The organism is Gordonibacter massiliensis (ex Traore et al. 2017), from assembly GCF_019731765.1.
Lineage (GTDB): Bacteria > Actinomycetota > Coriobacteriia > Coriobacteriales > Eggerthellaceae > Gordonibacter > Gordonibacter massiliensis.
Genome location: NZ_JAASIO010000009.1, coordinates 1 through 115,343 on the forward strand (window position 1 = coordinate 1; position 115,343 = coordinate 115,343).

General features: G+C 66.9%; 92 protein-coding genes and 1 pseudogene (1 of these 93 running past the window's edge). 64 read left to right on the forward strand and 29 right to left on the reverse strand.

Features of this window, described 5'->3' with window-relative positions; genetic code table 11:
• Positions 1-645: 645 nt before the first annotated feature.
• A complete protein-coding gene (locus HCH03_RS10145; RefSeq protein ID WP_221689411.1) occupies positions 646-1,053 on the reverse strand; it encodes a Tat pathway signal protein in 408 nt (135 codons plus the stop codon).
• 503 nt (positions 1,054-1,556) lie between these two features.
• On the opposite strand from HCH03_RS10145, the gene HCH03_RS10150 reads away from it, so the two are divergent.
• From HCH03_RS10150 to HCH03_RS10160, 3 genes are all read left to right on the forward strand, one after another.
• On the forward strand, positions 1,557-1,967 hold the full coding sequence (locus HCH03_RS10150; RefSeq protein WP_246599957.1) for a PadR family transcriptional regulator: 411 nt from the start codon (positions 1,557-1,559) through the stop codon (positions 1,965-1,967).
• Positions 1,954-2,949 (forward strand): hypothetical protein, encoded by a 996-nt coding sequence (locus HCH03_RS10155; RefSeq protein ID WP_221689412.1) that lies wholly within the window; start codon positions 1,954-1,956, stop codon positions 2,947-2,949. The genes HCH03_RS10150 and HCH03_RS10155 overlap by 14 nt, the downstream gene beginning before the upstream one ends.
• Before the next feature lie 157 nt (positions 2,950-3,106).
• Complete coding sequence (locus tag HCH03_RS10160) at positions 3,107-4,498, forward strand: uracil-xanthine permease family protein (RefSeq protein ID WP_185905546.1); 1,392 nt, start codon at positions 3,107-3,109, stop codon at positions 4,496-4,498.
• A 222-nt stretch (positions 4,499-4,720) separates the two neighbouring features.
• On the opposite strand, the gene HCH03_RS10165 is transcribed toward HCH03_RS10160, so the two are convergent.
• Positions 4,721-4,957, reverse strand: a complete 237-nt coding sequence (locus HCH03_RS10165; RefSeq protein ID WP_080142163.1) for a VF530 family DNA-binding protein — start codon at positions 4,955-4,957, stop codon at positions 4,721-4,723.
• A gap of 140 nt (positions 4,958-5,097) precedes the next feature.
• Between HCH03_RS10165 and HCH03_RS10170 the strand changes: the two genes are divergently transcribed.
• The 8 genes from HCH03_RS10170 to HCH03_RS10205 all read left to right on the forward strand — a co-directional run bounded on the left by HCH03_RS10170 (position 5,098) and on the right by HCH03_RS10205 (position 19,772).
• On the forward strand, positions 5,098-5,652 hold the full coding sequence (locus HCH03_RS10170) for a TetR/AcrR family transcriptional regulator (RefSeq protein WP_185905545.1): 555 nt from the start codon (positions 5,098-5,100) through the stop codon (positions 5,650-5,652).
• Between the two features lie 5 nt (positions 5,653-5,657).
• Entirely contained in the window at positions 5,658-6,470 is an 813-nt protein-coding gene (locus HCH03_RS10175) for a 4Fe-4S binding protein (RefSeq protein ID WP_221689413.1), read from the forward strand.
• A 255-nt stretch (positions 6,471-6,725) separates the two neighbouring features.
• Positions 6,726-7,169 carry a YjdF family protein gene (locus tag HCH03_RS10180; protein ID WP_221689414.1) on the forward strand — a complete coding sequence of 148 codons (444 nt, stop codon included), beginning with the start codon at positions 6,726-6,728 and terminating at the stop codon, positions 7,167-7,169.
• A gap of 1,297 nt (positions 7,170-8,466) precedes the next feature.
• Positions 8,467-10,191, forward strand: coding sequence for a phytoene desaturase family protein (locus tag HCH03_RS10185; RefSeq protein ID WP_246599958.1), 1,725 nt, complete (start codon positions 8,467-8,469; stop codon positions 10,189-10,191).
• A complete protein-coding gene (locus tag HCH03_RS10190) occupies positions 10,191-11,096 on the forward strand; it encodes a phytoene/squalene synthase family protein (protein ID WP_221689415.1) in 906 nt (301 codons plus the stop codon). Before HCH03_RS10185 ends, HCH03_RS10190 begins: the two co-directional genes overlap by 1 nt.
• Before the next feature lie 5 nt (positions 11,097-11,101).
• Positions 11,102-12,814 (forward strand): DUF92 domain-containing protein, encoded by a 1,713-nt coding sequence (locus tag HCH03_RS10195; protein ID WP_221689416.1) that lies wholly within the window; start codon positions 11,102-11,104, stop codon positions 12,812-12,814.
• 171 nt (positions 12,815-12,985) lie between these two features.
• Positions 12,986-18,556, forward strand: coding sequence for a DEAD/DEAH box helicase (locus tag HCH03_RS16435; protein WP_246599959.1), 5,571 nt, complete (start codon positions 12,986-12,988; stop codon positions 18,554-18,556).
• A gap of 181 nt (positions 18,557-18,737) precedes the next feature.
• The gene (locus HCH03_RS10205) at positions 18,738-19,772 is read left to right on the forward strand and encodes a hypothetical protein (RefSeq protein WP_221689417.1); all 1,035 of its coding nucleotides are present in this window, start codon (positions 18,738-18,740) and stop codon (positions 19,770-19,772) included.
• 11 nt (positions 19,773-19,783) lie between these two features.
• On the opposite strand, the gene HCH03_RS10210 is transcribed toward HCH03_RS10205, so the two are convergent.
• Positions 19,784-20,020: a glutathione S-transferase N-terminal domain-containing protein gene (locus HCH03_RS10210; RefSeq protein ID WP_080142181.1), complete on the reverse strand. Its 237-nt coding sequence runs from the start codon at positions 20,018-20,020 to the stop codon at positions 19,784-19,786.
• A gap of 137 nt (positions 20,021-20,157) precedes the next feature.
• Between HCH03_RS10210 and HCH03_RS10215 the strand changes: the two genes are divergently transcribed.
• The 4 genes from HCH03_RS10215 (at position 20,158) to HCH03_RS10230 (ending at position 23,343) form a co-directional block, all read left to right on the forward strand.
• Positions 20,158-21,069: a patatin-like phospholipase family protein gene (locus HCH03_RS10215; RefSeq protein ID WP_221689418.1), complete on the forward strand. Its 912-nt coding sequence runs from the start codon at positions 20,158-20,160 to the stop codon at positions 21,067-21,069.
• 1 nt (position 21,070) lies between these two features.
• On the forward strand, positions 21,071-21,583 hold the full coding sequence (locus tag HCH03_RS10220; protein ID WP_221689419.1) for a DUF6933 domain-containing protein: 513 nt from the start codon (positions 21,071-21,073) through the stop codon (positions 21,581-21,583).
• Positions 21,584-21,655: 72 nt separating this feature from the next.
• Complete coding sequence (locus tag HCH03_RS10225; protein ID WP_221689420.1) at positions 21,656-22,411, forward strand: tRNA threonylcarbamoyladenosine dehydratase; 756 nt, start codon at positions 21,656-21,658, stop codon at positions 22,409-22,411.
• Positions 22,408-23,343: a TatD family hydrolase gene (locus HCH03_RS10230; protein ID WP_221689421.1), complete on the forward strand. Its 936-nt coding sequence runs from the start codon at positions 22,408-22,410 to the stop codon at positions 23,341-23,343. The genes HCH03_RS10225 and HCH03_RS10230 overlap by 4 nt, the downstream gene beginning before the upstream one ends.
• Before the next feature lie 159 nt (positions 23,344-23,502).
• Here the strand turns inward: HCH03_RS10230 and HCH03_RS10235 are convergent, their stop codons facing one another.
• Entirely contained in the window at positions 23,503-23,976 is a 474-nt protein-coding gene (locus HCH03_RS10235; protein ID WP_221689422.1) for a hypothetical protein, read from the reverse strand.
• Positions 23,977-24,242: 266 nt separating this feature from the next.
• Between HCH03_RS10235 and HCH03_RS10240 the strand changes: the two genes are divergently transcribed.
• From HCH03_RS10240 to HCH03_RS10270, 7 genes are all read left to right on the forward strand, one after another.
• Positions 24,243-24,605, forward strand: coding sequence for a transcriptional regulator (locus tag HCH03_RS10240; protein WP_221689423.1), 363 nt, complete (start codon positions 24,243-24,245; stop codon positions 24,603-24,605).
• Between the two features lie 50 nt (positions 24,606-24,655).
• Positions 24,656-25,534, forward strand: a complete 879-nt coding sequence (locus HCH03_RS10245) for a patatin-like phospholipase family protein (RefSeq protein WP_221689424.1) — start codon at positions 24,656-24,658, stop codon at positions 25,532-25,534.
• A 601-nt stretch (positions 25,535-26,135) separates the two neighbouring features.
• Positions 26,136-27,020: an AraC family transcriptional regulator gene (locus HCH03_RS10250; protein ID WP_221689425.1), complete on the forward strand. Its 885-nt coding sequence runs from the start codon at positions 26,136-26,138 to the stop codon at positions 27,018-27,020.
• A 189-nt stretch (positions 27,021-27,209) separates the two neighbouring features.
• The gene (locus tag HCH03_RS10255) at positions 27,210-27,713 is read left to right on the forward strand and encodes an RNA polymerase sigma factor (RefSeq protein ID WP_221689426.1); all 504 of its coding nucleotides are present in this window, start codon (positions 27,210-27,212) and stop codon (positions 27,711-27,713) included.
• The gene (locus HCH03_RS10260) at positions 27,710-28,549 is read left to right on the forward strand and encodes a hypothetical protein (protein ID WP_221689427.1); all 840 of its coding nucleotides are present in this window, start codon (positions 27,710-27,712) and stop codon (positions 28,547-28,549) included. The genes HCH03_RS10255 and HCH03_RS10260 overlap by 4 nt, the downstream gene beginning before the upstream one ends.
• Positions 28,550-28,608: 59 nt before the next feature.
• A complete protein-coding gene (locus HCH03_RS10265; RefSeq protein WP_221689428.1) occupies positions 28,609-29,490 on the forward strand; it encodes an ABC transporter ATP-binding protein in 882 nt (293 codons plus the stop codon).
• Positions 29,491-29,656: 166 nt separating this feature from the next.
• Entirely contained in the window at positions 29,657-30,922 is a 1,266-nt protein-coding gene (locus HCH03_RS10270) for an ABC transporter permease (protein ID WP_221689429.1), read from the forward strand.
• 22 nt (positions 30,923-30,944) lie between these two features.
• On the opposite strand, the gene HCH03_RS10275 is transcribed toward HCH03_RS10270, so the two are convergent.
• From HCH03_RS10275 to HCH03_RS10290, 4 genes are all read right to left on the reverse strand, one after another.
• The gene (locus tag HCH03_RS10275; protein ID WP_221689430.1) at positions 30,945-31,391 is read right to left on the reverse strand and encodes a zinc ribbon domain-containing protein; all 447 of its coding nucleotides are present in this window, start codon (positions 31,389-31,391) and stop codon (positions 30,945-30,947) included.
• A gap of 381 nt (positions 31,392-31,772) precedes the next feature.
• Complete coding sequence (gene cydC / locus HCH03_RS10280) at positions 31,773-33,518, reverse strand: thiol reductant ABC exporter subunit CydC (RefSeq protein WP_221689431.1); 1,746 nt, start codon at positions 33,516-33,518, stop codon at positions 31,773-31,775.
• On the reverse strand, positions 33,515-35,230 hold the full coding sequence (gene cydD, locus HCH03_RS10285; protein ID WP_221689432.1) for a thiol reductant ABC exporter subunit CydD: 1,716 nt from the start codon (positions 35,228-35,230) through the stop codon (positions 33,515-33,517). The genes cydC and cydD overlap by 4 nt, the downstream gene beginning before the upstream one ends.
• A 306-nt stretch (positions 35,231-35,536) precedes the next feature.
• Complete coding sequence (locus HCH03_RS10290) at positions 35,537-36,112, reverse strand: hypothetical protein (protein WP_221689433.1); 576 nt, start codon at positions 36,110-36,112, stop codon at positions 35,537-35,539.
• Positions 36,113-36,612: 500 nt separating this feature from the next.
• Here HCH03_RS10290 and HCH03_RS10295 point away from each other — a divergent pair, with 500 nt between their 5' ends.
• The 5 genes from HCH03_RS10295 (at position 36,613) to HCH03_RS10315 (ending at position 39,696) form a co-directional block, all read left to right on the forward strand.
• The gene (locus HCH03_RS10295; RefSeq protein WP_221689434.1) at positions 36,613-36,996 is read left to right on the forward strand and encodes a Rid family detoxifying hydrolase; all 384 of its coding nucleotides are present in this window, start codon (positions 36,613-36,615) and stop codon (positions 36,994-36,996) included.
• A 151-nt stretch (positions 36,997-37,147) separates the two neighbouring features.
• Positions 37,148-37,750 (forward strand): bifunctional phosphoserine phosphatase/homoserine phosphotransferase ThrH, encoded by a 603-nt coding sequence (gene thrH / locus HCH03_RS10300; RefSeq protein ID WP_221689435.1) that lies wholly within the window; start codon positions 37,148-37,150, stop codon positions 37,748-37,750.
• A gap of 27 nt (positions 37,751-37,777) precedes the next feature.
• Positions 37,778-38,218: a fluoride efflux transporter FluC gene (locus HCH03_RS10305; protein WP_221689436.1), complete on the forward strand. Its 441-nt coding sequence runs from the start codon at positions 37,778-37,780 to the stop codon at positions 38,216-38,218.
• Complete coding sequence (locus tag HCH03_RS10310; protein ID WP_221689437.1) at positions 38,215-38,580, forward strand: fluoride efflux transporter FluC; 366 nt, start codon at positions 38,215-38,217, stop codon at positions 38,578-38,580. The genes HCH03_RS10305 and HCH03_RS10310 overlap by 4 nt, the downstream gene beginning before the upstream one ends.
• A 279-nt stretch (positions 38,581-38,859) precedes the next feature.
• The gene (locus tag HCH03_RS10315; RefSeq protein ID WP_221689438.1) at positions 38,860-39,696 is read left to right on the forward strand and encodes a TrmH family RNA methyltransferase; all 837 of its coding nucleotides are present in this window, start codon (positions 38,860-38,862) and stop codon (positions 39,694-39,696) included.
• Positions 39,697-40,079: 383 nt separating this feature from the next.
• Here the strand turns inward: HCH03_RS10315 and HCH03_RS10320 are convergent, their stop codons facing one another.
• On the reverse strand, positions 40,080-41,036 hold the full coding sequence (locus HCH03_RS10320; RefSeq protein ID WP_221689439.1) for an L-lactate dehydrogenase: 957 nt from the start codon (positions 41,034-41,036) through the stop codon (positions 40,080-40,082).
• Between the two features lie 476 nt (positions 41,037-41,512).
• Here HCH03_RS10320 and HCH03_RS10325 point away from each other — a divergent pair, with 476 nt between their 5' ends.
• The 10 genes and pseudogenes from HCH03_RS10325 to HCH03_RS10370 all read left to right on the forward strand — a co-directional run bounded on the left by HCH03_RS10325 (position 41,513) and on the right by HCH03_RS10370 (position 54,022).
• Positions 41,513-43,009 (forward strand): anthranilate synthase component I family protein, encoded by a 1,497-nt coding sequence (locus tag HCH03_RS10325; protein ID WP_221689440.1) that lies wholly within the window; start codon positions 41,513-41,515, stop codon positions 43,007-43,009.
• Positions 43,006-43,584: an anthranilate synthase component II gene (locus tag HCH03_RS10330; RefSeq protein ID WP_221689441.1), complete on the forward strand. Its 579-nt coding sequence runs from the start codon at positions 43,006-43,008 to the stop codon at positions 43,582-43,584. Before HCH03_RS10325 ends, HCH03_RS10330 begins: the two co-directional genes overlap by 4 nt.
• Before the next feature lie 40 nt (positions 43,585-43,624).
• Positions 43,625-44,635, forward strand: a complete 1,011-nt coding sequence (trpD, locus tag HCH03_RS10335) for an anthranilate phosphoribosyltransferase (RefSeq protein WP_080142219.1) — start codon at positions 43,625-43,627, stop codon at positions 44,633-44,635.
• The gene (gene trpC / locus HCH03_RS10340; RefSeq protein WP_221689442.1) at positions 44,632-45,606 is read left to right on the forward strand and encodes an indole-3-glycerol phosphate synthase TrpC; all 975 of its coding nucleotides are present in this window, start codon (positions 44,632-44,634) and stop codon (positions 45,604-45,606) included. Before trpD ends, trpC begins: the two co-directional genes overlap by 4 nt.
• The gene (locus HCH03_RS10345) at positions 45,603-46,247 is read left to right on the forward strand and encodes a phosphoribosylanthranilate isomerase (protein ID WP_221689443.1); all 645 of its coding nucleotides are present in this window, start codon (positions 45,603-45,605) and stop codon (positions 46,245-46,247) included. The genes trpC and HCH03_RS10345 overlap by 4 nt, the downstream gene beginning before the upstream one ends.
• A complete protein-coding gene (gene trpB, locus HCH03_RS10350; RefSeq protein ID WP_221689444.1) occupies positions 46,244-47,428 on the forward strand; it encodes a tryptophan synthase subunit beta in 1,185 nt (394 codons plus the stop codon). Before HCH03_RS10345 ends, trpB begins: the two co-directional genes overlap by 4 nt.
• Complete coding sequence (gene trpA, locus HCH03_RS10355) at positions 47,421-48,266, forward strand: tryptophan synthase subunit alpha (RefSeq protein ID WP_221689445.1); 846 nt, start codon at positions 47,421-47,423, stop codon at positions 48,264-48,266. Before trpB ends, trpA begins: the two co-directional genes overlap by 8 nt.
• A gap of 77 nt (positions 48,267-48,343) precedes the next feature.
• Positions 48,344-50,182 carry an NAD(P)-binding protein gene (locus tag HCH03_RS10360; protein WP_221689446.1) on the forward strand — a complete coding sequence of 613 codons (1,839 nt, stop codon included), beginning with the start codon at positions 48,344-48,346 and terminating at the stop codon, positions 50,180-50,182.
• Positions 50,175-52,883: pseudogene (gene fdhF / locus HCH03_RS10365) on the forward strand (formate dehydrogenase subunit alpha); the annotation flags it as partial. The gene HCH03_RS10360 and the pseudogene fdhF, both read left to right, overlap by 8 nt.
• 197 nt (positions 52,884-53,080) lie before the next feature.
• Positions 53,081-54,022, forward strand: a complete 942-nt coding sequence (locus tag HCH03_RS10370; RefSeq protein ID WP_221689447.1) for an NAD-dependent epimerase/dehydratase family protein — start codon at positions 53,081-53,083, stop codon at positions 54,020-54,022.
• Positions 54,023-54,457: 435 nt separating this feature from the next.
• Here HCH03_RS10370 and HCH03_RS10375 read toward each other — a convergent pair whose 3' ends face one another.
• Positions 54,458-54,868, reverse strand: coding sequence for a peptide deformylase (locus tag HCH03_RS10375; protein WP_221689448.1), 411 nt, complete (start codon positions 54,866-54,868; stop codon positions 54,458-54,460).
• A 232-nt stretch (positions 54,869-55,100) separates the two neighbouring features.
• The gene (gene ettA / locus HCH03_RS10380; protein WP_221689449.1) at positions 55,101-56,780 is read right to left on the reverse strand and encodes an energy-dependent translational throttle protein EttA; all 1,680 of its coding nucleotides are present in this window, start codon (positions 56,778-56,780) and stop codon (positions 55,101-55,103) included.
• Positions 56,781-57,096: 316 nt separating this feature from the next.
• Here ettA and thiM point away from each other — a divergent pair, with 316 nt between their 5' ends.
• The 5 genes from thiM (at position 57,097) to HCH03_RS10405 (ending at position 61,265) form a co-directional block, all read left to right on the forward strand.
• Positions 57,097-57,930 (forward strand): hydroxyethylthiazole kinase, encoded by an 834-nt coding sequence (thiM, locus tag HCH03_RS10385; RefSeq protein ID WP_221689450.1) that lies wholly within the window; start codon positions 57,097-57,099, stop codon positions 57,928-57,930.
• A gap of 5 nt (positions 57,931-57,935) precedes the next feature.
• Positions 57,936-58,250: a thiamine-binding protein gene (locus tag HCH03_RS10390; protein WP_185905509.1), complete on the forward strand. Its 315-nt coding sequence runs from the start codon at positions 57,936-57,938 to the stop codon at positions 58,248-58,250.
• Positions 58,240-58,935 carry a thiamine phosphate synthase gene (locus HCH03_RS10395; RefSeq protein WP_221689451.1) on the forward strand — a complete coding sequence of 232 codons (696 nt, stop codon included), beginning with the start codon at positions 58,240-58,242 and terminating at the stop codon, positions 58,933-58,935. The genes HCH03_RS10390 and HCH03_RS10395 overlap by 11 nt, the downstream gene beginning before the upstream one ends.
• Positions 58,936-59,152: 217 nt before the next feature.
• Positions 59,153-60,142 (forward strand): diaminopimelate dehydrogenase, encoded by a 990-nt coding sequence (locus HCH03_RS10400; RefSeq protein ID WP_185905507.1) that lies wholly within the window; start codon positions 59,153-59,155, stop codon positions 60,140-60,142.
• A gap of 139 nt (positions 60,143-60,281) precedes the next feature.
• Complete coding sequence (locus HCH03_RS10405) at positions 60,282-61,265, forward strand: helix-turn-helix transcriptional regulator (RefSeq protein ID WP_221689452.1); 984 nt, start codon at positions 60,282-60,284, stop codon at positions 61,263-61,265.
• Between the two features lie 7 nt (positions 61,266-61,272).
• On the opposite strand, the gene HCH03_RS10410 is transcribed toward HCH03_RS10405, so the two are convergent.
• The 5 genes from HCH03_RS10410 to HCH03_RS10430 form a co-directional block, all read right to left on the reverse strand.
• Positions 61,273-61,515 (reverse strand): hypothetical protein, encoded by a 243-nt coding sequence (locus tag HCH03_RS10410; protein ID WP_221689453.1) that lies wholly within the window; start codon positions 61,513-61,515, stop codon positions 61,273-61,275.
• Positions 61,516-61,719: 204 nt separating this feature from the next.
• Positions 61,720-62,250 (reverse strand): RNA 2',3'-cyclic phosphodiesterase, encoded by a 531-nt coding sequence (thpR, locus tag HCH03_RS10415; RefSeq protein ID WP_221689454.1) that lies wholly within the window; start codon positions 62,248-62,250, stop codon positions 61,720-61,722.
• A gap of 153 nt (positions 62,251-62,403) precedes the next feature.
• Positions 62,404-63,828 carry an amidophosphoribosyltransferase gene (locus tag HCH03_RS10420; protein WP_221689455.1) on the reverse strand — a complete coding sequence of 475 codons (1,425 nt, stop codon included), beginning with the start codon at positions 63,826-63,828 and terminating at the stop codon, positions 62,404-62,406.
• A 130-nt stretch (positions 63,829-63,958) separates the two neighbouring features.
• Positions 63,959-65,311, reverse strand: a complete 1,353-nt coding sequence (locus tag HCH03_RS10425) for a Na+/H+ antiporter NhaC family protein (RefSeq protein WP_221689456.1) — start codon at positions 65,309-65,311, stop codon at positions 63,959-63,961.
• Positions 65,312-65,396: 85 nt separating this feature from the next.
• Positions 65,397-67,508: a HelD family protein gene (locus tag HCH03_RS10430; protein ID WP_368042447.1), complete on the reverse strand. Its 2,112-nt coding sequence runs from the start codon at positions 67,506-67,508 to the stop codon at positions 65,397-65,399.
• Between the two features lie 757 nt (positions 67,509-68,265).
• Between HCH03_RS10430 and HCH03_RS10435 the strand changes: the two genes are divergently transcribed.
• Positions 68,266-68,514: a hypothetical protein gene (locus tag HCH03_RS10435; RefSeq protein ID WP_221689457.1), complete on the forward strand. Its 249-nt coding sequence runs from the start codon at positions 68,266-68,268 to the stop codon at positions 68,512-68,514.
• A 78-nt stretch (positions 68,515-68,592) separates the two neighbouring features.
• The gene (locus HCH03_RS10440) at positions 68,593-69,417 is read left to right on the forward strand and encodes an ADP-ribosylglycohydrolase family protein (RefSeq protein ID WP_221689458.1); all 825 of its coding nucleotides are present in this window, start codon (positions 68,593-68,595) and stop codon (positions 69,415-69,417) included.
• 14 nt (positions 69,418-69,431) lie between these two features.
• Here the strand turns inward: HCH03_RS10440 and HCH03_RS10445 are convergent, their stop codons facing one another.
• The 6 genes from HCH03_RS10445 to guaA form a co-directional block, all read right to left on the reverse strand.
• Positions 69,432-69,851 carry a peptide deformylase gene (locus HCH03_RS10445; RefSeq protein ID WP_221689459.1) on the reverse strand — a complete coding sequence of 140 codons (420 nt, stop codon included), beginning with the start codon at positions 69,849-69,851 and terminating at the stop codon, positions 69,432-69,434.
• A 629-nt stretch (positions 69,852-70,480) separates the two neighbouring features.
• On the reverse strand, positions 70,481-71,851 hold the full coding sequence (locus HCH03_RS10450; RefSeq protein WP_221689460.1) for an ISL3 family transposase: 1,371 nt from the start codon (positions 71,849-71,851) through the stop codon (positions 70,481-70,483).
• On the reverse strand, positions 71,851-75,222 hold the full coding sequence (locus HCH03_RS10455; RefSeq protein ID WP_221689461.1) for a DEAD/DEAH box helicase family protein: 3,372 nt from the start codon (positions 75,220-75,222) through the stop codon (positions 71,851-71,853). The genes HCH03_RS10450 and HCH03_RS10455 overlap by 1 nt, the downstream gene beginning before the upstream one ends.
• 3 nt (positions 75,223-75,225) lie before the next feature.
• A complete protein-coding gene (locus tag HCH03_RS10460) occupies positions 75,226-76,485 on the reverse strand; it encodes a restriction endonuclease subunit S (RefSeq protein WP_221689462.1) in 1,260 nt (419 codons plus the stop codon).
• Entirely contained in the window at positions 76,482-78,551 is a 2,070-nt protein-coding gene (locus tag HCH03_RS10465; protein WP_221689463.1) for a type I restriction-modification system subunit M, read from the reverse strand. The genes HCH03_RS10460 and HCH03_RS10465 overlap by 4 nt, the downstream gene beginning before the upstream one ends.
• A 713-nt stretch (positions 78,552-79,264) precedes the next feature.
• On the reverse strand, positions 79,265-80,860 hold the full coding sequence (guaA, locus tag HCH03_RS10470; protein WP_221689464.1) for a glutamine-hydrolyzing GMP synthase: 1,596 nt from the start codon (positions 80,858-80,860) through the stop codon (positions 79,265-79,267).
• Positions 80,861-81,100: 240 nt separating this feature from the next.
• Here guaA and HCH03_RS10475 point away from each other — a divergent pair, with 240 nt between their 5' ends.
• Together HCH03_RS10475 and HCH03_RS10480 are read left to right on the forward strand one after the other, a co-directional pair.
• Positions 81,101-82,015 (forward strand): DUF5655 domain-containing protein, encoded by a 915-nt coding sequence (locus tag HCH03_RS10475; RefSeq protein ID WP_221689465.1) that lies wholly within the window; start codon positions 81,101-81,103, stop codon positions 82,013-82,015.
• A 166-nt stretch (positions 82,016-82,181) separates the two neighbouring features.
• Positions 82,182-83,597, forward strand: a complete 1,416-nt coding sequence (locus tag HCH03_RS10480; protein ID WP_221689466.1) for an MATE family efflux transporter — start codon at positions 82,182-82,184, stop codon at positions 83,595-83,597.
• Between the two features lie 100 nt (positions 83,598-83,697).
• Here the strand turns inward: HCH03_RS10480 and HCH03_RS10485 are convergent, their stop codons facing one another.
• Positions 83,698-84,540: a TIGR02452 family protein gene (locus HCH03_RS10485; RefSeq protein WP_221689467.1), complete on the reverse strand. Its 843-nt coding sequence runs from the start codon at positions 84,538-84,540 to the stop codon at positions 83,698-83,700.
• Between the two features lie 206 nt (positions 84,541-84,746).
• Here HCH03_RS10485 and HCH03_RS10490 point away from each other — a divergent pair, with 206 nt between their 5' ends.
• The 5 genes from HCH03_RS10490 (at position 84,747) to HCH03_RS10510 (ending at position 90,011) form a co-directional block, all read left to right on the forward strand.
• Positions 84,747-85,109 carry a SoxR reducing system RseC family protein gene (locus HCH03_RS10490; RefSeq protein WP_147581286.1) on the forward strand — a complete coding sequence of 121 codons (363 nt, stop codon included), beginning with the start codon at positions 84,747-84,749 and terminating at the stop codon, positions 85,107-85,109.
• A gap of 30 nt (positions 85,110-85,139) precedes the next feature.
• Positions 85,140-86,075: an undecaprenyl-diphosphate phosphatase gene (locus HCH03_RS10495; protein WP_221689468.1), complete on the forward strand. Its 936-nt coding sequence runs from the start codon at positions 85,140-85,142 to the stop codon at positions 86,073-86,075.
• Positions 86,076-86,317: 242 nt separating this feature from the next.
• A complete protein-coding gene (locus HCH03_RS10500; RefSeq protein WP_080142271.1) occupies positions 86,318-86,599 on the forward strand; it encodes a chorismate mutase in 282 nt (93 codons plus the stop codon).
• Complete coding sequence (gene aroF, locus HCH03_RS10505; RefSeq protein WP_080142273.1) at positions 86,596-87,396, forward strand: 3-deoxy-7-phosphoheptulonate synthase; 801 nt, start codon at positions 86,596-86,598, stop codon at positions 87,394-87,396. The genes HCH03_RS10500 and aroF overlap by 4 nt, the downstream gene beginning before the upstream one ends.
• Before the next feature lie 206 nt (positions 87,397-87,602).
• Complete coding sequence (locus HCH03_RS10510) at positions 87,603-90,011, forward strand: ATP-dependent helicase (protein WP_221689469.1); 2,409 nt, start codon at positions 87,603-87,605, stop codon at positions 90,009-90,011.
• Between the two features lie 229 nt (positions 90,012-90,240).
• Here the strand turns inward: HCH03_RS10510 and HCH03_RS10515 are convergent, their stop codons facing one another.
• Positions 90,241-91,971: a helix-turn-helix domain-containing protein gene (locus HCH03_RS10515; protein ID WP_221689470.1), complete on the reverse strand. Its 1,731-nt coding sequence runs from the start codon at positions 91,969-91,971 to the stop codon at positions 90,241-90,243.
• A 674-nt stretch (positions 91,972-92,645) separates the two neighbouring features.
• Between HCH03_RS10515 and HCH03_RS10520 the strand changes: the two genes are divergently transcribed.
• On the forward strand, positions 92,646-94,337 hold the full coding sequence (locus tag HCH03_RS10520) for an MFS transporter (protein WP_221689471.1): 1,692 nt from the start codon (positions 92,646-92,648) through the stop codon (positions 94,335-94,337).
• Between the two features lie 369 nt (positions 94,338-94,706).
• Here the strand turns inward: HCH03_RS10520 and HCH03_RS10525 are convergent, their stop codons facing one another.
• Positions 94,707-95,309 carry a hypothetical protein gene (locus HCH03_RS10525; RefSeq protein WP_221689472.1) on the reverse strand — a complete coding sequence of 201 codons (603 nt, stop codon included), beginning with the start codon at positions 95,307-95,309 and terminating at the stop codon, positions 94,707-94,709.
• Positions 95,310-95,670: 361 nt separating this feature from the next.
• On the opposite strand from HCH03_RS10525, the gene HCH03_RS10530 reads away from it, so the two are divergent.
• From HCH03_RS10530 to HCH03_RS10565, 8 genes are all read left to right on the forward strand, one after another.
• Positions 95,671-95,931, forward strand: a complete 261-nt coding sequence (locus tag HCH03_RS10530) for a hypothetical protein (protein ID WP_080142281.1) — start codon at positions 95,671-95,673, stop codon at positions 95,929-95,931.
• A 159-nt stretch (positions 95,932-96,090) separates the two neighbouring features.
• The gene (locus HCH03_RS10535; protein WP_185905483.1) at positions 96,091-98,403 is read left to right on the forward strand and encodes a molybdopterin-dependent oxidoreductase; all 2,313 of its coding nucleotides are present in this window, start codon (positions 96,091-96,093) and stop codon (positions 98,401-98,403) included.
• 20 nt (positions 98,404-98,423) lie between these two features.
• Complete coding sequence (locus HCH03_RS10540; protein WP_080142284.1) at positions 98,424-98,783, forward strand: hypothetical protein; 360 nt, start codon at positions 98,424-98,426, stop codon at positions 98,781-98,783.
• An 85-nt stretch (positions 98,784-98,868) separates the two neighbouring features.
• A complete protein-coding gene (locus HCH03_RS10545) occupies positions 98,869-99,138 on the forward strand; it encodes a hypothetical protein (RefSeq protein ID WP_080142286.1) in 270 nt (89 codons plus the stop codon).
• A gap of 193 nt (positions 99,139-99,331) precedes the next feature.
• Positions 99,332-99,667, forward strand: a complete 336-nt coding sequence (locus HCH03_RS10550; protein ID WP_185905482.1) for a hypothetical protein — start codon at positions 99,332-99,334, stop codon at positions 99,665-99,667.
• Between the two features lie 154 nt (positions 99,668-99,821).
• Positions 99,822-102,056, forward strand: coding sequence for a leucine-rich repeat domain-containing protein (locus tag HCH03_RS10555; protein ID WP_221689473.1), 2,235 nt, complete (start codon positions 99,822-99,824; stop codon positions 102,054-102,056).
• 9 nt (positions 102,057-102,065) lie between these two features.
• Positions 102,066-103,706, forward strand: coding sequence for a vWA domain-containing protein (locus HCH03_RS10560; protein ID WP_221689474.1), 1,641 nt, complete (start codon positions 102,066-102,068; stop codon positions 103,704-103,706).
• A 28-nt stretch (positions 103,707-103,734) separates the two neighbouring features.
• Positions 103,735-106,044: a methyltransferase domain-containing protein gene (locus HCH03_RS10565; protein ID WP_221689475.1), complete on the forward strand. Its 2,310-nt coding sequence runs from the start codon at positions 103,735-103,737 to the stop codon at positions 106,042-106,044.
• 31 nt (positions 106,045-106,075) lie between these two features.
• Here the strand turns inward: HCH03_RS10565 and HCH03_RS10570 are convergent, their stop codons facing one another.
• On the reverse strand, positions 106,076-107,356 hold the full coding sequence (locus HCH03_RS10570; protein WP_221689476.1) for a radical SAM protein: 1,281 nt from the start codon (positions 107,354-107,356) through the stop codon (positions 106,076-106,078).
• Between the two features lie 1,149 nt (positions 107,357-108,505).
• Between HCH03_RS10570 and HCH03_RS10575 the strand changes: the two genes are divergently transcribed.
• Positions 108,506-108,784 (forward strand): hypothetical protein, encoded by a 279-nt coding sequence (locus HCH03_RS10575; RefSeq protein WP_185905319.1) that lies wholly within the window; start codon positions 108,506-108,508, stop codon positions 108,782-108,784.
• Between the two features lie 9 nt (positions 108,785-108,793).
• Here HCH03_RS10575 and HCH03_RS10580 read toward each other — a convergent pair whose 3' ends face one another.
• Positions 108,794-109,252 (reverse strand): hypothetical protein, encoded by a 459-nt coding sequence (locus tag HCH03_RS10580; protein WP_221689477.1) that lies wholly within the window; start codon positions 109,250-109,252, stop codon positions 108,794-108,796.
• Positions 109,253-109,442: 190 nt separating this feature from the next.
• Between HCH03_RS10580 and HCH03_RS10585 the strand changes: the two genes are divergently transcribed.
• Positions 109,443-110,321 carry a radical SAM protein gene (locus tag HCH03_RS10585; protein WP_221689478.1) on the forward strand — a complete coding sequence of 293 codons (879 nt, stop codon included), beginning with the start codon at positions 109,443-109,445 and terminating at the stop codon, positions 110,319-110,321.
• Positions 110,322-110,695: 374 nt separating this feature from the next.
• Positions 110,696-111,214 carry an FKBP-type peptidyl-prolyl cis-trans isomerase gene (locus tag HCH03_RS10590; protein ID WP_080142304.1) on the forward strand — a complete coding sequence of 173 codons (519 nt, stop codon included), beginning with the start codon at positions 110,696-110,698 and terminating at the stop codon, positions 111,212-111,214.
• A gap of 217 nt (positions 111,215-111,431) precedes the next feature.
• On the opposite strand, the gene sdaAA is transcribed toward HCH03_RS10590, so the two are convergent.
• Positions 111,432-113,042: an L-serine ammonia-lyase, iron-sulfur-dependent, subunit alpha gene (sdaAA, locus tag HCH03_RS10595; RefSeq protein ID WP_221689479.1), complete on the reverse strand. Its 1,611-nt coding sequence runs from the start codon at positions 113,040-113,042 to the stop codon at positions 111,432-111,434.
• A gap of 412 nt (positions 113,043-113,454) precedes the next feature.
• Between sdaAA and HCH03_RS10600 the strand changes: the two genes are divergently transcribed.
• Positions 113,455-114,828 carry a putative manganese-dependent inorganic diphosphatase gene (locus HCH03_RS10600; RefSeq protein ID WP_080142307.1) on the forward strand — a complete coding sequence of 458 codons (1,374 nt, stop codon included), beginning with the start codon at positions 113,455-113,457 and terminating at the stop codon, positions 114,826-114,828.
• 14 nt (positions 114,829-114,842) lie between these two features.
• Here HCH03_RS10600 and HCH03_RS10605 read toward each other — a convergent pair whose 3' ends face one another.
• A protein-coding gene (locus tag HCH03_RS10605) for a nitroreductase family protein (RefSeq protein WP_185905315.1) crosses the window boundary here: on the reverse strand, positions 114,843-115,343 show its 3' portion. 75 nt of this gene lie beyond the right edge of the window; only the last 501 of its 576 coding nucleotides appear in the window; its start codon lies beyond the right edge, outside the window; it ends in the stop codon at positions 114,843-114,845.

A 115,343-nucleotide genomic window follows, 5' to 3' on the forward strand; every position in this document is an offset into this window, starting at 1 on the left:
AGACGATGCCCAGCCCGTCCGGCCGGACGGGCTGGGTGCCTTTTGCCTATTGACGAATCATCGGTCATATGAAACCGCCATTGGCATCTCGCAAGCCAGCGCATCGTCATCCTGAGCGAGCGGAGCATTCGACAGCCCGGCGGGCTGTCGAACTCCCGAACGCGGAGCGGGCGCAGGGAGGCCCCGCGAAGCGGGGGCGAAGGATCCCGCGCGGCGTCAGCCGGAGGCGCTTCAAGCTGGTGCCGCGCGGGATCCTTCGGCTTTCGCCGCCTCCGCTCAGGGTGACAACCTGGCCGGGCGCATGTCGATGCAGGTTTGCTGGTTCAACGGCTGAACTTTGGGTTCTCTGCAAACCGGGGTCGGGCTATACGCTTGAGCCGTTGCCGACGAGCCGCTTGCGCCTTCGGAGAAGGGCATCCGCGGCACAAAAATCACCGATGTCCCCCATCTGGAGCGCTCGCAAGAAGGTCGCGTTGCTTTTTGGAGTTTTGCGACCTGCGAAAACGCGTTTGGTATGCCGAGGCGGGCGCGTAAGGGAGGTCTTTGGCGGGCGTCTTGATGGGGACATCGGTGATTTTTGTACAGAACGCAGAGGCGCTGGGCTTTCCGGAGGCCAAGGCGTTGGGTTTCGACGCCTGCGGGATGCTACAGACCGTCGGGGGAGATGCGGTCGATGCGCTTGAGAGCGGGGTAGGCGACGAGGGCTCCAACCACCGCGCCGAGGGCGTCGGGCAGCCAGCTTTCCAGGCCCATTCCCCATGCGAACAGCCGGTACAGCGCAACGGCTGCACCGAAGACGATGGCGATTGCCGCTGCGGCGGCGCAGGCTTGCGAAAGCGGCATGTGCTGCCAAAGCGCGTTCGCCAAAAGGAAGCTCAGGCCAGCGAAAGCCGCGAACCGCACCACAGGCGAGGCGGCCGCGAAGCCCAAGGCGATGGCGACGATGCCCGCCGCTACGAGGGCCCATCGTCCGAGCACGATAAAACGGCGAGCCGTGGAAGGCTTCGCCGGATGCCCCGCAGAGCGGGAGTCGTGTCGTTGCTCTATGCTCATGCAGCCAGCGTAGCGCAGCGGAGCCGCGCCTTTCGCGCGTCGCGTGGGCCGCAGCCCGTTCGTTGCCGTCGCGAAACGCGTCGGTAGCCATGCCCATCTGCGTAATGCCGCGCCCGTTTGGATGCGCCCGCAAGGCGAGCCTCGGTGCAGCCGGAGCGCCGCCGCGCGTGCGGCACAAGCCGGAAGGACCTCCGCCGACGATCGCCGCGCCACCGCCCGCAGCCCACTTGGTGTCGCTTTCGGCGACGGCGTCGCGTGCGGTTTCGAAGTCGCAAGCGCCGATGCCCCTGCTGTTGAAAGCTGACGCGCTTGCCCCGTTCTCCTCCGGCGACCGTTCGGCTCGCCTGCCTCCGTCCGCCAACTGTGCTTCATTGCCCGTTTCCTCAAAGCGTGCGATATTAATATACTGTGCGCCACACACTAACGTGCGATATATGATATAGTGTGCGACACACAGTAAAGGAAGGGAGGGGCGCATGGGGGGCGGAGACACGGTTTCGAGCATGGTGCTGGAACTGCGGCGCGGCACGCTGGTCATGTTGGTGCTCAGCCAGCTTCGCGAGCCCGCCTACGGGTACGCACTGGTGAAAACGCTTGCCGACCACGGCATTCCCATCGAGGCCAACACGCTGTACCCGCTGATGCGCCGCCTTGAGTCGCAAGGGCTGCTGACGAGCGAATGGGACAACGGCGGCTCGAAGCCGCGCAAGTACTACCGAACCACCGACGAGGGGCTGCGGGTGCTGCGCGAAGTGGAGGATCAGTGGCACGTGCTGTGCGGCGGGGTGAACGCGTTGCTTCGCGCGGGAGAAGAGGCCGACGGCCCCGCTGGCGTCGAACCGCACGAACAGGCGGCAAACGCGAAAAAGGCCGGCAACGGCGAAGGGAAGGAACGCAACGATGGCACACGATAACGACTTGATCGAGCGCTACCTGTACGCTGTCACGCGGCGCCTGCCCGCCGGCCAGCGCGCGGACGTGGCCGACGAGCTGCGCACGCTGATATCCGATATGCTCGACGAGCGCTGCGGCACGTTGCCGCCCACGGCGAAGGACGTTCGCGTGGTGCTCACCGAATTGGGCACGCCGGGGGAGATGGTGCGCAAGTACACCGACGGGGAGGGGAAGTGCCTCATCGGACAGCCGTACTACTCGCAGTACCTGTTCGTGTTGAAGATCGTGCTGGCTTGCACGACCGGCGGCATTGCCGTGGCGGGCGTGCTGTCGCTGGCCTCAGGGGCTTCCGGGGGCGTGCTGATCGAAGGTCTCGGCTGGCTGGGCACGTTGGTCACGGCACTGGCCTTCGCGTTCTCGTTCGTGACGGTGCTGTTCGTCGTGTTCTCGCACAAGGGCGTGGAAGTGGAGGTGATGGGGTCGCTCGACGACCTGCCGCCGGTGCCGCGCGAGACGAAGGCGTCCACACGGGGCGACGCTGTGGCGGGCATCGTGTTCTCCGTGGTGTTCGCGGCCGTGTTCCTGCTGTTCCCTGACGTGCTGAATGCGCTATCGCACCGCGGGGACGGCGTGCCGTTCAACCCGTTCGATGTGGAGGCCATCCGCGCCTCGGCCTGGGTCATCATCGCATGGACGCTTTTGTGCGTGGCCGGTGAAAGCTTCAAGCTGGTCGAAGGCCGTTACTCGATGCGGCTTCTGGCGGTGACGCTGGTGGTGGACGTGGTGGCGGCGGCGCTTGTGGTGTTCTGGCTGTCGAACTACCAGATCATCGACGGACAGGCTCTGGTCGGGGCACTGGAGTCGACGGGCGACGACGTGGGCGGGACCGTTCGTTGGGTGCTGGCGAACGTGCAGACGGCGTTCTGCGGGCTCGTGCTGCTGGCGCTGGCCATCGACGCCATCGATGCGACGGTGCGAACGCTCAAAGCCCGGCATTCGTAGCGGCCGCGGCCGACGCCCCGCCTTCCGACGGGAATGCGGGGCGTTCTTCTCGGTTTTCGCCCGTATCGGTATCTGCTTGTAGGATAATGTCGTAGATTTGCGTACGCGGCCGTCAGGGGACGGGCCGTGCCGAGTGCGATGCGAGAGGGGTTTGCCAATGAGCGATAAACCGACGCCGACCATGGGGGCCAAGGACAGTCCGGACGCGGTGTACGACGCGCGCCCGCTGGGCGTGCCGAAGATGACGCTGTTCGGCCTGCAGCATATGTTCGCCATGTTCGGGGCCACGGTGCTCGTGCCGGCGCTGACGGGACTCTCCGTCTCAGCCACGCTGCTGTTCGCGGGATTGGGCACGTTGCTGTTCCACTTCCTGGCGAAGGGCAAGGTGCCGGCGTTTCTGGGATCGTCGTTCGCGTTCATCGCGGGCTACGCGGCCATCGCGCCGAACGGCGAGGCGAACCTGCTGCCGTACGCGTGCTTGGGCGTGGCGTGCGCGGGCCTGCTGTACCTGGTGCTGTCGGCGCTGTTCCGCGTGTTCGGTCCCGACCGCGTCATGCGCTTCTTCCCGCCCGTGGTCACCGGGCCCATCGTCATCTGCATCGGGCTCATCCTGGCCAGCTCGGCCATCACGAACGCCTCCTCCAACTGGCTCATCGCCGTGGTGGCCATCGCCGTCATCGTGGTGTGCAACATCTGGGGCAAGGGCATGATCAAGATCATCCCCATCTTGCTGGGCGTGGTCGTGTCCTATATCGTGGCCGCGTTCGCGGGCGAGGTCGACTTCGCCTCCGTGGCCGCGGCGCCGTGGATCGGCCTGCCGGTGGCGTGGGACAACACCGTGTTCGCGCTGTTCGGCGACAACTTCGACGCGGGACTGGCCATCACGGCCATCATCACCATCATGCCGCTGGCGTTCGCCACGATGATCGAACACATCGGCGACGTGTCGGCCATCAGCTCCACGTGCAACCGCAACTACATTGCCGAGCCCGGTCTGCACCGCACGCTGTTGGGCGACGGCTTGGCCACCATCTTGGCGTCGCTCTTCGGCGCGCCGGCGAACACCACCTACGGCGAGAACACGGGCGTGCTGGCGCTGACCCGCGTGTTCGATCCGCGCGTCATCCGCATCGCGGCGTGCTTCGCCATCGTGTTCTCGTTCTCGCCGAAGTTCGCGGCCGTGGTGGCGGCCATGCCGGCGTGCGTGGTGGGCGGCGTGTCGCTCGTGCTGTACGGCATGATATCGGCCGTGGGCATCCGCAACCTGGTGGAGAACCACGTGGACTTCATGAAGAGCCGCAACGTGCTCATCACGGCGCTCATCCTGGTGCTGTCGCTGGGCATCGCCTACAGCGCGGCGGGCGCCATCGTGCTGCCGCTGGGCGGCATCACCATCTCGCTGTCGGGTTTGGCCGTGGGCTCGGTCGTGGGTATTCTGATGAACGTGATCCTGCCGGGCCACGAGGAGGCCGTCGGCGCTCCGCGCGAACCGGAGGAGATGCCCGACGTGCCCATGCCGCTGGAGGACATCCGGCCGGCGAACGGGTAAGACGCAGTGGCCGCCCTCGTGCTCGCGGTGCGAGAGCGCGCGACTTAACGGCTTCGCAGTGCGGCGGCACGGAGCGCGAACGCCCGGTCTTTGCGAACGCAACGCGACCCCTCTGCTTGACGCGGAGGGGTCGCGTTTTTTCTTCGGGTCGGCGAGACGGCGCGTTGCCGGCGGGGATTCGAGCGCATTGCCGGCGGGGGCTCGCGCGCATTGTCGGCGAGTTTAGCGCAGCGTGGCCTTGTACAGGTCCTCTACCTTCTTGCGGGCCCAGGGGGTTTTGCGCAGGAACTTGAGCGAGCTTTTGATGCTGGGGTCGTTGGCGAAGCAGTTGATGCGGACGCGGCTGGCCAAGTCGTCCCAACCGTACTCATCCACCAGACGGGTGAGCATCGCCTCCAGCGTCACGCCGTGCAGCGGGTCGTTGGGGTGTTCTCGCTCGATGGGGTTGTCGTTCGGCATGCTGGCGGCCCTCCTCGGTTTCGCTTGATTGCCTTCCATGATGCCATATTCGGGGGAGGCGGCGCCTCGCGCTTGACTTCGGCTTCGAACGCCTATATATTACATACGTAATATAACAAGTGTAATCTACAGGGGGAGCCATGCCGGAGCAGAGGGTTTCGCAGGAGCAGGTGCTGGATGCCGCGCTCGCCATCGTGCGGGAGCGGGGCGAGTCGGCGCTTTCCGCTCGGTCGGTGGCGGATCGGGCCGGCTGCTCCGTTCAGCCCATCTACAGCCTGTTCGGCGATATGCAAGGGCTGGTGGAGGCGCTGTACGAGCACGCCCGCACCTGGGTGGCGGGCTACAACCGCGAGCACGAGGGCGATGGGCGCAACCCTTTCGAGGCGAACGGCTTGGCGCACTTGCGACTCGCTCAGACGGAGACGAACCTGTTCCGCTTCCTGTACTTGTCGCCCCATCTGCAGCCGGACAGCTTCGAGGACCTGTTCGCCAGCGTGGCGCTCGACGGCGTCGAGGAGTGCATCGCCCAGATGGGCGACCTCGATTTGGATGCGGCCCGCGACCTGTACCTGGACATGATCATCTACACGCACGGCTTGGCGGCCATGCTGGCGAACGGTGCCGGCTTCGACGTTGACAAGATGCGCGACCGGCTGAACGCCGCTTCCCTCGCGTTTCTGGCGAAGGCGCGGTGAGGGTGATGGCGCGTTCTGCGGAAGAGGCGCGAAGGCCCGCGACGGGCGCTCGCATCCGCCGCGCGACGGGGAAACGCCAGCGTGCGCGGCGATTGGCGCTGACGGTGTCGTTCCTGCTGTTTCCCATCACCATATTCTACTTCTCGCCGGTGCTCGTCATCGAAGGCGCGCTTGCGGGAGCGGTGGTGGGCAGCATGCTCGTGTTTTTGCTGCAGTTCGCGTCGGCGCTCGTGCTTCGCCGCGCGTTTTGCGGGTGGCTGTGCGCGGCGGGCGGGCTGCAGGAGATAGAGGCCGATGCGGTGGGCAAGCCGGCGAGGCTGGGGTGGCGCACGCGTATCAAGTACGTCATCTGGGTGCCGTGGTTCGCCTCCATCGTGGCGTGCGCCTGGGTGGCGGGCGGCTTCACGACGATCGACCCGCTGGCCGGCATTCCGGGCGGCGTGTCGCTGAACAACCCGCTGGGGTTGGGCATCTACTTCGGCATCGTGGCGCTGTTCTTCGTTCCCAACCTGTTTTTGGGCCGGCGGGCCATGTGCCATTGCATCTGTTGGATGGCGCCTTTCATGGTGTTGGGCGGGAAACTGGGGCACGCGATGCGCGTACCGCAGCTGCACATCGACGCGCGGCCGGAGACGTGCGTCGGATGCGGAAAGTGCTCGAAAGCGTGTCCCATGAGCCTGGACGTGCAGGCTTTGCTGCAGGGCGGGGCCATCGCGGACGCGGAGTGCATTCAGTGCGGCGCGTGCGCGGACACGTGCCCGAAGGACACGCTCTCGCTGCGGTTCGGACGGATGGGAAAGCGCACGGGCGGCGCGTAGGCGCGCGTTCGGTTTGGCCCGGTGCGGATTCCGCGCGTCGGGCACGTGCCCTCTTGCCCACCGTGCTATACTGCCCCTGCGAAGATGAAAACACGACCCCGTCGGGTAGTCGGGGTGCGGTGGGGCGGTGCAACCGCCCGGAGCGTGTCGCCATGGTGGGCGAAGCGCTCCGGGCACGCAGCATCCCCTTCCGTCAGTAACCTGCCTCCTTGGTTGTCCCTTCTTCGTTCGTTCACAACGACATAAGGAGGATTCATGCAGGTCAACACATCATCGACGTTGACGGTGCTTCACGACGGCCAATTCTGGGTGGGTATATGCGAGCAGCGCGACGGCTCGCGCTACGGGGCGTGCCGCTTCGTGTTCGGCCCCGAGCCGAAGGACGAGGAGGTGCTCGCCTTCGTGTGCCGGCACTGGGACCGCCTGGATTTCCGCATGCGCGACGAAGGGGACGCGGCCGAAAACGGGTCGGCGTCGGTTGGCGCGCGCAATCCGAAGCGCGCCCAGCGCGAGGCGCGCAAGACGCTCGAGGCCGCCCGGCGCGGCGTGGGCACGAAAGCGCAGCAGGCGCTGTCGGCGGCCTACGAGGAGCGCAAGGACGAGCGCCGGTCGAACGCTCGCGAACTCCGCGAGGCCGAGGAGCGTCGTGCCTTCGAGCTGCGCACGCTGAAGCGCAAGCGGAAGCATCGCGGGCATTGATCGGGGCTTTTGCGGAAGGCTGACCAGGTCGTCGATGAGTGCGTCTTTGACGTTTGGTCGGTGCGCTCGCGTTGTCTGCGAACGCCGGCATTTTTCCGGTCGTTCGGTCCGCACCGCTTCGCGCGCGGAAAGCGGCGTTTGCCCGTATTGGCGGGGTGCTTTTGCCGAAAGTGTCCTCCGCTGTTAAACCAGCATTGACACGCCTCTGGGTGGTGCCTGATGGCGACCTGGCGCTGCGCAGCCTCGAACGGGCCTATGCCTATTTTGGTTTAACGGCGGAAGGCCGAGCTTGAGTGCGGGGCGTTTGGTGCAAAAATCACCGATGTCCCCCCAACGCGGGGCCCTTAAAACCCCTTCGACCACGCACCCTGGCAAAATCACGGTGTTCTCCCAGCTCGCGGAATCCGGTCTGGGTGCGACGACCGCGCTGAAGGTTCAAGCAACGGGGACATCGGCGATTTTTGCACCGCAAACCCACCTTCCGCTGCTAAACCAAATTAAACCTAGGCCTGTGCGAGGCTGCGCGGCGCCCGATCGCTGTCGGTCGCTGCGCGGAGGCGTTCCGGCCGCGATCCCACAGCGGAATCGGCCCGTTGCGCACAAGAACCCCGACGTATGGGTTCGAAGGGTTCCGAAAGGCGCTTTCGAGCCGGCCGCCGGAGCTCTTGGCCGCATGCTCCGGCAAGGCCATAATCCCGACCGGGGGGGGCTTTGCGGGCGGGGCGAGAGCCGTGCCAGGGCGGCCACGAGGGCGGGATCCCGCATGTAGAGGGTTTTGCTCGGATACGACCGATGCCGCTTCAAACCACGACATAGGCTCGTTCGAAAGCCATGCGGAGTCGGGTCGCTGCCGGGCGCCACGCAAAGGCATGTCGGAGGTGGCTCCGTCGATCTTGCGCGCCGGTCGACTCCGTAGGGGCGGTTTCCTGATCGCCTGCTCGCGCGGAGCGCGAGAACGCGGCCCTCGGTTGGTTTTCCGGCTGCGCCGGAACGGGCGATCAGGAGATCGCCCTACGGAGGGCGCCGGCGCGCTCGGGAAAGCGATCGCCGAGGACCCGGCCTCCTCGGGCGGAGGCGTGCCCGGCCGGCGCCCCCGGAGCGGGCGCCCCGCCTTCGTCCGGGTGGGAACACGGTTGCGCAAGGCGCCCGCGCGGGCGCCGAGGTGGTACGGCGGCTCGGCAACAGCCGTTTGACGTGGGCGAAACGGCTTGTCCCATAATTGTGGGCGCGTAGGTCACACCTATGCGGCAACCCGTACCATAACCGGATGGCATATCGGTTGCGGCTAAGGAGTTGCATGAAACGGGTAATCGTGGTGGGAGCGGGGGTCGCCGGACTGGCGGCGGCCATCCGGTTGCGGTGCGCGGGGTACGACGTTGCGCTGTACGAGAAAGAGTCGCAGGTCGGCGGCAAGATGAGCCGCATCCGGGAAAACGGGTACACCTTCGACGTCGGTCCCACCATCGTGATGATGCCGGCGCTGTACCGCGAGGTGTTCGAGCTGGCCGGTCGCGATCCGGACGACTACATACCCATGCGGAAGGTCGAGCCGCTCATGGAGATATCGTTCGGCCCGGGCGAGCGGCTGAGGCTGTCGAACGACCTGTCCGACCTCACGGCCGGCCTCGAGGGCGTGAGCGAGGACGACGCGCAGGGCTACTTCGAGTACCTGGCGCTGCTGTACAAGCGCTACCGCATAGCCAAGGACAACTTCCTGCAGCGCTCGTTTCGCGGACCGGCTGATTTCTACAACCCGAAGAGCCTGCTGGCGGGCTTCCGGCTGCATACGCTGGGCGACGCGTACTCGTCGGTGTCGCGCTACGTGAAGGACGACCGCCTGCGCAAGGCGCTGGCGTTCCAGACGCTCTACATCGGCATCTCCCCATATGAGGGGCCCTCCCTGTACATGATTATTCCCATGATCGAGCTGCTGTACGGCGTGTGGTTCATGCCCGGAGGCATGTACGCCATGGCCGAAGGCATGGGGCGCCTGTTCGAGGAGCTGGGCGGCGAGCTGCGCACGTCGGCGCCCGTGGAGCGCATCGCGGTCGAGGGCGGGCGCGCCGTGGGCGTGGTTGCGAACGGCGAGCTGGTGCGCGCCGACTGCGTGGTGTGCGACGCGGACTTCCCGTACGCCATGAAAGAGCTCGTGGGTGACGAGCGGGCGCGCGGGCGCTACACCGACGAGAAGATAGAAGGCATGGAGTACTCGTGCTCGTGCTTCATCCTGTACCTGGGGCTGGACAAACGCTATCCCGACGACACGGTGCACTCCATCAGGTTCGCGCCGGACTTCGAGCGCAACATCGCCGACATCTTCGACGGTGCCCGCTTTCCGGACGATCCGTCGTTCTACTGCTACGCGCCCACGTCGCTGGATCCGTCGCTCGCGCCCGAGGGCGGCAGCACGCTCTACGTGCTGGTGCCGGTGCCGCCTTTGTCGGAACAGGGCCCCTCTTGGGACGCCGACGAGGTGGCCGCGTACCGCGACAAGGTGCTCGACCTGGTGGAGCGCGAGACGGTGTACGAGGACGTGCGCGACCACATCGCGTTCGAGCGCGTCTACACGCCGCTCGACTTCGCCGAGCGGTTCAACGCCTGCCGGGGAGCCACGTTCGGGCTGCGGCCCACGCTGCGGCAGAGCAACTACTGGCGGCCGCACAACAAGGCCGAGCGCTGCGAGGGGCTGTACTTCTGCGGCAGCAGCACGCACCCGGGAGCCGGCGTGCCCATCGTGCTCCTGAGCGCGAAGCTGGCGGCCGACGAGCTCATGGCCGACGACCGCGCTACGACGGCGGCCGATCGGGCGGTGGCGGGCCAGGTGGCCGTGGTGGCCGCGCGCGGGGCGGCCGTCGCCGAAGGCGCGACGGGCGGAACGGGCGCCGGCGCGGTTGCGGGCGGCCCGACGGCTGACGGGGCCGCCACCGGCTTCACGGCAGCGGCCGGCGTCCCGGCGGAAGAGCGCTCCGTCCGCCCCGTCGCCGGTTCGGGGGCGCTCGGCGGCGGGGAAGGCGGTGCGTGATGCGGGCCCCGAGCGACGCGTTCGAGGCACGTGCCGACGACTTTGCCTGGTGCGAGGATGTGATCAGGCGAAACTCTCACAGTTTCTATCGTGCGTTCTCGCTTCTGCCTCCGCACAAGCGCAAGAGCGTGTATGCCGTGTACGCGTTCTGCCGCGCGGCGGACGATTGCGTGGACGTGGACGCCAGCAGGGGGCGGCTGGACGGCTTGCAGCGCGACTTGGAGCGGTTCTGCGCGGGCGCGGTGCCGCGCGCGCCGTTATGGCGGGCGCTGGACGCGGTGTTCTCCGTGTTCGACATGGACGAGGAGCCCTTCTTCGACATGCTGGAGGGGCAGCGGCGCGATTTGGCGTTCCGCCAGCCCGCCGACATGGAGGAGCTCGAGGACTACGGCTATTACGTGGCGGGTTCGGTGGGGCTCATGCTGCTGCCGCTGCTGCGCTCCGGGCGGCCCGTCGACGATGCGCTGCGGGAAGACGCCGTGGCTTTGGGCGTGGCCATGCAGCTGACGAACATCCTGCGCGACGTGGGCGAGGATCGGGACGCCGGACGCGTCTACCTGCCCGCCTCCGTGCTAGAGGACGCCGGCTGCACGCGCGATGACCTGGCGGCGCGCCGGGCGGGTGCGGCGTTCCGGATGGCATGGGAGCGCGTGGCACGGCGTTCCGAAGAGCTCTACCGCCCCATGCAGCGCGACATTTTGCGGCTGGACGAGGACAGCCGCTTGCCCACGCTCTCGTCGCTGTTTCTGTACCGCGGCATCATGGATCAGGTGCGCGCCGACGGCTATAGCTGCTTGGAGAGGCGCAACGTCGTTTCGAAGGAACGCGCGACGGCGCTCGTCGGCGAGGCGCGTGCGCTGCTCGCCGATGCGCAGGGCGCGGCTGCGGCCTGGGAAGGCAGGTGACGGACATGCGAAACGCGGTAGGCATGGGGTTGTCGGTGCTGTACGTGCTGGCGGTGCTGGGGGCGTCGAGCTTGCTTGCCCGGCGCGGCATGGGCGAGGAGGGCACGCGCAAGCTCGTGCACATCGCTTTGGGAGGCTGGTGGGTGGTTGCGGCGCTGTTCTTCACGTCGCCGTGGTGGGCGGCCGCGCTGCCGGCCGCGTTCATCGTGGTGAACGCGCTGGCCTGGCGCAAGCAGAAGCTCGCGTTCATGGCGCGCGGCGAGGGCGAGGACACGCCCGGCACGGTTTACTACGCCGTGTCGCTCACCCTGCTCGCGCTGTTCTCGTTCGGCATCGGCGCGCCGTACGTGGGTGCGCTCGGCGTGTTCTGCATGGCGTTCGGCGACGGGTTCGCGGCCGTGCTGGGCAAGCGGTTCGGACGCCGCGCGCTGCCGGGGGCGGGCGGCGGGAAGTCGCTCGTGGGCACGGCCGTGATGTTCGCGGCGAGCTTCGCCTCGTGCGCGGGAGTGCTGCTGGCGGCAGGGTCGGCAGGATGGCAGGGCGCCGTGCCGTCGTTCGCGGCGGCTGCGGGAGCGGGGACCGCTGCGGGCGGCGCCGGGCTCGCGGCCGGGGTCGTGGGCCTGGTCTTGCTCGTGTCGCTGGGACTGGCCGCGCTCGCCGCGTTTCTGGAGGCGGCGTCGCCGGCCGGCCTCGACAACCTGAGCGTGCCGTTGGGCGTGACGGGGCTGTACGCGGCGCTGTTCCTGCCGGCGACGGGCTACGCGCCGCTGCTTGCGGGCCTGCTGCTGTCGGGCGCAGTGGCGCTGGCGGCGTTGAGGCTCGGGCTGCTCACCGTGCCGGGCACGCTGGGCGCCGTGGGCGTTGGCACGCTGGCCTTCGCGTTCGGCGGTTGGCCCTTGTGGCTTCTGCTCATGTGGTTCTTCGGCAGCTCGAACGTGGCGTCGAGGCTCATGCGCCGGGTGCGCGGAGCACGGGCGGGCGAGAAGCGCGGCGGTTCTCGCAAGTTGCGCCAGGTGCTGGCGAACAGCGTGCCGTTCCTCGCGTGCGCGGCGGCTTACGCGGCGACGGGGGAGGCGTGGTTCCTCATCGTGTCGGCCGGAGCGCTGGCGGCGAGCACGGCTGACACGTGGGCGTCCGAGATCGGCACGTACAGCCGCAAGCCGCCGGTGAGCATCGTCACGCGCCGGCCCATGCAGCGCGGGCTTTCGGGCGGTGTGAGCCCGCTTGGGCTGGCGGCCACCGTTGTGGGCGCCGCGACCTCGGCTTTTCTGGCCATGTTCCTGTTCCATGCGTTCGGCTTCGCGGTGCCTACGGGGCCCGAGGCGTTCCTGTTCATCATCGCGTGCGGCGTCGCAGGCTCGGTGGTGGACAGCTTCCTGGGCGCGCTGCTGCAGGCGAAGTACCGGGCGCCGGGTGAAGCGGGGGCGGATACCGGCGACCGTGCCCGCGGCGGCAACGTGTCGGGCGGAGCGGCCGGAACCGGTGTCGCCGTCCGCGCCTGCGCTCTGGCCGGTGCCGGCGCGGCTGCGCTGGGGGACGGCTCCCTTGGCGACGCCGCGCTTGCCGAGGGCGACGGGGCCCTGGTGGAGGCTGCACCCGCCCGCGGAGCGGCGGGCTACACGCTGGTGTCCGGATACGCCTGGGTCACGAACGACGCCGTGAACCTGTTGAGCGGCGTCGCCGTGGTGGCGCTGGGGTTGCTGGCGGCGCTGCCGTAGAAGAGATTGCTCGCCTGTCCGCCCCTACGGGGACGGCGCGACCCGGAAGGGACGGGAGGCGCGCGGGGCGGGCGTTTCGCAACGGGTGGGATGCGGGGGTTTTCGGGTGCGGCGGTTGCGGTAAGATGGACGATGTCGCTTGATCGCCTACGGAAAGGAGCGGCCTGAACCATGGACGCTGCGAACGACGCGTTGCCCCACGCCGCTCTCGACCGGTTCTCCGAGGCGGTGCGGGATTGGTTCCTGGAGGCGTTTCCCGGGCCGACGCCGGTGCAGGAACGGGCGTGGGAGGCCATCGAGGACGGGGAGAACGCGCTGGTCATCGCACCCACCGGGTCGGGCAAGACGCTCGCGGCGTTCCTGTTCGCCATCGACGCGCTCATGCGCGAGAAGGCGGGTGCGGGCAGCGTGCCCGGCGTTGGCGGCGCTGCGGACGACGGAGCGGCAGGGGACGTGGAAGGCGCCGCGCCGGCCAAGCCGCCGCGGGGCGTGCGCGTGCTGTACGTGTCGCCGCTGAAGGCGCTGGGGGCCGACGTGGGGCGCAACCTGCAGGCACCGCTCGCGGGCATCGCGGCGCGGCTTGCCGCCGAGGGCGCGAAGGCCCCGAACGTGCGCACGGGCATGCGCACCGGCGACACCACGCCCGATCAGCGCCGCTCGCTTCTGCGCAACCCGCCCGACATCCTCATCACCACGCCGGAATCGCTCTACCTCATGCTCACGTCGCAGGCGCGCGAGACGCTGCGCACCGTCGAGACCGTCATCGTGGACGAGGTGCACGCGCTGGCCGGCAACAAGCGCGGCGCGCACCTGGCGCTCAGCCTCGAGCGGTTGGACGACCTGCTCGAACAGCCGGCGCAGCGCGTCGGGCTCTCGGCCACGGTGCGGCCGCGCGAAGAGGTGGCGCGCTTTCTGGGCGGGCCGCACCTCGTGAGCGTCATCGCGGCGGAGGGGCGGCCCGATCTGGACGTGCGGGTGGTGGTGCCCGTGCGCGACATGACCGCCATCCCGACGTTCCCGGGCGCCGACGCGCACGGCGCGGGCGGTGCGCGGGGCGGGCGCGGCGGGGGCCCGCGGCGCGCGCCGGCCGAGGAGGCGTGGAAGTCGGACCGGGCGCTGCGGGCGCACCTGGCGGGCTCGTCGGGGAAGGGCTCCACGCCCGACAGCCGCGCGGGGTCCTCGTCCATCTGGCCGCTCATCGAGGCATCCATCTTGGACGAGGTGCTGGCGCACCGCACCACCATCGTGTTCGTGAACTCCCGCGGGCTGTGCGAGAAGCTCACCGCGCGGCTGAACGAACTGTACGCGAAGCGCGAAGGGCTGCTGGCGCCCGGCGGTAACGCCGACGGCGGGGCGTCATCGCATATCCGCTCCGACCTCGGCTCCACGAGCGAGCTGGCGCAGGGAGCTCCCGAGATCATCGCGAAGGCGCACCACGGCTCGGTGTCGAAGGAGAAGCGCCTGCAGGTGGAGCGCGAGCTGAAGAGCGGCGAGCTGCCGTGCGTGGTGGCCACCTCGTCGCTGGAGCTGGGCATCGACATGGGCTCGATCGACCTGGTGCTGCAGGTGGCCGCGCCGCCGAGCGTGGCGAGCGGCCTGCAGCGCATCGGCCGCGCGAACCACCAGGTGGGCGGACGTTCGGCGGGCTCCATCTACCCGCGCACGCGCACGGAGATCATCGACGCCGCCGTGGTGGCCGAGGGCATGCGCGCCGGCTCCATCGAGGCCACCGCGCTCGTGCGCAACCCGCTGGACGTGCTGGCGCAGCAGACGGTGGCCGCCGTGGCCATGGGCGGCGCGACCGCCGACGGCTGGTACGAAACGGCGCGCCGCGCGGCGCCGTTCTCGGAGCTGCCGCGCCGCGCGTTCGACTCGGTGCTCGACATGCTGTCCGGCCGCTACGCCTCGGCCGACCTGGCCGAGTTCGCGCCGCGCATCGTGTGGGATCGCGAGAGCGGCGCGCTCACGCCGCGCCCGTCCGCCCAGCGCCTGGCCGTGACGGCGGCGGGCACGATTCCCGACCGCGGTATGTTCTCGGTCGTGCTGCCGGAGGGCGACGGCAACGAAGGACGTCGGCGCGTGGGCGAGCTGGACGAGGAGATGGTGTACGAGTCGCGCGTGGGCGACATCATCGCGCTCGGCACCAGCTCGTGGCGCATCAGCGAGATCACGCGCGACCGCGTGATCGTGGAGCCGGCGCCGGGCCGCTCGGCGCGCCTGCCGTTCTGGCACGGCGAGGGCGTGGGCCGTCCCGCCGAGACGGGGCGGGCGCGCGGGGCGTTTCTGCGCGCGCTGGCCGCGGGCATCGACGACGGGGTTGCGGGCGAGTCGGATGCGGAAGGCGTGCTCGCGGGCGGGTCCGACCTGCTGGCCGACGCGGCGTCGCGCCTCGACCCCGCCCTGCGCGAGCGGCTGGCGGCGGACGGCTTGGACGAGGACGCGCAGCGCAACCTGGCCGCCCTCGTGCGCGCGCAGCGCGAGGCCACAGGCACGGTGCCCGACGACAAGACGCTCGTGGTGGAGCGGTGCGAGGACGAGACGGGCGACTGGCGCGTCATGCTGCACTCTCCCTACGGCCGCCGCGTGCACGAGCCGTGGGCCATGGCGGTGCAGGACCGCGTGGAAAGCACGCTCGGCTTCGATCCGCAGGCCATGGCCGCCGACGACGGTATCCTGCTGCGCGTGCCCATGACCGAGACGCGCCTGCCGGGCGCGGAGCTGTTCGTGTTCGATCCGGACGAGCTCGTGCGCGTCGTGCGGGACCGGGTGGACAAGACGGCGCTCTTTGCCGCGCGGTTCCGCGAGTGCGCGGCGCGCGCCCTGCTCATGTCGCCCACGCAGCCGGGCAAACGCGCTCCGCTGTGGCAGCAGCGTCTCAAGGCGGGCCAGCTGCTGGAGGCGGCGCGCGGCGAGCGAGACTTCCCTATTCTGCTGGAAACGGCGCGCGAGTGCCTGCAGGACGTGTACGACCTGGAAGCGCTCCACGAGCTCATGGAGGGGCTCGCGGCCGGTACGGTGCGCGTGGTGGAGGCGCAGACGAGCATCCCGTCGCCCTTCGCCGGGCCGCTGCTGTTCGGCTACGTGGGTGAGCACCTGTACCAGGGCGACCTGCCGCATGCGGAGCGCCGGGCGTCGCTGCTGTCGCTCGACCCGGCGCTGCTGGGCGAGCTGCTGGGCTCGGCCGACATGGCGGAGCTGCTGGATGCGCAGGTGGTGGCCGAGGTGGAGGAGAAGCTGCAGCGCACGGCGCCCGACCGTCGCGCCCGCGGCGCGGAAGGTGTGGCCGACCTGCTGCGCGTGCTGGGCCCGCTGTCCACCGAAGAGGTGGCGCTGCGCCTGGAACCGCCGCAAAGCGTTGGCTCGCAGCCCGGAGCGGAAACCCCCGGAACGGAAGCCCCAGAAATGGAGGTCCCCGGAACGGAGGCCCTCGGAATGGAAGCCGCTGGAAGGGAGGCGCCAGAAATGGAGGCCTCCGTAGGGGCGCTCTCCAGAGCGCCCGTTCCGGCGCAGCCGGAAAGCATCGGACAAGCAGCGAGCGCGGACAATGTTCTCGCCCAATATGAGGACAAAACTCCCAGCGGCTCCCTCGCGGGCGGACACCCCAACGGCCACCCTGCCGACGAATACCCTGCTGGCCATCCTATAGGCAGACATCCCGGCGGCCATCCTGCGGACGAAGCCTCCCTTTGTCATCCTGAGCGACCGAAGGGAGTCGAAGGATCCCCTGCGGCGGCAGCCGAAAGCGCCAGGGAAACAGCGGCTGCAGACGAGGTGCAGGATGACGGTGCCACTGCCACACCTTCTGCCACCCCAGTCGAGGCCCTCGCCGTGCTCGAGGAGCTGCAAGAGGCGAAGCGCGCCTTCCTCGCCACGATCGGCGGCGCGGAGCGTTGGGCGGCGGTTGAGGACGCAGGTCGCTTGCGCGAGGCGCTGGGCACGGCCGTGCCCGCGTGGGTTCCGGCCGCGTTCCTCGAAGCTGCGGACGATCGCGCGCCGCTCGACGACCTGCTCGCGCGTTACGCGCGCACGCACGGACCCTTCGCCGACGAGGAGGCGGCGGCCCGCTTCGGCATCGGGCCCGCCGTGGCGCGCGAGAGCCTGCGCCGCCTGGCCGCGTCGGGCAAGCTCGTGCAGGGTCGGTTCGGGCAGGCACCGGGCGGGGAAGGCGAGCGCAGCTGGGTGTCGGCGGAGGTATTCCGGCGCTTGCGGTCGCTCTCGCTCGCGAAGGCGCGCGCCGCCGTGCGCGCGGTGCCGCCGGACGCCTACGTGCGCTACGTGCTGGACCTGCAGGGCGTCGGCGACGGCGCGGCATTCGAGGGCGTCGACGGGGTGGCGCAGGTCATCGCCCAGTTCGAGGGCGTGTTCCTGCCGGCTGCCGCATGGGAGGGCTCCGTGTTCCCCAGCCGCGTGCGCGACTACCGTCCCTCGATGCTCGACGAGCTCATCGCTTCGGGCGACGTGGTGTGGGCGGGTGCCCGCCGCGAGGGCGACGGCGCGTCGGACGACGGCCGGGCGCGCGGTCGGTCCGCGCAGCGGAAAGCGACGTCCCCATCGACGCTCGTGGCCTTCTACCCCACGGACTCGCCGCTCGCTCCCGTGCGCCCGGATGCGGAGGACGGCCCGTTCGAGGCCGTCGACGCCGCCGCCTCCGGCCTGTCGGTGGAGGAGGCGGTGATGGAGGCGCTCGGCAGCGGCTACGGCCTGTTCTTCCGCCAGATAGCCGATGCCGTGCGACGCAGGATGGAGCCCGAACGCGTCGGCGAGGCCGCCGTGGCCGAGGCGCTCCTAGACCTGGCCTGGAGCGGGCACGCCACGAACGACACGTTCGCACCGGTTCGCGCCGTCGACGCCGGAAGCTCGGCCGCGCGCCAGCGTCCCGCCCCGAAGCGGCGCGCGAGCAGCCGGCGCTCGGGGCGTCGCTACGCCGTCGCGCCGGCGGCTGGGAGCGGCGCGGCTCGCGTTGCATCGGAGGGTTTCGGCGCGCCGGCGGCGGTTTGTTCCGGCCGTTGGTCGCTGCTCGCGCCCTCTCCGGAAAACGACACCGTGCGCGCTTTGGCGCTGGTCGAATCCATCCTCGACCGCTACGGCGTGCTCTCGCGCGACGTGGCGGCGCTCGCTGGCGTGTCCGGCGGCTTGGGCGCGCTCATGCCGGTGCTGCGGCAGATGGAGGACGCGGGCGACGTGCTGCGGGGTGTGTTCGTGAAGGGCCTCGGCCCGGCCCAGTTCGCCGCTCGCGAGACGGTGGACGTGCTGCGCGCCTATGCCGGGGGCGACGAGGCGGCCGAGCGAGGGGGAAGCCGTGCGGATCGCGGCACCGAGACCGTCGTGCTCGCCGCGGACGATCCGGCGAGCCTGTTCGGATGCGGTGTTCCGTGGCCGCCCCTTGCCGCGCCCGGCGCCCCGGCCGCGTGCGACGAGCCGGCCGCACGCCCCTCGCGCCGTCCGGGCAGCCTCGTGTGCGTGCGCGGCGGCCGACTCGCGCTGTACGCCACGGCGGGGCTGCGCTCCATCCTGTCGTTCACGGAGGATCCCGAGGCGCTTCGCGACGCCGTGGCCGCCCTCGTCGCGCACGCCGCCCGGCGGGAGGGGGCGGAAGGCGCGCGGAAGAAGCTGGCGGTGGAGTCGTTCAACGGCCTGCCCGTGCTCTCCACGCCGTTCGCTGACGTGTTGCAGGAGGCGGGCCTCGTCCGCCTGCCCGACGGCATGCGCCTGTACGTGGACCCGTTCTCGCGCGGCGTGTGAGGCGGGTCCTCGTCATGCCCGTCACCTGGGCATGCGAACAGATTGAGAATCGCTTGCAGGCATTCTGTGGCCGACCGGTAGCAATTGGGTGAAAAAAGAAGCCGTCGCGCGCCGATGCGGTATGTTCGAGAGGGGCATGCGCCCCCGAAGGCAGACGCGAGACGAAAGAGGATGGTGCGGCATGGCGCGGAGCACGGACGGAAAGGGCAAGCTGGGCGGGCTGTTCGACGACCTGTCGATGGCCCAGGTCGTCGCGGGCGCGCTCGCGGCCGTCACCTCCATGCTGCTGGCCTCGCAGATAGGCATCTACGGATCGGTGATCGGCGTGGGCGTGGGTTCCGTCGTGTCGGCCGTGGCGTCCCAGCTGTACAAGAAGTTCCTCGCCGCGTCGGCCGAGAAGCTGCGCGAGTTGAAGCCGGGCGAGACCGGCTACGCGCCGTCCGAGGAGGCGGAAAACCCTGCGACGACGGCCCGTAGGGGCCGCACGGCGGTGGACGCCGCAAAGACGGCGCGCCTGGACGCCGCGTCGGAGCCGGTCGTTCCGCTCGGATCGGCAGCGCGCCGCACGCGCACGCCGCGTGCCGACGACGCCGCCCTGCAGGGCGACCCATCGGTCCGCAAGGCACGCGAGCGCCGCGATCGCAAGAAGAAGGTGCAGCGCGGGGTGGTCGTCGTGTCCGTCGTGTCGGCCATCGCCGCCGTGGCCGTCTCCGCCGTCGTCATCGACCTTGCCACCACGGGGCAGGGCGTGGGCGCGAAAACGCCGCCCCTCGTCGCCCCTCAGGAGCAGAAGGCGGGCGGCGATGCGGAGAGCTCCCCGGATGCGTCCAGGGACGCCGCGCCGGAGGCGTCGAAGGATCCGGCGAAGGACGCGTCCTCGAACGGCTCCTCGAATGGCGACGCGTCCTCGAACACGGGGAACGGCCAGGGATCGTCCGGTTCTTCCGGCTCCACGGACCCGTCCGGCGGATCCCAAGGCGAAGGCGGCTCGACGGAAGGCGGCCAGCCCGGCAGCGGCTCGCAGGATCCGGCTTCGAAGCCGGGCTCGGACGGATCGTCGTCCGGCTCCGGCCAATCGGGCTCGAACCAGTCCGGAAGCGGATCGGGCTCGTCATCCGGTTCGTCGTCCGGCTCGACGGGCGGTTCCGCCTCCGGCGCGTCGTCCGGCAAGGCGGCGACCCAGGCGGGAACCGCCTTGCCGGTTGCTCGCGCGTAGCCGGTTTCGCCCTAGAGGTACTTCTCGGTCAGGTACGCCATGCACTCGTCGTTGCCGTTGACGAGCCTCTCTCCGTCCCACAGGTAGGGGATGAGGTCGGCGTTGCCTCCCAGTTCCAGCAGCTCTTGATAGGGTTCCTCCTGCTCAACGTCGCGTTTGTCCAGCTCGATGCCATGCTCCTCGGCGAAGTGGGTCAGGATGGAGCAGGTGGGGCACGGGGCCCAGTAGTACAGGATCGGCTTGTCCATGTTCGATTCCTCTCGCTCGCGCGTTCGTCCCTGCGGGCGCGCCGCCCGCTTTGCTCTCCAGTATAGTCCTTGGCTCGGCGCCGGCGTCCGTGCAATCCGTTACCGAGCATTTCGCCGCAGATGGCTATAATGGCCGTATGGACGATTTGGCGGTCAACATTCCCGATGTCGCGCTCATCATCGAGGGCGGCGGCATGCGCGCCAGCTACACGGCGGGCGCGGTGGTCACGCTTCTGGAGCGCGGCCTGCATTTCGGGTGCGCCTACGGCATCTCGGCCGGGTCGAGCCACGCGGTGAACTACGTCTCACGCGACATCCCCCGGACGAAGGCGTCGTTCGTGGACTTGGTGCGCGACCCGCGCTTCGGCGGCGCGCGCAGCTTCCTGCGCGGCGACGGCTTCTTCAACGCGCCCTACCTGTACGGGGGCATCGCCGAGGAGCTGGCGGGAACGGATGCCGTGATGGCGTTCGACTTCGACACGTTCGCGGCGAACGAGGCCGACGTGCACATCGAGGGGTTCGACTGGGACACGGGCGAGACGGTGCCCTGGACGAAGGCCGATTGCCCCACGATGCGCGACATGATGCTACGCGTGCGCGCCAGCTCCACCATGCCGCTGTTCATGCCACCCACGGTGATAGACGGGCGCACGTACCTGGACGGCGGCCTGGGAACCAGCTGGGGCATCCTTCTGGACGCGGCGCGCCGCGACGGGTTCGAGCGGTTCTTCATCATCCGCTCCCAGGAGCGCGGCTACCGCAAGAAGCCCCTGGGGCCGGGCGTCCAAGCGCTGTTCCGCGCGGCGTTCCGCAAGCATCCGCTGGTGGCCGAGCGCTCCATCGAGCGATGGCGCCCGTACAACGCCCTGCTCGACGAGGTCGAGCGCTTGGAGCGCGAGGGTTCGGCATGCGTGTTCTACCCCGAGCGCATGACGGTGACCAACCGGGAGACGGACTATGCGAAGCTGCAAGACGCCTACGAGCGCGGCTACGCACAGGCCCAGCGCGAGGCCGACTCCTGGGAAGCATGGCTGCAGGCGGGGCGGTAGGATGCAACTGGGAATCACCATACCGCTGCAACGGTTCCTGCGCCTGCCGCGTCCGCCGTACGGCGAGGTGGACGACCTCTTCTTCTGCTGGGAGGCGCACCGCGTGACGCTTGGCGGGCGCGACGTGCTGCTCCTGGCGAACGCGGGCAACCGGTTCGCGGCGGCCGCGTGCATGCAGCCCGCCGACTGGCGCGCATGGGAGGACGTGGCGGTTGAGGCGATTCGCCGGGCGCTGGCCGCATCGGGGTTCAGCGAGCGTGAGATAGGCGCCTACCTGTTCTTCGCCGGCGCGCCCGAGGTGACGCGGACGCACGGCCGCCGCCCGGTGGCCTTCCTGAACGTGCTGGTAGACAAGCTGCTGGCGTTTCTCTTCGATGCGGACTGCGCGTTTCCGGCCGATCTGTGCCGTTTCGCGAACGAGCGCCTGCCCGGCAAGGCGGCGATGTTCGAAGGGGCGGGGCTCGCCGCCGAGCGCTTCGCGCAAGACGTGCGAAGGGTGGGGATATCCGTTTGACGCGCACGGCGCCGCGCCGGTCGCGCGGGGCGGCGCGCAATGCTACCATGGGGGCCGACAGAAAGGATGCCGATGGTTGCAGGCGGCGACGGGGCCACGTCAAAACTCGAACTGATCATGGGGTGCGCGGGCGTGGAGCGCCTGGCGGCCTCCACCGTCATGGTGCTGGGCCTGGGCGGCGTGGGCTCGAACTGCGTGGAGGCGCTCGCGCGGGGCGGCGTGGGCGGCCTGGTCGTGGTGGACCACGACGTGGTGCAGGCCAGCAACATCAACCGGCAGGCCATCGCCTTCCACAGCACCCTCGGACGCAAGAAGACCGACGTGGTGCGCGCCATGGTGGCCGACATCAACCCGTCGGCATGCGTGGAGCCGCTCGATACGTTCGTGCTGGCCGAGAACGTGCCCGAGCTGCTGGGCACGTACCGCAACCGGGTCGACTACGTGGTGGACGCCATCGACACCGTATCCACGAAGCTGGCCATCGCGCAGTACGCCGACGCGCAGGGCATTCGCCTGATCAGCAGCATGGGCGCGGCCAACAAGCTGCGTCCCGAGTGCTTCCGCGCGGCCGACGTGTACGACACGGTGAACTGCCCGCTCTGCCGCATCATGCGCAAGGAGGGGCGCAAGCGCGGCATCCGCCACCTGCGCGTGCTGTACTCGTGCGAGGAGCCCGTGCGCGTGCCGGTGCGCGAGGGGGCCGCCCGCCGCGAGCGGTCGAATTTGGGCACGGCGTCGTACGTGCCGCCCATCATGGGGCAGATGATCGCCGGCGAGGTCCTGCGCGAGCTGGCGGGCGTGGACGCGGACGCAGGGAGCGCGCGATGACGGCCGCCGCTTGTCATCCCGAGCATTCGGCAGTCCAGCGGACGGTCGAGGCCCCGGGCGCGCGAAGCGAGCGCAGGGAGGCGCCGCGAAGCGATGACGCGAAGGCCGCCCCAGCTTGTCATCCTGAGCGGAGGCCGAAGGCCGAAGTCGAAGGATCTCCTGCGGAGTCGGCTAAGGCGCTGTTCGACCTGCACTGCCACCTTGACTTCGCGGAAGATCCCGCCGAACTGGCGGCCGGGTTGGCCAAACGGGGCGTCGGGTGCCTGTCCGTGACGGTGACGCCCGAAGGCTACGGGCGCGCCGCCGACCTGCTGGGCGCGTGCGGGAACGTGCGGGTGGGCGCCGGCCTGCATCCGTGGTGGGTGGAGGCCGGGCCGGCGGGCGAGGACGCGGCCGAGCAGGCGGCGGCCAACGCGGCCGCATCCCGGTACGTCGGCGAGGTGGGCCTCGACTTCGGCACCGCGCACGCCTCCACGCGGGACGCCCAGATCGCCGCGTTCGAGCGCATCGCGCGCGCCTGCGCGGCCGAGGGCGGCAAGGTGCTCTCGATCCATGCCGTGAAATCGGCGGCCAAGGTGCTGGACGTGCTGGAGCACGCGGGCGCCCTAGCCGAGAACGCCTGCATCTTCCACTGGTTCTCCGGCACATCCGACGAGCTGCAGCGCGCCATCCGCGCCGGCTGCCGCTTCTCGGTGGGACCCCACATGCTGGCGTCGAAACGCGGGCGCGCCTACGCGCAGGCCGTTCCCGCCAAGCGCCTGCTGCTGGAAACCGACGAACCGCCTGCCTGCGGCACGCCGGTTCCGCCGGAGGAGTTCGCCCGCCTGCTGCAGAGCGCTCTGGCCGAGGTGGCCGCGCTGCGCCGCGAGGACCCTGCCGCCCTTGCCGACCGCATCGCCCGAACCAGCCGGGATCTGCTGGCGCGCCCCTGAAGCACGCGCGGTCGATTGCTCGCGCGTCGCGCCCATAGGCGGCACCGGGAGCCTGTACCTCTCGTTCGGTTTCTCCTTTGCGGGGAAGGTCGAGAACGGCGAGCACTACTACGATCTGCGCCTGTAACGTTCTCGCATGGAGACGCCGCGCCGCCTGCGTCAACGCAAAAGGCTCGCGAACCTCGCAAGCGCTTTGGAGCAGGAATAGCCCTGCACGAATCCCACTTTCGTCGTGAAGGCGGTGAGGACGGCCTGCGCGCCGCCTCCCTCCGGGCGCACCTCCACCACCACGACCGTCGGGTTCGCCAGGATGCCTTTGCTGAAGTAGGCGACGAAGGGGAACGCGGTCGGGGCTTCGCGCAGCGTCAGCAGATCCTTTCCCAGGCGAGCGGCCGCGTTCTTCACCTGCGCCACGGCCTCGGGGAACGGAACGGAAAGCGGCACGACCTCCGTTTCGGTGCGCAGCTTGCCGGCCTTGGCGTACGCCGCCGACGAGTCGGCAGTGCCCGCTCCTCCGGCAAGGGCCTCCAAGGGGTCTCCGCTCAACACGCCGTCGAGGAAGGCGAGGGGGTTCGCGCCCGACACGGCCTGCCCTTTCGCCAGGATGTTCCTGATCTCGTTCGTGGCTTGCATGTTCGGCTCCTTTCGGCGAGCGATGGTGCGGCCGGCTTTTCGCCGGGGCTTCGCATCCATGGTAGGCCCCCATGCACATCAAACGATACCGGCGACGGCGGTGCTCCCCGCGATGCTCGGGGCCGGGCGGCCAAGGCGCCTTTCCGACCTTCTCACGCGATCCCAACGTCGTGTTGACGCTTGCGGCTCGGGTGGCGGGTTGCGGCGGGCCTTCGATACCATGGGGCCGATAGGCTGCAACGGTTCGCTGCGGAAGGAGGCACCCGATGGAGATGGGCTCGCTGCCCGAATGGTTCACGGCATGCGCCGAGCTGCTGGCGGTGTGCACGGCGCTGTTCCTTCCCCAGATCACCGCCCGCCGTGCGCGCATGGAAAGCTACGTGCGCATGCGCCGTGTGACGAAAGGGCTGCTGACCTCGTTCGCGGACGATCGCGAGAGCCACGGTGCCGAGCCCGTCGACGAACTCGAGAGCGCCAAGGACCTGCAGCTCTACCTGCGCGTGGCGTTCTTCGCGCTGAGCGAACCGCGCGAGATCGAGCTGCGCGACGAAGTGCAGAGGCTGTATCGCGTTCTCGCGCGCCCGCAGCCCGACATAGCGGCCGTGCGCAAGGAGATCGCGGCCCTGTAAAGCTCGCGCGGGCGCTTGGGCGGCGGGCGAGCAGGGACGGAGGAGCGACGATGGAGAGCAGCGTGCACGGCGTGGCGCTCGTGTTCGAGGGCGGCGGCATGCGCAACTCGTACTCGGCGGGCGCGCTTTCGGTGATGCTGGAGAACGGGCTGTTCTTCGACGACGTGTACGGCCTGTCCGCGGGTGCGACGAACGCGGTGGACTACCTGTCGCGCGATGCGCGCCGCGCGAAGGCGTCGTTCACCGCGTGCCTCGTGGGGCCCTCGTTTCGCTGGTGGCTCGCGCCGCTCGCGTTCGCGGACGGCCTCGGGGCGCTACGCCGCGGCGACGGCGAGGCGCGAACCGGCTGCACGCTGCCATTCGACTTCGCGGCGTTCCAGGCGAACCCGGCGCGGCTCACGCTGCAGGCCGTCGATCGCGACAGCGGCGAGACGGCGTACTTCGCGCGCGGGGATTTTCCCACGCAGGAGGCGCTCATGGAGCGCGTGCGCGCCTCGCTGAGCTACCCCATCGTGTTCCCGCCCACGCGCATCGACGGCCGTGCGCTGTACGACGGCGGCATCGGCGACGGGGCCGGCATCATGCTGCCGCGCGCGAAGGCCGACGGCCTGCGGCGGTTCTTCGTCGTATGCACGCGCCCGCGCGGTTTCCGCCGGCCCGAGCGCCCCAACCGCCTCTACGACGCGTTCTTCTGGAGGCGCCCCCGCATGCGCGCGGCGCTGGACACGTGGGCTCGACGCTACAACGCCGAGCTCGACCTGCTCGCGCGTTTGGAGGCCGAGGGCAGCGCCTACGTGTTCTACGCGAACGACCAGGGCGTCGCGAACACCGAGCGCGACCAGGCGAAGCTCGTCGCCAACTTCGCACGCGGAAAGGACCAGGCCGAATCAGAGCTCGGCGCGTGGGAGCGGTTCCTGGACAAGCGCTGACGGTCCGGCAAGGTGGTCGCTTGACACGTGCCTGGGGCTCGCATCAGAAGCCCTCCATGCTTGCACGCTCGTGCTGCGCCGTCGAGCCCGCCGTCGAGTCGAAATCGGTCTGGGCCGTTCGGGGCCGCGCGGCACCGGATCGCCGTCGGGTGCTGCGCAGAGGACGCGTGGCGCGTCGACGAAGGTTTTGATGCGGCGGATCGCCCCTGAAACGCACGAAAATCACCGCTGTGAAGCTCGCGGCTTTGTGGGTCGTCGCGAACGCTTTTTGTGAGCTGGGAAAACGTTCGCGGCATGCGAGGCGGGGACGGGCGAGGGCCCTTCGAGGAAGCGTCGAGGCCGTCGAATCGCTTCACAGCGGTGATTTTCGTGCGTTTCAGGGGTTGCTGACGGCATCGAACTCAAGGCGTTCGCCACGCTGCTCGGCATCGAGTTCAAGCTGAACGTGCGCGATATGAGCATGGTGGTCTGGTCGCACTGGCCGTGGCGTGCACGGCCGTGGCCGTTCGGTTCTTACGATGGGAAAAGGGCAAAAACGGTCGAGCGCGTGCGGGCGCGTACGGTAGAGTGGGGTCGCGACGGTTGAAAGGGGCGGTACGGAGTGAACGACCAGGTGCTGGCGGTGCAGCGGATGCAAGACTACCTCGAGGCGCACGTCGAGGACGACGTGTCGATCGAGGACTTGGCCTATGTGTCGCTGTTCTCGCCGTGGCATTCCTACCGGCTGTTCAAACGCTACACGGGCATGACGCCGGCCGACTACCAGCGCCGCCTGCGCCTCTCGCATTCGGCCGCGCGCCTGCGCGAGGAGGGACGGCGCGTGGCCGACGTCGCGTTCGAGTCGGGCTTCGGCAGCGTGGACGGCTACCAGCGCGCGTTCCTGCGCGAGTTCGGCTGCAACCCGGGTGCCTACGCGGCCGAGCCGGTGCCCATCGGGCTGTTCATCCCCTACGGCGTGAAGTACGAGGAGCTGCGTCGCGCGCACGAGCCCGATTCGGCGGAGGAGGCGCGCACCGTGCTGGTGCAGGTGGTGGAGAAGCCGGCGCGGCGCGTGGTGCTGAAGCGCGGCGTGCGGGCGTTCGACTACTTCTCGTACGGCGAGGAGGTGGGCAGCGAGGTGTGGGGCCTGATCACGAGCATGGAGCAGCTGGGCGGCGAGCCGGTGAGCCTGTGGTTGCCGCCGCACCTCCGCCCGGCCGGCACGTCCGTTTACGTGCAGGGCGCGGAGATGCCCGCCGGATTCGACGGCCCCGTGCCGGACGGTTTCGACGTCGTCGATCTGCCGGCCGCCACCTACCTCGCGTTTCGGGGCGATCCCTTCCGCGAAGAGGATTTCCTCGGTGCCGTGGAGTCCGTACAGCGCGCGATGGAGCGCTACGACCCGGCCGCTATCGGCCACGCATGGGACGACGACAACCCCCGCGTGCAGTACGAGCCCGATCCGGTTGCCGGCTACGTGGAGATGCGCGCGGTGAAACGGGCGTAGGCGAGCGGTTCGTGCGTGGAGGCGCACAGCCCTGCCACCGCATGACTGGTCCTGCCCGTTTGCCCGGTGGCGACAAGAAGGTGCAGTATTCTGGGAGGCGCTTCTCCAAAACGTTTCGGGTTTTTCGCGCGGGGCCGCACATGCGGCCCCGTTCTTCCGTTAGGGAGGGTAGAGGAGGTGAAGCGGGGCTTGAAGAACAGGCTGCGAGACGGCGAGGCGTTCGATCGCTTGGTCGAAGAGCATTACGACGACGTGCTGGCGTACTGCCGGCGGCATGCGCCTTCCTACGACGACGCGCCGGACGTGGCGCAGGAGGCGTTCCTGCGTTTCGTGCGCAGCGGGCGCTCGCCGCGCGACGGCAAGCCGCTCGCGTACCTGTTCACCATCGCGCGCAACCTCTGCATCGACGCTGCGCGGGTGCGGCGGCTTCCCGTCGGGCCGCTCGACGCGGACGTGCCCGACGGCTCGCCCGACGCGGACCCGGCGATGGCGATCGGGGGCGGCGAGGTGGGCGCGCTGGTTGACGCGCTCTCCCCTGAGCTGCGCGACGTGGTGGAGCTGCGCTTCGACCAGGGGTTCAAGGTGGGCGAGATCGCGGACGTGCTGGGGGTGTCGCGGTTCGCGGTGAACCGGCGGCTCAACCGGGCGCTCTCGGAGCTGCGGCGAGGGCTGGAAGGAAAGGACGAGGCATGAGCGACGTGGGAAAGCGGGATGTGGAGCGGCTGCTGCGGGCGCACTACCGTGCCGAGCGCGGCGCACCGGACGACGCGTCGAAGGCGGCGGCCCTCGCCGCCGTGTACGCGGCGGCAGCATCGGAGCAGCGATCGGGAGCGGGCGCGGAAGCCGCGGCGGGCGCAACCTCGGGCGAGCGGGGCCGCGGGACGACGTTCGCCGGGTTCGTCGCCGCCCAGGCACGCTTCATCCATCCGCGCGTATGGGCGGCTCAGCTCGCGCTCGTGGTCGTCATGGCGGTCCTCTGCCTTCCGTCGAGCGGCATGGCGCACGGCTTCCCGGTCGCGTCGGGCATGCTGGCGGCGGCGACGGTGCTCGTGGGCCTGCCCGAGCTGCTGGCCAGCGCTGCGCACCGCGTGGCCGAGCTCGAATACGCCTGCCGATTCGACTGCCGCGCGGTCGCGTTGGCGCGGCTGATCGTGCTGGGGTGCTCGGATGTGGTGACGGTCACCGCCATCGCGCTTGCGGCGCCCGTCATGCTCGGCGCCGATCCCTTCGCGTCGCTCGTGCACGCGTGCGTTCCCTACTTCCTCTCGTGCGCGGGCGCGCTGCTCGCGGCGCGCCGCTGCCCCTCGTCGCAAGCGCTGCCGCTGTCGTGCGCGTGGGCGCTGCTGGTGATCGCGGGAACGTATGCGGCGTTCTACCTCGTCCCCGATGCGTACGCCCAGGCGTCGACGTGGGCATGGGCGCTCGTGGCGGCGGCCTCGCTCGGCTGGGCCGCGCGCGAAGTGCGCACGTGGATTCGCGGCATCGAGGGCGGCCTCGACGTGTTCGCCCCCGCGTCGGCTCCCCGATGAGCCCGGCGGTGCCGGCGAATCCCGGAATTCGACGACCCTACGATGACAAGGAGCATGGCATGGACCTGACGATAGACCGTCTGACCAAGCAGTTCGGATCGAAGATCGCGGTCGACCGCGTGTCGACCCGGTTGACGCCCGGCGTGTACGGCCTTCTGGGCGCGAACGGGGCGGGCAAGACCACCCTCATGCGCATGGTGTGCGACGTGCTGCGCCCCACGTCCGGCGAGATACGCTTCGACGGCCGCGACGTGCGCCTGCTCGGCGACGAGTACCGCGCTCGGTTGGGCTACCTCCCGCAGGACTTCGGCTACTACCCCGACTTCTCGGCGCTCGATTTCATGTGCTACCTGGCGGCGCTCAAGGGGCTCTATCGCTGCGCGGCGCGCCGCCGCTCGCTCGAGCTGCTGGAAACGGTGGGCCTTGCCGACGTGGCGCGGCAGAAGGTGCGCACGTTCTCGGGCGGCATGAAGCAGCGCCTGGGCATCGCGCAGGCCGTGCTGAACGACCCGGCGGTGCTGGTGCTCGACGAGCCCACGGCCGGGCTCGATCCGAAGGAGCGCGTACGGTTCCGCAACCTCATCGCCAGCTTCGCGCAAGACAAGATCGTCATCCTGTCCACGCACATCGTGTCGGACGTCGAGTACATCGCCGACGAGATTCTCGTCATGCGCGCGGGCTCCTTCATCATGCAGGGAGCGCCAACGGATGTGGTGGCCTCGGTGGCGGGGAAGGTGTGGGAGTGCCATGTGGACGTGCGGCAGGCGGACGAGCTGGCGGCGGCCAGTTGCGTGAGCAACGTCCACTACGCCGCGGACGGACACGCCGTGGCGCGCGTCGTGGCCGACGAGGCTCCGGTGGCCGGCGCGCGGGCGCTCGATCCCACGCTGGAAGATGTGTACCTGTACGTGTTCCGCGACGAGGTGGTTCCGCTGTCCTGACGGACGGCGGAACGTGCCGACGCTGCGAAGCGTCGATGCGCTCGATCTCGCCTCTTTTTCGCTTGCCCTCACGTGCGAAGCACGCTCGGGCGCGAAACGAAGCGATCTCGAGCACCTCGACGCTTCTCGCTGACTTTTATTCAACCGGTGAGAGAAGGAATATACCATGCTTGATTTGGTACGATTCGAGCTCAAGAAGCTGCTCGTGCGCCGCACGTCGCTCATCGCCTGTGCGGGCATCCTCGTGATGCTGTGCGGGATCATGACGCTCAACATCGTGCAGACGAAGACGGCGTCCGACGCGGGCGAGGTGCTGAACGGCACCGCCGCCATCGCGCACCAGAAGGAGAAGGCCGCCGCGCACGAGGGCGTCTTGACGGTCGAGCGCGTGCAGGGCGAGGTGGCCGCCTACAAGGCGCTCGCGTTCTCGAAAGTGGATCCCGCCGACGTGGCCGGATTGAGCGACGATGCGGCGTACGCGCTCATGAAGCAGGCGTACGACGAAGACGAGTTCCGCGCGATCTACGACTCCTACTATGCCTACCTGCTCTCGCCGTGGAAGGTGGGCGCCCTCGAGCCGTACCAGGTGGCGGCGCAGCTCGACGACGATGCCGCCGACGGGTTCTACGAGGCCGTCGCGGGCAAGCTGCAGCGCACGCTCGACAACGGCATGGGCGGTACGTGGACGTATTCCGATGTCGAGCGCGCGTACTGGACGGAGAAGCAGGGCGGGGTGGGCGAGCCCTTGGCCTACGGGTACGCGGGCGGATGGAGCGACGTGTTGGCATGCCTCGGGTTCTTCGCCTTCGCGATGGTGGCCGTCTGCATCGCGCTCACGCCCATGTTCTCGGGAGAGTACCAAGACCGCACCGACGCCGTGCTGCTTTCGTCGCGCTACGGTCGCTCGAAGCTGGTGGCGGCGAAGATCATCGCCGCGCTCGCGTTCGCCACGGCCTACTTCGCGCTGGCGACGCTCATCATCATGGGCGCGGCGCTCGCGTTCTTCGGCGCCGAGGGCGGGGATCTGCCGGTGCAGGTGCTGTCGCTGTCCATCCCGTACGACCTCACGATGGCCGAGGCGACCTGGACGGCAGTGGGGATAGCCTACCTCATGACCCTCGGATTCGCCGGCCTCACGCTGCTGTTGTCGTCGAAGCTGCGCTCCCAGCTGGCCATCTTCGCCACCTGTGCGGCGCTCGTCTTCCTCACGGGCATGATCCCCTCCGGCGGCAACGCCGTGCTGCTGCACGCGCTGTACCTGTTCCCCATCAACGGCTTGAACGATCAGGTGCTGTTCAACTCGCTCGTATCGTATCCGGTCGGGTCGTTCGCGATCGACCTCGCGAGCCTGCTCGCGTGCGTCTACGCCCTCGCGCTGGTGCTGTGCGTGCCCTTGGCCGCCCGCGCGTTCAGGCGGCACCAGGTGGTGTAGAAAGCGGGATTGCGGTGCGCCTCTACCTCCAGCGCTTGAGGTGGGGGAGCAGAGCGCCCATGAACGAGACGGCCTCGTCGCGGGTGATGTGGCACGATTCGGCCATTTCGGGGGCGGCCTCTTCGATGAGCTCCTCCATCGATTCGTCGCCCACGAACGCGCCGTCCTGGTAGCACATCGAGCAGAAGTCGTCCGAGCGGCCGCCGTCGGCTTCGCTGCCGTGGTCGCTTTCCTGGAAGAACGGCATGCCGCAGCTTTGGCAGTAGTCGCCGTCGGGCATCTCCAGCAGCTGCATGAGCGGCATGTCGAACGTGGCGGCGATGAGCTTGCACATGTCCACGCTCGGCTCGGTCTCGCCGTTCTCCCAGCGCGAGACGGCTTGGCGGGTGACGTAGAGTTTGCGCGCCACGTCCTCTTGGGTAAGGTCGCGCTCCTTGCGCATGCGCGCGAGGGTCTCTCCGATGGCCATGAGGGGTCCTTTCGTCGGGGCGAGGGCGAATCGTCGGCCGGCTCGGCCGCCGCCCCATTGAACCACGGCGCGTGCTTCGGCGTAAAGCAACGTAATGTTGCGAAACGCGGATTGGTTACGGCGGGAACTGCGCGTCCGTGGGTTTCAGGTTTCGCACGCTAACGGTTTCTGCCTCATCGATCTGGTTAGGTGCCTCATCATTGGGCTAATATGATGTACATAATTGGTCAATGAGGTAGAACCGACGCGCACGGCCTTCTTGCAGGTAGGCGGCGATTCATCCGTTCGCGTGAAATCGAAGCCGAGTCGCCGGAATCCCTCCGAACGCGTGAATCTCCGGGGAGGGCATCGCCTGCTTCCCCCGCCACTCGCGCTGCCCGTTTACCCCGCCGCGATGCCGCGGTCGAAGGCCAGCAGGCGGCGATAGCGCTCGCTCGTGCGTTCCAGCTCGGCGGGAGCGCCCTCCATCTCCAGCTTGCCGTTCTCCACGAACACGACGCGGTCCATGGCCGACACGCCCTGCAGGTGGTGGGTGATCATGATGAGCGTCTTGCCCTGGGCGTTCTCGACGAACGTGTCCAGCAGCGCGCGCTCGGTTACGGGGTCCAGGCCCACCGTGGGCTCGTCCAGCAGGATGACGGGCGTGTCCTGCAGCAGCACGCGGGCGAGCGCGATGCGGTGGCGCTCGCCGCCCGAGAAGCGCATGCCGGCCTCGTCCACCAGGGTGTCCAGGCCCTCGGGCAGGCGGCGGGCCAGGTCGGTCAGGCCCACGTGGGCGAGCACCTCCCATACCTCGTCGTCGGTGGCGGCGGGGTTGCCGATGCGCAGGTTCTCGCGCAGCGTCATGTTGAACAGGTACGTCTGCTGCTGGATGACGCCGATGTGCTTCGCCATGTCGTCCCCGAAGCGGCTCGCGGGCACGCCGTTCAGCGTGACGCTCCCCGACGTGGGCGCCAGGTCGCCGCGGATGAGGGAGGCCAGCGTGCTCTTGCCCGAGCCGCTGCGCCCCAAGACGGCGACCTTCTGGCCCTGCGGGATGGTCAGGCTCACGTCGTCGAGGACGACGCGCGCAGAGCCGGGGTAGCTGAACGCCACGTGGTCGATGGCGATGGCGAGGGGGGCCTCCACGTCGGGCGCGGGTTCGCTCTGCTCGGCCGCCTGCGGCAGCTCGTTCAGGCGACGGACGGAATCGCGGTAGACGCATCCCTCGGTGGCCGCTGCCGGCAGCGGCGCGAACGCATCGATGAGGGGGAAGAAGCCCAGCACGAACGCGGCTATCCAGTTCGACGCCCCGCCGGGCGCGCCGCCGAAGTAGCCGCCGGCCCACACGAGCAGACACGCCGCCGCGATGCCGAACGCCGCCGTGGACGCCAGGTCGCGCCGGCGGGCGAAGCGGTCGAGGCGTGCGTTCTCGTCGCGCATGGCCTGCTCGGCGGCTTGATGGCGCGAGAGGTACTCCGCGCCGCGCCGCGCGAATATCCAGTCGGACGCGCCCAGCACGTTGTCGGTGAGCTCGCCGTACAGCTCGTTCTTCATGGCCTTGCGGCGCTCGACGCGCGCGCGGTTCGCGAGCATCGACACGAGCGGCACCAAGAACACCTCCACGCCCAGCACGAGCGCGAAGGCCAGCGCGAACCATGGCGAGAACAGTCCGAGCGCGATCACGGCCAGCGCGTACACGAGCCACGCCACCACGGTGGGGAACACCGCGCGCAAATACAGGTTCTGCAGATGCCCGATGTCCTCGGCCAGCAGCCCCAGGATGTCGCCCGTGCGGTGGCTGCGGCGGAAGAACACGGCGTCGCCCTCCAGCGTCTCGTACAGTTTGAGGCGCAGGCTGCTCGTCATGCGCAGCACCCAGTCGTGGCTGGTCAAGCGTTCGAGGTACTGCAGGATGGGCTTGCCGATGCCGAAGATGCGCACGAAGAGCGTGGGCAGGTGCACCATGAGGATGCTGCCGGGCATCTCGGCCGCCGCGCTGATGAGGAAGCCGGACGTCACCATGAGCCCGCTCGCGAACCCGAACGTGGCAACGCCCAGGAACAGCGCCAGCGCGAGCGCCTTCCAGTAGCGCTTGAAGAAGGGCATGACCCAGCGGTCGGCCTGACGGGCGGCGTTCCGGCTCATCGCGCGCCCCCTTCCAGCTGCGCGGCCAAGCGCGCGAACGCGCCGCCCGCGGCCTGCAGCTCGGCCAGCGTGCCCTGCTCGGCCACGCGCCCGTCCTCCATGCACACGATGGAGTCCATGTCGTGCATCCAATGCAGCCGGTGCGTGGCGAAGAACACGAGGCGACCCTCCATGAGCGGCAGCATGCGCTCCTTCAGCTCCATCTCCGTCTCGATGTCCAGGTGCGCGGTGGGCTCGTCGAACAGGAGCACCTTGCGTCCGCGGTCGAGGAACGCGCGCGCGAGCGCGATGCGCTGCGCCTGTCCGCCGGACAGCGCCCGCGCGCCCTCGCCGATGCGCGTGTCCAGCCCCTCGGGCAGCTCGCTCACCAGCTCGTCCAGCCCCACCACCTCGACGGCCCGCGCGACTTCCGCGTCGGTGGCGTCGGGGCGGTAGAACACGATGTTGTCGCGCAGCGTGGCGTGGAAGATATAGGGGTCCTGCGGGATGTAGACCACCTGGCTCTGCCATGCGCCCTGCCTAAAGCCCCCCGTCTGCACGTCGTCGATGCTCACGGAGCCCTCGTCGGGCGACGCGAAGCCGCCCAGCAGGTTCACCAGCGTGCTCTTGCCCGATCCGCTCGCGCCGATGATGCCGATCTTCTGGAAGCCCTCGGCCGCGAGCGACACGCCTTCGAGCGCCTTGAACTCCGGGTACGAGAAGCCCACGCCGTCGAGCGCGAGGCGCGCGCCGTCGCTCCAAACGGGCAGCGGAAGCTCGTCGGGCGGGTCGTCGGGCGCGTCCACGAGCGCGCGTATCGAGGCGAGCGCGTTCTTGCCGTCGAGCGAGGCGTGGTAGTCGGCCGCGAACTCGCGGATGGGGCGGAAGTACTCGGGCGCGATCACGAGCAGCGCGAGCGCGGGGAACAGCGTGACCGAGCCGTCGATCAAGCGGAAGCCCAGCATGAACGCCACGGCCGCCACCGACAGCGTGGCGAATGTGTCGAGCACCAGGCTGGAGAGGTTCGCCACCTTGAGCGTGCGCATGGTGGCTTCGCGAAAGCGCTCGCTCACCTCGTAGATGCTCTTGCCGTAGCGCTTGGACATGCCGAACAGCTTGAGCGTGTCGATGCCGCGCAGCGTGTCGATGAAGTGGTTCGACATGATCTCGAACGTGCGGTGCTGGCGCGACGCCTTCTCCTTGGCCGTGTGCCCCATGATGACCATGTACAGGATGATGAAGGGGAAGGCCACGAACATGATGAGCCCCGACACCCAGTCGAGCGCGAAGGCCGCCACCAGCAGGATGGTGGGGATGAGGGCGATGCCCGTGATCTTGGGCAGGATGAGCTTGAAGTACGTCTCCACCTGGTCGGCGCCCTCGAGCACCGCCGCCGTCACGCTGCCGGTGCCGTGCGTCTGCACGAGCCGGGCGTTCGTGAACACCTTGCCCAGCAGCGCCTGGCGAAGCGCGTTCGCCTGCTCGTAGGCGTAGCGGTCGAGCACGCCGGACTGCACGTAGAGCACGCCCTGCCTGCCGACGAAGCACGCGAAGAACACGGCCACGAGCAGGGCTTGGTCTGCCACCGTGCCGCCGAGCCAAAGGTTCGTCACGGCCGTGGACAGCGACCACGCCTGCCCCAGCACCGCGAACGCCTGCAGCACGGCGAACGCCGCCAGCAGCCCGAGGATGCGCTTGATCCCCGGCAGCGCGAAGATGGCCTTGTCGATCATGGCTCGCTTCCCTTGCGATCTCGTTTCCGGCTCGTGCTCATAAATGATACTAGCATAGTAACATAAAAGGAAGGAACCGCGCCAGCAATGAAACCCCGGAGCGTGCGATCGTCCTTCTTCTCGTTGTCATCCGGGGTGAGCTGCGGGCCTCCATTGCCCCCGTAGGGGCGCTCTCCAGAGCGCCCGTTCCGGCGAAGCCGGAAAACCAACCGGAACCCGCGTTCTCGCGCTCCGCGCGAGCGGGCGCTCTGGAGAGCGCCCCTACGGAGATCGTCCGACCAAGGAAGCGCCCCTGTCCGCCCCGACTTAGCGCCAGTCGGCCTCGTCGGCGAACTGCCAGCCCAGCAGCGCGTCGCCGATCAGGTGGAACGTGAAGGGCAGGGGCTTTTTCAGCTTGCCGTTGTCGATGTTCTCGGCGATGCCCTCCAGCTCGGCGAGCAGGTCGAAGAACGAGACCTCGTCCAGCGACGGCATGCCGGCCGCAATCTCGTCCGCCGAGATGGTCATGATCTGCAGGACGATGTCGAGATAGCCGCCGAGCTGCGCGTTGCTTCGCTGCAGCGCCTCCACGTCGTCCTTGTCGAAGAACGACTCTTCGACGCAGTACCAACCGACGGCGTCGTCGTCTTCTTCCATGAGGTCGCTGATGACGATGCCGTGCTCCGGCAGGTTGTCCACGTGGTAGCACGAAACCAACGTCTCGGGCGTCACGAGCGGCTCGTCGTTGTCGTCGAGATCGCTCATCACGTATACGACGCGCGCGACCAGCCCGTTCTCCACCACGTCCAGCGACAGGCCGTAGTGGTATCCCGGGTCGGCGTGGCGCGTTCCCCAATAGAGCTCGCCGTTGTTCTCGATCAGCGTTTTGACGGTAGCGGCCACAGGGCCCCCTTTGCATCGACGGTGCGCGAACGTTCAGACGATTATAGAGCAACCGCGACGTTATTGCCCGCATCCTTGCCATTCCAAGCATGATGCTGCCACAAAAGCACCGCCAAGGTATTCGTAGTGCAAGGGCTCTGACCTTGCCGCTCAGTAAGGAACGTTTTCGCAGGCCGACGGGGCTGTATCAAAAGTCGCGAAAACATGTGCCCTCCGAGGCTGCCCTGTAGGGCAAGGGCTCTGCCCTTGCCGTCAACCTGCGGAGGCGTTGCCTGTTGGGCGGCAAGGGCAGAGCCCTTGCACTACAAGACAGGCGAAGCGGCACTTTTGATGCAGCCCCCTATGGAGTGGCTGCATAGGGCACGTGTTCATCGGCCTTCGGCATGTTCACGCCCGTGCAGCTCGCGATGCGCTAGAATGGCGGGGGATTTCTCGACGTCCGCGCCTCTCGCCGCTTTGCGCGGGAGCGACGCCGGCGTCACGACGGAAGGGGTACGCCTATGGAGGCCATCGCAACATCCGACGCTCCGGCGGCCATCGGGCCGTACGCGCAGGGGGTCGTCTCGAGGGGGCTGCTGTTCGCCTCGGGGCAGATCGCGCTCGACCCGGTCACGGGCGAGCTCGTGGGCGACACCGCGGCGGAGCAGGCCGCGCAGGCGATGCGCAACGTGGCCGCCCTGCTCGCGGCGGCCGGCTCCGATTTCGACCACGTGGTGAAGGCCACGTGCTTCCTCGCCGACATGGACGACTTCGCCGCCTTCAACGAGGAGTACGCGAAGTGGTTCGGCGCCCGACGCCCGGCCCGCTCGGCTGTGGAGGTGGCGCGGCTGCCGAAGGGCGCGCTCGTGGAGGTGGAAGTTGTGGCCGAGGTCCCGCAGGACTGAGCGCGCGAAACCTCGCGATTGGCGAGACCGTCCGCCGCCTCCCGGCGTGGACATCCGAGCGACGGGAAACAGGCGTTTCGGGCTTTCCCCGACGGGGATGCTCGGGTATGCTGCAGTCAGGAAACGACGTTGAAGAGAAGGGTTGTGCCCCATGTATGTGACCTGCCTTGATTTGGAGGGCGTGCTCGTGCCCGAGATATGGATCGCGTTCGCCGAGGCGAGCGGCATACCGGAGCTCAAGCGCACGACGCGCGACGAGCCCGACTACGACAAGCTCATGAAGTTCCGCCTGGACACGCTCAAGGAGCACGGCCTGGGCTTGGCGGAGATCCAGCGCACCATCGCCACCATCGACCCGCTGCCGGGAGCGAAGGAGTTCTTGGACGAGTTGCGCGCGCAGATGCAGGTTATCATCATCAGCGACACGTTCACCCAGTTCGCGAGCCCTCTCATGGAGAAGCTGGGGTGGCCTACCATCTTCTGCAACGAACTGGATATGACGTCCGACGGCGAGATCGCGGGCATCCGCATGCGCTGCCCCGAATCCAAGCTCACCACGGTGCGCGCGCTGCAGTCGTGTGGCTTCGACACCATCGCCGCCGGCGACAGCTTCAACGATCTGGGCATGATCAAGGCGAGCAAGGCCGGTTTCCTGTTCCGCAGCACCGACGCCATCAAGGCCGACAACCCCGAACTCCCCGCGTTCGAGGAGTTCGACGATCTGCTGGCGGCCATCAAGCAAGCCGCGGCGTAGGGCGACAGGGCGGGCGAGGAAGCCGTCGTGCTCCGATACTACCTTCTCATAGGCGGCATGGGCTTTTTGGGGGCCGTGATCCGCTTCGCGCTCGAGAACGTCGTGGGGCAGTCGGGCTTTCCCGTGGGCACGCTCGCCATCAACGTGACGGCGTGCTTCGTGCTCGTGATCGTCTACAGCTACGTCGGGCGCCGTCTGCATGTGTCGCTTCCCCTGGTGCGGGGCATGGGCGTGGGCTTTTTGGGAGCGTTCAGCACGCTTTCCGCGTTCTCCAACGAGACGCTGGGCTTGTGGCAGAGCGGCGGCTACCTCACGGCGGCCCTGTACGTTGCCGCCACGTCGATCGGCTGCTTTCTGGCTGCGCTTGCGGGGGTCTACTGCAGCCGCGGTTTCGCCCAGCTTCGCTTGCGTCGGCTGCGCGCGAAGCGGGCTCAGGCGAGGCGCGAGGGCGAAGGGGGCGCGAAATGATCGCCGCGGTTCTCGCCGTGGGCTTGGGCGGTGCGCTGGGGGCCGTGACGCGCGCTTGGTGCACCGACTATGTCGGCCCGCATCTGCCCGAGCAGCTGCCGTGGGCGACGCTCGGCATCAACGTGGTCGCATGCTTCGCCATCGGGATCGTGGCCCATGTCGTCATGGACAGCCTGGTGCAGACCATGATTTGCGTGGGGTTTCTGGGAGGGTTCAGCACGATGTCCACCATGTGCTACGAGGCGGTCGGCTACTTCATGAAAGGCGACTACCGGCGCTGCTTCGGCTACCTGGCGGTCTCGTACGCCACGGCGTTGGGGGCGACCGCGCTCGGATTCGCCATTGCCGCCGCGTTGTCGTAGGCCCTGAGGGGCGAGTCGCGCCGTTCGTGCGGTACGAAGGGTTGGGCGTTGCGCTTGTCGGCGTCTGCGACGCGGCAGGTTCCTGGGGGCTGTCGGCGTACTGTCGGAGCCGCCGGGTCGCTGCCCGGGGCTGTGGCGTGCTGCTGGAGCCGCCGGATCCTGACGCTCGATGATTCGAAGGTATCGCGGGCTCGCGGGGGTTGCGTGCCGCGCGGGCTTTCGGGGCGATGCCGGTTCGGTGCGTGCCACCATGGCTGCCGACGAGAAGGAGGTCCTGCTTTGCCTATCATCTGCCTTGACGGTGTGGACGACCCGCGGCTCGCGGCGTACTCGGGCATGACCGACGCGCAGCTGCGCGACTGCCCCGACTTCGAGCACGGGCTGTTCATCGGCGAGTCGGCGAAGGTCGTCGACCGTGCGCTGGCCGCCGGAGTGCGTCCGGTTTCGCTGTTTTTGGAGGAGAAATGGCTCGCGCAAACGCAGCCGCTCATCGAGCGTTTATGCGCGGCCGACCCCGCGTTCCCGGTGCTCGTGGCCACGCGCGAGCAGTTCCACGTCGTGACGGGCTACGAGGTGACGCGCGGCGCGCTGGCCGCGTTCGAGCGTCCGCCGCTGCCGCGCGTGGAGGACTTGCTGGAGGACGCGCGGCGCGTGGCCGTGTTGGAGGACGTGACGAACTACACGAACATCGGCGCCGTGTTCCGCTCTGCTGCGGCGCTCGGCATCGACGCCGTGCTGGTGACGCCCTCGTGCCACGACCCGCTGTACCGCCGCGCCGCGCGCGTGTCCATGGGGACGGTGTTCCAGGTGCCGTGGACCCGCATCGGCAGCAAGCGCGACTGGGCTGCCGAGGGCGTGGGGCTCTTGCGCTCGCTGGGCTTCAAGACCGCCGCGCTCGCGTTGTCGGACGACTCCCTGCCGCTCCACGACCCGCGCCTGCAGGCTTGCGACAAGCTGGCCCTCGTGCTGGGCACCGAGGGCGACGGCCTGGCCGCCTCCACCATCGCGGCCTGCGACTACACGGTGCGCATCCCCATGGACCACGACGTGGACTCCCTCAATGTGGCGGTCGCGAGCGCCGTAGCCTTCTGGGAACTGCGCACGAAGTGGCGATAGGTGCTCGACCGACGTGTCGAACGACATAGAGCCTTCTAGTTGCGCGTCGGCACCGAGAATCACCTTGGTGCGCTCCGGTTGGTACAAAAATCACCGATGCCCCCTTGTTTTCCGGGTTGAAAGCCCGTAGAAAGCCCTTCGCGGTTTGCTGCTGTCTGGTTTTGCGAGGCGTTTGCCCAGATCGCAAACTTTGGGACTGTTCGCTGGGGATGCATAGATGGGGACGTCGGTGATTTTTGTGCAAAAGGCGGCTCGGCGCGTTCCGGCGGCGCCTGCGCTTGGGGTGTGCGGACGAGCGAAGGCGGGGGATCGCTTGCGGATCGCTCTAGCCGAGCTTTCTGTCGCACGAGCGAGCCCGTCTTGCGTGCAAGCCGCTTCCCGAGTTACCCCAAATCCAACTCCGCCATAACCTTCTTCAGCGCGTCGGCCGACTCGTGCAGCCTTGCCAGCTCGCCCTCCGACAGCGGTGCCGGCACCTGGTACTCGATGCCGTCCTTGCCCACGACGGCCGGCATCGACAGCACCACGTCGTTCAGGTCGTGCACGCCGTGCTGGTAGTTCGACACGGGCAGGATGGGCTTCTCGTCGCGGACGATGGCCTCGCAGATGCGCTTCACCGACATGGCTATGCCGTAGTAGGTGGCCTTCTTCTTCGCGATGATCTCGTAGGCGCTGTTCTTCACGTCCTCGGCTATGCGCTCCATGGCCTCCTCGTGCTCGAAGTGGCCGCGCAGCTCGCAGAAGTCGTTCACGGGGATGCCCGAGACGTTCGCCGTGCTCCACACCGCGATCTCGCTGTCGCCGTGCTCGCCGATGATGCGCGCGTGCACGTTGCGCGGGTCCACGCCCAGATGCTCGCCCAGGATGTACTTGAACCGTGCGGTGTCGAGCACCGTGCCCGAGCCGATCACGCGGTTCTCGGGCAGCCCCGAGAGCTTCAGTGCCACGTGGGTGAGGATGTCCACGGGGTTCGACACCACGAGCAGGATGCCGGGGAAGTCGCGCCGCGCGATCTCGGGCACGATGGACTTGAAGATGCGCACGTTCTTGTGCACGAGGTCGAGGCGCGTCTCGCCCGGTTGCTGGTTCGCCCCGGCGGTGACGACGACGATGGCCGCGTCGGCGACGTCGTCGTAGTCGCCCGCGTAGATGTTCATGGGGCCGGCGAAGGGCATGCCATGCGCGATGTCGAGCGCCTCGCCCTCGGCGCGCTCGCGATCCACGTCCACGAGCACCATCTCGGTGAATAGCCCGCTCTGCATGAGGGCGAAGGCCGTGGCGGAGCCCACGAACCCGCATCCGATGATGGCGACCTTGCGATTGTCGACGGCTCTGGCCATGGGAAAGCCTTCCTCTCGGTGGTTGACGGCGTGCGGCATCGAACCTACTGCAAGGCCGGAGGTTCGTCAAGGACGCGCGTCGAATGCACATCGCGCTTGTTCTTTCGTTTGACAAACGCGCGGGGGCGGGGGTATGATGCCTCCAGTTTTGAATGAAACCGCTGAAGTGGAAGTCAAAGCAGCCGTGCACGCACAGAGAGTCCGGGTGGCTGAGAGCCGGATCGAACGCAGGTTGCCAAATGGACCACGGAGGGCGCGGTGAACGGCGGTGGAACGGGCTTCCGCCGGCTCAGTATTCGCGACGTGAGGGCATACGTCAGTTGCCGGAGGTATGAAGGTACCTCGCAAAGCGCACGGCGCGAGCCGTGAAACAAGGTGGCACCGCGGGCAGCAAGCTCGTCCTTGGCAATGATGGTTTTGTCGAGGACGGGCTTTTTTCATGCCCTCCCGACCAAGACGGAAGGAAGGTGCCGGCCATGTACCCAACGCTCGAAGAGGTGCGTGCCATCGCCGCGGGCGGCGACTACCGTCGCGTGCCCGTGTGCTGCGAGCTCATGGCCGATCGGTTCACGCCGGTCGGGGTCATGCGCACGCTGCGTTCCGCGAGCTGCCACTGCTTTCTGCTGGAGAGCGCCGAGCAGGGTGGCGCGTGGGGCCGCTACTCGTTTCTGGGATGCAACCCCACCCTCGAGCTCACCTGCACGAACGGCACGCTGCGCATACGCGAGGGCCGCGAGGGCGCTCCCTTGCGCGAGACGGTTGAGGAAACCGGCCATCCCGGCCGCGCCATCCGCGCGGTGCTCGAGAGCTGCAAGAGCCCGCAGGTGCCGGGCATGCCTCCTCTGGCCGGCGGGCTGGTCGGCTACTTCTCGTACGACTACGTGAAGTACGCCGAGCCGCGCCTGCGCGCGGGCGAGCTGGCCGATCGCGATTTCCGCGACGTCGACCTCATGCTGTTCGACCAGGTGATCGCCTTCGACCACGCACGCCAGAAGCTGCTCGTGGTGGGCGGCGTGCGCACGGACGACCCCGAGGGCCTCGAGGCCTCCTACGAGCGGGCGCACGCCGCCCTGCAAGACACGGTGGCCCTGCTGGAGAGCGGCGCCAAGGCGTACTTCCCGCCCCTGCGCCTGCGCGAGCCCTTGGCCCCGCGCTTCTCGCAGCAGGAGTACGGCGAGATGGTGGAGCGCGCGAAGCGCTACATACACGAGGGCGACATCTTCCAAGTGGTGCTGTCGAACCCGTTGACGGCCGCTGCGGAAGGCAGCCTGTTCGACGCGTACCGCGTGCTGCGCACGACGAACCCCTCGCCGTACCTGTTCTACTTCTCGAGCGACGACGTGGAGATCGCGGGGGCCTCGCCGGAGACGTTGACGAAGCTGCAGGACGGCATGCTGCGCACGTTCCCTTTGGCTGGCACGCGCCCGAGGGGCGCGACCGACGAGGAGGACGCCGCCAACGAGCGCGCCCTGCTGGCCGACGAGAAGGAGCTGGCCGAACACAACATGCTGGTAGACCTGGGTCGCAACGATCTGGGCCGCGTGAGCGAGCTGGGCAGCGTGCGCGTGGAGCGGCACCTGGCCGTGCAGCGGTTCTCGCACGTCATGCACCTGGGCTCGGAGGTGCGCGGCCGTCTGCGCGCCGACCGCGACGCGGTGGACGCGCTCGACGCCATCCTGCCGGCCGGGACGCTCTCGGGCGCGCCGAAGCTGCGCGCCTGCCAGATCATCCGGGAGCTGGAGGGCGCGAAGCGCGGCATCTACGGCGGGGCGGTGGGGTACCTGGACTTCACGGGGAACATGGACACGTGCATATCCATACGGCTGGCGTACAAGAAGGACGGGCGCGTGTGCGTGCAGTCGGGCGCGGGCGTCGTGGCAGACAGCGACCCGGCCGCCGAGTTCGCCGAGTGCCGCAACAAGGCCCGCGCCGTGGTGGACGCGCTCGCCGCGGCGGAAGGGGGCCTGCGATGATCCTGCTCGTGGACAACTACGACAGCTTCGCCTACAACCTCTACCAGATGGCGGGCGCCGTCCGCCCCGACATACAGGTGGTGCGCAACGACGCCATAGACGTGGACGGCATCGCGGCGTTGGCGCCGGACGCCCTCGTCCTCTCGCCCGGCCCCGGCCGCCCCGAGGACGCGGGCGTGTGCATGGCGGCGGTCGAGCGCTTCGCGGGCACGGTGCCCATCTTGGGCGTGTGCCTGGGCCACCAGGCCATCTGCGCGGCGCTCGGCGCCACGGTGGGGTACGCGAAGGAGCTCATGCACGGCAAGGTGTCGCCGGTGGAGGCGACGGGAGAGAGCGTGCTGTTCGCGGGCCTGCCCCGCACGTTCCCGGTGGCACGCTACCACTCGCTGGCGGTGGACGGGGACACGCTGCCGTCCGCGTTGCGCGTGAGCGCGCGCACGGCCGACGGCGAGGTGATGGCCGTGGAGCACCGCGAGCTGCCCGTGTTCGGCGTGCAGTTCCATCCCGAGTCGGTGATGACGCCGCACGGGGCCGCCATCGTCGGGAACTTCCTGGCGCTGGCCGGGCGGGCGTAAGGCAGAGGAAAACGACGAACCGGAAAGGAAGTCGAGCACGATGATAAAGGAAGCCATTCTCAAGCTGTCCCGCAAGGAGGACTTGACCTACGCCGAGGCGGAGGAGGTGATGAACGAGATCATGAGCGGCGAGACGAGCGCCGTGCAGACGGCGTCGTACTTGACGGCGCTGGCCATGAAGGGCGAGACGGTGGACGAGATAACCGCGTCGGCCGCCGGCATGCGCGCGCATTGCGTGAAGCTGCTGCACGACCAAGACGTGCTGGAGATCGTGGGAACGGGCGGCGACGGCTCGAACTCGTTCAACATCTCCACGACGTCGGCCATGGTCATAGCCGCAGGCGGCGTTCCCGTTGCCAAGCACGGCAACCGAGCGGCCTCGTCGAAGTGCGGCGCGGCCGACGTGCTGGAAGCGCTGGGCGTGAACATCGCGGTGCCGCCCGAGCGCTCGACGGAGCTTCTGGGCGACATCGGCATCTGCTTCTTGTTCGCGCAGAACTACCACATAGCCATGAAGTACGTGGCTCCGGTGCGCAAGGAGCTGGCCATACGCACCGTGTTCAACATCCTGGGCCCGCTGTCGAATCCGGCGGGCGCGAACCGCGAGCTCATGGGCGTGTACGAGCAGGCGCTCGTGGAGCCGCTCGCGCAGGTCATGGCGAAACTCGGCGTGGCGCGCGGCATGGTGGTGTTCGGACAGGACGGCCTGGACGAGATATCCATGTCCGCGCCCACGAGCGTGTGCGAGATACGCGACGGCTGGTTCCAGTCCTACGAGGTGGCGCCGGAGGACTTCGGCTACGAGCGCTGCGCCAAAGACGAGCTGGTCGGCGGCACGCCGACGGAGAACGCGGCCATCGCGCGCGCCATCTTGGAAGGCGGCGAGCGGGGCGGCAAGCGCCAAGCCGTGTGCTTGAACGCGGGCGCGGCGCTCTACATCGGCGGCGTTGCGGACACGATGGCCCAGGGCGTGCGCCGGGCCGAGGAGCTCATCGACTCCGGGGCGGCGCTGGCGAAGCTCGACGAGTTCGCGCGGGAGAGCAACCGATGAGCGCGGAGCCGTTCGAAGCGGTCGACGCGGCACGCGGCGCGGGCGGGCCGAGTGCTCCGTCCGTCGCAGGCGCGGAAAGCATTCTGGAGAAGATCGCCGCGCGCACGCGCGAGCGCGTGGAGGACGAGAAGCGCGTGCGGTCTTTGGCCGAAGTGCGCCGCGCGGCCGAAGAGCGGTTGGCGGCCGAGCGGGCGGCGGAGGGGCGGCCGACGGCCGAGCGGGCGGCTGCCGCGACGTCTGGAAGCGCGTCGTCCGCGCCCGACGCGCTCGCTGCGGCGCGTGGGCAGGCGCCGGACGCCCTCCCGTTCGAGCGCGCCCTCGCGCGGCCCGGCATCTCCTTCATCTGCGAAGTGAAGCGCGCCTCCCCCTCGAAGGGGCTTATCGCGCCCGACTTCCCCTATGTGGACATCGCGCGCGACTACGAGGCGGCGGGCGCTGCGGCCGTGTCGTGCTTGACGGAGCCCTTCTGGTTCCAAGGGCGCGACGAGTACCTGGTCGAGATCGCGCGCGCGGTGGACATCCCCGTGCTGCGCAAGGACTTCGTGGTGGACGAGTATATGGTGTACGGCGCGAAGGCCCTGGGCGCTCAGGCCGTGCTGCTCATCTGCTCCATCCTGGACGACGGGGAGCTGGCGGCCTACCGGGTGCTTTGCGACGAGCTGAGGCTGTCCGCGCTCGTGGAGGCGCACACCGAGCGCGAGGTGGAACGGGCGCTTGCGGCCGGGGCGCGCGTGGTGGGCGTGAACAACCGCGATCTGGCCACGTTCGAGGTGGACCTGGGCACGAGCCGCCGGCTGCGCGCGCTCGCGGGCCCCGAGGCGCTGTTCGTGGCCGAGAGCGGTATCCGCACGCGCGCCGACGTGGCGCGCCTGCGCGAGGACGGCGTGGAAGCGGTGCTCGTGGGCGAGGCGCTCATGCGCGCCGCCGACAAGCGCGCCGCGTTGGACGAGCTGCGAGGGGAGGGCTCATGACGCGGATCAAGGTGTGCGGCCTCGTGCGCGAGGACGACGTGGACGCCGTGAACGCGGCGCGACCCGACTTTGCCGGGTTCGTGGTGGACGTGCCCGCCAGCCGCCGCAGCGTGTCGCCCGCCGAGGTGCGCGCGCTCGCGGCGCGTCTGGACGCGGGCATCCAGGCGGTGGGCGTGTTCGTGGATGCGCCGGCGGCGACGGTGGCGGAGCTGTTGAACGACGGCACGCTCGACGCGGCGCAGCTGCACGGAAGCGAGGACGCGGCCTATGTGTCGGCGCTGCGCGAGCTGACCGACAAGCCGCTCGTGCAGGCCTTTCGCGTGGCGAGCGCCGCGGATGTCGCCCGCGCCGAGGCGAGCGCGGCCGATCACGTGCTGCTCGACAGCGGCGCGGGCAGCGGGAGGACGTTCGACTGGAAGCTCGCCCGCGCCTGCAAGCGGCCGTTCTTCCTGGCGGGAGGGCTCGAGCCCGGCATCATCGCCCGGGCCGTCGAGGCGGCGCGGCCCTTCGGCGTGGATTTGAGCAGCGGGGTTGAGACGAACGGGGCGAAGGACCCCGAGAAGATCGCCCGGGCGGTGGCCGAAGCGCACGGCGCGGACGCGCCCGAAGCGGAAACGACGAGAGCAAGGGAGCAACGATGACCAAAGGAAGGTTCGGCGTGCACGGGGGCCAGTACATCCCCGAGACGCTGATGAACGCCGTGGGCGAGCTGGAAGAGGCCTACGCGCACTACCGGGAGGACCCGGAGTTCAACCGAGAGCTCGCGGACCTGCTCAACAACTACGCGGGGCGCCCTTCGCGCCTCTACTTCGCCGAGCGCATGACGGAGGATCTGGGCGGCGCGAAGGTGTACCTCAAGCGCGAGGATCTGAATCACACCGGCGCCCACAAGATCAACAACGTGCTGGGCCAGGCGCTGCTGGCCAAGAAGATGGGGAAGACCCGCCTCATCGCCGAGACGGGCGCCGGCCAGCACGGCGTGGCCACCGCCACCGCGGCGGCGCTCATGGGGATGGAGTGCGAGGTGTTCATGGGCCGCGAGGACACCGAGCGCCAGGCGCTCAACGTGTACCGCATGCGCCTTTTGGGCGCGCAGGTGCACGCGGTGGACGAGGGCACGGCCACGCTCAAGGACGCCGTGTCCGCCACGTTCCGCGAGTGGACCACGCGCATCGACGACACGCACTACGTGCTGGGGTCGGTCATGGGCCCGCACCCGTTCCCCACCATCGTGCGCGATTTCCAAGCGGTCATCTCGCGCGAGATCAAGCAGCAGCTGGCCGAGCGCGAAGGGCGCCTGCCCGACGCGGTGCTGGCCTGCGTGGGCGGCGGCTCGAACGCCATCGGGGCGTTCTACCACTTCATCGACGACCCGTCGGTGCGCCTCATCGGCTGCGAGGCGGCCGGGCGCGGCGTGGACGGCTTCGAGACGGCCGCCACCATCGCCACGGGGCGGCTCGGCATCTTCCACGGCATGAAGAGCTACTTCTGCCAGGACGAGCACGGCCAGATCGCGCCCGTGTACTCCATCTCGGCCGGGCTCGACTACCCCGGCGTGGGGCCCGAGCACGCGGCCCTGCACGACGCGGGGCGCGCCGAGTACGTGCCCGTCACCGACGACGAGGCGGTGGAGGCGTTCGAGTACCTGAGCCGTATGGAGGGCATCATCCCCGCCATCGAGTCGGCCCATGCGGTGGCGCACGCGCGCACGCTCGCGCCCGCCATGGGCAAGGACCAGATCATGGTCATCAACATCTCCGGGCGCGGCGACAAGGACTGCGCCGCCATAGCCCGCTATCGAGGGGAGGACCTCCATGAGTAGCATCCAAGCGCCGGCCGCCCAGCCGGGAGGCGCGTCCGCCGCCGCGTCGGGCGCCGCCCGCGTCGCGCGCGCCTTCGCCTCCGGCAAGGCGTTCGTGCCGTTCGTCACCTGTGGCGACCCCGATCTGGAAACCACCGAGGAGCTGGTGGTGGCCATGGCCGGGGCCGGGGCCGATCTGGTGGAGCTGGGCATCCCGTTTTCGGATCCCACGGCGGAAGGGCCCGTCATCCAGGCCGCCAACCTGCGGGCGCTCGCCAAAGGCGTGACCACCGACCAGGTGTTCGAGCTGGTGGGGCGCGTGCGGAAGCGCACGGACGTGCCGCTCGCGTTCATGACGTACGCCAACGTGCCGTTCTCGTTCGGAGCGGAGCGGTTCGCGCGCCGCATGGCCGAGACGGAGGTGGACGCGCTCATCCTGCCCGACATCCCCTTCGAGGAGAAGGAGGAGTTCGCGGCTCCCTGCCGTGCGGAGGGCGTTGCGTTCGTGTCGCTGGTCGCGCCCACGTCGCACGAACGCGTGCAGATGATAGCGCGCGAGGCCGAAGGGTTCGTGTACTGCGTGTCGTCGCTCGGCGTGACGGGCGCGCGCGAGAACATCGCCACGGACGTGGCGGCCCTGGTGGAGCGCGTGCGGCGGGCGCGGCCCGACATCCCGTGCGCCGTGGGCTTCGGTATCGCCACGCCCGAGCAGGCCGCCGCCATGGCGGCCGTGTCGGACGGCGCCATCGTGGGCAGCGCCATCGTGCGCCTGGTCGCCGAGCACGGCCGCGCTTGCGTGGAGCCGGTGGCCGCCTATGTGCGCGCTATGAAGGCCGCGGTGTCCGCCGTCGAGAATTGATGGCGGCCCGCTCCCATTGCGCAGCGCTCTGCTATGATGCGGGAATGCAGTGATCGCATGCGAGCGGGGGAGGGTCATTGGCGAAGCTATCGGTGGCGCCCAGGGCGAAAGACGACGAGCGCCTGGCCGCCTACGTCGAGAAATACGCGCGGCGCGTGGAGGCCATGCCGCCGGGCACGTGCCCGGTCGTGGCGCAGCTCGCGCTTCTGCAGGCGGGGGCGGCGCAGACGTGCGGGAAGTGCGTGCCGTGCCGCGACGGCCTGCCGCGGCTGGCGGCGCTGCTCGAGCGCGTGGCAGCCTGCGAGGCCGACGAGAACGTGCTCGTTGAAGCCCGCGCGCTGGCCGAGATGATCCGCGACACCTCCGACTGCGCCATCGGCTACGAGGCGGCGAACGCCGTGCTCGAGGGCATGGACGCCTTCGCCGACGAGTACGCGAGCCACGTGGAGCGCGGCGCGTGCCAGGAGGGCGTGGGGCAGACGGTCCCCTGCGAGACGCTTTGCCCGGCGCACGTGGACGTGCCCGGCTACCTGGCGCTCGTGGCGGGCGGCGACTACGCCGGGGCCGTCAACCTGGTGCGCAAGGACAACCCGTTCCCCACGGCGTGCGCGTTCGTGTGCGAGCATCCCTGCGAGACGCGGTGCCGCCGCACGCTTCTGGACGCGCCCGTCAACATTCGCGGCATCAAGCGCTACGCCGTCGACCAGGCCCCCGCCGACCGGGTGGCGCCGCCCGCGCACAGCGTGGACACCGCGAAGAACGTCGCCGTCATCGGAGGCGGGCCGAGCGGGCTCACCTGCGCCTACTTCCTCGCCCTCATGGGGCACCGCGTGACGGTGTTCGAGGCGCGCAGCCAGCTGGGCGGCATGATGCGCTACGGCATTCCCGCCTACCGCCTTCCGCGCGAGCGGCTGGACGAGGATATCCGCGGCATCCTGTCCGCCGGCTCCATCACGGCGCTCTGCGACACGCCGGTGGGCGCGCGCGAGATGGCCGAGATCGCCGAAAACTACTATGCCGTATACGTGGCCGTGGGCGCGCAGGCGGGCAAGACGCTCAAGATGGAGAACGCGGACGCCGCAGGCGTCATGTCGGCGGTGGAGCTGCTGGGCGCCATCGGCGACGGCGATTACCCCGACTTCACGGGCAAGAAGGTAGCCGTGGTGGGCGGCGGCAACGTGGCCATGGACTGCGCGCGCACGGCCGTGCGCGCCGGAGCCGCCGAGGTATCGGTGGTGTACCGTCGCCGGCGGTGCGACATGACGGCGCTGCCGGCCGAGGTGGAGAGCGCCGTGGCCGAGGGCGTGGAGCTGATCGCGCTCGAGGCGCCGGCGGCCATCGAGGTGGATGGGGCCGGGCGCTGCGCCGCGCTCGTCACGCAGCCGCAGATGATCGGCCCCGTGCGCGGCGGCCGTCCGGCCCCCGTGCCGGCCGACAAGCCCCCGCGCCGCATCGAGGCCGACGTCGTGCTCGTCGCGGTGGGGCAGGACATCGAGGCGGGGCCGTTCGAGGACTTCGGGATGAAGACCACCTGGGGGCGCTTCGACGCCGACGAGCATCTCGCGGCCGAGGGCTTCGGCAACGTGTTCGTGGGCGGCGACTGCCAGACGGGCCCGTCCACGGTGATCCGCGCCATCGGCGCGGGCAAGGTCGCCGCGCGCAACATCGACGCCTACTTGGGGTATTCGCACAAACTCGCCTGCGACGCGCACGCCCCGGCGGCCGCGCCCAACGACCGCGCGCCCAAGGGCCGCGTGGAGCTGGCGGAACGCCCGGCCCGCGAGCGCAAGCGGGATTTCCTGGACGTGGAAGAGGGCATGAGCCGCGAGGAGGTCGTGCAGGAGTGCGGGCGCTGCCTGCGCTGCGACGTCTTCGGCTGCGGATCGACCGAGGGAGGCAGGAGCCAGTATGCCTAGCATCACGATAAACGGCGCGGCGCTTGAGGCGCCGGAGGGCGCGACCGTGTTGGAGGCGGCGCGGGAGGCGGGCATCCGCATCCCCACGCTCTGCTACCTGAAGGACGTGAGCGCCGTTGGCGCGTGCCGCGTGTGCGTGGTGGACGTGGAGGGCGTGGACCATCCGGTGCCGTCGTGCTCGACCGCCGTGTGGGACGGCATGGCCGTGACCACCGACTCGCCGCGCCTGGCGACCTATCGGCGCATCGCGCTCGAGCTGCTCATGGCCGACCACGGGCGCGGCATGGGCGCCCCCTGCCTCGCCTGCGACAAGAACGGTGCCTGCGAGCTGGCCGCCCTCTGCCGAGAGTACGGCGTGGAGGGGCCGGAGCGCCCCGAGCCGCGCCCGGTGCGGCCCGTGCTGGACGCCAACCCGTTCCTCTCCTTCGACCCGAACCTGTGCATCCGCTGCCAGCGCTGCGTGGGCGCCTGCAACGCCGCGGCGCGCAACCACACGCTGCGCACGGGCAAGCGGGGCGTGCGCACCGCCATCGAGGCGCCGTTCGGCGAGGACTGGCGCGCCACCGACTGCGAGTCGTGCGGCACCTGCGCGCAGGCGTGCCCCACGGGCGCGCTCACCGAGAAGCGCCGCGGCGCCTACCGCTCGTGGGAGACGGAGCGCGTGCGCACCACCTGCCCGCACTGCGGCGTGGGCTGCCAGCTGGATCTCGTGGTGAAGGACGGCCGCATCGTGGACGCCGAGGGCGCGCCGGGGCCGTCGAACAAGGGGCTTCTGTGCGTGAAGGGGCGCTCGAGCAGCTTCGATTTCGTCGACGCGCCCGACCGTCTGCGCACGCCGCTCGTGCGCAATGCCGCCACCGGCCAGCTTGAGCCGGCCACGTGGGACGATGCGCTCGATGTGGTGGCGCGGCGCTTCACGGAGCTGCGCGACGAGCACGGCGGCGGGTCGCTTGCGGCCTTCGCCTGCTCGCGCTCTACGAACGAGGATATCTACTTGTTCCAGAAGATGGCGCGCATCGCCTTCCAAACGAACAACGTGGACTGTTGCGCGCGTGTTTGACACGCTCCCACCGTCGCCGGTCTGGCGACCATGCTTGGCTCGGGAGCGATGACGAACTCCATCGACGACGTGACGCGCAAGGCGGACGTCGTCATGCTCGTGGGGTCGAACCCCGAAGAGGCGCATCCGGTCATCGGCATGCAGCTGCGCGCCGCCGTGGAGCGGGGCTGCCGGCTCATCGTGGTGGACCCGCGCGACATCGGGCTGGCCGCGCAGGCCGACATCCACCTGAAGCTGCGGCCGGGCACGAACGTGGCGTTCGCCAACGGAATCGTGAACATCCTGCTGGCCGAAGGCCTGGTGGACGACGAGTTCGTGCGCGAGCGCACGGAGGGCATCGAGGTGCTGGCCGCCACGGTGCGCGACTACACGCCCGCGCGCGTGGCCGAGATATGCGGCATCGACCAGCGCGACCTCGTGTCCGCCGCGAAGATGTACGGTTCGGCGGGGGCGGCCGCCATCGTGTACTGCCTGGGCGTGACGGAGCACTCCACCGGCACCGACGGCGTCATGGCGCTGTCAAACATCGCCATGATAACCGGCAACCTGGGCAAACCTGGCGGCGGCGTGAACCCGCTGCGCGGGCAGAACAACGTGCAGGGCGCCTGCGACATGGGTGCGGGGCCGGATGACCTGCCTGGCTACCAGAAGGTCGCCGACCCCGAGGCCGTGCGCCGTTTCGAGCGCGCCTGGGGCGCGTCGCTGCCGCGCGAGCGCGGGCTCAAGGCCACCGAGTGCTTCCCCGCCATGTTGAAAGGACGCGTGCGCGGCCTGTTCCTGTTCGGCGAGGATCCCGTGCGCACCGACCCGGACACGCACCACGTGATCCGAGCGCTGGAGGCGCTGGAGTTCCTGGTGGTGGACGACCTGTTCCTCACCGAGACGGCGAAGTACGCCGACGTCGTTTTGCCCGGCCGCAGCTACGCGGAGAAGGAGGGCACGTTCACGAACACCGAGCGGCGCGTGCAGCGCGTGCGCAAGGCGGTGGAGGGGCCGGCGGGCGCGCGCCTCGACACGGACATCTTCGCCGAGGTGATGAACCGCATGGGCTGCGCGCAGCCGCGCATGGACGCCGCGGCGCTCATGGACGAGATCGCGTCGGTGACGCCTTCGTACGGCGGGGTGAGCCACGCGCGCCTCGACGGCGACGAGGCGGCCGGCCGGGGCCTGCAGTGGCCGTGCCCGCATGCGGAGCACCCCGGCACGCCCATCCTGCACCAGCACGAGTTCGCGCAGGGCGTGGGCGCGTTCTCCACGCCGGACTACCGCCCGTCCGCCGAGCTGCCCGACGGCAAGTATCCCTTGGTCATGATGACGGGACGCGTGCTGTACCAGTACAACGCCCGCGCGATGACCGGACGCACCGAGGGCTTGGACGAGATGTCCGGCAGCTCGTTCATCGAGCTGAACGACGCCGACGCCGCCGCCCGCGGCATAGCCGACGGCGACCGCGTGCGCGTGTCGTCGCGGCGCGGCGCCATTGAGACCACGGCCCGCGTGTCCCCCAAGACGAACCCCGGCCAGACGTGGATGCCCTTCCACTTCCAAGACGGCAACAGCAACTGGCTCACCATAGCCGCCCTCGACCGCGTGTCGAAGGCCCCCGAGTACAAAGTGTGCGCTGTGCAGGTGGAGAAAGCGGGCGATGCGAGCGGGACGACGGCGCGCACGGACGCCGGAGCGGGTGGTCCGAGCGAATCGCCCGATGCAGCCGAAAGGGAGGTGGCCGGCGAGGCGTTCGGCGGGGTGGCAGCCTCCTGTCGCGCAGCGCAGTCGCTCGGCGCGCGCGATGCCGAAGGATCGAACGAGGCGGCCAGCGCGGACGGGGGAGCGAGGGCGTGAACGCGCTCGTGCTCGGCGGCACGCAGTTCATCGGCCGCGCATTGGCAATGGAGCTGGTCGCGCGCGGCCACGTCGTGTCCATCCTCACGCGTGGCAAGCTTCCGGTGGACTACGAGGGCCTGCATGCGCGCTACGTGGCCGACCGCAAGGACGTCGAGAGTTTACGGCAGCTGGAGGGGAAACGCTTCGATGCGGTATTCGACGTGTCGGGCTATGGCATAGCCGACGTTAGGCCGGTGCTCGAGGCGTTGCGCCCCGGTACGGAAACACGCTACGTGTTCCTGAGCTCGGGCGCCGTGTACAAACCTTCCTCCGCACCGCTCTCCGAGGACGCGCCGAAGGGCGAGAACGAACAGTGGGGTCGGTATGGAACGGACAAGCTGGCGGCCGAGGAGTTGTTGCGGGAGCATCGATCGTGGGAGGGTTTCGCCCTGTCTATCGTGCGGCCCGCCTACGTGTACGGCCCGGGCAACAACCTGTACCGAGAAGCGTACCTGTTCGACCGCCTCGAGCGGGGCGAGGCGGTGCCCGTACCGCAGGGCGGTACGACAACCCAGTTCGTGCACATTGATGACCTCGTGAACCTCCTTGTCGGTCTCGCGCTACGCGAGGCCGACGGCGAAGAGGAGGCTTTCAACTGCGCGCACCCCGAGCCGATCGGCTGGCCCGCGCTCGTGGAGGCCGCCGCTGAGGCGATGGACGTGGAGCCGCGCTTCAAGGAGGTCGACTACCGGGGCGTCATGGAGCCGCGCGAGTTCTTCCCGTTCCGGGACTGTACCTATCTGCTCGACGTCGGTCGGGCCGCACGACTCGGCCTGGCCCCGGCCATCGACCTGCGAGAGGGCTTGGCCGAAACGTACGCCTGGTACCGCCGCGCCCGTCCGCGCCTCATCGATCCCAAGATGAACCGCGTCGAGGAAGCGCTTGCCGCGGGTTAGGTCGGCGCGCTGTCGGCGCACACTTGCCGTTCTTCATGATTGCACGCTAGCTCCGCTGTTAAACCAGCATTGCCACGTACCCGGCCAGGTTGTCATCCTGAGCGGAGGCGGCTCGCTCAGGATGACAACGCGTTGGCTTGCGGAATGTCAATGCCGGTTTAACAGCGGAGCATCGAGTTTTCGCACGTTTTTCGTCGGAATGTTACATTTGGGAGGCCGTATGCTGGCGTTCCGCATGGTGAAGAGAGGCTATCTTCTTCCGAGCTAATTCGCGACCTGGGATTATCGTATTCAGGGAGCGTCTTCGCAATGAAGAGCGTATGCGAGTGGGCTTGCATACGCAACATTGCGCCCGAAAACGTGTAAAAAAGCGGAGCCTGCGTCGACGCTGCGGCCGCGCGCCAAGGAAAAGCACCGCGCTCGTTCGCCGAAAGCTCAGATCAAAACGCCGTTGCAGTGGTCCACTTCGTGCTGGATGATCTGGGCGGTCCAGCCGCGGTAGGACTTCGTGTGCTCGCGCAGCTGCTCGTCTTGGAAGCGCACTTTGATGGTCCGGTAGCGCGTGGTCGTGCGCACGCCGTCGAGGGACAGGCAGCCCTCTTCAGCCTTGAACGGGCCGGAAGCTTCGACGATCTCAGGGTTCAACATCGTTCGCGTCGTCCCGTTGTCGTCGAATACAATGATGCGCTTCAACACGTCTATCATGTTCGCCGCCATGCCCACGCACGAATTCGCATGGGCCGCCAGCGTGTCGCGCAGGTCGCACGCCGTTTGCAGGTCGTCGGCCGTTGCGGGTGCCGAGGCCTGGCGAAGGACGAACCGGTCTTTCATGATGGGCTTGATCACGGGGCCGCCTTTCGCGTCGTCGTGGGAGGATGGATAGGGCGCCATGAAGGGGCGCACCGAACGTTCCGCGTCGAGGAACGTTCGCAGGTTGCACGTAGGGCAAGGGCTCTGCCCTTGCCGTCGACCGGAATCGCCCCGCAGGCGGCGGCAAGGGCAGAGCCCTTGCCCTACGGGACGGTTCCGGTCGAGTGCCAGTCGCGAGGCTTTGATGCGGCCTCTCGGCTCTGCCCGCCTAGTCGCGCGTGAGCTTGCGGTGCAGGCGGTGGGGCTTGGAGGCCTCGGGCCCCAGGCGCTCCAGGCGGTTCTCCTGGTAGGCCTCGAAGTTGCCCTCGAACCAGGTCCAGGTGCCGGGGTTCTCGTCGGTGCCCTCCCAGGCCAGGATGTGCGTGGCCACGCGGTCGAGGAACCAGCGGTCGTGGCTCGTCACCACGGCGCAGCCGGGGAACGTCAGCAGCGCTTCCTCAAGGCTGGCCAGCGTCTCGGTGTCCAGGTCGTTCGTGGGCTCGTCGAGCAAGAGCAGGTTGCCGCCCTGCTTCAAGGTGAGCGCCAGATTCAGGCGGTTGCGCTCGCCGCCGGAGAGCACGCCGGCCGGCTTCTGCTGGTCGGAGCCCTTGAAGCCGAAGCTGGCCACGTAGGCGCGGCTGGGGATCTCGGTGTCGCCCACGATCATGAAGTCGTTGCCGCCGGACACCACTTCCCACAGCTTCGTGTTCGGGTCGATGCCCTCGCGGTTCTGGTCGACGTAGCTGATCTTCACCGACTCGCCGATGTCGAGCGTGCCGTCGTCCACCGGCTCCAGACCCATGATCATCTTGAACAGGGTGGACTTGCCCACGCCGTTGGGGCCGATGACGCCCACGATGCCGTTGGGCGGCAGGTTGAACGACAGATCGTCGATGAGCACGCGCTCGCCGAACGCCTTGTGCAGGTGCTCGGCCTCGATGACCTTGGCGCCCAGGCGCGGCGGCACGGGGATCTGGATCTCGTTGTAGTCGAGCTTCTTGTTGGCGCGCGCCTCGGCGGCCATCTGCTCGTAGGCGGCCAGGCGAGCCTTGCTCTTGGCCTGGCGGGCCTTCGGGCTCGAGCGCACCCATTCCAGCTCGCTCTTCAGCTTCTTCGCCAGCTTCTCCTGGCTCTGGCCCTGCGCCTCGATGCGGGCGGCCTTCGTCTCCAGGTACGTGGAGTAGTTGCCCTTGTAGGGGAACAGGCTGCCGCGGTCCACCTCGCAGATCCACTCGGCCACGTGGTCGAGGAAGTAGCGGTCGTGCGTCACGGCCAGCACCGCGCCCTGGTAGGTGCGCAGGAACTGCTCGAGCCACAGCACCGACTCCGCGTCCAGATGGTTCGTGGGCTCGTCGAGCAAGAGCAGGTCGGGCGCCTCCAGCAGCAGACGGCAGAGCGCCACGCGGCGGCGCTCGCCGCCGGAGAGGTGGCCGACCGGCTCGTCGGGGTCGGGGCACTGCAGCGCGTCCATGGCCTGGGAGAGCTGGCTGTCCAAGTCCCAGCCGTTCGCGGCGTCGATCTCGGTCTGCAGCTTGCCCATCTCGTCCATGAGGGCGTCGAAGTCGGCGTCGGGCTCGGCCATTTCCATGCCGATGGCGTTGAAGCGCTCCACCTTCGCGAAGATGTCGCCGAAGGCCTGCTTGATGTTCTCGAGGACGGTCTTGTCCTCGTCGAGCGGCGGCTCCTGCATGAGGATGCCCACGGAATAGCCCGGCGTGAGCCGCGCCTCGCCGTTCGTGACCTCCTCGAGGCCGGCCATGATCTTGAGCAGGGTGGACTTGCCCATGCCGTTCGGCCCCACGACGCCGATCTTCGCGCCGGGGTAGAACGACAGCGTCACGTCGTCGAGGATGACCTTGTCGCCGTGCGCCTTGCGGGCCTGATGCATCTGGTAAATGAATTCTGGCATGGTTCGCTTTCCTGGGTTGGGGTTTTTCTGCACGGGCTATTGTCTCATGGATGCGCGCCGACGGCGAGGTGGTTTTCCGCCTCCATATACCGTCCGCCGCCGCGACGTTCGCGCGCGCCTGCGTCGTGGTACCATGGAGCCAACTGAATAGCTTATGCAGGAGAACCGAGCGGGCGCGGCCCGCGGGCGTTGAGAAGGCGAGAGCCTGATCCTTTGAACCTGTCAGTTAACACTGGTGTAGGGAGCATGCTTTGAAGACGAGGACGCTTGCCGCAACGGTGGGCGTCTTTTCGTTTTCGGGAAAGGAGCGGAAGCGGTGGAGAAAGCGGAACTTGAGCGGCAGGTGGCCGCGGCGGTGGACGCGGCGCGGCGGGAGGTGCCGCTGGTCGGCTCGGTCACGAACGCCGTGAGCGTGAACTTCGTGGCCAACGCGCAGCTGGCGGCCGGCGGGTCGGCGGCCATGGTGTACCTGCCCGACGAGGCGGAGTTCCTGGCGCAGGCGGGCGGCGCGCTGTACCTCAACCTGGGCACGCTGTTGCCGGTGCATGAGGAGACGATGCCGCGCGGCGCGCAGGCCATGTGCGAGCTGGGCAAGCCGTGGGTGCTCGACCCGGTGGGCATCGGCATCGGGTCGCTGCGCACCGGCATCCTGAAGGAGCTGAAGGCGTGCAAGCCCGCCATCGTGCGGGCGAACGCCTCTGAGGTCATCGCGCTGGCAGGGCTGTGGGAGCTGGACGGCGGCGACGTTCGGGCCCAGGTGCGCGGGGTGGACTCCACCGACGAGGTGGACGCGGCCGAGGGCGCGGCCGTGGCCCTGGCGCGCTGGACCGGAGGGGCCGTTGCGGTGTCGGGGGCGGTCGACCTGGTCACCGACGGCGCCGTCGTGGCGACGTCGCGCGGAGGGTCGCCGCTCATGGAGAAGGTGACGGGCTTCGGGTGCTCGCTCGGCGGCGTGGCCGCCGTGTACGCGGCCGTCGCCTCGCCGCTCGCGGCGGCGCTCGCTGCCACGGCGGCCTACAACCTGGCCGGGGCGCGCGCGTTCGCACGCGCGCAGGCGCCCGGAAGCTTCCAGGCGGCGTTTTTGGACGAGCTCTACGAGGCGTCGGCAGCGGACGTCGCGGGCAATCCGTTCGATATCAGAGAGGTGTGAGGCGTATGAACACGTTGGTGGCGGTGGCCATCGCCCCGTTGGGCGTGGGCGACGAGTTGGCGGCCGAGGTGGCGGAGGTCGTGCGGGTCATCCGCGCGTCGGGCCTCCCGAACCGGACGAACTCCATGTTCACCGAGATCGAGGGCGAGTGGGACGAGGTGTTCCAAGTGGTGAAGGACGCTACGTTCGCGCTGGCGGAGAAGGGCATCCGCACCGAGGTTGTGCTCAAGGCCGACGTGCGTCCCGGGCACACTGGCATGATGGAGCGCAAGGTGAGCAAGGTGGACGACATCCTGGGCGGGGGCGGCCATGCGGAATAACCTGGACATAACGGCGTACTTGGTGCTGGGCCCCGAGAACACGGCCGGCCGCCCGGTGGGCGACGTGATTGAGGCGGCGCTGGCGGCGGGGTTCACCTGCGTGCAGGTGCGCTCGAAGGAGTGCTCGGCGCGCCAGCTGATGGAGGTGGTGCGCGCGGCCGCCGGCGCCATCGAGCGCGTCGGCGCGGCCCAGCGGGTGGCGCTTTTGGTGGACGACCGGCTCGACGTGGCGCTGGCGGCGCGCGCGGCCGGCGTCAAGGTGGACGGCGTGCACGTGGGGCAGTCCGACGTGCCGGTGGAGGTGTGCCGGAGGTATCTGGGCGAGGACGGCGTCGTGGGCCTCTCGGCGCGCACCGACGAGATGCTGGAGTACGTGCGCACGGTCGACACGGACTGCGTGGACTACCTGGGCGCGGGGCCTCTGCACGAGACGGCCACGAAGCCCGATTGCGGCATGGACGCGGCGGGCAACGTGATAACCAGGAGCCTGGCGGACTTGGCGGAGCTCGCGCGCACGAGCCCGCTTCCCGTGGTGGTGGGCGGCGGCGTGAAGGCCGCGGACATCCCCGCCCTCGCGCGCACGGGGGTCGACGGCTTCTTCGTGGTGTCGGCGGTGTGCGCCGCGCCCGACCCCGGAGCCGCCGCCCGCGAGCTCGTGGAGGCTTGGCGCGCCGCACGGGCGTAGCCTTCGGCGTTCCACGCGAAGGCTCGTCCGCTTGGCAAGGGGGAGCGTTGGATTTAATTTGCTCGTCTCTCGTTCCGAGCGCGTGTCGGCTTCGTTCTTGGTAGGATAGCTATTCACTCCTTGTCATCCTGAGCGGAGGCGCGTAGCGCCGGAGTCGAGGGATCTTCGAGGGTCGAACATCTGGAAAAACCGATACCATCGCAACAGGAGGCTGCACATGGCGAAAACGCGCATCGGCATTTTGGGTTACGGGAACTTGGGCAGGGGCGTGGAGCTGGCCTGCCGGCAGAACGACGACATGGAGTTCGCAGCGCTGTTCACCCGGCGCGACCCGGCGACCGTGAAGCCCTTGACCGACGGCGTGGCCGTGTACGCCGCCGCCGACCTGGCGGCCCATGCGGACGACGTGGACGTGCTCGTTTTATGCGGCGGCAGCGCGAGCGACCTGCCCGAGCAGACGCCGGCGTGCGCGAGCCTGTTCAACGTGGTGGACTCGTTCGACACCCACGCGAACATCCCCGTCCACTTCGCGAACGTGGACGTGGAGGCGAAGGCGGGCGGCAAGGTGGCCGTGATCTCGGCCGGCTGGGATCCGGGCATGTTCTCGCTCGCGCGCCTGTACGCGAACAGCATCCTGCCCGAGGGGCGCGACTACACGTTCTGGGGGCGCGGCGTCTCGCAGGGGCACAGCGACGCCATCCGCCGCATCGAGGGCGTGGCCGACGCCCGCCAGTACACGGTGCCCGTGCCCGAAGCCCTCGACGCCGTGCGGGCCGGCGAGAACCCCGAGCTCACCACGCGTCAGAAGCACACGCGCGAATGCTACGTGGTGGCGAAGGAGGGCGCGGACAAGGCAGCCATCGAGAAGGCCATCGTGGAGATGCCGAACTACTTCTCCGACTACGACACCACGGTGACGTTCGTCACGCAGGAGGAGCTCGACCGCGACCACGCCGGCATCCCGCACGGCGGCTCGGTCATTCGTTCGGGCGTGACGGGGGCAGGCGGCGAGCACGCGCACGTGGTGGAGTACTCGCTGAAGCTGGACTCCAACCCCGAGTTCACCGGCAGCGTGCTCGTGGCCTGCGCCCGCGCGGCGCACCGCCTCGCCCGCGAGGGGCAGACGGGCTGCAAGACGCTGTTCGACATCCCGCCCGCATACCTGTCGCCGCTCGCCGCCGAGGAGCTGCGCGCGAGCATGCTGTAGGCGCTAGGGCGCGCCCGGCAGGGCAAGACGGTCGGCGGCAACGGACGGGCTACGGCCCGTCCGTTTTGCTTTCTGTACCGAAAGGGGTACAGCTGATACACTGGTGTTCCGTTATGCCGCCCCGTCGAAGGGACCTCCTATGCCGGTCAATCGCCAGAAGCTCAAGCTGCTGTACCTTATGAGGATGCTGCTGGAGGAGACCGACGCCGAGCGGGGGCTCACCATGCCGCAGCTCGTCGAGCGGTTGGAGGAGCTGGGCGTCTCGGCCGAGCGCAAGTCCGTCTACCGCGACCTCGAGGCGCTGCGCGAGTTCGGTCTGGACGTGCGCACGCTTTCTCGCCAGCCGGTGGAGTACGCCGTCGTGGGCCGCGAGTTCGCCTTTCCCGAGCTGCTGCTGTTGGTGGACGCGGTGCAGAGCTCCCGTTTCCTCACGCAGCGCAAAAGCGACGCGCTCGTGCGGAGCGTGAAGCGGCTGGCGCCCGCGCGGCAACGCAAGCTGCTGGACAAGCGCCTGCATGTGGAGGGGCGCATCAAGACGCAGAACGAGTCGGTGTTCGCGAACGTCGACCGCATCCAGGAGGCCATGGCGCGGCGTCGGAAGATATCGTTTCTCTACTTCAAGTACGACGCGGCGAAACGGCGGGTGATGCAGCACGGCGGCGCGCGTTACGTGGAGACGCCCGTGCGGCTCGTGTACTCCGACGGCTACTACTATCTGGTGGCGTACAACGAGAAGCACGACGGGTTTCCCAGCTACCGCGTGGACCGCATGGACAAGATCGAGGTGACGGACGAGCCCGCGTGCCGGAACGCCCGCGTCGCGGGCTTCGACGTGGAGGAGATGGCGAGCCGCGCGTTCGGCATGTACGACGGCGAGCCGGTGCGCGCCACGCTGCTGGCCACCGACGAGGCCATGGGGGCGGTGATCGATCGGTTCGGTGAGGACGTGGAGTCGCTAACTGCGGGGGAAGGGTTCGCGCGCGTCTACGTGGCGGTCGCCGCGAGCCCCGCGTTCTTCGGGTGGCTCGCGCAGTTCGGCGACCGTCTGCGCATCGAGAAGCCGAAGTCGCTCGCGCGGGAGTACCGGGACTATCTGCGGGGGATACTGGAAGCGTACGAGTAGCGAGCGGCTAGAGCAGCACGACGGCAAGGGAGACGGCTGCCAGCAGGACGCCCGCCCCGCGCGCCCAGGCAAGCTCGCTTTTCGAGAGGTCGTACCCGCGGCCTCGCAAGCTGCGACGGCGCGGGGGAGCGGGCTTCGCGTGCCGCGGCGCGGAGGTTCGCACGACGCTCACCTGACAGGTGGCGCTCGGGTCGAACTTCAGGATCACGGCTTCCGTCGCCGTCTTTTCCCAGCGTGCGGCTTCTCCCATGTCCTCTTCCTTTCCCTCGGCTGGTGCGGGTGCGTTTTGCGCGGCGCGCGTTCTTGCTGCTGTGCAGGATATACGCCGAAGGCAGGTTCATGTGTACCGAAAAGGGGACAGCTAGAGTAATAAAGGGGGTTCTTGGCAGAAAAGCCGTATCGAAAACCGCCGCGCACGCCGTCGGGGACGGTTCGCGGTTGCGGCGGGTGCCTGCTACCCGGCGAGCTCCACGGTGTGCAGGGGCTTGTACACGGCCCCTTCGCGTTCCAGCGTGCTTTTGAACAGCGTGACGGCGACGGCCTCGTCGTCACGCGGGAACGCGAGCGGCGGCAGGTCCCTTTTCGGAATGCGGGCCCGTCGGGCCAGGGTCACGTGAGGCTTGAACGGCTTCTCGTCGAAGGCGAGGCCGCGCGCCGACAGCTCGTCGCGGAGCCGGGCGGCAAGGTTCATGAGCGCGGGGTCGGCCGCGATGCCCAGCCAGAGGGTGGCGTCGCTCGCGCGGCCGAACTTGCCCAAGCCGTCGCTTCTCACAGGGACGGGCGGAACCGCCTCGCAGGCGGCGTCGACGGCCTGGGTCGCCGCGGCGACGCCCGCCTCGTCGATCTCTCCCAGGAAGGCGAGCGTGAGATGGTAGGTCTCCTTCGGCAGGAAACGGCCTTCGACCGAGGCGCTCAGGCAGCGGGCGAAGGCCGCCGCGTCGAAGGTGAAGCCCTCCGGCAGCTGCAAAGCGACGAACGTTCTCATGACGGCCTCCTGTAGGACTGCTCCGGCGCGCGGCGCGCCGCCCGTCTCGCACCGGAGCACGCGGCCTCTACGCCGCTCGCCCGCGCGAATGCGAGGCATCCGGGAGGGGCGGCAACGCATGCCCTTCGGGCCCGACGCGGCGCGCCGGGCGGGCTATTCCTTCCCCGACCAGCAGTAGGTGCAGATCTTCTCCCGGTCGATGCCGATAGCCTCCAGCATGCCGTCGAGCGACTGGTAGCCCAGCGAGTCGAAGCCCATCTTCTCGCAGATGGACTTCAGCATGCACGCTCCGCGTTCGGTGGAGCTGTTGGCGTACTCGTCCAAGTGCTGCTGGCCCTCGTCGCCTTCCAGCTCCTGGATCACGCGGCGGGCGATGAGTTCCATCTCGGAGCGGCTGCGCGAGAAGCTCAGGTACTTGCAGCCGAACATGATGGGCGGGCAGGCCGAGCGCATGTGCACTTCGGAGGCGCCGCATTCGTGCAGGTAGTTCACCGTTCCCTGCAGCTGCGTGCCGCGCACGATGGAGTCGTCCACGAACATGAGCCTCTTGTCGCGGATGAGCTCGGGCACGGGGATGAGCTTCATCTTGGCCACGCGGTCGCGCACGTCCTGGTTCGTGGGCATGAACGAGCGGGGCCACGTGGGGGTGTACTTGATGAACGGGCGGCCGAAGGGGGCCTTGCTCTCGGTGGAGTACCCGATGGCGTGCGGCACGCCCGAGTCCGGCACGCCAGCCACGTAGTCCACGTCGGGCACGCCGCCCGCGGCCGCCTCGTCGCGCGCCATGATCGCGCCGTTGCGGTAGCGCATGACCTCCACGTTCACGCCCTCGTAGTTCGAGTTGGGGTAGCCGTAGTACACCCACAGGAACGCGCAGATCTTCATCTGGGTTCCCGCAGGGGAGATGGTCTCGTACCCGTCGGCGTCCACGCGCACGATCTCGCCCGGCCCCAGCTCGTACTCGTCGTCGTAGCCCAGCTTGTGGTAGGCGAACGACTCGAACGAGATGCAGAAGCCCTCGCCGTTCTTGCCGATGAGCACGGGCAGGCGGCCCACTTTGTCGCGCGCGGCGATGATCGTGCCGTCGCTGGTCATGATGAGCAGCGTGAGCGAGCCCTCGATGACGTCCTGGGCGAACTTGATGCCCTCGACGAAGCTGCCCTTCTGGTTGATGAGGGCGGCGACGAGCTCGGTGGTGTTCACCGCGCCCGAGCTCATGGCCATGAACTGTTTGCCGCCGCTTTCAAAGTAGTCTTCCACCAGCTGCTCGGCGTTGTTGATGGCGCCCACGGTGGTGATGCCGAACGTGCCCAGATGCGAGCGCACGAGCAGCGGCTGCGGGTCGGTGTCGCTGATGCAGCCTATGCCGCTGCAACCGTGGAACCCGGGCAGGTCGTCCTCGAAGCGAGTGCGGAACGGCGTGTTCTCGATCGAGTGGATCTCGCGCTGGAAACCGACCTCGCCGTCATGGAAGATCATGCCCGCACGCCGCGTCCCCAGATGCGAGTGGTAGTCCACGCCGAAAAACACGTCCAGCACCACATCGTGATGTGATGCGGCCCCGAAGAATCCGCCCATTGGTAGCCTTTCGCCTTGCCTTTTGCCTGTTGTGCCAACAAAGATATCAGTATAAGGCTCCCGGCGCGCGGTTGGGGCGAGGCGGCCGCGCGATTCGCGGTTTCTGCACGAGTGGCTGCACGAGCGGCGTCTACGAGGTTGTCGCCGACGGGTTCTTTTTCTCGGGCACCAGGAAGATGAACACGAGCGAGCTGATCAGCAGCAGGAACGGGTAGAACAGAAACGGGATGATCTGGAACGCCGACACCGCGAAACCCAGCTCCGTGGCGGCCGAGATGGCCACGAGCATCTGAGCGCCGTAGGGAAGGATGCCCTGGAACACGCACGAGAACGTGTCGAGCAGCGATGCCGTCTTGCGCTTCGATATGCCGTACGTCTTCGCCATGTCGGCTGCGATGGGGTTCGAGATGACGATGGCCACGGTGTTGTTCGCGGTGGCGATGTCCATGGCGCCCACGAGAAGGCCCATGCCCAGCTGGCCTCCCTTCTTGCTTTTGAACAGACTCTTGATGCCGTTGAGCAGCGCCACGAATCCGCCGTACTCGCGGATGAGCGCGCAGATGGCCGACACCAAGAGCGCCACCATCGTGGTCTCGAACATGCCCGCGGCGCCCGAGCCCATGTTGGCCAGCAGGTCGGTGGCGGCGGTGGCACCTGTGGCCACCATGATGATGGAGCCCGACAGGATGCCCAGCAACAGCACGATGAACACGTTCACGCCGACGATGCCGCCGACGAGCACGATGAGGTAGGGGACGAGCTGGATCAGGTCGTATTCGTGCACGACGCTGCCGCCGAGGTCGGCGCCGAACGACAGCACGAGGATGATGACGAGCGACACGAGCGCCGCCGGCAGGGCGATCTTGAAGTTCTCGCGGAACTTGTCCTTCATTTGGCAGCCTTGGCCCTGGCAGGCGGCGATGGTGGTGTCGGAGATGAACGAGAGGTTGTCGCCGAACATGGCGCCGCCCATGACGCTGGCCACGCACAGCGGCAGGCTGAAGCCGGATGCGGACGACACCGCCACGGCGATGGGCGTGATCAGCGTGATGGTGCCCACGGACGTGCCCATCGACAGCGACACGAAGCAGCTCACCACGAACAACACTGCCACGGCAAACTGCACGGGAACGACGGAAAGCAGCAGGTAGGCCACGCTTTCGGCGCTGTCGCGGCCCACGGTGCCCACGAAGATGCCGGCCACCATGAAGATGAGCACCATGGTGACGATGGTCTTGTCGCCCATGCCGCGGCCCATGATGGCGAGCTTGTCGTCGAAGGGCAGCTTGCGGTTCTGGAAGCACGCCACGAGCAGCGCGACGAGGAATATCACCACGACGGGGATGTTGTAGAAGCCCATGGGAATGCCCATGCCGTATTCGAACAAGATGCCGAGTCCCAAGTACAGCACCAGAAACACCCCGATGGGCAGCAGCGCCTTGACGTTGCCCTTGGGGGCGGCGGCCGTGTTCTTCTCTTCCATGATTCGCATTCCTTCTTGTCGTCGCGCGCGCCGAACGTCGCGCATGGGTACCGTTATGAGACGAGCCCGCCCTTGCGGCGCTCGGTTAGGTGCGTGCCTTCTTGCCGTCCAGCAGCGGCGTGAGCTCGCCGTGGGCGAGGATGGTGATCTTGCGGGTGGCGCGCGAGACAGTGGTGTACAGGCGGCGGCGCGCGAGCGGGTCGTCGGGGAAGGTGCGCGCGCTGGCGTCGGGCACGATCACCTGGTCGAACTCCAAGCCCTTCGCCAGCTTGAGCGTGATGAGCACCACGCCGCCGTCCGGCAGCTCGTCGTGCTCGCCGACGAGCGCGGGCGCCGTGTCGCCCAGCAGCGTTTGCAGGCGGCGGGCCTCGTGCTTCCACGGCACGATGACGGCCGTGAGCCCTTCTTCGCCGCGCGCCTGCTCGACGGCGCGGCGCAGCTCACCGACGTAGCAGGCCTCGTCGGGGCACGCGAGGATGGTCGGCGCCGTGTCGGCGCGCTGGATGGACGAGATGCGCAGCTGCTCCTCGCGTTCGAGCAGGCTCGCGAACAGCGCGGTGATCTCGGGGGTGGAGCGGTAGCTCGTCATGAGGTGGCATTCCTCCACGGGGCCGCGCGCGGCCGAGAACACGGCGCGCACGTCGTCGAACGACGCCGTGTCCGGCGCGATGGCCTGGTTCGGGTCGCCCAGCAGCAGGAAGTGCGCGCGCCTGAAGTAGCGAGCCAGCACGGCGAGCTGCGCGGCGGTGTAGTCCTGCACCTCGTCGATCATCACGTACTTGGCGTTCGGGTTGCCCAGACCCGTGAGCGCCATCTTGAGGTAGAGCCATTCAAGGGGCGCGAGGCCGGGCGCGTTCAGCATGCGCATGCCTATGCGGTCGATGCGCAGCCAATCGTCGCGCTCGACGGCGCGGTAGGCGTCCGCGTAGCGGTCGTTCAGGAAGCGCAGGGCCAGGGCGCGCTCCTCCTGCTCGTCGGCCGGGGCGATGAGTTCGTGGAATATCCGCAGCTGCTCGTCCGTGCTCAGGGCCGAGAGCTCGTCGAGCACCTCGTCGGTGGCCGCCATCTGCTTGAGGCGGGTTTCCAGGCGCGCGTGCAGTTCCTCGCGCATGAGCGTGACGCGGTGCGGGCCGGCCGGGATGCGGCCGAACTTCGCCGCGACCTTGCGCACCTGGTCGGCGGAGACGAGCCTGGTGTCGGCGCAGCGGATGTCTTTGAAGTCGTTGGCGTCGAACTCGAACGAGGCGACGGCTTTGTCTATGCGCGCCAGGGCCTCGAGAGGCACGCCCACGTCCCCGCTGCCGCGGTCGGGCGGCAGCAGCCCTTTCGCGAACTCGTCCCAGGTGAGGGTTTCGGGGTTGCGCTCGCCCAGGTCGGGCAGCACGTTGTCTATGTAGTGGCGGAACACCGGGTTCGGCGTGACGAGGAACACCTCGGAGGGTTCGAGGCTGCCCCGGTTCTGGTAGAACAGGTAGGCTATGCGCTGCAGCAGCACGCTGGTCTTGCCGCTGCCGGCGATGCCGCTCACCAGCAGCACGGGCACGTCCTCGTGGCGCACGACCAGGTTCTGCTCCTTTTGGATGGTGGCCGTGATGGCCTGCATCTGCGCCGTGCGCCGCTTGGAGAGCGACGCGAGCAAGAGCGAGTCCTGGATGGCGACGCTCGTGTCGAAGTAGGCGCGCAGGCGGTCTTCCTCGATGTCGAACTGGCGGCGCAGCTTGAGGTCGGCCGTGATGGTGCGCCCGTCGGCTTGGTAGGACGTGCGGCCGTTGTCCTGGTTGTAGTAGGTCTCCGCGACGGGGGAGCGCCAGTCAACCACGAGCCTGCGGTAGTTCTCGTCGGAGATGCCGGCGTTGCCGATATAGAGCTCCTTCGGCTCCTGGTCGGGCTTGAACTGCAGGACCACCTTCGCGAAGTACGGCTGCTTCAGCAGCAGTTGGACCTTGGCGAGTTCCTCGGCGTTGGCGTCCTGCGCCAGGTTGTAGCCGTCGATCACCCGGTTCATGGCCGCGAAGTCCGCGTAGGTCTCCATGGCGTCGGCGTAGGTGGCCAGGTTGGGCGCCAGCTCCTCCGCCATGGCCTTCTTGTCGGCCGCCGCCTCTTGGCGCGCCTTCTCCATCTGCCGCACGAGCTTGCGCCCGATGGCTTGGAGCGTGCCGTAGGTTTCAGAGAGGTGGCGCTGCTCTTCAGCGAAGATCGGGTCGGCCTGGTCGGAGGGGCTTTCGCTTGAGGGCGCGGCGCTGACGTCGGCGTCAGCGCCGGTGTTCGCGCCGGGTGCGTGGGCCGGGCTGGCCGGCGTCGGGTACGCCGCCTGACCTGCCGGCGGCTTTTCGCGCGTTTGCTTCGGGTCGATCTGCAAAGGTTCTCCTCGGGTTCTCCGTCGTGTGCCGCGTCAAAGATGTCGCTGTGCATTGTATCGGATTCTCGCACGGGAATGTGCAAGGCGAACCCGATTGAAGCGTTCGCGCGATGCGACGACACCGAAGGCCGCCCTCAGCTTGTCGTCCTGACCGCAGCGTGCAGCCTTGCGGTGCCCCTCGCCATCCCGAGCGGAGGCCGAAAGCCGATCTACTCCGCCGTTCCCGGCGGAGCGCCAAAGGTCGATTTACCCTGTCACCTGAGCGGAAGCAGAAGGTCGGTCTACTCTGTCGTTCTGGGCGGGGCGTCAAAGGTCGGGCCCCTTTTGTCATCCTGAGCGGAGCGTTGAAGGTCGGTCTATCCTGTCATCCTGAGCGGAGCGCCGTAGGCGCGAAGTCGAAGGATCTTCGGCGCCAAAGAAGCTCGACGATTCGTTGGCCCGCTGGACTCTTCGCTTGCCCAATTCGACGGAAAGTCGATCAGTAGGTTGGCTTGCGTTCAACTGTCCCGTTTACGGTACAGCTAGAAATTCTTTCCATGGCATACTGCCCAGCAAGAGAAGAAGAGGCATCGCGTTTGAAGGAAAGGCGGCCGTAATGGAGAACGCGCGCAGTCCGCTGATCGAGAAGCTGCACGAGGATCGGATCGATATGGCCAGGTACCTGGAATGGAAGCGGGGCGAGGACGGAAGGACGCTCGAGGCGATCGAAGCGAAGGGCGAGGTGGTCGCCGATTTGCTGGCCGCCTACGACGCTCGGCACGCGGCGTTGGTTCGCTTCATGGAGTCCGGGCGTTGTCACGACGCCTCGGCTGCTCGTGGCTCCTGTCCGCCGCTGCGACGTTGAACGGGTCCAGCCGAACTTCGCTATACTTCTCGCGAAGGCAGGCGAGGGTTTACTCTTGCGGTGGAGCGGAGGCGTCGGATGGCAGGAACGTTGCGGGATGCGGTATACGGTGCGGCGGTGGGCGACGCTTTGGGCGTGCCCTACGAGTTTCGGCGACGCGGCGAGTTCGCATGCACGGGCATGACAGGCGGCGGTGCGCACGACCAGCCGGCGGGCACGTGGTCGGACGATACGTCGCTTCTGCTGGCGACCTGCGACAGCCTGCGCGAGTGCGGCGGGGAGGTGCGCGTGGACGACCTGCGCCGGCGCTTCTGCGACTGGATGCGCGACGGACGCTACACGCCCGACGGCTTCTGCTTCGGTATCGGCAACGCCACGGCCAGGGCGCTTGCCGAGGGGAAGGGGCGCGTGGACGCGAGAAGCAACGGCAACGGGTCGCTCATGCGCATCGCGCCGTTGGCGTTCGCGGATGCGAGCGACCGCGACGTCGCCGAGGCGTCGGCCGTAACGCACGCCCATCCCGTGTCCGTGGACGCGTGCGTGTCGTTCGTGCATATCGCGCGCGACCTCGCCGCCGGCGTGCCCGCACGCGAGGCCGTGAAGCGCAACGCGCCTGAGGGCGAGGAGTTCTCGCGCGTGGGTCGCGCGGGCGAGCTGCGGCGCTGCGAGGTGGAATCGAGCGGCTACGTGGTGCACACGCTTGAGGCGTCGCTGTGGTGCTTGCTGAACACGGACGACTACGCCGCCTGCGTGCTGGCCGCCGTCAACCTGGGCGACGACAGCGACACGACCGCCTGCGTGGCCGGCGCCTTAGCGGGCATCGTCTACGGCGCCGAGTCGATCCCTCAAGAGTGGCTCGCAACCCTCCGCAGAAAGGACCTGATCGAGGCATGCTTGTTCTGACGTCGAGGGGTGCCTTAAACCAGCTTGCCCTTGCAGTGGTCGATCATGTGCTGGATAGTCTGCGCCGTCCAGCCAGTGAAGTCCTTCTTGCGGGGAACGAGCTCGCCGTCGACCAGCTCGTCGTAGGCCACCTTGACGCGGTCGTAGCGCGTCACCTTGGATTCGGCCTCCAGCGAAAGGCATCCTTCAACAGCCTTGAACGCCCCGAGCGCCTGTTTGAGTACTGGATTGTACATGACGTGCGGTTGGTCGTTGTCGTCCAGATAGGCGACGACGCGCTTGGCGACGCCTATCTGGTTGGCCGCCAAGCACGCGGCACCTTCCAGCGACGCTAGCGTGTCCAGTAGATCCTGCGCTGTTTCCGCATCCTCCGCCGTGGCTGCCTCGCAAGGTTGCGAGAGCGCGGTTTCGTCTTTCACCAGTTCTTTGATCATGATGCTCCCATCGGGGGGGGGGGGGATCGTTTAATGCTTTTTCGTCGGGCTTTTTGGCGCGACGGCTTTTCAGCCTGACTTCCGACGAATTTTACCACACCGCCTACGCCGAGTTCGCGTGCTCGCGTCTACGGTTTGTCGAGTTCCTCCGTGAGGGCGCGGCGGCATGGGTGCTGGGTTTTGAATGACTCGGCCATCTCGCCGACCAAGGCGTTCCCACTTGGCATCCGTTGCATGCGACGTATCTTGGCGACGGCGTCTTGGCAGACGGCTCGAGCCGGTGCGCTGAAGCACCCGTTTGAGATATAGCTTTCGTAGATCCCGTCGGCCACTTTTTTACACGATTCAACCTTTTCCTGCCTGAAGTAGTCGTAACCTCGCCACGTGGAAGCATTGCTTGCTGAGGATCAAAAATTCATAGGGGGCTCCGTCCTTTGCATGCTGTCGCTTGTCGGTTGTATCGAGTGCGCGTCAGGACGGGGAGACTGCTAGTTTTTTGAAAATGTAAAACGAATGATTGGAACTGTTAGATTAATAGTTGGACGATTCACCGGCTTTCAGACTTATCCCAACCATTCGCTTTACAAAATACTGAATGCTCCGCAAACCACTGGCTTAACAAAAAAGAGCTAATCCGGTATTTCTCCCGTGCCCACGTCGACGGAGACGCCAGTGGGCGGATCGACGAAAACATCGCCGCCTACTGGTTCGGTGATGAACAGGGGCTCCGACGTGTCGACGCGCGGGCCGATGCTGAGGTTCTCGCCCCTGACGATTCGCTCGAGGTTCTGCCTGCGGTAGAGGGTTCTCGCGCGGAGCACCTTGAACGAGTGCCCGCGCCCCCTCATGTCGGTCTCCTTGATCAGACGGTTTGCGCACTCGGCGTAGCCGTTGGATATGCGGCTCGGGCAGTCCCAGTAGTTGAAGATGTACTCATAGTGGTTCAGGACCGTTTTCGCGAGGATCCTGAACGGTTCGTAGATCGCGTCCTTGGGAATGAACTTGCGCCAGGACTCGAATGCTTTTTCCGCATCCTCCTTCGAGGTCGGGTGGGCGTCGTAGATGTCGAAGAAATCCTCCTTGAGGTCGTATGCGGCCATCAGCGGCTCGTATCCGCTTTCCTTGCGCAGCTCGTAGAGCGATGCCGCCTCATAGGGTGTGAGGTCGCGAGTGCGCTTCCTCAGGGCGTACGTGAGGTCCTTCTTCAGTTCAAGCCTGCCTTTCCGGTCCAGTTTTGATTGCAGGGACTTCCGCACCTGTTCGAGCGCCTCGTTGGCTCCCCTCACGACGTGGAAGTGGTCGATGACCCATGTGGCGTTCGGCGTGTATTTGGCTATCGACTTCCAGAACGGGCAGTACATGTCGCTCGATACCCACCGCATTTTCTCCAGCCCTTGGAGGTCGGAGAAGTATTCGCCCAGGTCCTTTTGAGCCCTGCCCTGGATCATGTCAAAGACGGTGCGGTGCTCGAGATCGGTGATGACCGTCACCATGCCTATGCGCTTGAGGTTCTTCTCGTCGATGCCCAGATACGCCGGGACCTCGAAACGCAGCCGCTCGGCGTATTCGTCCATGAACTCCTCGAAGACGTTCTTGACCGTCACGTGAGTGAAGGGATAGTTCCTCGCGACTTCTCTGAACGTGTGACGCAGCGAGTTCTGTGCGATCGCGACGTAAGCGGCCTCGGTCATTTTGTGCGCCTCGTCGACGCCCCTGATCGCCGGTTTCCACATGTAGCCGCACCCGGGGCAGCGGTATCGGGGGAATTCGATGTGCAGCTGGGTCGGTCGGCCCGACACCGGCGTGTGGGCGATGGCGACCTTGCGTTTGCCGTGTCTCTGCATGGGGCCGCCGCAGGTGGGGCACGCGGACGGGACCTCGCCGATGTAGACGAGGTCGAAGTGGTCCTTCGGCATCTTGTGGTCGAAGTCCTTGTGGGAACCCACAATGTCGCAGTCGCCGACCCCCAGTATCTTCTCGACGTATTCGGCGCGGGCCATTACCGCTCCCCGTTATGTTCGGCTACGTAACTGGCGAGCTCCGCGATATCGATGCGCCTGCCGCTGCGGATGAGGTCATAGACCTGTTCCTTCAACGGCTCGAGGGCCTGCGGGTCGTTGAGGGCCTGGTCGGCGAGGCTGGCGAACTCGTTGGACATAAGGTTTATGAGGGAGACGACGACCTGGTTTCCCAGACGGTCGTCTGCGAGTACGGCGTCCTTAGAGTTGTTGGAGTTGGTGACGCGCATGACCGTGACGGGGTCCGCGGCCACCTCGTCCGCGATGTGGTTCACCACGCGGGCCTTCACGACTGGGTTTCCCTCGGAACCCCACGTCTGGTTGAGCCGGTCGATGATCCTGGCGATGGTGTCGCGCCTGGGGGCGGCACCGGAACCGCCCGCGCCCATCGGCTGGAGCTCCTCGCCCTCGACCTCGCGTTCCGGCTTCTTCTGCTCGCTGATTCTGTAGTCCTTCAGGACGAGGCCGGTGATGTCCACGTCGTCCAGGGCCGAGCCCTTGATCTTGTGCGAGAGCAGCTTCGCGAAGGAGTAGAAGACCTCAAGGTCCGGCTCTCCCAGATCCACGAGCTGGGTGATGAAGGTGTAGGAGCTCACGTACTTGGACAGCTTCTTCTTGAAGGTCTGGAGGCGCGCGACGTCCTGCTCGGCGTCGGCGACGTCCATGGCGGCCTGCGCCGCGCGCTCAATGTCTCCTGCCGCCTCGGCGTCTTCCTTCGCCTGCATGTTGGTTTCGTAGGCGTCCTTGGCGGCGAGGAAGGCGTTGTTGAAGCGGGCCGCGGGGTCCTCCACGGCCCTGTACAGCGCCGCGCGGTAGGCGTCCGAGCCGCCGTCCGCCGCAGCGACCTTGGACCTGTAGAGGGACTCCTTGAAACCGTCGAGCTCCGCCTCGGAGTAGATCCCCTCGGCATCGAGGTCGGCCTTCACGTCGGTTACGATGTTCAGGTCCTGCGTGCCGCTCATCTTCGCGCCGTTGTCGTAGGTCTTGAACGCCCTGTAGACCTTCTCGGGGTCGTTCACGAAGTCCACGACGAACACCTGGTCCTTGCCGGGATAGGTGCGGTTCACGCGGGAGTAGGTCTGCACGATTTCGATGTTGTTGCCGAGTGGCTTGTCGACGTAGATTGCCACGAGCTTCTTCTGGTCGAAGCCCGTCTGGAACTTGTTGGCGACGATCAGGAGCTTGCTTCCTGGCTCGTCGAAGGCCTTCTCGATGTTGCCCGTCCCCTTTGGGTTGGAGTTGGCCTCTGTGTACTCGAAGTCGCGTTTGATGAGGGCGAACGGGTTGTCCTTGAGGTACTCGTCCTCCTCCATGATGCAGTCCTCACCGCGCACCTTCCCGGAGAACGCCATGAGCGGGTCGCCGGGCACATGGAACGCGAGATGACGTTCGACCTGGGCGCGGTCGTAGCCTGGGTGCGCGCGCAAGTACGCCTCGATGGCGTACTTGTAGCGGATAACGGCCGGGCGCGACGCGGTTACGATCATCGCCTTCGCCTCGCAGTTCAGCAGGCTCACTACATGGTGCATGAAATGCTCGACGATCCATTCCGCTTTCTCGGTGACGTTGGTCGGGTGCAGGTTGTTCCATTTGGCGATTTTGCGTTTCGCGGAGCGCTCGTCCACGAGCCTGTTCTCATCATAGTCGTCGTATTCGAGCTTGGTGACGGTCTTCATCGGCAGGAATCCGGTGAGGGGGTCGATGATGTAGCCCTCCTCGATAGCCTGGCGCATTGGATAGAGGTGAAAGCTCTCCTTGACGGGGTTGCCATCTTCGTCGGTCCTGCCCGTGGGAGTGCCGAAGAGCGTCTTGGTCTCGGCCTTCGGTGTGGCCGTGAACGCGAAGAACGACGCATTGGCGGGCATGACGTTGCCCGCCTGCATGCGCCTGAAGTACTCGTTCATGGAGTCTTCGTCGCTCGTCTCCTCATCCGGGTCCGCGTCGTCCATCCTCTCCAGGCGGAGCCTGTCGGCGGCTGCGTTGAACGCGGTCTTGAGTGCGGTGGCGTTGTCGCCGTCCTGTGACGAGTGAGCCTCGTCCACGATGACGGCGAAGCTGCATCCCTTGAGCTCCTCGGCGCAGGCGATGTCGGCCCATGCGTGGAAGAACGTCTGGATGGTGACGACGACGATCTCGCGGTGCTCCTTGAGCGCTTTGACAAGCTGCCTGGTGTTGGAGCCGCCCTCCATGCGCCTGCCTGCGTCGTCCCGGCCGATCATCATAACCTGGTTCTTGACGTTGGAGAGCTGCTTGACCGTCTTCTTGATGTTCTTGTCGAGGCTGATGCGGTCGGTGACGATGACGACGCTGGAGAAGAGCTTGCCGCCACGCTCATCGCGCATGCGGGCGAGGTCGTATGCGGTCCAGGTGATGGTTTCCGTCTTGCCGGAGCCCGCGCTGTGCTCGATGAGGTAGTTGGTGCCGACGCCGTTTTCCCGCAGGTCCTCCATGACCTTGAGCTCGCATTCGAACTGGTGGAAGCGCGGGAAGATCTGCGTGCGCGTCTCGCGCCAGCGTCCCGTGGCGTCCTGTTTGCTGCCGGTCTCCTCGAAGACGAACCTGCCGAAGATGGAGAGCCAGTGGTCGCGGCGCATGATGAAGTCCCAGAGGTAGTGGACCCTGTAGGAGCCCTCCGGCGCGTCCGGGTTTCCCGCATGGCCATCGTTTCCCATGTTGAATGGCAGGAACCGTGGTCTGAAGTCCTTGTCCGTGCCGTCGCCGAGGTTCGTGCACATGTAGATCTCGTTCTCGGAGACCGCGAAGTGCACCACCGCGCCGCGCTTGTACATGAGGAGCGGGTACTTGCGGTTGGTGTACGGATCGACCGGCTTGCGGTCGTTCCTGTACTGCTCGATCGCGGTCTCGACGGTCTGCGTGAGTTCGGTCTTGACCTCCATGGTGGCAACCGGGATGCCGTTGATGAGCATCACGCAGTCGATGGAGTTGTTGCCGTCCTTGTAGTGGACCTGGTGCATGAACCGCAGGATGTTTGCGTCGTAACGCTCCCTCGCGCCCTTGATGCGCGGGTCGTCGGGGTACGGTGCCATACAGCAGATAGTCTGGAAACCAGCCAGGGCGAAGCCCTTCTGCAGAGTGAGGATCGTGCCGTCCTTCTCCAGGGACTTCACGAGCGCCCGCTCGAGTCGCTTCCGCCACTCGCCGCCGTGCTGATTCTTGTACCTGGCGGCCTTCTCGGGATCCGCCTTCTCGAAGAACTCGAGGAAGTCGGGCATGTAGAGGGCATTGACCTTGTCGAAGCCCTCGTCCGTGTTGCTCACACGCCAGGACTCGTCGAGATGATCCGAGATGTGCCTCTCGAACCAATGCTCCCTGTGGATGTTGTTCGCTGGCATGGTCTAGGCCTCCTTGCAGTCGATCTTGCCCGTCACCGCAAGGTGAATCAGGCACGCGCGATATTCTTCTAGCTTATCGATAAGCTGCTGTTGCCGCTCAATGCACTTGTCTATGGCGGCGCACTGATAGTTAAGATTTGACGCTATCGTCACTTGATCCTCTAACGGAGGGACAAGAATCCTGACGTCTCCCAGTTCCTGTTTGTTGATTTTCGGCATCTTGATTCTATTCTCCGACATCAAGCGTGTTTGAGCCACGAACTGGTCGGAGAGCATGTAGTAGAAAAGCCAATCCGCCACTTGAGAGGTTGAGATGGGATACATGTCCGCGCTGCATAGCCCTCTATCGGGGGCGATAGTCACTTTGTTCAAGGCAGGCCGGACCTTAGAGTAAAGGATCGCGTCCTTGTTGAATAAATGGTTATCGCTAATGACGTTGCCCTCCGCGACGGTACGTTTGTCAAGCAGCCTGCCGTTGCCCTTGCCTATCACTTCGGGACATATGTGAAGCCAATCCTGGTATCGATCCGGATGGACAAGGTTCGCGTCGACGTGCGCGATGAACTTGAACCGCTTCCATGTCCAATGTGAATTATCCAGCCCGCAGGCATTGCCTGAAACCGTACGGGAGATACTGGCTATTCGATATTCGCAGAGCTTCTCCACGATGGCGCGGCGCTTCTCGATGTCCGCATCGATGGCGGCGCACTTGTCATCTAGGTATTGGACGATCTGCTGCTGTTCGAAGAGGGGCGGTAGAGGCAGGCAGAAATCGGCGAGGGATTGCCTGGAGAGCTCCTGATAAGTTGTGCCGTTGCCTAATGCGTTTAGTCTGTCGTCGCATACCGAGAGTGCCCTATAGACAAATTCGTTATTGATGCGGCTATTGGTAAATACGAGTCCCTTACACCCTTGATTCGTGCAGATGGGCCTATCTACAATCGCCACTAAGCCTATCGGCGCTCTGTTTGAAACCACGACAGAGTCCTCGGGGAGCAAGGAGGTGGCGCAAGAGTTCATGCCCTCGGTCGTGATTGTCTTGGACCAATCAGAGATGTAGTGATCTTCGGTCAAATAGTCCGCAGCCGAAACGAAAGGAATATCCCCGTTCCAGAACATAGGTTCGTTGCTCTTTGGAGTAGCGCCAGCAACAATTCGCGCGTGAAACTTGACCTTGGTGATTCCCCAGCCCTCGGGTATGTCGCCGATCCACTCGACCCCACTAGATTTCATGGCCGTCGTGCTCATTTTGATGCCACTCATGGTTGCAGTAGCTCCTTCAATTCATCGCCAAGGCTTGTTTCGAGCTCGAGAATCTCCTCGGCGATCTCGTTGGGGTCGCGGGGTTGTTCATACTCGTAGAAGTAGCGGTTGAACGAGATGGACGTGCCGACCTGCCCTATTTCGCCGTCTGCCAGATTGCCCTTGGAATCCACCACCGACTCGTCTACCTCGGCATCCGGGACGAAGGGAAGTACCTCCTTGGACATGTACTCGTCCACATCCATGCCCCAGGGCACGTTTTCGATGTCGGCCAAGTCGGGGTCGTATATTGTTTCGCCCTTCGTCGTGACGGCGAGGGGCTTGTCTTCGCCCTTCACGCCGAACACGGTGACGAGGGCGTCGAGAATCTTCTGCTTGCCGGGCTTGCCTCTGTGATTCACCGTGTCAAGTTTTCTTGTGAGTTTGGTGCAGTCCGCCTCCGCCTCGGCGTAGGTGAGTCCGCTTCCTGAGTCTGCTTTGGCCTGGACCCATTCTCGTAGAAGCTCGCGGGAGTCGTCGTCGAGCGCCGCCATGGGCTTCGAGAAGCTGAACAGCGCATCCGTCTTTTCGGGGTTGGGTATGATCTCCACGCGCATCGGGCGCTTGGTTGCCACTGCGCGGTACATGAACTCTTTGTCGTCTACGATGACCGACTTGCCGTGGTCGTGGCCGTCGACGTAGACCTTGGTGATCCAGTCGATGCCCTCCTCAGAGACCTCGAAGCGTTTGTTTCCGAGAGACTTGCGCAGCGGGCTCTTACATTCGGACGCGTCGATGAGCTGGATCTTGTGTCTGCGGCACTCGTCCTTGTGGTTGTTGAAGATCCAGATGTAGGTGGCGATGCCGGTGCGGAAGAAGATATTGGTCGGCAGCTTCACGATACACTCGACGACGTCCCGCTCGAAGAACCAGCGGCGGATGCTGGAGGGACCGGAGCCTGCCTGTCCGTTGAACAACGGGGAGCCGGAGAGCACGATGGCGGCCTTGCCGCCTCCTTCCTCGACCGGGGCCATCTTTGAGACGACGTTCTGCATGAACAGCATCGCCCCGTCCGAAACGAATGGCACTCCGGCGAAGAATCGGCCTCCCTCGCCGAGAGCGGCCTCGTCGAGTACGCCTGCTTTCTCCTTCTCCCATTTCTTGCCGTAGGGAGGGTTGGTGAGCTGGTAGTTGAACTTCTCGTGTGGGAACTGGTCGTTGTCCAGGGTATCGCCCTGCCTGATGTAGCGAGACAGGTCGCTCATCTGGTCGAACGCGTCGCCCGAGCCGCTCGCGATGTTGCGGAGCATCATGGCGGACTTGCCCATGGCCCAGGTCGCGTCCTCCGACTCCTGGCCGTAGGGGATGATCTTCGCGGGGCTGGAGAACTGGCCCTTGTCGTGCCACTCGTCGAGCTGGTCGAGAGCGTCGGCGAGGAAGCCGCACGTTCCGCACGTCCCATCGTAGAGCTTGCGGATCTCACCGTCGTCGGACTTCAGGAACTCGTCCTCGCCCGCGAACAGGAGCGTGGTGGCCAAACGGACGACGTCCTTCGGCGTCATGAAGTCCTCGGCGTCCTGGCTGATCTCCTCGCCGTACCTCTGGATCAGGTGCTCGTAGATGTCGGACATCTCGCGATCGTTCACCGCTTCCGGACTGAGGTCGAAGGATGCGAAACGAGTGCAGACCTCGTAGAGCATTCCCTTGTCGAAGAGATCCTTGCAGGTGCCCTCCATCTTGAACTTCTGCAGGACCTCGCGGGCGTTGGTGCTGAAGCCGTTGACGTAGCCCATCAACGCCTCCAGCGTGTTGCTCGCGCCGAGGTTGTTGAGCCTAAAATCGGTGAGGTTGTAGAAGCAGTGCTTCGAGAGCGCGCAGTACTTCGGGTCGTCGTCGTCCCAGACGCCGCGCTTCGCCATGTTGGAGACGGCCTCGCGGGTGGGTTCGAGCGCGCATTCGAAGCGGCGGAGCACCGCGAAGGGCAGTATGAGCTTGTTGTAGTCAGCCGGGCGTATGACGTCGCGGACGTAGTCGGCTATGTTCCAGATTTCGTTGACGTAGTCGAAGCCTTTGGGGTTATTGGCCATATTCGTTTCCTCTATTAGACAAGGGTTGAATCATCCATCTTCTCAACCACTTACTTTACAAAAGAAATAGCCTCCTGACAAGAAAGCCAACCATTCACTTAACAAAAAGCAACAGTCAACACGCCAACACCAGTCGTTTACCAGAGACCAACCACTCATTTTACATACCGAGAACAATTATGGCTAATGCTAAATCATCCGCTTCTTACGACGGAATTAATGTAGGTATTCATAGAGCAGGGTGGGAGTTGAAATATCAGTAACCACCGTTTTTTCGCGCTCTGAAGCATCGGAGCCAGGGCTAAAACAGCATTTCGATCATTTCGTTGCTCCCAAATGCTGAATTGGGATTATTCGTATTTTTGGTTTAAGAACCAGGAGTGATTCGGGATTGACTCAGACCTGGCAATTATGCGCGATAATTGTTGACGGGAGTGGTTGAAGGTACCTTAGCGGGTTCTCCTGGCGCTGTAGGTTGTTGCAGGACAGAGCATGGGGGGGGGGGGATCGGTGTGTGTCACTTTTTGGATAAATGCGAATCAAGCTGCAAACAAACGCATAAAAATCGCCTCGAATTTTTATGAGATCCGGGGCGATTCAAGCTCATCGTTCGCTTTTCAAGGAGGCTTGATACGTGATGCGTTAATCTGCAACTTCATGCATCAACCTGCAGCAGGGAATAGTCGCAGGCGGTTTCAAAAAATGTCACTAATTCACTCCCACTCAATCGTCGCCGGAGGTTTGCTCGTGATGTCGTAGGCCACCCGGTTGACTCCCTGGACTTCGGCCACGATGCGGCCGGACACCCTTGCTAGCACCTCGTAAGGCAGCTTGGCCCAGTCCGCTGTCATGGCGTCGCTTGACTCCACGGCTCGGAGGATGATGGGGTACGCGTACGTCCTTTCGTCGCCCATCACGCCCACGCTCTTGATGTCGGGGAGCACGGCGAAGTATTGCCATACGCTGCGCTCGCTGTTGCGGTCGCCGGTTTCCTCGAAGATGCGGGCGTTGTAGGCGTCCAGCTCCTCGCGGACGATGGCGTCGGCGTTCTTCAGGATCTCCAGCTTCTCGCGCGTCACCGTGCCGATGATGCGGATGGCGAGTCCCGGTCCCGGGAAAGGCTGGCGATGCACGATATGGTCGGGCAGGCCCAAAGCCGTGCCCAGCGCGCGCACCTCGTCCTTGAAGAAGTGGTCCAACGGCTCGATCAAATCGAACGACACGCCGTCGGGAAACGGGATCAAGTTGTGGTGACTCTTGATGGTGGAGGCCTTGCCGCCGGTCTTGCGGGCGCCGCTCTCGATGATATCGGGGTAGATGGTGCCCTGGGCCAGGAACTTCACGCCGTCCAGATCCTGCGCGACGGAGAAGAACTCCTTCCAGAACTGCGAGCCGATGATGCGGCGCTTCTGCTCGGGCTCGACGACGTCGGCCAATAGCGCGGCGTAACGGTCCTCGGCGTGCACGTGCACGAAGTCCACGTCGAACTGCTTCGTGAACACCTCTTCCACTTCCTCGGGCTCGTTCTTGCGCAGCAGGCCGTGGTTGACGAACACGCAGGTGAGCTGCTTGCCGATAGCGCGTGCGCACAGTGCCGCAACCACGGATGAGTCAACGCCGCCCGACAGGCCCAAGATCACGCGGTTCGTGCCCACCTGCTCGCGGATGGCCGCCACCGAGTCCTCGATGATGGAGTCCATCGTCCAAGACGGCTTGAGGCCGCAGATGTCGAACAGGAAGTTCCTCAGCAGCTCGTCGCCATGAGGCGTGTGGCGCACCTCGGGATGGAACTGCGTCGCGTACAGCCGCCGCTCGGCGCATTCCATCGAGGCTACCGGGCACGTGTCGGTCGAGGCCGTCACCGTGAAGCCCTCCGGCGCTTGCGCCACGGCGTCGCGATGGCTCATCCACACCGTCTGCTCGACGGGTGTCTCACCGTACAGCAGAGATGCGCCCTCGTCGCACCTTGTCAACGAAGCGGCGCCGTATTCGCCCTTCTCCGTGTGGCCCACGGAGCCGCCCAACGTCACGGCCATGATCTGCTGGCCGTAGCAGAAGCCCAGCACCGGAATGCCCAGCTCGAAGATGCCGGGGTCGATGGACGGTGCGTCTTCGGCGTACACGCTGGCCGGGCCTCCTGACAGGATGATGGCCTCCGGCGCGAGCTCCCGCACCTCCGCTGCGCTCACGTCGCACGGGACGATCTCCGAGTACACGTGCAGGTCGCGCACGCGGCGGGCGATCAGCTGCCCGTACTGGGCTCCGAAATCGACGACGATAACCTTCTGGTCGGATGGTGCTGCAGCCATGTTTGCTCCTTCGAGTGCGGGCGGGAAGTCGGAAGCGCCCAGCGATCTTTTGTTCGGTGCCATCTTACACGAAAACAAAACCGGCCCGGCGTTCGAGAACCGTCCTGCACGTGTTTTGCACGAGGGGGCGAGGACGCCCTTCGTTCGCGTCCGCCTTCTTCTTGAGCCACAATGCGAGTACAATACTAATATATTGCCGAATCTCGCCTTGTCGGTGGCGAGCTTTGTAGAGAGGTGCACATGAGCGACATAAAGCTTTTCAGTTTGAAGCCCCAGGTTCTTTCTGTGGAGCTGAAACCTGTGAAGTTGGAAAAAGAGGTCCAGGCCCTTATCGAGAGAAACATGGAAGCCTTTTTCGGCGTGAGGTTTCTGAAGAGCGAGTACGTGATTAACCACACGGGCGATTACGAGAACCAGATCGGTCGGATAGACAGTTTGGGAATCGACGAGAACAACTGCCCCATAGTTTTCGAATACAAGCGCGATGCCAATGAAAACGTCATCAACCAAGGTCTGTTCTACTTGGATTGGTTGTTGGATCATCGGGCCGATTATTGGCGGCTTGTTTTTGACGAGTTCGGCAAAGCCGCAGCCGATTCCATCGATTGGTCGTCTCCGGCGGTGTATTGCGTCGCAAGCGCGTTCGGCAAGTACGACCTTCATGCAATCAAGCAGATGAATCGAAACATCCGTTTGATCAGGTACGCCAAAAACGACGATATGATCCTCTTCGAGTTTTTGAATGCTCCTTCTACGGTGGCAGCCGTAGAAGTGTCGTCGAAAAAACAAGCGTCAAAGAGAGCGGGCGACAAAACGTTCGCCGAACAGTACGACGGTGCTCCCGTCGAGCTCAAAGGGGTGGTTGACGAGGTGAGGCAATATATGGCCTCGTTCGGAAGCGATGTTTCCGAGAACGAATTGAAGTTCTATCTCGCGATCAAAAAAGCTCGAAACATCGTGTGCGTGGAAGTGAATCAAAAAAGAGTCATCCTGCATCTATCGCTCGACGCTTCGACGGTTGAAGAAACCGAGCTTGTGAGAGATTGCTCCAACAAAGGTCATTGGGGCACGGGGGACGTGGAAGTGGGTCTGAGGTCCCTGAAGGAGCTGGAGGAGGTAAAGCCCCTTTTGGAACGTGCGTATATGGAAAACTAAGCTGTCATATCCGGGAGATCCCGGACCGCGTTACTTGCCAGAGGGCTCTCGCAAATCGCCCCTCATCGCTTTCACATCCGATTTTGTCGCGTATAATGGCCCCTGCGCGTCGGCTTGCCCGGCGCGCTCTTTGCGTGTAAACCCCCAACCAAGCGAAGCGAACAACGTGCCCCAACCCAAGCAACGACAAATCGACCTGGTGAACGAGCCTATCGGCTCGGCGCTTGCGCGGCTGGCGCTGCCCATCATGGCGTCCGCCTTCCTCGCAACGGCCTACAACATCACGGACATGGCGTGGATCGGGCTGCTCGGTTCGAACGCGGTGGCCGCCGTGGGCGTGGCGGGCATGTACACGTGGCTCGCCTCGGCCATCGTGGTCATGGCGCGCATGGGCGGGCAGGTGAACATGGCGCAGGCGCTCGGGAACCGCCGGCCGGACGAGGCCGTGCAGTACGCGCGCGGCGCGCTGCAGCTCGCCGTGGGCCTTGCGCTCGCGTTCTCGGCCGTGACCCTGGCCTTTGCCGACGGCCTCGTGGGCATCCTCGTTCCGGACGATCCGCGCGTCGCCCAGGAGGCGGCGCTGTACCTGCGCCTCTGCGGCGGGTTCGTCCTGTTCATCTACCTCTCGCAAACGCTCACCGGCCTGCTCACGGCGCAGGGCGATTCGAAGACGCCCTTCAAGGCCAACGCGGCCGGGCTCGTTGTGAACATGGCGCTCGACCCGCTGCTCATCCTGGGATTCGGCCCCGTGCCGCAACTCGGGGTGCTGGGCGCGGCCGTCGCCACCGTATTCGCGCAGCTGGTTGTCGCCGGACTCATGATCGTCGGCATCGTGCGCGATAGGGGAGCGGCCAACGTGCTGCGCCGCGTGCGCCCGCTGCAGCCCACCAAGGCCGTCCACCTGTCGCGCATCGTGAGGATCGGCCTGCCCGCCGCCATCCAGAGCGCGCTGTACGCGGTCATCTCCATGGTGCTCACGCGCATGGTGGCGGCTTGGGGCAGCGGTGCGGTGGCCGTCCAGCGCGTCGGCGGGCAGATCGAGTCGCTCACCTGGTGCACGGCCGAAGCCGCCGGCTCGGCGCTCAACGCGTTCGCGGCGCAGAACTTCGGCGCGCGCCGCCCGGAGCGCATCAGGCGCGGCTACCGCCTGGCGTTCGCCGCGGTGGGCGCGTGGGCGCTCGCGGTGTCGGCGCTGTTCGTCTTCCTGCCCGGACCCATCTCCTGGGTGTTCTTCCACGAGCCCGACGTGGTGGGCATCTCGTCGTCGTACCTGTTCGTCATCGGCATCGGGGAAGCGTTCATGTGCATCGAGCTCATGACCGTGGGCGCGCTGTCGGGCCTGGGGAAAACGAGGCTCTGCAGCATCATCAGCGTCGCGCTCACCGGTTCCCGCATTCCTCTGGCGCTGCTGCTGAGCTCCACGCCGCTCGGTCTCGACGGCGTTTGGTGGGCGCTCACCCTCACCTCCATCGCGAAGGGCGTCGTGTTCTGGGCGGTGTTCCGGCACGTCGCGCGCAAGCTGCCGGAGGGCCGCACGCAAGCGGTCGTCGCCAACGGCGAAGGCGAGCCTGGCCTCGCGTAGACTAGCCGTTTGGCTCGGGCGGTGCGGAACGCGCGACGTTTCGTCGGTTGACGCATGCCGCCCACCCCCCCCCGTGGGCGTTCGCGCCCGCGCTCGGCCCCTAGCGCAGCGTCACGCCTTCGGGAAGCTCGACGTCCCGCACGTCGAAGCTCTCCTCGTCCACGATAGCCGACGCGACCTCTTCGACCACAGGCTTGCCGAACGCCTCGTCGAATGCGCTCGCATGCGCGCGGGGCACGGCGAACACGATGCGACCAATGGCCCCTGGGTGTGCCTCGATCCAATCCTTGAACAGGCCGATCGCCTGTTGCGGGTCGAAGCCTTCGCGCCCGCAGCCGAAGGCGCCGCATATCAGCGTCTCGCATCCGTTGGCGGCGGCTATGCGCAGGATGGCTTCGATGCGCTCGGCAAGGCACCGGTCGCACTCCCGCTCCGAGCGATGGTTCTCGAGCGCGCGGGCGCGATTCGGCTCGGGGATGGCGATGACGTCGGCCTTGCGGATGGTGCCGTCGTGCGAGAACACCACGTCGGACAGGTAGAGGGCGCGGTCCGTGAACAGCTGTCCGCGCTGGTAGCCGCGATTGCCGTCGTGGTAGATGTCTTTGAGTCCGCAAAGGATAGGGTAGAGGTTGCTCTCCGAGCACAAGATTTGCTCCGGGCCGAACGCGCCGTCCTCGTAGTTCCCGCCGGGGCGCGTGAACGCCGTCGGATCCACCACGGCCGTCTTGCCGACGGCGTCCCGAAGGGCGGCAGGCGCGAACGCGGTGGTGACGGAGGTCTCGGTCGATTCGAAAGCCGCCTCCGGAAGGGGCAGCTCCCGTCCCTCGCCGTCCTCGTAGATCACCGCGGCGGCGACGGTCGCGGCCGTCTCGCTCGCCAACGCCCCCTTCATGAGGGCGAGATGCTTCGCTGCCTGGGCTCGTCGTTCGTCTCTGTCGGCCATGGGTCCTCCTTCGATCGTGTCCCCATTGTACAAGAAGTTTGCTCGCGCGTGCAGGGCCGCCAGGGGCGGGCATGCCGAGGGGAGGGCGGGCGATAGCGGCCGAGCCCCCTGTGCTCTCGGCGTGCGCTTTCCCTCGCCCCCTTCCCGTTCGTGTCCCCCCTATGTTTTCTTCGACCTGCCGCGTTCCGTCGTGTACAATCACCTGCATGGATAACGAGAGCGAGAATACGGACGGGCTCGAGCCGGCGCCAATGGGCGTCGAGGGGGCGGGGTCGTCGACGGGGGTTGCGCTGCCGGCGGACGACGCCGCTAACGCGCGCGCCCGTCGCGTGCGAAAGCCCTTGACCCAAGACGAGCTCGACGAGCAGCGCAGGCGCGATCTGCACGCCTCGTTCAACCGGCGCATCTCGTATCTGTGCAAGCTGGCGGCGCTCATCATCGCCGTGGTCGCGTTCGCGACGATCGCGCTCGGGCAGGAGGTTCCCGCCTACGTGCTCATGGGGCTGTGCCTTTCGGTCGCCCTGCTGGCCATCGCCATGCTGCAGGACCATTACCAGCACAAACAGTAATCCCGACGAACAACTAGGAAGTACGCGCGCATGATTATCGAAGCACTGAAGTCGTTCCTCCTCGGCATTGTGGAGGGTATCACCGAATGGCTGCCCATCTCGTCCACCGGCCACATGATCCTCGTGGACGAGTTCGTGAAACTGCAGGTGTCCGACGAGTTCCTGGCGCTGTTTTTGGTGGTCATCCAGCTGGGCGCCATCATGGCGGTGCTCATCCTGTACTTCCACAAGCTCAACCCCTTCTCGCCGCGCAAAACCAGCGTGGAGAAGAAGAGCACGTGGCGCTTGTGGGGCATGGTGGTCATCGGATGCATTCCCGCCGCCATCTTCGGCTTCGCGCTGGACGATTGGGTGAACGAGCATTTCTACAACAAGGTCACCGTTGCGGCCATGCTCATCCTGTACGGCATCATCTTCATCGTGCTGGAGCGTCGCAACCGCCGTCGCCTGCGCGAGGCCGAGGCGTCCCTCGAGGCACCGCGCGGCCGCCATGCGCGCGTGGCGGCGAGCAGCATCGCCGAGCAGGCCGAGGCGCAGGTGTTCAAGATCACCGACGTGGACGACGTCGACTGGAAAACGGCCCTCAAGATCGGCTTCTTCCAGGTGCTCGCCATCGTTCCGGGCACGAGCCGCTCCGGCGCCACCATCATCGGCGGCATGCTGTGCGGCTGCTCGCGCACGGCGGCGGCCGAGTTCACGTTCTTCCTGGCCATCCCCGTCATGTTCGGTTGGGGCGTGGTGAAGGCCATCAAGTTCGTGGCCGCGGGCATCGCCATGACCTCCACGGAGATCGTGGTGCTGGTGGTGGGCATCGTCACCGCCTTCGTCATGTCGGTCATAGCCATCAAGTTCCTCATGGGCTACATCAAGAAGAACGACTTCACGGTGTTCGGCTGGTACCGCATCGTCGTGGGCGTGCTGGTGCTGGGCTACTTCGTGTTCGAGTCGATGGGCATGCTGCCGTAGGCCCGCGCGGTTACGGCGGCGATTCCGCCCCAGGCGCTCATCGCGCAGCGAGCCTCTCGCCGAAGGAAGGGCGGGGCGACTTGGAGCGGTGCGTCTCGATCCCCTCCAACTTCCGTATGAATTTGAGCGGCGCGCCAATCAGGCGCGTCGCTTTTGCTATCATGGTCTGCACACGAGGGCCGGTTGCCGTTCGGCGTTTTGGCCAAGCTCGTTATCGCATATGAGTCATGAGAGGAAAGCCGATGTCTGACGAGAACAGCTCCCTGGCGGAGATTCAAGAACATCGTGCCAAGATCGACGATATCGACAAGCAGATCGTCGCGCTGCTCAACAAGCGCGCCGGTCACTCGCTGGTCATTCGCGGTCTCAAGCCCGGAGCCCATCTGGGCCTGTACGACGCCAAGCGCGAAGAGGAGATCTTCGCCAAGGTGAGCAGCTACAACGAGGGTCCCCTGTACAACGAGAACCTGCGCGAGATCTACGCCACCATTCTCAAGATCATGAAGGAGACCCCGTCCGTATGAGCGAAGTGAAGATTGCCCCCATCCCCGACCTCGGAACCCGCACCGACGAGATCACCATCTTCGCCGGCCCGTGCTCCGTCGAGTCGGTCGAACAGTTCGACGAAGTGGCCGAATGCGTCGCGGGCCTCGGCCTCACGTGGATCCGCGGCGGCGCGTTCAAGCCCCGCACGAACCCGCACTCGTTCCAAGGCCTGGGCGAGGAAGCCCTCCAGATCATGAAGGACGCTGGCGACAAGCACGGCCTGAAGACGCTCACCGAAGTCATGGACTCGGCTCACTGCGAGCTGGTCCACTCCTACGTGGACGGCCTGCAGGTAGGCGCGCGCAACTTCCAGAACTTCAGCCTGCTGAAGAAGATCGGCCAGGTCACCGCTGAGTCGCACAAGATGGTGCTGTACAAGCGCGGCTTCGCGGGCACCATCGCCGAATGGCTTGCCGCCACCGACTACCTCACGGCGGAAGGCAACGACAACGTGGTGCTGTGCGAGCGCGGCATCCGCACGTTCGAGACGGCCACGCGCTTCACGCTGGACATCGCCGCCATCCCGGTGATCCACAAGCAGTCGCTGTGCCCGGTGTGCATCGACGTGTCGCACCCCGCCGGCCAGCGCGACCTGGTGCCGTCGCTCGCCTACGCCGCCGTGGCGGCCGGGGCCGACTCCATCATGATCGAGGTGCACCCCAACCCGCCCGTGGCCCTGTCCGACGGTCCGCAGCAGCTGACGCCCGCCCAGTTCGAGGTGCTCGTGGCCAAGCTGCGCGAGATCGCCGCCGTGTTCGGCAAGAAGATCGTGTAAGGTGTTCCGGCGGTCTACGACCGCCGGAACGACTCGACGCTGCGGGCCGTTCCGGCGCCCCATCTTCGTGGGATCGTGCAAGCTTGCGTACTCAAGTACGCGGCGCTTGCACGATCCCACGAATCTGAGACACCAGAACGGCCCTCGCTGACTCACTACGCCAACCAGCGTGCTTGTGCATCAACCTGCTCTCAAAAGGACTTCCCATGCCAATCGACATCGAAACTCTGAACGGGCCGCAGCGCGAGGCGGTCATCACCATCGACGGGCCGCTGCTCGTGCTGGCCGGCGCCGGTTCGGGCAAGACGCGCGTGCTCACGTACCGCATCGCGAACCTCATCGAGAACCACGATGTGGCCCCGTGGGAGATCCTGGCCATCACGTTCACGAACAAGGCCGCGGCCGAGATGCGCGAGCGCCTGAACGGACTGGTGGGCCCGCGCTGCCGCGGCATGTGGGTGTCCACGTTCCACAGCATGTGCGTGCGCATGCTGCGCGCCGACGCCGAGCGCCTGGGCTTCACGAAGAGCTTCACCATCTACGACACCGACGACCAGAAGCGCCTGTACAAGGAGATCATGGCCGAGCTGGACATCGACCCGAAGCGCTTCCCCGTGAACGCGCTCATGAACCGCATCTCCACGGCGAAAAACGAGCTCGTCGTCCCCGGCGACTTCGAGAAGCAGGCCAGCGACCCGGTGGGGAAGGTGGCCTCGCGCGTGTACTCGCGCCTGCAGGAGCGCCTCAAGGCCGCGAACGCGTTCGACTTCGACGACCTCTTGCTGTACGCCTACCTGCTGCTCAAGAACCACGAGGACGTGCGCGCGGCCTACCAGCAGCGCTTCCGCTACATCATGGTGGACGAGTACCAGGACACGAACCACGCCCAGTACTCCATCACGAAGCTTTTGGCGGAAGGCCACCAGAACATCATGGTGGTGGGCGACGACGACCAGTCCATCTACTCGTGGCGCGGAGCCGACTTGCGCAACATCCTGGAATTCGAGCAGGATTACCCGAGCGCCCATGTGGTGAAGCTCGAGCAGAACTACCGCAGCGTGGGCAACGTGCTGGCCGCCGCGAACGCCGTCATCGCCAACAACCAGCATCGCAAGCAGAAGAAGCTGTTCACGGCCGCCGAGGACGGCGAGAAGATCCAGGTCTACATGGCCTCCGACGAGCGCGACGAGGGCCGCTGGATAGCCGGCGAGATAGAGAAGCAGCGCGCGGCCGGCCTGTCGTACAACCAGATGGCCGTGTTCTACCGCACGAACGCGCAGAGCCGCATGCTGGAAGACATGCTGCTGCGCGCCGGCGTGCCGTACCGCATCGTGGGCGGCACGCGCTTCTTCGACCGCGCCGAGATCCGCGACGTCATGGCCTACCTCACGCTCATCGTGAACCCGGCCGACGACATCGCGGCGAAGCGCGTGATCAACGTGCCGCGGCGCGGCATCGGCAAAACCACCATCGAGCGCATCGAGCAGTTCGCGCGCGAGATGGGCATGACGTTCATGGAGGGTGCCGAGCTGGCCATCGTCGACCCGGAGCTGCGCGCGTCCACGCGCCAGTCCGTGGCGGAGTTCGTGGGCCTGGTGAACGAGGCGCGCACGTACGGCGGCGACCTGCGCAAGGTCATCGAGGCCGTCATCGACAAGAGCGGCCTCATCGGGGCCCTGCAGGCTGAGAACACCGACGAGGCGCGCGGTCGCATCGAGAACATCCAGGAGTTCCTGGGCGTGGTGGACGAGTTCGTGGACACCCACGACGACGAGGACGCGCTGTACGAAGCGCCTGCGGCCGGGGAGCCCTCTGTCATCCTGAGCGGAGGCGGCGAAGCCGCCGGAGTCGAAGGATCTCAAGCGGCATCGACCGACGCCAATGCAGGTTCGCCCGTGCGCGTCCTGCGCGGCGACTCGCTGGCCGACTTCATCGAATGGGTGCGCCTGCGCACCGACCTGGACACCGTGGCCGAGGACGGGCATGCGGTCACGCTCATGACCGTGCACTCCTCCAAGGGCCTCGAGTTCGACTGCGTGTTCGTGGCCGGCATGGAGGAGACGCTGTTCCCGCACATGAACTCGGTGGGCGACGCGGCTGGCATCGAGGAGGAGCGAAGATTGGCCTACGTGGCCATCACGCGCGCCCGCAAGCGCCTGTTCCTCACCTGCGCCTCGCAGCGCCAGATATTCGGCCAGACGTCGGCGAACCCGGTGTCGCGCTTCATCCAGGAAATACCCAGCGAGCTGCGCCAATCGTCCGGCGTGGGCTCGGCGGGCTTCTCCGGCACGGGCTGGGAGAAGCGCGGCAGCCGTCGCGGCATCGCGGGTTCCGGCACCGAGGCGGGGGAGGGCCGCGTGTTCGGGCGCTCGAGCGCATCGGGCCCGTCCGGTCGCTCCGATCGCCGGCCTGAGGCTTACGCGCGCCCCAGTGCGGGCAAGAAGGAAGCTGCGAAGATGACGTTCGCCACGGGCGACGCCGTGGACCACAAGACGTTCGGCCGCGGCAAGGTGACGAAGGTTGACGGCGACACGCTCTACGTGAAGTTCGCGAAGTCCGGCCAGACGAAGAAGCTGCTCAAGGACTACGCTCCCATCGTGAAGATCAACGGATAGGGCCGCCTTGGCCGTGCTGGAACGCACGCCCTTGATGGTTGCTCTGTCGGAAGGGGCTGCATAAAAGCACCGTTTCGTTGATTTTGTAGGGCAAGGGCTCTGCCCTTGCCGCCCAGCAAGGCGCTTTATCGCAGGTAGACGGCAAGGGCAGAGCCCTTGCCCTACGGGTTGGTCGGTCGCCGGGCCGCAGGTGGTCGGTCGTCATTCCGGGTCGACCACCTGCGGCCCGCTACAGCTCGTCGCGTGCCTCGTCCACCATGGACAGCAGCTCCTGCTGGTTGTGGATGTCGAGCTTGCGGTAGATGTGGCTGATGTGCGTTTTGGCCGTGCTCTTCGAAATGCACAGCTTGTCTTGGATGTAAGCGGCGTTGTGCCCCTTGGCCAGCAGGAACATAACCTCGGTCTCGCGACGCGACAGCAGGTAGCGGTCGGCGATGACCTCGCACTGCGAGCGGAACCGGCCGCTTTTGCGCGAGCGCTCGGCGTCCGAGACCGGCTCGGCCTGCTGCTTGTCCTCGCTCGGCGACGTTGCCAGGGACGACGGCGGGGTCGCTCCGATGCTCCCGCCGCGCCATCCCGGAACGGCGGCCTGGCTGAAAGCGCTCGTGGCGCCCACGGCCGCGTCCGGTTGGTGCTCCGCCGCCCCGTAGAACGCTCCGGGCAGGGGCGCCGATGCCGCTTCCGCCTCGTCGTCGCTGTGCCGCGCCGACCACGTGACCTGCTCGATCTGGCGGTTGAAGGTCTCGATGGCGCTGTAATCGCGCCCTCCCGCGATGATGATGCGCTTGATGTCGCGCACGCGCGGCAGCAGCGCGTAGGCCACCACCATGGCGAACATGATGAGCACCGCGCCGCCCGCCTCGCCGAACGGCGTGAGCGAATCCAGGAACGTGGGGTCCACCACCGACAGCGATCCGCCGAGCGAGCCCAGGGCCAAACAGCCGCGCCCCACGCCGAACACGAAAATGGGCGACAGGCGGAACTCCTGCGACAGCTCGCCGAAGAACACCCACATGAGCGCCTCGAAGCACATGTAGCCCGTCAGCAGCACGAGCGCGGCTATCATCGAGTTCTCCAGCGCCAGCGAGGGCAGGAAGAACAGCGTGATGGCGATGAACGGGATGAGCGGGCGGAACAGGAAGTCCCAGTGGCTGCGCTTGTCGATGGAGAACGTGGTCACCAGCAGCAGCACGGTGGCCGCGCCGCCGGCGAACAGGGCCAGCAGCTGCGTGGTGAGGTCGGACGACGGCAGGATGACCTGCGTGGAGATGGACCGCAGCGCGCCCAGCGCGAAGCCGAACAGCAGCACGGGCAGCGCGAACCGAAGCGAGAACGGGCCCTTGCGCACCGGAAGCGGGTTGAAGATGGGTATGGCGTGGCGCACGGCGTAGCTCACCGGCGTCAGATGCCACAGCAGCGGCAGCTCCAGCAGGGGCAGGCAGGCCGTGAGAATGCCCGAGAACGGTGAGGGGATGACGTGGAGCGCCACGGAGTAGATGGCCACGGCTATGACGATGGCCACGGCCGTGTTCATGACGATGGTGGCGGCGCCGTAGCGCGAGTAGGCCGTGCCCCAGAACAGCAGCAGCAACGCCGACCCGATGCCGGTGGCCACGCCGGCGAACACGGTGGCGACGATCCCCACGGCGCCGGGTGCCGACGAGGCGAACACGGCGAACGTGCCCAGGGCCGTGAGCACGGCCGCGCCCATCAGCACGCGCTTGGCCGTGTAGAACCGCAGGAACTTCTGGTCGGTGATGGCGGCGAACAGCAGCGAAAGCCCGAACACCACGATGGATATGAGGAACACGAGCGACACGGGCGATTCCGCGAAGTTCGAGAATATGGTGGGTGCTTGGGCCTCGAAAATGGAGTTCGTGCCGAACATGGCGGTGTAGATCCATGCTTGGTGTATGCCGAAGCCGAGCGACAACACGCTCAGCTCGCCTTGTGTTCCCATACCCCGGTCATCATCCACCGTTATGCTGATACGCGGAAAGGTGATAGCCATGCTTCCTCGCATTCCCCTGTCGATGCGATCATCGGACACAGTACCCTCGGCCGGGGCGCGGTTTTGCTGACGCCGTTCTGTGAAGGTCGACGTCGTTGCGGTACGTCGATCCGACCGGTGCGTTTAACTATAAACGTTTCTCCCCCTCGATTCAAATGCAATAATCCCGCCGTAGTATCCCCATCAGGTCTAATGGGTTTATCGTCGTTTTCGGGACGATGAAAATCAACCTCTCGGGACGATGGGGCTCATCCAAAAACGTCCCCCTGATTCGACAATCATCCCTTTGCCGTTGCTTATGCTCGATTTCGTCAGCTTCTGTGGTAGGAGAAGCGATCAAACAGAGGCAGTAGAAATCGCGGAAGGGAGGAAGCGCACGGTCGGTTCTTCTGGTTGAGACGCGGTCTTGGAGGCTGGTTGCGATTGCCGTTGGGGTAAGGGCGATCGAAACTATGGAAGCGCCCGTTGCTTGTGCAGCACGGGGGCGTCCGTAATTTCCTGCAGGCACGCTGCGATTCCGGTCTTACTACTGTGCAGGGGAAGCAAGAAATCATCAAGGTAGTTTCAAAAGCACATGTTCTGTTGGTTTCTCATCGAACAAAATCACATTGAAGGAGGGATTCATGGATAAAAAGGAGTTTACCATCTCGGAGGTTATCGACTCCATTGGTATCAGCTCGCACACGTGGGTTGTCTTCGTTCTCCTCGCTTTTGCCATGATCTTCGACGGCTACGACTTCATGATCGTCAACTCGACGAACCTGTTCGTGGCCCACACGTTCTGGCCGAATGACGCGAACCCGGGCGCGCTCATGGGCTCGCTCACCACCTGGGGTCTGCTGGGCATGGTGCTCGGCGGCGCCGTCGGCGGCATCATGTCCGACAAGATCGGCCGTAAGAAGACGCTGATCGCCGCCGTCATGTTCTACGGCCTGTTCACGCTGCCCCAGGCGTTCGCGAACGACCTCGGGTTCTTCGCGGCGTTCCGCCTGATCGCCGGCTTCGGCGTGGGCTCCTGCATCCCCGTGGTCACCACGGTGTTCTCGGAGAGCATGCCCTCCAAGCAGCGCGGCATCTTCGTCACGTTCGGCATGGCCTTCATGGTCGTCGGCTGGGTTCTGGCCGGCCTCATCGCCAACCCCATCTGCAACGCGGCCACGCCGCTGCTGGGCGACTTCACGAACCAGGTCACCTACGTGCTGGCCGACGGCGGCACGGCGACGATGTACGCGAACTGGCGCCTGTGCTACCTGATCGGCGCCATCCCGCTGCTCTACGGCGTGGTGCTCATCTTCGCCATGCACGAGACGCCGCACTGGTACGCCAACTCCGGCAACAAGGAGATGGCCTGCAAGCGCCTGTCCGAGATCGAGCAGGCCACGCGCCACACGTCCCACGAGTACGATCCCGCTCTGCTCATCGTTCCGCCGAAACCTGCCAAGACCGGCCCCAACGTGCTGTTCTCGAGCAAGTTCATCGTGGCCACCTGCGCCATCTGGGCCGCTTACTTCGTGGGCCAGTTCTGCGTGTACGGCATGAACGCCTGGATCCCCACGTGGTTCGTGGGCCTGGGCTACTCGCAGGCTGACTCCGTGGCGCTGCAGACCTGGAACAACGTGGCCGCCATCGCCTCGAACATCTGCGTGGGCTTCGTGTCCGACAAGGTGGGCCGCAAGCGCAACCTGGCGTTCTCGTGGCTGTTCTGCATCGTGGCCATCATCCTGTGCTCCATCTTCGTGGCCCCGAACAACATGGGCCTGTGCATCGCCCTCATGCTGCTCTTCGGCTTCGCGCTGAACTACGCCATCACGGCCGTCCAGCCCCTCATGCCCGAGAGCTATCCCACGGCCATCCGCAACACCGGCACGTCCTGGTGCCAGGCGTTCGCCCGCTTCGGCGGCTCCGCCTCCTCCATCGTGCTCGGCGGCATCGCCGGCATGGCGTTCTTCCAGACGGCCACCGGCGCCACCAACTGGTCGACGGTCGTGCTCGTGCTCATCGTTCCGTTCGCGCTCGGCTTCGTCTGCACGGTGCTGTTCGTGAAGGAGACCGCCGGCAAGTCCATGGACCAGCTCGCGGCCGAGGAAGAGAAGCTCGGCGCCTCCGAGCGGGACGGCAACACGCGCTTCATCATCATGCTGATCATCGTTGCCATCCTGGCCGTGCTCTGCATCGCTTGCCCGCTCATCGTGCCCAACTGGGCGAAGCAGCCCTACGCCCTGCCTCTCATGGCAATCGGCCTGCTGCTCCCGTTCCTGTACTTCTTCGTCTTCGGCGGCGCCCAGCTGGCGAAGAACAAGGCCGCAAAGAAGTAACGCGTCCTTGCAAGGTGCGCTGCGCCTGGCGATACCGCCCGGCAACGCCGCCTTCGAAGCTCTGAGCTTTGCGAAGCCCCCGCTCCTTGGAAACAAGGACGCGGGGGCTTCTTCGTGCTTCGGTACCTCGGCGGGCGGGGGAGAAATGCAACTGCTTCTTTGCGGCGAAGGGCGGCCTCCAACGAGGGTGGCCCGTGCGGAGCGGGGAGGGGTGCTCGCGAAAGGTGCGCTTTCCCGCCTCCGAAACGCGGAAGGCCCCCGGAAGGCGCGTTTCGCGCCGTTCCGGGGGCCTTCCGTCGTCGATCCTTGCCGGAGTCCGCGTTTTCCGCTTGCGGCGGAACGGGCGATCGGGAAATCGCCCCTACGGAGCTATTCGGCGGGCTCGAGCGGCTTTTCGTCCAGGTCGGGCAGGTCCTCGTAGCGGATGCCCTTGTCCGCGAAGAGCCAGTTCTGGGCTTTCTTGAGCTTGGAGGCGTCGGGGTCCTTCAGGCCCTCGCTCAGGCCCTGGTACTCCTCTTTGATGCCCATGGCGATCACGGCCGCCGCGGCTATGCGCAGTTTGGCGACGTCGCGGGCCCTGATCTCGTAGCATTCGCCGTGGCCCTTGAAGTTGACCGTTTGCACGTGCACTTCCTTCGTGTGGTCTTCCTCGTTGACGAAGTCGAACGGCGGGTTTGCGAGCGATCCGTCGATCTGCCACTTCATCCCGTTGACGTAGTAATGCTTGAAGAGGTGGAGCGTGTGGAACACGTACTCCCAGCGTTCGAGCTTCAGGTAGTAGGTGAGGGCCTTGTGGTCGGGCTTGATATGCCCCATCTCGCCGCCCATGCGACCGAAGATGACCGCCTTGTCGCGTTCGCTCGACCAGGTTCCCTTGATGCTGAGGAACGTGTCGCCGTCCTCGTACCACACGTCGAAGTCCTCGTGGCGCGCGATGGCGTCCACGGGCAGGTACACCTTGTTGTTCTTCAAAGAATCCCCCTTTAAAGGCGCGTTGTGCATAACAAGATTATACCGCAGGGGCCGTTGGGCAGGGGGCGCCAAGCCGCGTTTCCCCCGGCTTCGACGGGTTGGGCATGCGCCTGCGACGAGAAATGAAAAAGAGCGATGATCAGGCGTTATGCGCTTTCGTACTCAAGGGGGTTGATGAAAATCAACCCCCAAGGACGATGGTATGATCCCCAAAATTGTCCTTGCGATTCGATGCTCGACCCGCTGCGGCAACTAAGCTGTATCCCGTCAGCCCTTTGGCGACCGTTACGGCAAGGGGTCGGAGATAGGCGGCGCGCGGCGCTGCCAAAGCCGGCCGAAGAATCGAGATGGAGGATCCCCTATGTGTTTCAGACCAGCAGATGCAGGTGCGAGCGGCGGCATGAACAAGTGCCCCGAATGCGGTAAGACCATTCAGATGATGGCCGGCGTTACCTTGAAGGCCTGCCCGTTCTGCAAGGCGGACTTCACGCCGTATATCAATGGCGAGAAGCCGCTGCCGAACGCGGCTCCCGGCGCCCCTGCGGCTCCTGCCGCCCCCGGCGCTCCCGGCGCCCCGAAGGCCCCCGCGGCCCCCGGCGCTCCCAAGCCTCCTACCGCGTAAGCGGACGAAAAGCAGAAGCCGGTGCCCGCAAGGGGACGGGCACCGCACTCGAGGGAAGGGGGTGGTCCCCGGCACGAGGATCCACACGAGGTTTCGCGCGATGACAAGCGCAGAGATGCTTCTACCGAACACGAGTGATAGTGTAGAAAGAAGGAGAATATGGCATACGGCAAACAGTGGCAAACCGTCATGGAAGACGGGACTGTCGTAACCCGCAGCAACACGTGGTCTCCTCCGGGAAGCCACCCGGTTGGATACGGCGTCAAGGTTGTGACGAAGGATGGCGAGCTCATCCGCGTCGAAGGTGACGACGACAACCCCATCACCACCGGTCGCGTGAACGCGATGAACCTCGCCCTGCGCGAGTACACGTACGCGCCGTCGCGCATCATCCACCCCATGAAGCGCGATCCGCAGGACCGCGGCAAGGACAAATGGGTTCAGACCACGTGGGACGAGGCTCTGGACACCATCTGCGACAAGGTTCGCTACTTCCAGAACACCTACGGCCCCGAGTCCATCGTCTGCTTCGGCGGCACCGGCCGTGAGGCTTGCATTTTCTACTACGCGCTGACGTTCTCCGTCCTGCAGTCGCCCAACTGCTGCTACACGCAGTCCGGTTGGTCCTGCTACGGCCCGCGCTGCTCCATCGCCGACTACGTGCTGGGCGCCGGCTACCCCGAGCTCGACTACGCCGGTCACCTGCCGGGCAGCTACCAGGATCCGCGCTACACCGTGCCGAAGTGGATCGTGGTTTGGGGCAAGGAGCCCCTGCCCTCCAACGGCGACGGCTTCTTCGGCCACTGCCTCGTCGACCTGATGAAGCTCGGCACGAAGATCATCTCCATCGACCCCCGCATCACGTGGGTGGGCGCTCATGACGGCAACATCAACCTGCAGGTCCGCCCGCAGACCGACACGGCCCTGGCCCTCGCCATCATGAACCTCATGTTCGAGAACGAGGAGTACGACCAGGAGTTCGCCGAGAAGTGGATCTACGGCCTGGACGACATGAAGGCCCGCGCGGCCGAGTACCCGGTCGACAAGGTTGCCGAGATCACCGGCGTCGACGCCGAGGACATCAAGCGCGTCGCCCACATCATCGGCACCGAGCGCCCGATCGGCTGGGCGTGGGGCCTCGCGTTCGACCAGAACAAGAACGGCGTGCAGCTGTCCCAGGCGTTCATCGTCCTGGCGGCCCTGGCCGGCTCCATCGACCGTCCCGGCGGCCTGACCCTCGGTCCTCCGTCTGCCCTGCTCGGCAAGTGGCGCATGGAGCAGCGCGGTGCTATGGACGACGAGGTTTGGTCGAAGCGCATCGGCGCCGCCGCCTGGCCCGGCCTGTCCACCGGCATGGCCACCACCCAGCCCGACGAGACGCTGAACACCATGGAGACCGACGAGCCCTACGCCCTGAAGATGGGCTGGTTCAACAGCTCCAACTTCCTGACCCCGACGTGCTCCGCGCAGCCCAAGCGTTGGCACAAGGCTCTGCAGAAGCTCGAGTTCGTGGTCGTTCAGGACCTCACCATGACCCCGACGGCCATGGCCGTGGGTGACTACTTCCTGCCGATGGCCACCTGGGCCGAGCACAACGGCATCGTGCTCACGCACTACGGCCGCAACACCGTGTTCATGGGCCCCATGAACAAGGCCCTGCAGGTCGGCGAGTGCAAGTCCGACGTGGAGATCTGCCTCATGTTCGGCCAGCGCCTGAACCCGTCCTGGTGGCCGTGGTACAAGCCGGCCGACGGCAAGTCCCTCGACCTCGACGCCCTGGCGGTTGCCGTGGAGGACTTCTACAGCGACCAGCTGAAGGAGCTCGGCATGGACTGGAAGACGTTCCAGGAGGAAGGCCTCTACCAGCCCGGCGCCCATGGCTTCGAGTACGAGAAGTACGAGAAGGGCCTGCTCCGCTTCGACGGCGAGCCCGGCTTCAACACCATCACGGGCCAGATCGAAGCCTACTCGATTCTGTACGAATCCTGGGGCGAGGATCCGCTGCCGTACTACGAGGAGCCGAACTACAGCCCCATCAGCAAGCCCGACTTCGCCGGTCAGTATCCGCTGATCACCACGTCCGGCTCGCGTCGCTACAGCTCGTTCCACTCCGAGCATCGTCATGTTCCGTCGCTGCGCCAGATCGATCCGTGGCCGTGGGTTCAGATCAACCCCGAGACCGCTGAAGAGTACGGCATCACCGATGGCGACTGGTGCGAGGTGTACAACATGTTCGGCGAGGCCCGCTTCAAGGCGGAGATCACCCCGGTCATGAAGCCCGGCATCCTGAACTGCGCCCACGGTTGGTGGTTCCCCGAGCAGGACGGCGAAGAGCCCAACCTGTTCGGCGTGTGGAAGTCCAACTTCAACAGCCTGGTGCCGCACTTCAACGTTGGCAAGCTCGGTTTCGGTGCCCCGTACAAGGGTGTCATGTGCAACGTCCGCCGCGTCCGTAGCCTGGACCAAGACTAACTCGAAAGGAAGTGGCGAAAATGGCAGACCAGAAATACGCTTTGCTCGTTGATTACACCTACTTCTCCGGCAACCATGCCGCAGAGATCGCCTGCAAAGAAGAGCTCGGCCTTCCCCTCGATCAGTTCGGGATCAAGGAAGTGGAAGTCGGCCCGTTCAAGAAGGGCGAAGGCTCTGACGGCGACGCGTGGGAGTGGTTCTACATCCCCTGCCCGACGTCCATCTTCTCCGAGCACTGGGGAACGGGCGGCGACAAGGCCGGCCAGCGTCCCTTGGCCGTGCAGGTTGAGGAGTCCGCGTCCATGTACTACGGCACGCTGGAGGAAATGCAGGCCAAGATGGCGGAGTTCGACCGCCCGATGGTGTTGTTCCAGCTGTAATCGCTTGTGATATGATACGTCGTGGTCACAGGTCGCTAACCGGTGGCCACGACGTTGCGTGGTTGACTAGAGAAGGAGGGTAAAGATGACGCATGATGAGTTTATGGCCCTTGATCCTGCGGGTGCCGCCGAAAAGCTGAACGAGCTGCTTGACGCGGGCAAGTCCCAGGAAGAGGCGCTGGCTGAGTACGGCCTCGGAAAGCCCGATCTTTTGAAGCTGAACGTGTTCTTCGTGAAGGGCAAGTTCGTCGGCCGCGCGTGGGGTGGCTACACCTCCACGAAGGCCACGGGCAACGAAGGCGCTGGCGAGCTCGGCCTCGGCGGCAGCTTCAAGGACATCAAGCCTGTGAGCTAAGCTTTTAGAAAAAGCTTTGTGCAGAGCATAAGAGAGGACTCGCTTGTTGTTCGAAGTGAGTCCTCTTTTAGAATAGCCAGCACTGCATTGCCCGCAGCGCTTTGCCGGAGGGAAAGCTTTACGGGCACCGTATTGGGGGCTATGGGAATCATCGAATACGCAGACACCGAACCGCACAAGGAGACGAACGCTTATGGGAACCGAGGATGCCATCAAAGCCGAGATCGAGGAAATGGGCCGCTTGACGCAGGAGCAGGAGGACATCCTGTACAACATTTCCTTGAAGCAGGACGAGCTCGGACGCGAATCCACGAACCTGCTGATGGAAAAGGTGAAGGGCAGCCCGATCTACGAGCCGATGATCGAGCGCGAGTACCTGACGTACGACGTGTTCAACCACGGCGGCAAGCACGAGATCGCCTGCCTGTACGTCACGCTGAAGGGGCTGCGCTACTGCATCATGTTCGCCGACGAGCTGGCCGCGCGCCGCAAGGTCGATGCCGCAGGGGCGCCCCGGCAGGCCAGCTAGCATCTCGCGCGCACGGGTTCAATGGTTCGTGCGATATTATTCTAATTAGGGTATAATATTCCCGAACACCGACTCACGCGCGGCGGGAAGAGCTTGCTTGCGGAAAGCCGAGAGGCCGACGGGCGGATTTGCCGATATGGGTGCAGGGATTTCATTGGATACCAGCAAGCTTGACGTTTGCTTCGGGGGGTTCACCCCCATGGCGCTGGGCGACGGCGTGTCGTCGCGTTGGCGCACGCTGGAGGCCGAAGAGCGCGCCCGCGCACGTCGCGCGCAGCTTGAGGCGGTGGCCGCGATCGAGGCCGCTCGTGCGTCCGAGGTTCGCGAGCGGGTGGACGAGGCGGGTGCCGTGTGGCGCTACGTCGTGCTCGACGGCGCAGAGGTGCGCGTGGAGCGCTGCGAGACGCGCGGCCCCCGGTTGGACGTGCCGGCCGAGATCGAGGGCAAGCCGGTCGTCGCCCTCGCTGCCGACGCCTGCGCGTTCTTGCCGACCGTCGAGGAGGTCACCTGCCCCGATTCCGTGATCTCCGTCGGGCCCTGCGCCTTTCGCGGCGGCAAAAGCCTGCGCAAGGTCGTTCTCTCCAAGGAGCTCGCGGCGTTCGATTCCGACTGGTTTCGCGGCTGTCCGAACGTCGAGGACCTGACGCTGCCCGGCCGTTTGGCAAAGCTGGGCCCGGAGATCTTCGACCTGCCGGGGCTTCGAACGCTGCGCGTGGGCGCGACGGCGGAGGAGGTGGAGCCCGGCGCGTTCGCGAAAAGCAGGCTCGAACGCGTCGAGGTCGACCGGTCCAACCCGTTCTTGACGACGGACGGCAGGGCCCTGTACCGCCGCGACGGCCGTGTGCTCGTCGCGCTCGCCGTACCCGGCCCGGAGTACCGCCTATGTGACGGATGCCGGGCCGTGGCCAAGAAGGGCTTCAGCGGGTTCGCGTGCCTCGAGCGCGTCGAGGTGCCCGAGAGCCTTGAAGTGCTGGGCGATTTCGCCTTGTCCCGCACGGGCGTCTCCTCGTTCGAAGCGCCCTCGTCGCTGCGGCGCGTGGGCGAGAAGGCCTTCTTCAACTGCTCCAACCTCGAAGAGGTGCGCCTGCGCGAGGGCCTTACGTCCGTCGGCGCCAATGCGTTCACGGGCACGGCGCTGCGCGAGCTGCGCCTGCCCTCATCCGTCGAGGAGCTGGGACACCCCCTTGCGGCCGGAACCGGGCTTACCTACGCGGGGGCCGCTGCGACGTTCTCCATAGCCGCGGGATCCCGCCTCGAGCTCGACGAGGCGGGAGGTCTGTACCGCAAGGACGGGTCGGGAAGGCATCTGACGCGCATGATGGATCAGGGTGCGCGCCGCTACGTCGTAGGGGAGGGCACGCTCGCCGTCGACGAGGCGGCGTTCGCCAACCACGCGGGCATCGTCGAAGCCGTCCTTCCGGAAGGTTTGGAGGCCGTGGGCAAGGCGGCGTTCAAAGGTTGCCGCAACCTCGTGCGCGTCGACGTTCCGAGCAGCCTGCGGAGTATCGGGGACGAGGCGTTCCTCGACACGGGCCTCGCGAGCTTGCGGCTGCCGGCTGCGCTCGCGCGCCTGGGGGCGAACGCGCTCGTCACCCGAGGCGCCCACCACGGCGCGGAGGAGCCGTCGCTGCGCGAGGTGGCGGTCGACGCCGGCAACGAGCGCTTCTACCGGGCACCCGGCCTTCTGCTCGAACGCACGGGCGCCGGGCGCTCGCGCGTGGTGCTCTGCACGGGGGACGTCGCGGTCGTGCGCATTCCCGAAGAGGTCGACGAGATCGCGCCCTACGCCTTCAACGGGGTCGCGGGCATCCGCGAGCTGCACCTGTCCGACCGCATAACGAACGTCGGCATACGGGGGCTGGCGGTGGACGGCCTGGTCGAGCTCATCCACCTGGACCTGGTGGAACCGCTCTTTGGGCACGAGAGCTTCGGCATCCGCTTCCCCGACACCGATCGCGGCGTCCAGCAGATGATGCTGGCGTTGAGCGTGCCCGACCACGTCGATGCGGCGGTCCTCTTCGAGCATTACGACAACGCCATCATCAACGGCAGCAGCTTCGACGCGGAAAGCGATCGGGGGCTGCGCACCTACGACCAGGCCGTGCGCATCGTGGAGCGCCTGCTCGACCCGGTGTTCCTCACACCGGTCAACCGCAGCATGTGCGACCGGGCGCTGAGGTGCGGCATCGAGGAGATATGCGTCGACGTGGCCCGCCACGACGACCGGAAGACCTTCGACGCCCTGATGGACCTGGGGTACCTCAACGCCGACAACGTCCACGCCGTTATCGAGCGCGTCGCCGCGTTGCAGGACGCCGCCATGACGGGGTACCTGCTCGAAGCGCGGCGCCTGCGCTTCGAGCAGGCCGCGCCGGACTTCGATTTGTAGGAGGTCGCGATGACGCCCGTTCCCGAAACGACCGATGCCAAGCTCAAGCGCCGCGCGGACGAGGACCGCCTGGGCGCGGACATCGTCGACGAGTGCCGCGTGCAGCTCATGCTCAAGTTCCGCTTCTTGGACCTCGCGCTGTGGCGCATGGACCTCGCGCCTTTGCGCGTGGGCGCGCGCTACCCCCTGGCCACCGACGCCAAGCAGGTCGTCTACGATCCGCCGCGCGTGATAGCCCGGTTCCGGGAGTCGTTCGAGGAATCGGTGCGCGACTACCTGCACCTGGTGCTGCACTGCGTCTTTCGGCATCCGTTCGACGAGGGGCACGACGACCGGGAGGCGTGGGGGCTCGCCTGCGACATCGTCGTGGAGAACGCCGCCATGGACCTGTGCGGCAGCCGCTTTTCCTGCGCCGACGACGCGGCGCGCCGCCAGGCGCTGAGCGAGATGCGGATGCTCGTGGGCCACGTGCTTCCCGGCAAGGTGTACGGCCTGGTGAAGGGCTTGATGCAAACACCCGACGGGCAGCAGTACCGCGGCATGGGCCGCAGCGCCTTGAACGAGTGGCGCGCCCTGTTCGAGCGCGACGACCATGGGGCCTGGCCCGCCAACAACAAGGCGAAGGGGCAGGGCGACGCGGACGACGCCGCTCCCGAGGAGGTTTCGCAGGACGACGCGAACCCCGACGCGGAGCTCGACGCCCTTCGGACCGAGACGCTCGACGGCGAATCCGCGGACGGCGGGGGAGGCCGCGACGCGCAACCGGAAGAGGCCGAGGCCGAGGCGGACGCGGCTGACGACGCCGACGAGGGCGCCCGAGACGATGCGACCGACGGCGACGGGGCGGGCGAGCGCGACGCGCCCCGGCCGACCGAGGAGGACGCGGAGCGCGAGGAGCGGGAGTGGGAGGACGTCGCGAAGCAGATCGAGGTGAACCTCGAGACCTTCTCGAAGGAGTGGGGGGACGAGGCCGGCAGCCTGGTGGCGAACCTCGCCTTCGCGAACCGCGCCACTTGCAGCTACACCGACTTCCTGCGCCGGTTCATGGTGACAGGCGAGGAGATGCGGCTGAACATGGACGAGTTCGACTACGTCTACTACACCTACGGCATGGACCTGTACGGGGACATGCCGCTGATCGAGCCGCTCGAATACCGGGAGACGGAGCGCGTGCGCGACTTCGTCATAGCCATCGACACGTCGGAGTCCGTCAGCGGCGAGCTGGTGAGGAAGTTCGTGGCCCACACGTTCGGCATCCTCAAAAGCTCCGAGGACTACGCCAGCGAGGTGAACATCCACATCGTCCAGTGCGACGCGAGGGTGCAGTCGGACACCAAGGTGAGAAACCTGAAGGACGTCGACCGCATGCTGGACGGCATGCAGATACGCGGCTTCGGCGGCACGGATTTCAGGCCGGTGTTCGACTACGTCGACCGGCTGCGCAAGACGGGCGAGCTGGCCGACCTGAAGGGACTCGTCTACTTCACCGACGGTCTGGGCCAGTTTCCGGAGAAGACGCCCGACTACGAGGCGGCGTTCGTGTTCATGGACGAGGGGGGCCAGGCGACGCCCCCGGTGCCGCCTTGGGCGTGCAAGATACTGATAGACGACAACGGCATCAACCGATTGAAGAGCCAGGCCGAGCGGTAGCCGACGCCTGCCGAAAGGAGACCGCGCAATGAACATCGCTTCAGCGAAGCAGCAGATAAAGGACACCGTCGAGGCCTATTTGAAACGGGACGACGCCGGCATGCCCCTGATCTCGTCGGCGCATCAGCGGCCCTTGTTCCTGCTGGGGGCGCCCGGCATAGGCAAGACGGCCATCATGGAGCAGGTGGCCCGCGAGCTCGGCATCGGGCTCGTGTCGTACTCGATGACGCACCACACGCGCCAAAGCGCGCTCGGCCTGCCGCGCATCGAGCACCGCTCGTTCGAGGGCTTCGAGTACGAGGCTTCCGAGTACACCATGTCCGAGATCGTGGCCGCCCTGTACGACTACATGGCGAGCACCGGCCTGCGCGACGGCATCCTGTTCTTAGACGAGATCAACTGCGTGTCGGAGACGCTCTACCCTTCGATGCTCCAGTTCCTGCAGTTCAAGACGTTCGGCAAGCACAAGGTTCCCGACGGCTGGGTGGTGGTGTGCGCCGGCAACCCGCCCGAGTACAACCGCTCGGTGCACGAGTTCGACATCGTCACGCTCGACCGCATGCGCGAGATCGACGTGGAGCCCGACTACGCCGCGTGGAAGGACTACGCGTCGAGCACGGGGCTGCATCCCGCGGTCACCACGTTTCTCGAGGCGAAGCGCGACTGCTTCTACAAGGTGGAGTCGAAGCCGGGTGGGGGCAAGTCGTTCGTCACGGCCCGCGGCTGGGAGGACCTGGCGCGGATCATCGCCCTGTATGAGGATATGGGCAAGCCCGTGAACCGGGAGCTGGTTGCCCAGTTCCTTCGCGACGACGAGGTGGCCGACCAGTTCGCGGTGTACTACGCGCTGTTCGAGAAGTACCGCTCCGACTACCAGGTGGACGCGATCCTGGCGGGCGAGGCGAGCGACGCCGTTAAGAAGCGCGCGCACGAGGCCGCCTTCGACGAGCGGGTCGCGCTGATCGGCCTCGTGCTCGACGTGCTTGCCCGCGATTGCGCGGGGGCCCTCGAGAAGGAGGACGTGGCCGTGGAGCTGCGCGACGTGCTGCGCGACGCCAAGCCCGAGCTTCTGGAAGGGGCGGCCGCCGAGGCGGTTCTCGGGCCGCGGTTGGCCGATCGGGAGGACGCCCTGGCCCGCAAGGTGGCATCCGGCACCGCCTCCAACTCCCTCGTTCGCAGGGAGCGTCTGGTGGCGGGCAAGCTGCGGGACTTCGCAACCCAGTGCGCGCGGGAGGGAACGGAGGCGGGCGAGGCCGCCTTCCGCACGATCGAGCGGGCGTACCGGGCCGAGGTGGGCGCGATCCAGCCGGCGGCGGACGCGGCGTCCTCCAAGATGGACCGCGCCTTCGACTTCGTGGACGAGTGCTTCGGCAACCGCGAGATGCTCGTGTTCATGGCGGAACTGGCCACGCGCCAGCCCACCACCCGGTTCGTCGCGCGCTACGGCAACGACCGATACTACGCGCACAACCAGGAGCTGCAGGTCGACTCCGCGCGCATGGGCCTTGTCGAGCGCGCCGGCATGCTGGAGGACCTGAACGAGAACATCAAGCTCGCCGACTCCCGCACCGTCGATGCCGGCGGCGTTGCGGACATCTCCCTCGGTGCGGGGGCGCGCGCGGCCGAGCGGGACGAGGACGCGTTCGCCGACGCTCTGAAGAGGCATTACGGCGGCAGGCAGTTCGAAGACGGCTTCACCAGCGTGTGCAAGATGCTGCTGCCGGCGGCCGAGCTTCGGGGCAAGAAGGTCCTCGACCTATGCTGCCGCCGGGGCAAGGGCGTCTACAAGCTCAGCGCCATGGCGGGCAACGACGGCAGCGTGCTGGGCATCGACTGGAACCCGACCTACCTCGAGGAGGCGAGGGGCGGGATGGAGCGCGCTTGGCACAAGAGCGGCCTCGCGCGCAACAACATGGAGTTTCGCGCGGCCTACCCCGAGGACCTCATCTCCTGCGGCATCGGGTCGGGTACCATGGACGCCGTCTACGTGAACAACGTCATGACGCTTTTGTACGACCAGGCCCTGGTGCTCAAGGAGCTGGGGCGCGTGCTCAAACCCGGCGGGTTGCTGGTCATGGAGACCGTCTTCGCGGACCGGGAGCGCGACGAGGACGTGGTCGAGCGCGCCCGCTCCCTCGGCAACAGCGTGCAGGCGGCGCGCACGCGCAAGGAGAACTACGCCTGGTTGGCGAACGCCGGGTTCGGCGAGCCTTCGATCGAAGAGGAGTACGAGGTGGGCCCGCGCCGCGGTAGCAAGGCGGACAGCCTGGTCGAGGCCGTCGAAGGCGACGAGGACGTGAACTACCGCGCCGTCTCGCTGTACGTGCGCAAGAAGTAACGTCGCTTGGGACGGCAAGCGACGTCGGCTGCTACGCCTCGCGCAGCGCGACGTCGATGAGATAGCCGCCGTCCTCCTCGGTCTCGTACACCATATAGCACGTCATCGGGCGCACCGCTTCGCCGTCTGCCCGTTTCGCCGCGCGCGCCGCCTCCAGATAGCGCGGCGGGAACGCGATCGACTGCTCGTCGGCATCCTCCATGAAGTCCGCGCAGCCCGCGGCCTCGAGCGCGCGGCGCGCGGCCTCGCGGTCGGGTCCGAACACCTTGGCCGTCTTCAGGAAGAAGTCGCCCTCGTCGAACGCAACGCAGGGATGCGCGTGGGCGGCGCGCTCGTTCTTCTGCCGGATCTCGCTGCGGTGCTTGTTCTCGAGCGAGCAGTAGTGCATGCCGAACGTCAGGCCCTCGTCGAGCGCCCACAGCATGAGCTCGAGCACGAGCTCCTCGCTGCCCGCCACGGCCAGCCCTCCCGAGTAGCCGTAATCGTACATCACCTCGAACGGCGGGTTCTTCAACGTGAAGCCGCGGCGGGTGAACTCGTCCCAGTTGCAGAAGGGGAAGCAGAACTCCAGCAGGTTGATGCCGTCGATGCCCACCTCCTCGAACCGGCGGAACAGCTGCCGCATGTGCTCCTTGGCGCCGGGGATGACCGGCATCTCCACCATGACGGAGGGGATGTGGCGGCGGGCCAGCGCCATCGCGGCGATCACGCGCTCCTGCTGCTCGGGCTCGTCGTCGTCCTTCACGCTGAAACGGATCTCGTCCAGCCCGGCATCGCGCAGGCGCGCCGCGCTCTCCTCGGTCAGGAGGTCGCCCGAGGTGTACAGGCGCTTGTGGGCGCTCGGCCACAGCTCGCCCGCACGCTCGAGGAAGCGCACGGCGTTCTCCAGGTCGAGCAGCGGCTCGCCTCCGGTGAGGCCCACGCAGGCCAGCGTGTCATTCTCGGCCGCCGCGCGCGCCAGGCTCTCCTCCCACGGGCATCCTTCGCGGAAGAACGTGTCGTAGTCGGGCTGGTTGTGGTTGAAGCAGAAGTAGCAGTCTCGGTGGCATTTGAATGTGGTGGAGAACGTCTCCGACCCGCGGTTGCCCGTGCACTCTACGCAGGCGGGGGAGAGGTGCCCCGTGCTCAGGCTGGCTCCCGCGTTGCGCACGGCCACGCCGCGCGCCGCCAGCTCCGCCCGCAGCTCGGCGCGGCGCACGGCGCCTTCGCCGGGTTCCGCGAACACGAGCCCCTTGTCCTCGAGCGCCTTCACATAGCGCTCCCCAACCTCAGCGTACCCCGCGAGGGCCGCGTCCAATGCCTCGTTGCCCACCTGTGCTCCGTTCCGTATGCCTTGCCGGTTGTGTTCTTCTTGCCGTCCATTATAAGGTGTCGCGCCCCGCCCCGCTCCGGCAATCCCGCAGGAGCAGACCGCCGGCCCTGCGCTTAGCGTTATCCCGGAAACGAGTTGCAGTCTCCCTGCGCATTCAACGCAAGCTCGGTCGCGGAATCCAGTGATCTCCCGCAGTCTAATCCTTTGCGCCGCCTTGGCGCCTTCCTGCGTTTGCCGCGCGGGATCCTTCGACTCGCTCCGCTCGCTCAGGATGACAACGCGCTGGCCTGCGTAATGTCAATGCTGGTTTAACGGCGGAATTCTCTCGCTTTGCACAAAAATCACCGATGTCCCCCGCTCGAAGCGGGCTCCGGGGGCCTTCGCCACGCAAGCGTTCGCTCGCCGACCGCGTTTCCGCAGGTCGCGGTATTTCGAGCAAGGCAAAGTCCCGTCGGAGGATCCGACGCTACGGGGGCATCGGTGATTTTTGTGCTGGCGGGCTGTCCTCCGCTGCCAACCGCCATCAATATTCCGCAAGCCGACGCGTTGCCGTCCTGAGCGAGCGGAGCATTCGACAGCCCGCCGGGCTGCCGAACTCCCGAGCGTGCGGTGCGGGCGCGGGGAGGCGCAGCGAAGCGGGGGCGAAGGAGCCCGCGCGTCGAGCCGGAGGCGCCTTCAGCTGGCGCCGCGCGGGATCCTTCGGCTCCGGCGGCTCGCGCCGCCTCCACTCAGGATGACAGCTCGGCCGGGTGCGTGTCAGTGTTGGTTTTACAGCGGATGCTGACCACGTGTGGCTGGCTGGTTGGGCGGAAACTCCGCAAGGCCCACTGCATCGCAGTTCCTTTAAGGCTGCGGCAGAGGAAAGCATCCAGCAAAGGCCGGGCGTCTAGCTGTAACGAGGCGACGGGGGAAGGGGGCTTCCGTCTTTGCCGGTCCTGCGTTCGTACACGGGCTAGATGAGTCGCAGTCGTGTTGCGGTGATGGAAGAAGAATCGTCGCGCGGGTGCGGCGGTGCGCTCGCTGCGCTTCTTTCGTTGTCCGGTTCGCCCCGCCGGGCGGACAGCGGCTCGCCTCTTCGGGGACGGTGTCTTTTCGGCAGGCGTCGTTTGCGTGGTAAACTGGCTTGAGGAACAGCGGAAAGGGGATTCCATGGTCGAAGTGCCCGTCGAGCGGCGGTTTCGCGGGTCGGTTCGGTTGGTGACGCTGCATTTGTGGCGCGTGGCGAAGTCGACCGACGTCGAGGACGGGTTCGCGGCCGCGCGCGATCTGGGGATGCTCGAGCCAAAGCACGAGGCGTTCGTGCGCGCCTGCTTCGCGCTCGACGAGCGCCTGGAGGCGGGCGAGCCTCTCGACGAGCCGATCACCATGGACATGGTGGACGAGCTGCAGCTCTGCGCCATCCGCCTCAACACGGCCGACCCGGCTTAGCGAATCGGGCTAGTCGTAGTAGCCCCGATCGAACGCGGCGTCCTTCATGCCGCAGCCGCCCTGATAGCAGGTGGGCCGGAAGTCCAGGACGCGCTTGGCTATCTCGGGTTGCGTGCGCAGCTTCACCAGCATGTTGTACACCGCCGCCCCGTCGATGGCGACGATGCGGTCGTTCTTCGACTTCATGGCGTAGTACACGTCGGCGGCCGTGTGCCCCTCGATGCTGATGGGGTTCTCCACGGCGTCGAAGTACCGCGGCTCGGGGAGGTCGAGATAGGCGCAGAACTCCCGGTAGATGTCGTCGTTCTCGGGAGCGAAGAGCGTTTTGCGGTAGTCGGGCCGGTGCGCGAGGCACGAGGTCTCCTCGGTGAGCTCGGCGTCCAGCGCGGCGAAGTACTCGAGCGCCGCCTGCCCCCGTTGCGCCGTGCCCTCGGCGATCATCCGCTGCTCGCGTTCGTACGATCCCATGATGCCTCGCTTTCGGACGTGCTCGTTCCCTTCTGGCATCATCATTGGGTTTCGGCCGGAGGTTGTCAAGGGCGATTGGATTCCGGTTTCGAGCCGTACAAGCGTTACCTTCTTCGAATTGTGCGCCCGGATGCGCGGCGGTACAATGAAGGCGCGTAAGCATCGCCGCCTCAAGGTTAAGGAGCGCCTCATGCACACGCCGAAGCACCTGCGCCGACCGCCCCACGAGTACGCCTCGGTCATGCTGGAGGTCACGAAGGGCTGCACCCACAACAAGTGCCTCTTCTGCAACCTGTACCAGGGCGTCGAATTCCAGCCCGTCCCCCTCGAGCACGTGATCGAGGATCTCGACGAGATAGCGTCCGTCGAGCGCAGCCCCCATCGCGTCCTGTTCGTCGGAGGCAATCCCATGGGCCTGCCCAACGCCAGGCTCGTGCCGCTGCTCGAGCTCGTTCGCGAGAAACTGCCCTCGGTGAGCGAGGTCGGCGGCTACCTGCGCACGGCCGACGTCAAGCTGAAGAACGACGCGGATCTGGCCGAGATGGCGGCCATGGGCGTGACGGACGTGACGCTCGGCACCGAATGCGGCTGGGATCCTGCGCTCGAACGCATGCGCAAGGGGCACACGGCGGCCGATATCTTGGAGCAGTGCCCGCGCCTCGAGGCGGCGGGCATCAAGTACTCGCTGTTCTACCTGGGCGGTTTCGCGGGCGCCGGAAAGTGCGAGGAGTCGGCGCGGGAGTCCGCCAAAGTGTTCAGCCGGCTGCATCCGGCGCGCATCACCATCATGACGATGACGCCGTATCCCGGCTGCAAGCTGCGCGAGGAGGTGGAGAGCGGGGCGTTCGAACTCGCGCGCGAGTCCGAGGTCATGCGCGACGTGGCCACGTTCATAGCCAACCTCTCCTGCGACACCCTCATCGTGGGCTCGCACGATTCGAACCTGTTCCGCATCGACGGCGTCCTGCCCCGCGACCGCGAAGGCATCGTGGCCACCCTCGAGATGCGCCAGAGGCAGACGAACGACGAGGCGCTGGCGCCCTTGCGCATGAGGATGCTCGCGACGTGATCGCCAGGGAGAGGGAGATGGCGATTCTGGCGGACGCTCTCGATTGGCCTTCGCGGCGGGGGCGGCGTGCGGTCGGTATGGTACAATGGTCGTTGTCCGGCGAGTGGTGTTCGCTCGTCATAGCTGAACGGTAGAAACGTCAAAAAACTGTCTTCCCGAAGGTCGCAAGGCGCGTTCATGTCGGCGCGCTCCGAACGCACGAGGGTCGCAAGGCTTGTCAGCAAGGCCGGCCGCAGGGCCTTTATCCTGTCTGCGGCGTCAATCGAAGGCGATGCGACGGTTCGGCTTCGCCTGCGCCATCGCGGCGCGGCGGATACGTCGCAGGCCGACCGGTTGCGGACGTACTGCTCAATTCGAAAAAGGAGAACGAGACGATGCAACTAGGCTCCACGGTAACCCTCACCTACACGGGCAAGCTCGAAGACGGCACGGTTTTCGGCTTCGCCACCGAAGAGAAGCCCATGAAGTTCCAAACGGGCATGGACATGACCATCGACGGCTTCGAGAAGGCCGTGCTGGAGATGAACGAGGTCGGCGAGAAGAAGACGTTCGTTGTCGACGAGTACGGTGCGTACGGCGAGTACCTCGAAGGCCATGTGGCCAAGATCCCGCTCGAGCAGATTCCCGTGAACGACGTCAAGGTGGGGAAGCGCATCATGCTGGCGAGCGGCGAGGACGGCTCGCCGATGCCCGCCACCGTTCTGGAGATCGAAGCGGGTGTGGTCACGTTCGATTTGAACCACCCGCTGGCGGGGAAGAGCCTCACGTTCGAGGTGGAGCTGCTGGAGATCGAAGAAGCGCCCGAGGACTTCGTGTCGGCCGCCGAAAAGGCGCGTCACCTGAAGGAGCAGTCGAAGCTCCTGGGCGGCGACCAGGGCGAAGACTACCGCTAAGGCGGACGGCTTCGCAAGGACGTTTGCATCCTTCGTAGGGGCGGCCTGCTAGCCGCCCGGCACGATGGGACGCGTGCGGGAAAAGGCGTGGCGGGCGCACGAGGGTCTTGCAGGAGGCCCCGGTGCGCCCGCCACCTGTGTTTTCAGGCTGGAAACGTTCGCGCCGGGCGGACAGCAGGCCGCCCTTGCGAAGGTCGTCGGCCGCCCCGAGCGCCTGTCACGCCCGTGCCGCGCACCAGGCGCAGGCGCTCGGGGCGGCGGCTATGCCGCCGAGGGCACTCTCGCGCAGCTCGAAGGGCAGCGCCCGCCCGACGGCGTCCATCGCGGCCACCGTTTCGTCGAAGCCCACGAGGTTGCCCACGCCGGCAAGCGCGATCTGCGCGCTCACGAGCGCGGTGGCGGCTGCCGTGGCGTTGCGCTTCTGACAGGGCACCTCCACCAGGCCGCCCACCGGGTCGCACACCAGCCCCATAAGCGAGGAAAGGGCATTCGCGGCGGCGTCGAGCGCCTGCGCCGGCGTGCCGCCCGCCATTTCCACGGCGGCTGCGGCGGCCATGGCGGCGGCCGCTCCGATCTCGGCCTGGCAGCCTCCCTCGGCACCCGACACCGTGGCGTTGCGGGCTACGAGGTAACCCACGGCGCCTGCGGCCAGAAGCCCGCGCCTGAGCGTGGCAGCATCCAAGCCGCGCTCCTGCTCCAACGCCAGCAGCACGCCCGGCACGACGCCGGCCGAACCGGCGGTGGGGGCGGCCACGATGCGCCCCATGGACGCGTTCGTCTCCAGCACGGCCAGCGCGTATTCCATGGCGGCGCCCGTGAGGCCGTCGACGACCGCGCCGCCACGCTCGCGCGCCCGCCTCGCGTCGCCCGCCTCGCCCCCGATGAGCCCGCCCATGGAGGGTGCGGGCTCGCGCAGCGGCTCGGTCGCCGATGCCCGCATGACCGCGAGCGCCCGGTCGGCGTAGGACTCGGCTTCGCAGGCTCGCCCGTCGAGGGCGGCGAGCGCCTCCTCGCGGGCCAGGAACGCGCCTGCGAGCGTGGCGTCCTGCTCGGCGCATCGCTGTAGCAGCTCCGTGCCCGAAGCGAAGTCGCGCGCGGCGAAGAGCTCCTCTGCGCGCTCTATAGAGGCGCCTTCCGCCGCGTGCGCCCCGGCGGGGGCGTCGGCGGGCACGATGCGCACGTCGCGCACGGCGGGGTGCCGCTCGATGGCGGCCTTCGCCTCGGCGGGTGCGGCGCCGTCCAGCTCCATGACGGTGAACGCCTCCGACCCGCGTCGCGTGCGGTACATGCGCGCGGTGGCGATGTTCACCGCGCAGTCCGAGAAGCAGCCGGCGATGTGCGCCAGCACGCCCGTCTCGTCGCGCTGGCGCACGACGACGCTCGTATGCTCCCCGGTGACGTTCACGTCGATGCCGTCGATGCGTTCGATGACGGCCGCGCCGCCTCCCACGCTCGCGCCCCGCACTTCAAGCACGTTGCCCTGCGCATCCTCGATGCGCATATCGACCGTGTTCGGGTGATCGACCTGTGTGTCGGGGTCGCAGGCGAACGAGAAGGACAGGCCGGTTGTGCGGGCCAGCTCGAACGAGTCGCGCACGCCCAAGTCGTCGGGGGCCAGTCCCAGGAGCCCGGCCACGAGCGCCTTGTCGGTGCCGTGCCCCGACTGCGTGTGCGCGAACGACCCGTACAGCGTGAACGCCGCCCGCACGGGTTCCGTGGCCAAGAGGCTGCGCGCCATCCGCGCGATGCGCAGCGCCCCGGCGGTGTGCGAGCTCGAAGGGCCCACCATGATGGGGCCGACGATGTCGGAAAAGCCGAACGTTTCCATGCGCGTCCTTTCGCGGTTCTTCGTGCGGGAGGGGCTGTGTCAAAAGCGCCGTTTTCGCTGATCGTGTAGGGCAAGGGCTCTGCCCTTGCCGCTCGGCAGGCAACGTTTCCGCAGGTAGACGGAAAAGTCAGAGCCCTTTTCCTACGAAACGGTCAACGCGAACGAGCGTTTTGGCAGCTTTCGATACAGCCTCCATTCGCTGCCATGGTAGCGCAAAGCGGGTTCGAGCGCCCCGCAGACCGTTCATTTCGTGAGATTCCACGACGAAACGGCTGCGGGGGTGCAAGGGCCTGGCGGGCACCGCTATACTGGTGGCATCGTCGCCGGGCTTCGGGCCTTGGCGGAATTCCGATACGACAGAGACGAACGGAGGCGCCCCGGGCGGGGCGTCGTGCGGCGAAGGAGCGAGGCAATGGCCACAGCGGCACCCATCATCGTGGTGGGCCACAAGAACCCCGACAACGATTCCATCTGCGCTGCGGTGGGGTACGCGTATTTGAAAAACGAGCTCGCGCGCCGCGCCGCGAACGGTAAGGAGCCCTATCCGCGCTACCTGCCCGCCCGCCTGGGCCCTCTGCCGCCGGAGAGCGCATGGGTGCTCGAACGCAACGGCGTCCCGGTTCCCGAGGTGGTGAGCCACGTGCACGCCCGCGTGTCCGACGTCATGACGCCCGACCCCATCTCCATCGGCCACGACGCCACGCTTCTGGAGGCTGGCCGGCTGCTGCGCCAGCACAACGTGCGCGCCCTCGTGGTGACGAACGACGACGGCACGTACCGGGGCCTCATCACCACGCGCATGATAGCCGAGCGCTACGTGGCCGCCACCGACGCGCTCGAGGACGGCGGCGCCAACGAGATGGCCGTGGCCGGCAACCTCATCGCCTCGCTCGGGCAGAAGGTGAGCGACATCATCGAGACCGACGTGCTCGAGCTCGACAAGAACGGCCTGCTCAAGGAAGCGGTGGAAGACCTCATGGCCAGTGCTCTGCGCGAGGCCGTGGTGCTGGACGAGCATCGGGTCGCCATCGGCATCGTCACCCGCTCCGACGTGGCGGTGCGCCCGCGGCGCAAGGTGGTGCTCGTTGACCACAACGAAACGCGCCAGGCCGCGAACGGCATCGAGGAGGCCGACGTCGTGGAGATCGTCGACCACCACCGCATCGCCGACGTGTCGACGGCCAACCCCATCCTGTTCTTGAACCTGCCCGTAGGCTCCACGGCCACCATCGTGGCCACCGAGTTCGAGCGCCACGACGTGGAGATGCCGCCCGCCATCGCCGCGGTGCTGTTGTCGGCCATCATGACCGACACGGTGATCTTGAAATCGCCCACCGCCACCGACATGGACCGCGAGCAGGTGGAGCGCCTGGCCGCTCTGGCCGGCGTGGACGCAACCGAGTTCGGCCTCGCCGTGTTCAAGTGCCGCGGCGGCGAGGACAGCATGCCGGTGGACAAGCTCGTGGGGGCCGACTCCAAGGAGTTCCTGCTGGGCGACACCACCGTGCTCATCGCGCAGCACGAGACCGTCGATCTGCCGGCCGTCATGAAGCGTGAGGGCGAGATCCGCGAGCACATGCGCCGTTTGCGCGACGACCACCACTACGACTTCGTGCTGCTCATGGTCACGGACATCCTGGCCGAGGGCAGCCAGTTCCTCTGCGAGGGCAACCTCCGCATCGTGAACCGCGTGTTCAACATCGACTGCTCGGGCGAGGGCGGCACCTGGATGCCCGGCGTGCTGAGCCGCAAAAAGCAGGTGGCCGCCAAGATTTTGGGGGCTTAGTCGTTCCGCGGGCGCTACAGCAGCACGTCGGACAGGCTGCGTTTGGGCACGTGGTGGACGCTGTCGGCGTCGCGCCAGTACTCGGTGGCGCCGCCGACGGGCAGAGGCTCGATGCGCACCTCCTCGGCCGGCTTGCCCAGGGCCAGCACGAGGTCGGGTTGGAAGCGCTCGCCGTCGATGCCCAGGGCCTCGACAAGGCTACGCTTTTTGAACGATCCGATGATGCACCCGCCGAAGCCGGCCTCCGCGGCCTGCAACATGATGGTCTGGGCGGCTATGCCCTCGTCCCAGGCGGTGAACGTGTCGGCGAGCACGCGGTCGGCATCGCGGCATATCACCACGAAGGCGCTCGGCCGCTCGCCGGGTTCGGGCCCGTCCCACTCGGGCAGAGCCTTCGCCCAGGCCAGGCAGGCGAACACGGCGTCGCGCCGCTCGTCGTCCACGATGGCGTAGCGCAGAGGCTGGGCGTTGCCGCTCGAGGCGGTGAGGCGCGCCGTGTCCACCCAGCGCTCCAG

What these genes read in the sequence shown, in the direction of transcription:
- HCH03_RS10145 (WP_221689411.1), bottom strand. Translation starts at nt 1,053, where the DNA reads ATGAGCATAGAGCAACGACACGACTCCCGCTCTGCGGGGCATCCGGCG.
- HCH03_RS10150 (WP_246599957.1), top strand. Translation starts at nt 1,557, where the DNA reads ATGGTGCTGGAACTGCGGCGCGGCACGCTGGTCATGTTGGTGCTCAGC.
- HCH03_RS10155 (WP_221689412.1), top strand. Translation starts at nt 1,954, where the DNA reads ATGGCACACGATAACGACTTGATCGAGCGCTACCTGTACGCTGTCACG.
- HCH03_RS10160 (WP_185905546.1), top strand. Translation starts at nt 3,107, where the DNA reads ATGAGCGATAAACCGACGCCGACCATGGGGGCCAAGGACAGTCCGGAC.
- HCH03_RS10165 (WP_080142163.1), bottom strand. Translation starts at nt 4,957, where the DNA reads ATGCCGAACGACAACCCCATCGAGCGAGAACACCCCAACGACCCGCTG.
- HCH03_RS10170 (WP_185905545.1), top strand. Translation starts at nt 5,098, where the DNA reads ATGCCGGAGCAGAGGGTTTCGCAGGAGCAGGTGCTGGATGCCGCGCTC.
- HCH03_RS10175 (WP_221689413.1), top strand. Translation starts at nt 5,658, where the DNA reads ATGGCGCGTTCTGCGGAAGAGGCGCGAAGGCCCGCGACGGGCGCTCGC.
- HCH03_RS10180 (WP_221689414.1), top strand. Translation starts at nt 6,726, where the DNA reads ATGCAGGTCAACACATCATCGACGTTGACGGTGCTTCACGACGGCCAA.
- HCH03_RS10185 (WP_246599958.1), top strand. Translation starts at nt 8,467, where the DNA reads ATGAAACGGGTAATCGTGGTGGGAGCGGGGGTCGCCGGACTGGCGGCG.
- HCH03_RS10190 (WP_221689415.1), top strand. Translation starts at nt 10,191, where the DNA reads ATGCGGGCCCCGAGCGACGCGTTCGAGGCACGTGCCGACGACTTTGCC.
- HCH03_RS10195 (WP_221689416.1), top strand. Translation starts at nt 11,102, where the DNA reads ATGCGAAACGCGGTAGGCATGGGGTTGTCGGTGCTGTACGTGCTGGCG.
- HCH03_RS16435 (WP_246599959.1), top strand. Translation starts at nt 12,986, where the DNA reads ATGGACGCTGCGAACGACGCGTTGCCCCACGCCGCTCTCGACCGGTTC.
- HCH03_RS10205 (WP_221689417.1), top strand. Translation starts at nt 18,738, where the DNA reads ATGGCGCGGAGCACGGACGGAAAGGGCAAGCTGGGCGGGCTGTTCGAC.
- HCH03_RS10210 (WP_080142181.1), bottom strand. Translation starts at nt 20,020, where the DNA reads ATGGACAAGCCGATCCTGTACTACTGGGCCCCGTGCCCCACCTGCTCC.
- HCH03_RS10215 (WP_221689418.1), top strand. Translation starts at nt 20,158, where the DNA reads ATGGACGATTTGGCGGTCAACATTCCCGATGTCGCGCTCATCATCGAG.
- HCH03_RS10220 (WP_221689419.1), top strand. Translation starts at nt 21,071, where the DNA reads ATGCAACTGGGAATCACCATACCGCTGCAACGGTTCCTGCGCCTGCCG.
- HCH03_RS10225 (WP_221689420.1), top strand. Translation starts at nt 21,656, where the DNA reads ATGGTTGCAGGCGGCGACGGGGCCACGTCAAAACTCGAACTGATCATG.
- HCH03_RS10230 (WP_221689421.1), top strand. Translation starts at nt 22,408, where the DNA reads ATGACGGCCGCCGCTTGTCATCCCGAGCATTCGGCAGTCCAGCGGACG.
- HCH03_RS10235 (WP_221689422.1), bottom strand. Translation starts at nt 23,976, where the DNA reads ATGCAAGCCACGAACGAGATCAGGAACATCCTGGCGAAAGGGCAGGCC.
- HCH03_RS10240 (WP_221689423.1), top strand. Translation starts at nt 24,243, where the DNA reads ATGGAGATGGGCTCGCTGCCCGAATGGTTCACGGCATGCGCCGAGCTG.
- HCH03_RS10245 (WP_221689424.1), top strand. Translation starts at nt 24,656, where the DNA reads ATGGAGAGCAGCGTGCACGGCGTGGCGCTCGTGTTCGAGGGCGGCGGC.
- HCH03_RS10260 (WP_221689427.1), top strand. Translation starts at nt 27,710, where the DNA reads ATGAGCGACGTGGGAAAGCGGGATGTGGAGCGGCTGCTGCGGGCGCAC.
- HCH03_RS10265 (WP_221689428.1), top strand. Translation starts at nt 28,609, where the DNA reads ATGGACCTGACGATAGACCGTCTGACCAAGCAGTTCGGATCGAAGATC.
- HCH03_RS10270 (WP_221689429.1), top strand. Translation starts at nt 29,657, where the DNA reads ATGCTTGATTTGGTACGATTCGAGCTCAAGAAGCTGCTCGTGCGCCGC.
- HCH03_RS10275 (WP_221689430.1), bottom strand. Translation starts at nt 31,391, where the DNA reads ATGGCCATCGGAGAGACCCTCGCGCGCATGCGCAAGGAGCGCGACCTT.
- cydC (WP_221689431.1), bottom strand. Translation starts at nt 33,518, where the DNA reads ATGAGCCGGAACGCCGCCCGTCAGGCCGACCGCTGGGTCATGCCCTTC.
- cydD (WP_221689432.1), bottom strand. Translation starts at nt 35,230, where the DNA reads ATGATCGACAAGGCCATCTTCGCGCTGCCGGGGATCAAGCGCATCCTC.
- HCH03_RS10295 (WP_221689434.1), top strand. Translation starts at nt 36,613, where the DNA reads ATGGAGGCCATCGCAACATCCGACGCTCCGGCGGCCATCGGGCCGTAC.
- thrH (WP_221689435.1), top strand. Translation starts at nt 37,148, where the DNA reads ATGTATGTGACCTGCCTTGATTTGGAGGGCGTGCTCGTGCCCGAGATA.
- HCH03_RS10310 (WP_221689437.1), top strand. Translation starts at nt 38,215, where the DNA reads ATGATCGCCGCGGTTCTCGCCGTGGGCTTGGGCGGTGCGCTGGGGGCC.
- HCH03_RS10320 (WP_221689439.1), bottom strand. Translation starts at nt 41,036, where the DNA reads ATGGCCAGAGCCGTCGACAATCGCAAGGTCGCCATCATCGGATGCGGG.
- HCH03_RS10325 (WP_221689440.1), top strand. Translation starts at nt 41,513, where the DNA reads ATGTACCCAACGCTCGAAGAGGTGCGTGCCATCGCCGCGGGCGGCGAC.
- HCH03_RS10330 (WP_221689441.1), top strand. Translation starts at nt 43,006, where the DNA reads ATGATCCTGCTCGTGGACAACTACGACAGCTTCGCCTACAACCTCTAC.
- trpD (WP_080142219.1), top strand. Translation starts at nt 43,625, where the DNA reads ATGATAAAGGAAGCCATTCTCAAGCTGTCCCGCAAGGAGGACTTGACC.
- trpC (WP_221689442.1), top strand. Translation starts at nt 44,632, where the DNA reads ATGAGCGCGGAGCCGTTCGAAGCGGTCGACGCGGCACGCGGCGCGGGC.
- HCH03_RS10345 (WP_221689443.1), top strand. Translation starts at nt 45,603, where the DNA reads ATGACGCGGATCAAGGTGTGCGGCCTCGTGCGCGAGGACGACGTGGAC.
- trpB (WP_221689444.1), top strand. Translation starts at nt 46,244, where the DNA reads ATGACCAAAGGAAGGTTCGGCGTGCACGGGGGCCAGTACATCCCCGAG.
- trpA (WP_221689445.1), top strand. Translation starts at nt 47,421, where the DNA reads ATGAGTAGCATCCAAGCGCCGGCCGCCCAGCCGGGAGGCGCGTCCGCC.
- ettA (WP_221689449.1), bottom strand. Translation starts at nt 56,780, where the DNA reads ATGCCAGAATTCATTTACCAGATGCATCAGGCCCGCAAGGCGCACGGC.
- HCH03_RS10390 (WP_185905509.1), top strand. Translation starts at nt 57,936, where the DNA reads ATGAACACGTTGGTGGCGGTGGCCATCGCCCCGTTGGGCGTGGGCGAC.
- HCH03_RS10395 (WP_221689451.1), top strand. Translation starts at nt 58,240, where the DNA reads ATGCGGAATAACCTGGACATAACGGCGTACTTGGTGCTGGGCCCCGAG.
- HCH03_RS10400 (WP_185905507.1), top strand. Translation starts at nt 59,153, where the DNA reads ATGGCGAAAACGCGCATCGGCATTTTGGGTTACGGGAACTTGGGCAGG.
- HCH03_RS10405 (WP_221689452.1), top strand. Translation starts at nt 60,282, where the DNA reads ATGCCGGTCAATCGCCAGAAGCTCAAGCTGCTGTACCTTATGAGGATG.
- HCH03_RS10410 (WP_221689453.1), bottom strand. Translation starts at nt 61,515, where the DNA reads ATGGGAGAAGCCGCACGCTGGGAAAAGACGGCGACGGAAGCCGTGATC.
- thpR (WP_221689454.1), bottom strand. Translation starts at nt 62,250, where the DNA reads ATGAGAACGTTCGTCGCTTTGCAGCTGCCGGAGGGCTTCACCTTCGAC.
- HCH03_RS10420 (WP_221689455.1), bottom strand. Translation starts at nt 63,828, where the DNA reads ATGGGCGGATTCTTCGGGGCCGCATCACATCACGATGTGGTGCTGGAC.
- HCH03_RS10425 (WP_221689456.1), bottom strand. Translation starts at nt 65,311, where the DNA reads ATGGAAGAGAAGAACACGGCCGCCGCCCCCAAGGGCAACGTCAAGGCG.
- HCH03_RS10435 (WP_221689457.1), top strand. Translation starts at nt 68,266, where the DNA reads ATGGAGAACGCGCGCAGTCCGCTGATCGAGAAGCTGCACGAGGATCGG.
- HCH03_RS10440 (WP_221689458.1), top strand. Translation starts at nt 68,593, where the DNA reads ATGGCAGGAACGTTGCGGGATGCGGTATACGGTGCGGCGGTGGGCGAC.
- HCH03_RS10445 (WP_221689459.1), bottom strand. Translation starts at nt 69,851, where the DNA reads ATGATCAAAGAACTGGTGAAAGACGAAACCGCGCTCTCGCAACCTTGC.
- HCH03_RS10450 (WP_221689460.1), bottom strand. Translation starts at nt 71,851, where the DNA reads ATGGCCCGCGCCGAATACGTCGAGAAGATACTGGGGGTCGGCGACTGC.
- HCH03_RS10455 (WP_221689461.1), bottom strand. Translation starts at nt 75,222, where the DNA reads ATGCCAGCGAACAACATCCACAGGGAGCATTGGTTCGAGAGGCACATC.
- HCH03_RS10460 (WP_221689462.1), bottom strand. Translation starts at nt 76,485, where the DNA reads ATGAGTGGCATCAAAATGAGCACGACGGCCATGAAATCTAGTGGGGTC.
- HCH03_RS10465 (WP_221689463.1), bottom strand. Translation starts at nt 78,551, where the DNA reads ATGGCCAATAACCCCAAAGGCTTCGACTACGTCAACGAAATCTGGAAC.
- guaA (WP_221689464.1), bottom strand. Translation starts at nt 80,860, where the DNA reads ATGGCTGCAGCACCATCCGACCAGAAGGTTATCGTCGTCGATTTCGGA.
- HCH03_RS10475 (WP_221689465.1), top strand. Translation starts at nt 81,101, where the DNA reads ATGAGCGACATAAAGCTTTTCAGTTTGAAGCCCCAGGTTCTTTCTGTG.
- HCH03_RS10485 (WP_221689467.1), bottom strand. Translation starts at nt 84,540, where the DNA reads ATGGCCGACAGAGACGAACGACGAGCCCAGGCAGCGAAGCATCTCGCC.
- HCH03_RS10490 (WP_147581286.1), top strand. Translation starts at nt 84,747, where the DNA reads ATGGATAACGAGAGCGAGAATACGGACGGGCTCGAGCCGGCGCCAATG.
- HCH03_RS10495 (WP_221689468.1), top strand. Translation starts at nt 85,140, where the DNA reads ATGATTATCGAAGCACTGAAGTCGTTCCTCCTCGGCATTGTGGAGGGT.
- HCH03_RS10500 (WP_080142271.1), top strand. Translation starts at nt 86,318, where the DNA reads ATGTCTGACGAGAACAGCTCCCTGGCGGAGATTCAAGAACATCGTGCC.
- aroF (WP_080142273.1), top strand. Translation starts at nt 86,596, where the DNA reads ATGAGCGAAGTGAAGATTGCCCCCATCCCCGACCTCGGAACCCGCACC.
- HCH03_RS10510 (WP_221689469.1), top strand. Translation starts at nt 87,603, where the DNA reads ATGCCAATCGACATCGAAACTCTGAACGGGCCGCAGCGCGAGGCGGTC.
- HCH03_RS10515 (WP_221689470.1), bottom strand. Translation starts at nt 91,971, where the DNA reads ATGGGAACACAAGGCGAGCTGAGCGTGTTGTCGCTCGGCTTCGGCATA.
- HCH03_RS10520 (WP_221689471.1), top strand. Translation starts at nt 92,646, where the DNA reads ATGGATAAAAAGGAGTTTACCATCTCGGAGGTTATCGACTCCATTGGT.
- HCH03_RS10530 (WP_080142281.1), top strand. Translation starts at nt 95,671, where the DNA reads ATGTGTTTCAGACCAGCAGATGCAGGTGCGAGCGGCGGCATGAACAAG.
- HCH03_RS10535 (WP_185905483.1), top strand. Translation starts at nt 96,091, where the DNA reads ATGGCATACGGCAAACAGTGGCAAACCGTCATGGAAGACGGGACTGTC.
- HCH03_RS10540 (WP_080142284.1), top strand. Translation starts at nt 98,424, where the DNA reads ATGGCAGACCAGAAATACGCTTTGCTCGTTGATTACACCTACTTCTCC.
- HCH03_RS10545 (WP_080142286.1), top strand. Translation starts at nt 98,869, where the DNA reads ATGACGCATGATGAGTTTATGGCCCTTGATCCTGCGGGTGCCGCCGAA.
- HCH03_RS10550 (WP_185905482.1), top strand. Translation starts at nt 99,332, where the DNA reads ATGGGAACCGAGGATGCCATCAAAGCCGAGATCGAGGAAATGGGCCGC.
- HCH03_RS10560 (WP_221689474.1), top strand. Translation starts at nt 102,066, where the DNA reads ATGACGCCCGTTCCCGAAACGACCGATGCCAAGCTCAAGCGCCGCGCG.
- HCH03_RS10565 (WP_221689475.1), top strand. Translation starts at nt 103,735, where the DNA reads ATGAACATCGCTTCAGCGAAGCAGCAGATAAAGGACACCGTCGAGGCC.
- HCH03_RS10575 (WP_185905319.1), top strand. Translation starts at nt 108,506, where the DNA reads ATGGTCGAAGTGCCCGTCGAGCGGCGGTTTCGCGGGTCGGTTCGGTTG.
- HCH03_RS10580 (WP_221689477.1), bottom strand. Translation starts at nt 109,252, where the DNA reads ATGGGATCGTACGAACGCGAGCAGCGGATGATCGCCGAGGGCACGGCG.
- HCH03_RS10585 (WP_221689478.1), top strand. Translation starts at nt 109,443, where the DNA reads ATGCACACGCCGAAGCACCTGCGCCGACCGCCCCACGAGTACGCCTCG.
- HCH03_RS10590 (WP_080142304.1), top strand. Translation starts at nt 110,696, where the DNA reads ATGCAACTAGGCTCCACGGTAACCCTCACCTACACGGGCAAGCTCGAA.
- sdaAA (WP_221689479.1), bottom strand. Translation starts at nt 113,042, where the DNA reads ATGGAAACGTTCGGCTTTTCCGACATCGTCGGCCCCATCATGGTGGGC.
- HCH03_RS10600 (WP_080142307.1), top strand. Translation starts at nt 113,455, where the DNA reads ATGGCCACAGCGGCACCCATCATCGTGGTGGGCCACAAGAACCCCGAC.